The 114002-nt window shown below is 66.1% G+C and carries 105 protein-coding genes, 1 tRNA gene and 1 pseudogene (2 of these 107 cut by a window edge); 33 read left to right on the top strand and 74 right to left on the bottom strand.

What is annotated here, in order from left to right; translation table 11 throughout:
- The 8 genes from AC3ARF_RS02355 to gspE form a co-directional block, all read right to left on the bottom strand.
- Positions 1-1008 carry the 5' portion of a PilN domain-containing protein gene (locus AC3ARF_RS02355; protein WP_498929934.1) on the bottom strand. The gene continues 159 nt to the left of window position 1, outside the view, so only the first 1008 of its 1167 coding nucleotides appear in the window; the start codon lies at positions 1006-1008; the stop codon falls past the left edge of the window.
- Positions 1005-1895, bottom strand: a complete 891-nt coding sequence (locus AC3ARF_RS02350) for a type II secretion system minor pseudopilin (protein ID WP_498929932.1) — start codon at positions 1893-1895, stop codon at positions 1005-1007. The genes AC3ARF_RS02355 and AC3ARF_RS02350 overlap by 4 nt, the downstream gene beginning before the upstream one ends.
- A complete protein-coding gene (locus AC3ARF_RS02345) occupies positions 1892-2545 on the bottom strand; it encodes a prepilin-type N-terminal cleavage/methylation domain-containing protein (RefSeq protein ID WP_498929930.1) in 654 nt (217 codons plus the stop codon). The genes AC3ARF_RS02350 and AC3ARF_RS02345 overlap by 4 nt, the downstream gene beginning before the upstream one ends.
- The gene (gene xpsI / locus AC3ARF_RS02340; protein WP_498929929.1) at positions 2542-2997 is read right to left on the bottom strand and encodes a type II secretion system protein XpsI; all 456 of its coding nucleotides are present in this window, start codon (positions 2995-2997) and stop codon (positions 2542-2544) included. The genes AC3ARF_RS02345 and xpsI overlap by 4 nt, the downstream gene beginning before the upstream one ends.
- Entirely contained in the window at positions 2994-3449 is a 456-nt protein-coding gene (gene xpsH, locus AC3ARF_RS02335) for a type II secretion system protein XpsH (RefSeq protein WP_498929927.1), read from the bottom strand. The genes xpsI and xpsH overlap by 4 nt, the downstream gene beginning before the upstream one ends.
- 62 nt (positions 3450-3511) lie before the next feature.
- Positions 3512-3958, bottom strand: coding sequence for a type II secretion system major pseudopilin GspG (gene gspG / locus AC3ARF_RS02330; protein WP_498929925.1), 447 nt, complete (start codon positions 3956-3958; stop codon positions 3512-3514).
- A gap of 82 nt (positions 3959-4040) precedes the next feature.
- Positions 4041-5258, bottom strand: coding sequence for a type II secretion system protein XpsF (gene xpsF, locus AC3ARF_RS02325; RefSeq protein ID WP_498929923.1), 1218 nt, complete (start codon positions 5256-5258; stop codon positions 4041-4043).
- Positions 5259-5262: 4 nt separating this feature from the next.
- Complete coding sequence (gene gspE / locus AC3ARF_RS02320; protein WP_498931962.1) at positions 5263-6981, bottom strand: type II secretion system ATPase GspE; 1719 nt, start codon at positions 6979-6981, stop codon at positions 5263-5265.
- 268 nt (positions 6982-7249) lie between these two features.
- Here gspE and AC3ARF_RS02315 point away from each other — a divergent pair, with 268 nt between their 5' ends.
- Complete coding sequence (locus AC3ARF_RS02315; protein ID WP_498929921.1) at positions 7250-9676, top strand: PxKF domain-containing protein; 2427 nt, start codon at positions 7250-7252, stop codon at positions 9674-9676.
- Positions 9677-9824: 148 nt separating this feature from the next.
- On the opposite strand, the gene purL is transcribed toward AC3ARF_RS02315, so the two are convergent.
- The 3 genes from purL to xerD all read right to left on the bottom strand — a co-directional run bounded on the left by purL (position 9825) and on the right by xerD (position 15917).
- Complete coding sequence (gene purL / locus AC3ARF_RS02310; protein ID WP_498929919.1) at positions 9825-13751, bottom strand: phosphoribosylformylglycinamidine synthase; 3927 nt, start codon at positions 13749-13751, stop codon at positions 9825-9827.
- A gap of 198 nt (positions 13752-13949) precedes the next feature.
- Positions 13950-14822, bottom strand: a complete 873-nt coding sequence (locus AC3ARF_RS02305; RefSeq protein ID WP_498929917.1) for a thioredoxin fold domain-containing protein — start codon at positions 14820-14822, stop codon at positions 13950-13952.
- Between the two features lie 141 nt (positions 14823-14963).
- Positions 14964-15917 carry a site-specific tyrosine recombinase XerD gene (xerD, locus tag AC3ARF_RS02300; RefSeq protein ID WP_498929916.1) on the bottom strand — a complete coding sequence of 318 codons (954 nt, stop codon included), beginning with the start codon at positions 15915-15917 and terminating at the stop codon, positions 14964-14966.
- A gap of 29 nt (positions 15918-15946) precedes the next feature.
- Here xerD and AC3ARF_RS02295 point away from each other — a divergent pair, with 29 nt between their 5' ends.
- Positions 15947-16405, top strand: a complete 459-nt coding sequence (locus tag AC3ARF_RS02295; RefSeq protein WP_498929914.1) for an RDD family protein — start codon at positions 15947-15949, stop codon at positions 16403-16405.
- Position 16406: 1 nt separating this feature from the next.
- On the opposite strand, the gene lptG is transcribed toward AC3ARF_RS02295, so the two are convergent.
- Complete coding sequence (gene lptG, locus AC3ARF_RS02290) at positions 16407-17519, bottom strand: LPS export ABC transporter permease LptG (protein ID WP_498929912.1); 1113 nt, start codon at positions 17517-17519, stop codon at positions 16407-16409.
- Positions 17519-18598 (bottom strand): LPS export ABC transporter permease LptF, encoded by a 1080-nt coding sequence (gene lptF, locus AC3ARF_RS02285; RefSeq protein WP_498929910.1) that lies wholly within the window; start codon positions 18596-18598, stop codon positions 17519-17521. Before lptF ends, lptG begins: the two co-directional genes overlap by 1 nt.
- 207 nt (positions 18599-18805) lie before the next feature.
- On the opposite strand from lptF, the gene AC3ARF_RS02280 reads away from it, so the two are divergent.
- Genes AC3ARF_RS02280 through AC3ARF_RS02270 form a run of 3 tightly spaced genes read left to right on the top strand, consistent with a single transcriptional unit; the run spans position 18806 to position 23761 of the window.
- A complete protein-coding gene (locus AC3ARF_RS02280) occupies positions 18806-20296 on the top strand; it encodes a leucyl aminopeptidase (protein WP_498929908.1) in 1491 nt (496 codons plus the stop codon).
- Positions 20297-20330: 34 nt separating this feature from the next.
- A complete protein-coding gene (locus AC3ARF_RS02275; protein ID WP_498929906.1) occupies positions 20331-20774 on the top strand; it encodes a DNA polymerase III subunit chi in 444 nt (147 codons plus the stop codon).
- A gap of 56 nt (positions 20775-20830) precedes the next feature.
- Positions 20831-23761, top strand: a complete 2931-nt coding sequence (locus tag AC3ARF_RS02270; protein WP_498929904.1) for a valine--tRNA ligase — start codon at positions 20831-20833, stop codon at positions 23759-23761.
- Positions 23762-23801: 40 nt separating this feature from the next.
- Here AC3ARF_RS02270 and AC3ARF_RS02265 read toward each other — a convergent pair whose 3' ends face one another.
- Genes AC3ARF_RS02265 through pssA form a run of 4 tightly spaced genes read right to left on the bottom strand, consistent with a single transcriptional unit; the run spans position 23802 to position 26009 of the window.
- Positions 23802-24254 carry a hypothetical protein gene (locus AC3ARF_RS02265; protein WP_498929902.1) on the bottom strand — a complete coding sequence of 151 codons (453 nt, stop codon included), beginning with the start codon at positions 24252-24254 and terminating at the stop codon, positions 23802-23804.
- Positions 24254-24691, bottom strand: coding sequence for a ribosomal protein S18-alanine N-acetyltransferase (rimI, locus tag AC3ARF_RS02260; RefSeq protein WP_498931959.1), 438 nt, complete (start codon positions 24689-24691; stop codon positions 24254-24256). The genes AC3ARF_RS02265 and rimI overlap by 1 nt, the downstream gene beginning before the upstream one ends.
- A gap of 47 nt (positions 24692-24738) precedes the next feature.
- The gene (locus AC3ARF_RS02255; RefSeq protein WP_498929900.1) at positions 24739-25242 is read right to left on the bottom strand and encodes a hypothetical protein; all 504 of its coding nucleotides are present in this window, start codon (positions 25240-25242) and stop codon (positions 24739-24741) included.
- Positions 25239-26009 (bottom strand): CDP-diacylglycerol--serine O-phosphatidyltransferase, encoded by a 771-nt coding sequence (gene pssA, locus AC3ARF_RS02250; protein ID WP_498929898.1) that lies wholly within the window; start codon positions 26007-26009, stop codon positions 25239-25241. Before pssA ends, AC3ARF_RS02255 begins: the two co-directional genes overlap by 4 nt.
- Before the next feature lie 79 nt (positions 26010-26088).
- On the opposite strand from pssA, the gene AC3ARF_RS02245 reads away from it, so the two are divergent.
- The 3 genes from AC3ARF_RS02245 to AC3ARF_RS02235 all read left to right on the top strand — a co-directional run bounded on the left by AC3ARF_RS02245 (position 26089) and on the right by AC3ARF_RS02235 (position 28995).
- Positions 26089-26496, top strand: a complete 408-nt coding sequence (locus AC3ARF_RS02245) for a DUF4124 domain-containing protein (protein WP_498929896.1) — start codon at positions 26089-26091, stop codon at positions 26494-26496.
- Between the two features lie 160 nt (positions 26497-26656).
- Positions 26657-28372, top strand: a complete 1716-nt coding sequence (locus AC3ARF_RS02240; RefSeq protein ID WP_498929894.1) for a proline--tRNA ligase — start codon at positions 26657-26659, stop codon at positions 28370-28372.
- Positions 28373-28629: 257 nt separating this feature from the next.
- Positions 28630-28995 carry an H-NS histone family protein gene (locus tag AC3ARF_RS02235; RefSeq protein WP_498929892.1) on the top strand — a complete coding sequence of 122 codons (366 nt, stop codon included), beginning with the start codon at positions 28630-28632 and terminating at the stop codon, positions 28993-28995.
- Positions 28996-29101: 106 nt separating this feature from the next.
- Here the strand turns inward: AC3ARF_RS02235 and AC3ARF_RS02230 are convergent, their stop codons facing one another.
- A complete protein-coding gene (locus AC3ARF_RS02230; RefSeq protein WP_498931958.1) occupies positions 29102-30364 on the bottom strand; it encodes a threonine/serine exporter family protein in 1263 nt (420 codons plus the stop codon).
- 112 nt (positions 30365-30476) lie between these two features.
- On the opposite strand from AC3ARF_RS02230, the gene AC3ARF_RS02225 reads away from it, so the two are divergent.
- The 6 genes from AC3ARF_RS02225 to AC3ARF_RS02200 all read left to right on the top strand — a co-directional run bounded on the left by AC3ARF_RS02225 (position 30477) and on the right by AC3ARF_RS02200 (position 37814).
- A complete protein-coding gene (locus tag AC3ARF_RS02225; RefSeq protein WP_498931956.1) occupies positions 30477-31589 on the top strand; it encodes an ABC transporter permease in 1113 nt (370 codons plus the stop codon).
- The gene (locus AC3ARF_RS02220; protein ID WP_498931954.1) at positions 31586-32392 is read left to right on the top strand and encodes an ABC transporter ATP-binding protein; all 807 of its coding nucleotides are present in this window, start codon (positions 31586-31588) and stop codon (positions 32390-32392) included. Before AC3ARF_RS02225 ends, AC3ARF_RS02220 begins: the two co-directional genes overlap by 4 nt.
- Before the next feature lie 3 nt (positions 32393-32395).
- Positions 32396-33322 carry an MlaD family protein gene (locus AC3ARF_RS02215; RefSeq protein ID WP_498929890.1) on the top strand — a complete coding sequence of 309 codons (927 nt, stop codon included), beginning with the start codon at positions 32396-32398 and terminating at the stop codon, positions 33320-33322.
- A 116-nt stretch (positions 33323-33438) separates the two neighbouring features.
- Positions 33439-34029: an ABC-type transport auxiliary lipoprotein family protein gene (locus AC3ARF_RS02210; RefSeq protein ID WP_498931952.1), complete on the top strand. Its 591-nt coding sequence runs from the start codon at positions 33439-33441 to the stop codon at positions 34027-34029.
- A gap of 71 nt (positions 34030-34100) precedes the next feature.
- Positions 34101-35732 carry an electron transfer flavoprotein-ubiquinone oxidoreductase gene (locus tag AC3ARF_RS02205; RefSeq protein ID WP_498929888.1) on the top strand — a complete coding sequence of 544 codons (1632 nt, stop codon included), beginning with the start codon at positions 34101-34103 and terminating at the stop codon, positions 35730-35732.
- Positions 35733-37814, top strand: coding sequence for a glycoside hydrolase family 99-like domain-containing protein (locus AC3ARF_RS02200; RefSeq protein ID WP_498929886.1), 2082 nt, complete (start codon positions 35733-35735; stop codon positions 37812-37814). It begins immediately after the preceding gene.
- Between the two features lie 27 nt (positions 37815-37841).
- Here AC3ARF_RS02200 and AC3ARF_RS02195 read toward each other — a convergent pair whose 3' ends face one another.
- From AC3ARF_RS02195 to rfbB, 8 genes are all read right to left on the bottom strand, one after another.
- Positions 37842-40346 (bottom strand): FG-GAP-like repeat-containing protein, encoded by a 2505-nt coding sequence (locus AC3ARF_RS02195; protein ID WP_498929884.1) that lies wholly within the window; start codon positions 40344-40346, stop codon positions 37842-37844.
- 214 nt (positions 40347-40560) lie between these two features.
- Positions 40561-42921 (bottom strand): FG-GAP-like repeat-containing protein, encoded by a 2361-nt coding sequence (locus tag AC3ARF_RS02190; RefSeq protein ID WP_498929883.1) that lies wholly within the window; start codon positions 42919-42921, stop codon positions 40561-40563.
- Positions 42922-43008: 87 nt separating this feature from the next.
- Complete coding sequence (locus AC3ARF_RS02185; RefSeq protein WP_498929881.1) at positions 43009-43635, bottom strand: CoA transferase subunit B; 627 nt, start codon at positions 43633-43635, stop codon at positions 43009-43011.
- Entirely contained in the window at positions 43635-44375 is a 741-nt protein-coding gene (locus tag AC3ARF_RS02180; RefSeq protein ID WP_498929879.1) for a CoA transferase subunit A, read from the bottom strand. Before AC3ARF_RS02180 ends, AC3ARF_RS02185 begins: the two co-directional genes overlap by 1 nt.
- 147 nt (positions 44376-44522) lie before the next feature.
- Positions 44523-45422 (bottom strand): dTDP-4-dehydrorhamnose reductase, encoded by a 900-nt coding sequence (gene rfbD, locus AC3ARF_RS02175; protein WP_498929877.1) that lies wholly within the window; start codon positions 45420-45422, stop codon positions 44523-44525.
- Position 45423: 1 nt separating this feature from the next.
- Positions 45424-45984, bottom strand: a complete 561-nt coding sequence (gene rfbC / locus AC3ARF_RS02170) for a dTDP-4-dehydrorhamnose 3,5-epimerase (RefSeq protein ID WP_498929875.1) — start codon at positions 45982-45984, stop codon at positions 45424-45426.
- 6 nt (positions 45985-45990) lie between these two features.
- On the bottom strand, positions 45991-46902 hold the full coding sequence (rfbA, locus tag AC3ARF_RS02165) for a glucose-1-phosphate thymidylyltransferase RfbA (RefSeq protein ID WP_498929874.1): 912 nt from the start codon (positions 46900-46902) through the stop codon (positions 45991-45993).
- Positions 46899-47954: a dTDP-glucose 4,6-dehydratase gene (gene rfbB / locus AC3ARF_RS02160; protein ID WP_498929872.1), complete on the bottom strand. Its 1056-nt coding sequence runs from the start codon at positions 47952-47954 to the stop codon at positions 46899-46901. The genes rfbA and rfbB overlap by 4 nt, the downstream gene beginning before the upstream one ends.
- Before the next feature lie 189 nt (positions 47955-48143).
- Between rfbB and AC3ARF_RS02155 the strand changes: the two genes are divergently transcribed.
- The 6 genes from AC3ARF_RS02155 to AC3ARF_RS02130 all read left to right on the top strand — a co-directional run bounded on the left by AC3ARF_RS02155 (position 48144) and on the right by AC3ARF_RS02130 (position 53102).
- On the top strand, positions 48144-49007 hold the full coding sequence (locus AC3ARF_RS02155) for a D-hexose-6-phosphate mutarotase (RefSeq protein WP_498929870.1): 864 nt from the start codon (positions 48144-48146) through the stop codon (positions 49005-49007).
- Positions 49008-49045: 38 nt separating this feature from the next.
- A complete protein-coding gene (locus AC3ARF_RS02150) occupies positions 49046-49792 on the top strand; it encodes an electron transfer flavoprotein subunit beta/FixA family protein (protein WP_498929868.1) in 747 nt (248 codons plus the stop codon).
- Between the two features lie 16 nt (positions 49793-49808).
- Positions 49809-50750 (top strand): electron transfer flavoprotein subunit alpha/FixB family protein, encoded by a 942-nt coding sequence (locus AC3ARF_RS02145; protein ID WP_498929866.1) that lies wholly within the window; start codon positions 49809-49811, stop codon positions 50748-50750.
- A gap of 139 nt (positions 50751-50889) precedes the next feature.
- Complete coding sequence (locus tag AC3ARF_RS02140) at positions 50890-51330, top strand: GtrA family protein (protein WP_498929864.1); 441 nt, start codon at positions 50890-50892, stop codon at positions 51328-51330.
- On the top strand, positions 51327-52337 hold the full coding sequence (locus tag AC3ARF_RS02135) for a glycosyltransferase family 2 protein (protein WP_498929862.1): 1011 nt from the start codon (positions 51327-51329) through the stop codon (positions 52335-52337). The genes AC3ARF_RS02140 and AC3ARF_RS02135 overlap by 4 nt, the downstream gene beginning before the upstream one ends.
- A 3-nt stretch (positions 52338-52340) precedes the next feature.
- Positions 52341-53102, top strand: a complete 762-nt coding sequence (locus AC3ARF_RS02130; protein WP_498929860.1) for a PIG-L deacetylase family protein — start codon at positions 52341-52343, stop codon at positions 53100-53102.
- Here the strand turns inward: AC3ARF_RS02130 and AC3ARF_RS02125 are convergent.
- The 23 genes from AC3ARF_RS02125 to AC3ARF_RS02015 all read right to left on the bottom strand — a co-directional run bounded on the left by AC3ARF_RS02125 (position 53099) and on the right by AC3ARF_RS02015 (position 80602).
- A complete protein-coding gene (locus tag AC3ARF_RS02125) occupies positions 53099-54178 on the bottom strand; it encodes a GNAT family N-acetyltransferase (protein WP_498929858.1) in 1080 nt (359 codons plus the stop codon). The two genes, AC3ARF_RS02130 and AC3ARF_RS02125, sit on opposite strands and share 4 nt — an antisense overlap.
- On the bottom strand, positions 54178-54912 hold the full coding sequence (locus AC3ARF_RS02120) for an SDR family oxidoreductase (RefSeq protein WP_498929856.1): 735 nt from the start codon (positions 54910-54912) through the stop codon (positions 54178-54180). The genes AC3ARF_RS02125 and AC3ARF_RS02120 overlap by 1 nt, the downstream gene beginning before the upstream one ends.
- Positions 54913-54971: 59 nt before the next feature.
- Positions 54972-55916, bottom strand: coding sequence for a GDP-L-fucose synthase (gene fcl, locus AC3ARF_RS02115; RefSeq protein WP_498929855.1), 945 nt, complete (start codon positions 55914-55916; stop codon positions 54972-54974).
- 22 nt (positions 55917-55938) lie between these two features.
- Entirely contained in the window at positions 55939-57021 is a 1083-nt protein-coding gene (gene gmd / locus AC3ARF_RS02110) for a GDP-mannose 4,6-dehydratase (RefSeq protein WP_498929853.1), read from the bottom strand.
- 17 nt (positions 57022-57038) lie between these two features.
- Positions 57039-58055, bottom strand: a complete 1017-nt coding sequence (locus AC3ARF_RS02105; protein WP_498929851.1) for a GDP-mannose 4,6-dehydratase — start codon at positions 58053-58055, stop codon at positions 57039-57041.
- Positions 58056-58134: 79 nt separating this feature from the next.
- Entirely contained in the window at positions 58135-60285 is a 2151-nt protein-coding gene (locus tag AC3ARF_RS02100) for a DUF7024 domain-containing protein (protein ID WP_498929849.1), read from the bottom strand.
- 48 nt (positions 60286-60333) lie between these two features.
- Positions 60334-61566, bottom strand: a complete 1233-nt coding sequence (locus AC3ARF_RS02095; protein WP_498929847.1) for an alginate O-acetyltransferase AlgX-related protein — start codon at positions 61564-61566, stop codon at positions 60334-60336.
- 2 nt (positions 61567-61568) lie between these two features.
- Positions 61569-62996 (bottom strand): MBOAT family O-acyltransferase, encoded by a 1428-nt coding sequence (locus tag AC3ARF_RS02090; protein ID WP_498929845.1) that lies wholly within the window; start codon positions 62994-62996, stop codon positions 61569-61571.
- An 82-nt stretch (positions 62997-63078) separates the two neighbouring features.
- Positions 63079-63666: a DUF7024 domain-containing protein gene (locus AC3ARF_RS02085; RefSeq protein WP_498929843.1), complete on the bottom strand. Its 588-nt coding sequence runs from the start codon at positions 63664-63666 to the stop codon at positions 63079-63081.
- A gap of 37 nt (positions 63667-63703) precedes the next feature.
- Complete coding sequence (locus AC3ARF_RS02080; protein ID WP_498929841.1) at positions 63704-64564, bottom strand: glycosyltransferase family 2 protein; 861 nt, start codon at positions 64562-64564, stop codon at positions 63704-63706.
- A gap of 43 nt (positions 64565-64607) precedes the next feature.
- On the bottom strand, positions 64608-65426 hold the full coding sequence (locus tag AC3ARF_RS02075) for a methyltransferase domain-containing protein (RefSeq protein ID WP_498929840.1): 819 nt from the start codon (positions 65424-65426) through the stop codon (positions 64608-64610).
- 12 nt (positions 65427-65438) lie between these two features.
- Positions 65439-66743, bottom strand: coding sequence for a glycosyltransferase family 2 protein (locus AC3ARF_RS02070; RefSeq protein ID WP_498929838.1), 1305 nt, complete (start codon positions 66741-66743; stop codon positions 65439-65441).
- Positions 66740-69238 carry a glycosyltransferase gene (locus AC3ARF_RS02065; RefSeq protein WP_498929836.1) on the bottom strand — a complete coding sequence of 833 codons (2499 nt, stop codon included), beginning with the start codon at positions 69236-69238 and terminating at the stop codon, positions 66740-66742. The genes AC3ARF_RS02070 and AC3ARF_RS02065 overlap by 4 nt, the downstream gene beginning before the upstream one ends.
- A 14-nt stretch (positions 69239-69252) precedes the next feature.
- Positions 69253-71274: a methyltransferase domain-containing protein gene (locus AC3ARF_RS02060; RefSeq protein WP_498929835.1), complete on the bottom strand. Its 2022-nt coding sequence runs from the start codon at positions 71272-71274 to the stop codon at positions 69253-69255.
- A complete protein-coding gene (locus AC3ARF_RS02055) occupies positions 71271-72170 on the bottom strand; it encodes a class I SAM-dependent methyltransferase (protein ID WP_498929833.1) in 900 nt (299 codons plus the stop codon). The genes AC3ARF_RS02060 and AC3ARF_RS02055 overlap by 4 nt, the downstream gene beginning before the upstream one ends.
- Entirely contained in the window at positions 72170-73615 is a 1446-nt protein-coding gene (locus AC3ARF_RS02050; RefSeq protein WP_498929831.1) for an ABC transporter ATP-binding protein, read from the bottom strand. Before AC3ARF_RS02050 ends, AC3ARF_RS02055 begins: the two co-directional genes overlap by 1 nt.
- Positions 73605-74393: an ABC transporter permease gene (locus tag AC3ARF_RS02045; protein ID WP_498929828.1), complete on the bottom strand. Its 789-nt coding sequence runs from the start codon at positions 74391-74393 to the stop codon at positions 73605-73607. Before AC3ARF_RS02045 ends, AC3ARF_RS02050 begins: the two co-directional genes overlap by 11 nt.
- A 38-nt stretch (positions 74394-74431) precedes the next feature.
- Entirely contained in the window at positions 74432-75859 is a 1428-nt protein-coding gene (locus AC3ARF_RS02040; RefSeq protein WP_498931950.1) for a glycosyltransferase family 4 protein, read from the bottom strand.
- Positions 75860-75910: 51 nt separating this feature from the next.
- Entirely contained in the window at positions 75911-77092 is a 1182-nt protein-coding gene (locus AC3ARF_RS02035; RefSeq protein ID WP_498929826.1) for a cystathionine gamma-synthase, read from the bottom strand.
- A 146-nt stretch (positions 77093-77238) separates the two neighbouring features.
- Positions 77239-78615: a pyridoxal-phosphate dependent enzyme gene (locus AC3ARF_RS02030; RefSeq protein ID WP_498929825.1), complete on the bottom strand. Its 1377-nt coding sequence runs from the start codon at positions 78613-78615 to the stop codon at positions 77239-77241.
- 101 nt (positions 78616-78716) lie between these two features.
- On the bottom strand, positions 78717-78935 hold the full coding sequence (locus AC3ARF_RS02025; RefSeq protein WP_036136039.1) for an HP1242/YdcH family protein: 219 nt from the start codon (positions 78933-78935) through the stop codon (positions 78717-78719).
- Between the two features lie 339 nt (positions 78936-79274).
- Positions 79275-80225: an OmpA family protein gene (locus tag AC3ARF_RS02020; RefSeq protein WP_498929822.1), complete on the bottom strand. Its 951-nt coding sequence runs from the start codon at positions 80223-80225 to the stop codon at positions 79275-79277.
- Positions 80222-80602 carry a DUF4398 domain-containing protein gene (locus AC3ARF_RS02015; RefSeq protein ID WP_498929820.1) on the bottom strand — a complete coding sequence of 127 codons (381 nt, stop codon included), beginning with the start codon at positions 80600-80602 and terminating at the stop codon, positions 80222-80224. The genes AC3ARF_RS02020 and AC3ARF_RS02015 overlap by 4 nt, the downstream gene beginning before the upstream one ends.
- Positions 80603-80697: 95 nt before the next feature.
- On the opposite strand from AC3ARF_RS02015, the gene AC3ARF_RS02010 reads away from it, so the two are divergent.
- Positions 80698-81813 carry a PilT/PilU family type 4a pilus ATPase gene (locus AC3ARF_RS02010; protein ID WP_498929818.1) on the top strand — a complete coding sequence of 372 codons (1116 nt, stop codon included), beginning with the start codon at positions 80698-80700 and terminating at the stop codon, positions 81811-81813.
- A 3-nt stretch (positions 81814-81816) separates the two neighbouring features.
- On the opposite strand, the gene maiA is transcribed toward AC3ARF_RS02010, so the two are convergent.
- Positions 81817-82479 carry a maleylacetoacetate isomerase gene (maiA, locus tag AC3ARF_RS02005; protein WP_498929816.1) on the bottom strand — a complete coding sequence of 221 codons (663 nt, stop codon included), beginning with the start codon at positions 82477-82479 and terminating at the stop codon, positions 81817-81819.
- Between the two features lie 94 nt (positions 82480-82573).
- Positions 82574-83560, bottom strand: coding sequence for a fumarylacetoacetate hydrolase family protein (locus AC3ARF_RS02000; RefSeq protein ID WP_498929814.1), 987 nt, complete (start codon positions 83558-83560; stop codon positions 82574-82576).
- 134 nt (positions 83561-83694) lie between these two features.
- On the opposite strand from AC3ARF_RS02000, the gene AC3ARF_RS01995 reads away from it, so the two are divergent.
- The gene (locus tag AC3ARF_RS01995) at positions 83695-84465 is read left to right on the top strand and encodes an autoinducer binding domain-containing protein (protein ID WP_498929812.1); all 771 of its coding nucleotides are present in this window, start codon (positions 83695-83697) and stop codon (positions 84463-84465) included.
- 89 nt (positions 84466-84554) lie between these two features.
- On the top strand, positions 84555-85169 hold the full coding sequence (locus tag AC3ARF_RS01990; RefSeq protein WP_498929810.1) for an acyl-homoserine-lactone synthase: 615 nt from the start codon (positions 84555-84557) through the stop codon (positions 85167-85169).
- Positions 85170-85219: 50 nt separating this feature from the next.
- On the opposite strand, the gene AC3ARF_RS01985 is transcribed toward AC3ARF_RS01990, so the two are convergent.
- The 5 genes from AC3ARF_RS01985 to rplM all read right to left on the bottom strand — a co-directional run bounded on the left by AC3ARF_RS01985 (position 85220) and on the right by rplM (position 87693).
- Positions 85220-86029, bottom strand: a complete 810-nt coding sequence (locus AC3ARF_RS01985; RefSeq protein ID WP_498929808.1) for a DUF3050 domain-containing protein — start codon at positions 86027-86029, stop codon at positions 85220-85222.
- A 41-nt stretch (positions 86030-86070) separates the two neighbouring features.
- Positions 86071-86592 (bottom strand): hemerythrin domain-containing protein, encoded by a 522-nt coding sequence (locus AC3ARF_RS01980; RefSeq protein WP_498929806.1) that lies wholly within the window; start codon positions 86590-86592, stop codon positions 86071-86073.
- A 169-nt stretch (positions 86593-86761) separates the two neighbouring features.
- Positions 86762-86836, bottom strand: a tRNA-Gln gene (locus AC3ARF_RS01975).
- A 24-nt stretch (positions 86837-86860) separates the two neighbouring features.
- Positions 86861-87253 carry a 30S ribosomal protein S9 gene (gene rpsI, locus AC3ARF_RS01970; protein ID WP_498929804.1) on the bottom strand — a complete coding sequence of 131 codons (393 nt, stop codon included), beginning with the start codon at positions 87251-87253 and terminating at the stop codon, positions 86861-86863.
- Positions 87254-87264: 11 nt separating this feature from the next.
- The gene (gene rplM / locus AC3ARF_RS01965) at positions 87265-87693 is read right to left on the bottom strand and encodes a 50S ribosomal protein L13 (protein WP_498929802.1); all 429 of its coding nucleotides are present in this window, start codon (positions 87691-87693) and stop codon (positions 87265-87267) included.
- Positions 87694-87851: 158 nt separating this feature from the next.
- On the opposite strand from rplM, the gene AC3ARF_RS01960 reads away from it, so the two are divergent.
- Both AC3ARF_RS01960 and coq7 read left to right on the top strand, forming a co-directional pair.
- Positions 87852-89099: a (Fe-S)-binding protein gene (locus AC3ARF_RS01960; protein WP_498929800.1), complete on the top strand. Its 1248-nt coding sequence runs from the start codon at positions 87852-87854 to the stop codon at positions 89097-89099.
- A gap of 9 nt (positions 89100-89108) precedes the next feature.
- Complete coding sequence (gene coq7 / locus AC3ARF_RS01955) at positions 89109-89750, top strand: 2-polyprenyl-3-methyl-6-methoxy-1,4-benzoquinone monooxygenase (protein WP_498929798.1); 642 nt, start codon at positions 89109-89111, stop codon at positions 89748-89750.
- Positions 89751-89818: 68 nt separating this feature from the next.
- Here the strand turns inward: coq7 and speD are convergent, their stop codons facing one another.
- The gene (gene speD / locus AC3ARF_RS01950; protein WP_498929796.1) at positions 89819-90613 is read right to left on the bottom strand and encodes an adenosylmethionine decarboxylase; all 795 of its coding nucleotides are present in this window, start codon (positions 90611-90613) and stop codon (positions 89819-89821) included.
- A gap of 237 nt (positions 90614-90850) precedes the next feature.
- On the opposite strand from speD, the gene crp reads away from it, so the two are divergent.
- The gene (crp, locus tag AC3ARF_RS01945; RefSeq protein WP_052107963.1) at positions 90851-91483 is read left to right on the top strand and encodes a cAMP-activated global transcriptional regulator CRP; all 633 of its coding nucleotides are present in this window, start codon (positions 90851-90853) and stop codon (positions 91481-91483) included.
- A gap of 6 nt (positions 91484-91489) precedes the next feature.
- A complete protein-coding gene (locus AC3ARF_RS01940; RefSeq protein ID WP_498929795.1) occupies positions 91490-91873 on the top strand; it encodes a TFIIB-type zinc ribbon-containing protein in 384 nt (127 codons plus the stop codon).
- A gap of 1 nt (position 91874) precedes the next feature.
- On the opposite strand, the gene AC3ARF_RS01935 is transcribed toward AC3ARF_RS01940, so the two are convergent.
- The 9 genes and pseudogenes from AC3ARF_RS01935 to AC3ARF_RS01895 all read right to left on the bottom strand — a co-directional run bounded on the left by AC3ARF_RS01935 (position 91875) and on the right by AC3ARF_RS01895 (position 100241).
- Positions 91875-92630 (bottom strand): haloacid dehalogenase-like hydrolase, encoded by a 756-nt coding sequence (locus AC3ARF_RS01935; protein WP_498929793.1) that lies wholly within the window; start codon positions 92628-92630, stop codon positions 91875-91877.
- Complete coding sequence (trpC, locus tag AC3ARF_RS01930) at positions 92627-93418, bottom strand: indole-3-glycerol phosphate synthase TrpC (RefSeq protein WP_498929792.1); 792 nt, start codon at positions 93416-93418, stop codon at positions 92627-92629. The genes AC3ARF_RS01935 and trpC overlap by 4 nt, the downstream gene beginning before the upstream one ends.
- Before the next feature lie 37 nt (positions 93419-93455).
- Positions 93456-94517 carry an anthranilate phosphoribosyltransferase gene (trpD, locus tag AC3ARF_RS01925; protein ID WP_498929790.1) on the bottom strand — a complete coding sequence of 354 codons (1062 nt, stop codon included), beginning with the start codon at positions 94515-94517 and terminating at the stop codon, positions 93456-93458.
- Positions 94518-94537: 20 nt separating this feature from the next.
- Positions 94538-95119 (bottom strand): anthranilate synthase component II, encoded by a 582-nt coding sequence (locus tag AC3ARF_RS01920; RefSeq protein WP_498929788.1) that lies wholly within the window; start codon positions 95117-95119, stop codon positions 94538-94540.
- A 225-nt stretch (positions 95120-95344) separates the two neighbouring features.
- Complete coding sequence (locus AC3ARF_RS01915; RefSeq protein WP_498929786.1) at positions 95345-96061, bottom strand: DUF4145 domain-containing protein; 717 nt, start codon at positions 96059-96061, stop codon at positions 95345-95347.
- A 148-nt stretch (positions 96062-96209) separates the two neighbouring features.
- A complete protein-coding gene (trpE, locus tag AC3ARF_RS01910) occupies positions 96210-97724 on the bottom strand; it encodes an anthranilate synthase component I (RefSeq protein WP_498929784.1) in 1515 nt (504 codons plus the stop codon).
- Between the two features lie 246 nt (positions 97725-97970).
- Positions 97971-98912 (bottom strand): annotated as a pseudogene (gene yegS / locus AC3ARF_RS01905) (lipid kinase YegS); the annotation flags it as partial.
- A gap of 247 nt (positions 98913-99159) precedes the next feature.
- The gene (gene rpe / locus AC3ARF_RS01900) at positions 99160-99849 is read right to left on the bottom strand and encodes a ribulose-phosphate 3-epimerase (RefSeq protein ID WP_498929783.1); all 690 of its coding nucleotides are present in this window, start codon (positions 99847-99849) and stop codon (positions 99160-99162) included.
- Between the two features lie 59 nt (positions 99850-99908).
- Positions 99909-100241 (bottom strand): J domain-containing protein, encoded by a 333-nt coding sequence (locus AC3ARF_RS01895; RefSeq protein WP_498929781.1) that lies wholly within the window; start codon positions 100239-100241, stop codon positions 99909-99911.
- Between the two features lie 220 nt (positions 100242-100461).
- Here AC3ARF_RS01895 and AC3ARF_RS01890 point away from each other — a divergent pair, with 220 nt between their 5' ends.
- The 3 genes from AC3ARF_RS01890 to AC3ARF_RS01880 all read left to right on the top strand — a co-directional run bounded on the left by AC3ARF_RS01890 (position 100462) and on the right by AC3ARF_RS01880 (position 103061).
- Entirely contained in the window at positions 100462-101388 is a 927-nt protein-coding gene (locus AC3ARF_RS01890; RefSeq protein WP_498929778.1) for a phosphoribosylaminoimidazolesuccinocarboxamide synthase, read from the top strand.
- A gap of 160 nt (positions 101389-101548) precedes the next feature.
- Entirely contained in the window at positions 101549-102025 is a 477-nt protein-coding gene (locus tag AC3ARF_RS01885; protein ID WP_498929776.1) for an Mpo1 family 2-hydroxy fatty acid dioxygenase, read from the top strand.
- A 136-nt stretch (positions 102026-102161) separates the two neighbouring features.
- The gene (locus AC3ARF_RS01880) at positions 102162-103061 is read left to right on the top strand and encodes a DMT family transporter (RefSeq protein ID WP_498929775.1); all 900 of its coding nucleotides are present in this window, start codon (positions 102162-102164) and stop codon (positions 103059-103061) included.
- Between the two features lie 54 nt (positions 103062-103115).
- Here the strand turns inward: AC3ARF_RS01880 and AC3ARF_RS01875 are convergent, their stop codons facing one another.
- From AC3ARF_RS01875 to AC3ARF_RS01865, 3 genes are read right to left on the bottom strand one after another with little or no spacing between them, the layout of a single operon-like run.
- Entirely contained in the window at positions 103116-103994 is an 879-nt protein-coding gene (locus AC3ARF_RS01875) for an NAD-dependent epimerase/dehydratase family protein (protein WP_498929773.1), read from the bottom strand.
- A gap of 3 nt (positions 103995-103997) precedes the next feature.
- Positions 103998-105236, bottom strand: coding sequence for a Na+/H+ antiporter NhaA (nhaA, locus tag AC3ARF_RS01870; RefSeq protein ID WP_498929771.1), 1239 nt, complete (start codon positions 105234-105236; stop codon positions 103998-104000).
- A gap of 43 nt (positions 105237-105279) precedes the next feature.
- Positions 105280-106233 carry a sodium:calcium antiporter gene (locus tag AC3ARF_RS01865; protein WP_498929770.1) on the bottom strand — a complete coding sequence of 318 codons (954 nt, stop codon included), beginning with the start codon at positions 106231-106233 and terminating at the stop codon, positions 105280-105282.
- Between the two features lie 174 nt (positions 106234-106407).
- On the opposite strand from AC3ARF_RS01865, the gene AC3ARF_RS01860 reads away from it, so the two are divergent.
- The gene (locus AC3ARF_RS01860) at positions 106408-107100 is read left to right on the top strand and encodes a hypothetical protein (RefSeq protein WP_498929769.1); all 693 of its coding nucleotides are present in this window, start codon (positions 106408-106410) and stop codon (positions 107098-107100) included.
- A gap of 15 nt (positions 107101-107115) precedes the next feature.
- Here the strand turns inward: AC3ARF_RS01860 and AC3ARF_RS01855 are convergent, their stop codons facing one another.
- The 3 genes from AC3ARF_RS01855 to hppD form a co-directional block, all read right to left on the bottom strand.
- Positions 107116-107835 carry a lectin gene (locus AC3ARF_RS01855; protein ID WP_498929767.1) on the bottom strand — a complete coding sequence of 240 codons (720 nt, stop codon included), beginning with the start codon at positions 107833-107835 and terminating at the stop codon, positions 107116-107118.
- Positions 107836-107909: 74 nt separating this feature from the next.
- Positions 107910-109211, bottom strand: coding sequence for a homogentisate 1,2-dioxygenase (hmgA, locus tag AC3ARF_RS01850; RefSeq protein WP_498929765.1), 1302 nt, complete (start codon positions 109209-109211; stop codon positions 107910-107912).
- Positions 109212-109320: 109 nt separating this feature from the next.
- Positions 109321-110412 (bottom strand): 4-hydroxyphenylpyruvate dioxygenase, encoded by a 1092-nt coding sequence (gene hppD / locus AC3ARF_RS01845; protein ID WP_498929763.1) that lies wholly within the window; start codon positions 110410-110412, stop codon positions 109321-109323.
- A gap of 99 nt (positions 110413-110511) precedes the next feature.
- Here hppD and AC3ARF_RS01840 point away from each other — a divergent pair, with 99 nt between their 5' ends.
- Positions 110512-110982, top strand: coding sequence for a MarR family winged helix-turn-helix transcriptional regulator (locus tag AC3ARF_RS01840; protein ID WP_498929762.1), 471 nt, complete (start codon positions 110512-110514; stop codon positions 110980-110982).
- Positions 110983-111130: 148 nt separating this feature from the next.
- Here the strand turns inward: AC3ARF_RS01840 and AC3ARF_RS01835 are convergent, their stop codons facing one another.
- Positions 111131-112636 carry a peptide MFS transporter gene (locus AC3ARF_RS01835; protein WP_498929760.1) on the bottom strand — a complete coding sequence of 502 codons (1506 nt, stop codon included), beginning with the start codon at positions 112634-112636 and terminating at the stop codon, positions 111131-111133.
- A gap of 206 nt (positions 112637-112842) precedes the next feature.
- Positions 112843-113724 (bottom strand): tryptophan 2,3-dioxygenase, encoded by an 882-nt coding sequence (locus AC3ARF_RS01830; RefSeq protein ID WP_498931948.1) that lies wholly within the window; start codon positions 113722-113724, stop codon positions 112843-112845.
- A 234-nt stretch (positions 113725-113958) separates the two neighbouring features.
- Here AC3ARF_RS01830 and pdhA point away from each other — a divergent pair, with 234 nt between their 5' ends.
- Positions 113959-114002, top strand: the start of a protein-coding gene (gene pdhA / locus AC3ARF_RS01825; protein WP_498929758.1) for a pyruvate dehydrogenase (acetyl-transferring) E1 component subunit alpha. Its footprint extends 1030 nt past the window's final position; only the first 44 of its 1074 coding nucleotides appear in the window; its start codon is at positions 113959-113961; its stop codon lies beyond the right edge, outside the window.

The following is a 114002-nucleotide window of genomic DNA, read 5'->3' as shown; positions in this document are numbered from 1 at the left end:
TCGACCGATCAAGGCCGGAGCCTCGTTGCTCAGGCCAATCAACGTCAGGCGCTCCTCTTCGATCGCCAGCTTTTCCAGGTAGGTGCCGTCGGGCAGGCGGCGGGCGAGTTCGTCGATCACCTCGACCGCGGCGGGTCGGGCGCGCCGGGCGTTGTCGAGGAAGGCCTGGCCTTCGATCAGTGACACCAATTGCTGGCGTTGCGCAGCGGCACGGCGCGCCGGCGCGGCGTCCCGTTCCAGGCGCTGCTCCAGCGCATCGGCGGCTTGGGTGCGGTTGTGGAGTACCTGCCACAGCGCCAGGCCCAAGCCGACGACCGCGACCGCGGCCAGGCCCCAGTTCCATACCCGCCACGGATCCGGCCGGCGATGCCGGCGCTCGGCCGGAAGCAGGTTGATGCCCAGCGGCACGCCGTCGGCGCCCGCCACGTCCACGCCGCCCAAGGTGCCGGCGAGTGGACCCAGCCGGAGGAGCTGCCCTTCCATGGCCTGACGAGGCACCGCGACCAGTTCGGCGTCCAGTTGCGCGGCGCGGCGGCGCAACACGCGCACGTCGTAGACCACCGCGTCGGCGGTGAAGGGGGTTTGACGGTCGATCTCGAAGCCGACCACGTCGCGCAGGCGTTCGGCCGCGGCGGCAGGCAAGGTCATTTCACGGCGCAGCGCCACCGCAGCCGGCAGTAGCAGCGCGCGCGGCAGGTCCGCGGCGCGGGCGGAGAGCACGCGCGCCAGCGGGTCGCCCGTACCGGCGGCCAACGGCCCGGCGATATCGTCATCGGAGGGGGCTGGCAGGCGCGCCAGATCCCGGAGCTCGGCCCCCTGCTGCAGGCGCAGCTGCACGCCTTCGGTACCCGGTTGCAACAGCAGGCGGCCGGCGCCCAGGCCCAGCACGCGACGCCAGCCTTCCGGCAGCCACGCGGCCAACGAGGCGCCCCACCATGCCAGAAAGCCGCCGGCGCCCGCAGGCATCAGCGTTCCGGCACGTCCCAGTCGGTCACGCAACCGATTCATCGCGGCGAAGCTCCTTCCTCCCATCGCAACACGGTGTAGGCCATGCCAGGCACCGAGTTGCCTCCTACGCGCACGACGGCCCGCAACACCGACTCGCGGCCGTCAGGCAGCCGCGCGCGGCTCTCAATACTATACGTGCCACTCCCGCTGGCCACGAGCTGTCCAGCCTCCGTCGGATTGAGGTTCCCCGCGACCGGACCTGTCCGCGCCGCCACCACGGCATTCCCGTCCTGCCCCATCGCATTCAGCACTACTGCGGGGGCGAACGCGGGATCCGGAGCCGCTCGGCCACTGTGGACGGTGATGTACGGCTCCACCTTGGCATACAAGCCGGGGGTCATGCCCAGCACCTGCTCGAGTTCGGCCACGCTTTCCATCTCGCCGTCCTTGGCGCCATAGGGGAGGCCTGCGGCGGCGTAGTCCGGGTCTTCGGCACCGCCGGCCGGCTGGGTGAGCAGGTCGGGGTCGCGCCAGTCGAGGACGGCGGCGGCCAGCCGCGCCGAACGGTCGACCGACTCGCCCACAGCACGGAACAGCTCGGTGAGCAGGTTGAGGTCGGACTGGTTGAGATCGACTTTGCCGTTCTCGTCCACCAGGGTGACCGTGAGCTGCGCGTCACCGTAGCTCCAGGGCTGCGGTCGACCATCCGGGGTCCAGCGGCGGCGGGGGTCGGGGTCGTCGACCCGGGTGAGGGCGTATTCGAGGCCGGCCCGCGCGAGGGCGTTCGCGGCCACGCCGCGCACCTGCACCTGGCCCTGCATCGACTCCACGCGTGCCGTCATGGCGAAGCCGCCGATCAGGCCGGCCAGCAGCAGGAGCAGCCACAGCACCAGCAGCAGGGCCGCGCCCTGGATGCGTGTGCGTTGCGGCGGGCGGTACGCGTTCATCGGGCCACCGCCTCGGCTTCACCGGCCGCGGGGGAGGCCACGCTGGTGGCCATGGGTACCGCCACCACCAGGGGGGGCCACGCCCGGTCATCGGCATCGATGAGGGTGATCTCCACCAGCAACGGCAATTGCGCGACCGCCGTCCAGCGGTCCTGCCATTCGCCCAGCCCCCCCTCTTCGCCCAGACCTCGATAGCGGAACCTGGCCTCGCGCAGGCCTTCGACCAGGACCTCGGGCGCGCGCGGCGGGTCCTCGGCAAAGGCCTGGCCGGCCAGGACCAGCTGCAGGTCGAGGCTCAGCGCGGGCACGCCGTCCACCTCGGTCACGGCCAGGTCGTGCAGGTAGGGGCCGCCGCGGCCCAGGTAATCGGGCAGGTCGGCGACAAACCGCAGCCGGTCGGGTTCGCCGGCGAAGCGCTGCGGTTCGCCGGTGTCCTCGGTCGTGCCGAACGCCACCGGCCGCGCGGCCGCCAGACGCTTGCGCAGGAAGCTGGCCACCGCGCGTTCGCGTTCGCTGTGCCCGGCCAGGCTTTCGCCACGGCCGGCGGTGCGGATGGCGGCGCTCAGCGTCGCGAATGCCAAGGCCAGGGCGGCGGCCAGCAGCACGGTGGCCAGCAGCACTTCGATCAGGGTGAAGCCGCGGACCTTCACGGTGCGGCCTCCCCGGTGTCGGTGGTCAGCCGAAGGCTGCGCACGCTGAGGCGCTGGCCGGGACGACCGTCGCCCCATTCCACGTCCAGCTCCACTTCCAGTAGACGCGGGCCTTGCCCCGCTACGGGCGCGATGGGAGCTTCCACTGCGGCCTCGCGCCAGGGCTGTACGCTGAGCCGCCAGCGGTAGATGCCGTCCTCGAAATCGCCATCGCGCTGAAGCGGGCGCAGCGGCGCATCCATGTCCAGCTCGTCCAGCAGGGATTGCGCGTGCAGCGCGGCCCGACCACCATCGGCGGCGACGCGGACCTGGCGTGTGGCACCGGACAGGGTGCCAAGCAGCAGGGTCAATCCCAACGCAAGCAGGGCGAATGCGACGATCACCTCGATCAGGGTGTAGCCGCCCTGGCGCGTGGCAGGCCCATGCGCCGCTTCTGGGCCATGGCCGCTCACGGCGTTGCCTCCACCCGCTTCAAGCGGACTTCGCCGGTCATCCACGCCACGTCGATGCGCCAGGCCGCGCGGTCATCGCTGAGCTCAATGCGCCCGCCGGTGGCGGCGCCGTCATTGAAGAACTGGATGGCGCCCTCCCCTTCGGTGGGCTGCACCTCACGCGCGCCTATGAAGCGCACGCCCAGCGCGGCGGGAATTTCACCGCTGCGGTTGTTGGATGCCTGCCAGCGATGACCCTGCGGGTCGATCACGAAACGCTGCGGCTGCCCCGTGGACAACGCCAGGGTGCGCGTGTATCGCAGTTGCGCGGCGATCTGCTTGGCGCTGGAGCGCAGCTGCATGCCGCGCCATCCCCCGCCCAGCGTGGCGGCTGCCAGCACCGAGATGCCGGCGATCAGCGCGATCACCAGCAGCATCTCCAGCAATGACACGCCCCGCTGTGCGCGCTTCATCCGCTCGGCTCCCACCACTGCGTTCCATCGTGTCGTGCGGTCGCGCGTGGGCGCGGACCGGCTTACTCGTACTTGATGTCGGTGTCGTAGCTGCTGCCACCGACCTTGCCGTCCTTGCCCAGGATCACCAGGTCGAAGTCACGGCCCTCGCCCGGCGCGCGGTACTCGATGGCGTGGCCCCACGGGTCCTTGAGCTCGCTGTCCTTGGCGTACGGACCCAGCCAGCCGGCGGCATCGCCGGGCTGGGTGACCAGTTCGTCCAGCGTGTTGGGCAGGCGGCCGGTGTCCATCTGGAACGACTCGACCTTCTGCGCCAGCGTTGCCACTTGCGACTTGGCCAGGTTGGCCTTGGCGCGGTCGGCGCCACCCAGCACGCGGCTGCCGACAAAGGTCAGCACGGCGCCGATCAGCACGATCACGATGATGATTTCGATCAAGCTCATGCCGCGCTGCGCGGTGGCGCCCGGGGAGCGCGTCAGGGAGCGGGACAGGAAAGGGGCATTTCGCATTGCGTCCATCCGTAAAAGGGATTCCAGTTGAAACGAGGATCGCACGCCGGCCCCCCACCGGCGAGGGGCGCGCCGACCTCGTTCAGCCGATGGCATTGGTGAGGTCATACAGCGGGGTGAGCACCGCAAGCACCACCACCGCCACCACGCCGGCCAGCACCACCGTCACCAGCGGCACCAACGCGGCCAGCATCCGGTCGAGGGCAAGCGCGGTCTCGTGTTCGAAGGTCTCGGCGGTCTTGACCAGCATGGTGTCGAGCGCACCGGACTCCTCGCCGACCTGGATCATCTGCAGCGCCAGCCGCGGGAAACGCTTGCCCTTGCCCAGCGCCGTGGACAGCGACACGCCGTTCTTGACCTCCTCAGCGGCGGCTTCGACATCGGCGGCCAGCACGCGGTTGCCCATGACGTTGCGCCCGATGCCCAGCGCGGCCATCAGCGGCACGCCGTTGCGCACCAGGGTGCCAAGGGTGCGCGCCAGGCGCGCGGTCTCCACCTTGGCCACCAGCGCACCGGCGAAGCGGCGGCGCAGCAGCCACGCGTCCAGCGCGGCGCGGAAGGCGGGATCGCGTCGCTTGCGGTCCAGCCACCACACCGCCAGCGCCGGCACCGCGATCAGCACGATCCACCAGTCGCGCACGAACAGCCCGGCGCCCAGCACCACCTTGGTGAATAGGGGCAGCTCGGCGTCGAGGCTTTCATACATCTGCGCGAACTGCGGCACCACGTAGCCCAGCAGGAACAGCAGGCTCAGGCCCACCATCACCAGCAGGATGGCCGGATAGATCAGCGCGTTGATGACCCGGCCCTGCAGCGCGCGGCTGCGCTCCAGGTAGTCGGCCAGGCGCGCCAGCGTCTCGTGCAGGCTGCCGCCGGCCTCGCCGGCACGGACCATGTTCACGTACAGGCGCGAAAACGTGCCGTGCTGGCGCTCCAGCGCCGTGGACAGCGAGGTGCCACCGCGCACCGCGTCGCGCACATCGGCGATGGTGCGCTTGGCGGTCTCGTCCTCGGGTAGCTCCAGCAGGATGGTCAGCGCGCGATCCAGCGGCTGGCCCGCGCCCAGCAGCGTTGCCAGCTGCTGGGTGAACTGCACCAGCCGCGCACCCGCGAAGGCCTTGGGCTTGAACAACCCTGCCCAGAACGGAGCACCGCCGCCTTCGCTGGCCAGCCGCGCCTCCACCGGCAGGTGGCCCTGCTCCTGCAGGCGCAGCACCACCTCGGCGTTGCTCGCGGCTTCCATCTGCCCGTCGAGCATTTCGCCGCGTGCGTTGAGCGCCTTGTAGCGGAACAGCGGCATGGGCTCAGGCGTCCTCGGTCACGCGCAACACTTCCTCGATGGTGGTCTGGCCCGCCATCGCCTTGATGATGCCGTCCTCGTACATGGTGCGCATCCCGTGCTGGCGCGCGATCTGCTCGACCTCGCCCATGCCGGCGTGGCGCATCACCGCGCGGCGCAGCTCGTCGTTCATCACCAGGAATTCCATGATCGTGGTGCGGCCGTGGTAGCCGGTGGGCGCCAGCGCCGAACCGCGCGGGCGATACAGGAAGATCTCGCCTTCGGGCTGGTAGCGGCGCAGGCCGAACTTCTCGATCTCCTCCGGCGAGGCGGGGTACTTCTCCGCATGCGTCGGCTCCAGTCGGCGCACCAGGCGCTGGGCGAGGATGCCATTGATGGTGGAGGTCAGCAGGTAGTCCTCCACGCCCATGTCCAGCAGGCGGGTGATGCCACCGGCAGCGTTGTTGGTGTGCAGCGTGCTCAACACCAGATGGCCGGTCAGCGCGGACTGGATCGCGATGCGGCACGTCTCCAGGTCGCGCATTTCGCCGATCATGATGATGTCGGGGTCCTGGCGGACGATGCTGCGCAGCGCGTGGGCGAAGTCCAGTCCGATCTGCGGCTTGGCCTGGATCTGGTTGATGCCCTCGAGCTGGTATTCGATCGGGTCCTCGACGGTGATGATCTTCACGTCGGGGGTGTTGAGCTTGCTCAGCGCGGTGTACAGCGTGGTGGTCTTGCCCGAGCCCGTGGGGCCGGTGACCAGCAGGATGCCGTGCGGCTGGTCCAGCACCTTCTGGAACTGCGGCAGGAAGGCGTCGGTGAAGCCCAGGCGCTTGAAGTCGAACACCACCGTCTCGCGGTCGAGCAGACGCATCACCACGCTCTCGCCGTGCGCGGTGGGCACGGTGCTCACGCGCAGGTCGAGCTCCTTGCCCTGCACCCGCAGCATGATGCGGCCGTCCTGCGGGAGGCGACGCTCGGCGATGTTGAGCTTGGCCATGATCTTGATGCGGCTGATCACGGCGGCGGTGAGGTTGACCGGCGGGCTTTCGCCGTCGATCAGCACGCCGTCCACGCGGTAGCGCACCTTGAGCCGATTCTCGAACGGCTCGATGTGGATGTCGGAGGCGCGCAGTTCCACCGCACGCTGGATGATCAGGTTGACCAGGCGGATGACCGGCGCCTCGGAGGCCAGGTCGCGCAGGTGTTCCACGTCTTCCAGGTCGCCGCTGCCCTCGCCTTCGGCGGTCTCGACGATGGCGCCCATGGCGCTGCGGCCCTGGCCGTGCCAGCGTTCGACCAGGTCGTCGATTTCCGAACGGAGCGCCACCTGCGGGCGCACCTCGCGGCCGGTGGCCAGGCGCACGGCGTCGAGGATGTAGGCGTCCTGCGGATCAGCCACGAGCACGTCGACGGTGGTGTCGGTTTCCGCCACCGGGCACACGTGGAACTGCTTCATGAATTTGTGGGTGAGCGCACTGCCCTCCGGCGGCAGCTCGGGCAGCTCCTTGACGCTGACCAGCGGCAGGTCGAGCACCTCGGCCACGGTTTCCGCGTGGTCGCGCTCGGAGACCAGGCCCAGCCGTGCGAGCAGGGCCAACAACTGGCCGCCGGCCTCCTCCTGCAGGCGGCGGGCACGGGCAAGGTCGGCCTCCTTCAGCCGCCCCCTGGCCAGCAGCGCATCCACGATCCGCTGGTCGACGCCGCCATCGTCCGTGGGGTTCGCGAAGGTGTTCACCACTACATTCACGTCTCATCTCCTTGAAGGCACAGACTGTAGCAGTTCATGGGCGCGCGCCGCCGGCGACACCGCCTTGCAGGTGGGCACGGGGCTCAGTGACCGATACGGAAGCTCGCTCGATGGCGGGCCAGTCATTGCCCTGTCCCGCGGCTTGGCCGGGTTGACCCCATGACCGCGTTGAGCTGCTTGGGTGGAGGCTCGGCCCGGCATGCTGCCGGGGGACGGGGAGTCCACGCCGCGTCCGTCATTGGGAACAGGGGAAATAACCATGAAACGCATGTTCAGCCCCGGAAGCGGGGTATCGCTGGCGTTGTTCGGCGTGATGGTAGCCATGCCGACGGGCTCGGCCGCCGCGGCAACGGCCACGTGTCAGGCAGGGGAGCCCAGGGCCGTGATCCAAGGTCAAGACCCGCGCTCGGAGCCCGACTTCATCACTTCGGGAGGCAACTGGGTGCTGAACACGATCCAACTGACTCCGCAGCAGGGTGCCCAGGGATCCAAACCCTCGCGTGGCAACGGTGGGGTCTACTCGTGGACGCAAACCGGCGGCACGGGAGTGACCCTGGTAACAGGCACCGACAACCAGGGCGATCTGTACGCCCGCTTCCAGGCCCCCGATGTCGCGGCACCGTCCCCGTTGACCTTCAGGCTCGACGTCAGTTGTCTCGCGCCCAATGGGTCGCTGCAGACGGCGAGCGACACGGTTACGGTCAACATCCAGAACAGCTACTCCCCGAATCTGGCGCCGGATGCTTCCGCCAGTGCCAGCCCGGCCGTGGTTCAGGACGGGCAGACGGTGCAGCTGATCGGCAGTGGCACGGACCCTGACGGCAACCCACTCAGCTATCACTGGACGCAGGAAGACGGCCCCGCGGTGACGCTGGCGAACCCGAATGCGGCCAGCACCAGTTTCGTTGCACCCAACACTGCAGGCAGCAGTGGCGCGACGCTCAAGTTCCGGCTCACGGTTTCCGATGGCACGCTGAGCGACGTGGCCGAGGTAACGGTGAACGTGAGCTGGGTCAATGACCCGCCGGTCACGCAGCTCTCCTGCCCACTGGAACTGCTCGACCTGGACGAGGGCGAGGCGTTCACGCTGGACGGCAGTGCGTCGCGTGACTACGAAGACGGCACCACGCTCGGCTATGCATGGAGCGGTGGGCCGTGGGCGACCGCCTCGTCGGGATGGGACGGAAGTGCCGTGTTGCCGCTGGGCAGCTTCACCACCAGCACGGTCAACCTCACCGCGCCGCAGCTCGGGTACCAGCAGGTGGGCAAGTTCACCTACCGGCTCACCGCGACCGACAGCGGCGGGCTGTACACCTTCAGCGACTGCGACGTTTTCGTGCATGACGTGACCAGGCCCGAAATCGCCGTGCCCGCGGACATCATCGCGGAAGCGACGTCGGCCGCAGGCGCGAACGTCGGCATCGACGAAGGTTACGTGGTGTCGGCCAGCGATCTGGTGGACGGGCCCTTGCCGCTGGTGAACAGCAGCGCCTACTTCATCTGCGACCCCGCCCCTGGCTCGCTGTTCGCGCTGGACGCGACCACGCCGGTGCTGTGCAACGCGGAGGATTCGGCAGGCAACGGCGTCGAGGCCAGCTTCCAGGTCACGGTGGTCGACACCACGCCGCCGATTGTCTCCGCGCCCCTTTCGCAGGCCGCGGAAGCGACTGGACCGACGGGCGCCGTGGTTACGTTCAGCGCGACGTCGCAGGACATCGTCGATGGCACGCAGGATGCCACCTGCGCGCCGGCATCCGGCAGCGCCTTCCCGCTGGGGAACACCGTGGTCACCTGCGGTGCCACGGACGCGCATGGCAACGTGGCCACGCCGGCATCGTTCACGGTCAGCGTGCTCGACACGCAGCCGCCGGCCATCAGCAACCTGCCGGCCGACCAGACCCTGGAGGCAACCTCGGCTGCGGGTGCGAGTTTCGTTTTTGCGCCCACCGCGTTCGACGTGGTGGCCGGGGCCGTGGCCGTCACCTGTGCGCCTGCCTCCGGATCGACGTTCGCCCTGGACACCACCACCACGGTCACCTGCACGGCGTCGGACAGCTTCAACAACACCGCCCAGGCCCGATTCACCGTCACGGTGCAGGACACCACCGGTCCCGTGATCGCGCCGCATGATGACGTCTACGCGGCCGCCACGGGCAACTCCCAGGCGGTGGTTCACTACACCCTGCCGACCGCGAACGACCTCGTGGACGGTCCGGTGGCGGTCACGTGCCTGCCGGCCTCAGGCAGCACGTTCAACGTGGGCGCGACCCCGGTCACCTGCACGGCGCAGGACAGCCACGGCAATGCCGCGGCGCCGGTGACTTTCGACGTTGAGGTGGGCTACGACTGGCGCGGTTTCTTCGCCCCGGTCGACAACCCGTCGACGGTCAACAGCGTCAGGGCCGGCAGCGCGATCCCGGTGAAGTTCAGCCTCGGGGGCAACCAGGGGCTGGCCATCTTCGCGGCCAACTCGCCGGCGTCGGGCCCGATTGCCTGCAGCGCGACTGATGGTGATGCCGTCGAGGAGACGGTGACCGCCGGCAGCAGCAGCCTGCAGTACGACCCGGTTTCCGGCCAGTACATCTACGTCTGGAAGACGGAAAAGGCGTGGGTCGGCCAGTGCCGCGTGCTGCAGGTGAAGCTGCGTGACGGTCAGGTCAAGTCGGCGCTGTTCAAGTTCAAGTAGTCGCGACGTTCCCTGTCAAAAACGAAGAAGCCTGTCCCTCGCGGGCCAGGCTTCTTTCGTTTTAGAGGAAGCGCTGGCAAGACGCCCCGCCCGTCAACATCCATGACCGTCCCGTGCTGGGCGCACAGGACGGCGTTCCATGCCGCGATCAGCCCACGTGCACACGCGCGTTGCGGAACATCCGCAGCCACGGCGAATCATCACCCCAGTCCTTGGGCGCCCAGCTCAGGTTGGCGCTGCGCGGGGTGCGTTCCGGGTGGGGCATCATGATCGTGACCCGTCCATCCGTGGTGGACAGGCCGGCGATGGCGTCGGTCGAACCGTTCGGGTTGAGCGGATACTGCGTCGCCACCGCGCCGTTGCCGTCGATGTAGCGCAGCGCCACGTTGGCGGCGGTTCGGTCTGTGGCGCCGTCGAACTCGGCGCGGCCCTCGCCGTGCGAGACCACGATCGGCAGGCGCGAGCCGGCCATGCCGCGCAGGAACAGCGACGGCGACTCCACCACCTCCACCAGCGACAGACGGCCTTCGAACTGCTCACTGCGATTGCGCAGGAACACCGGCCAATGCTCGGCACCTGGGATGATCGGCTTGAGCTGGCTCAGCATCTGGCAACCGTTGCACACGCCCAGCGCGAACGTGTCCGGGCGGGCGAAGAACGCGGCGAAGGCGTCCCGCAGCGCGCTGCGCTCGAGGATGCTGGTGGCCCAGCCACGACCCGCGCCCAGCACGTCGCCATAGCTGAATCCGCCGCACGCGGCGAAACCGATGAAGTCGGCCAACTGCACGCGACCGGCAATCAGGTCGCTCATGTGCACGTCGAACGCCTGGAAGCCGGCGCGGTCGAACGCCGAGCCCATTTCGATCTGGCTGTTGACGCCCTGCTCGCGCAGGATGGCGACCTTGGGCTTCACGCCCACATTCACGAAGGGAGCGGAAATGTCCTCCCGCGCATCGAAGCACAGCTTGGGCTTCAGCCCCGGGGCGTTGAAGTCGCGCGCGATGCCCCGCTCCTCGTCGGCGCACTCGGGGTTGTCGCGCAACTTCTGCAGGGCGTGGCTGGTGGCCCACCATGCGTCGAACAGCTCATCCCAGCGCCATTCGGCCAGCGCACCGCCATCCTGAAGGACGCGCACGACCGGTGCGCTGGTCGGCTTGGCAATGCGCTGCGCGCAGTCGATCAGTCCGTGGCGCGCGACCAGGTCGGCGAACGCGGCCCGGTCCTCGTTGGCGATCTGCACCACCGCGCCAAGTTCCTCGTTGAACAGGGTGCGGAACGGGTCCTCGCCCCAACCGTCGAGGCTGATGTCCAGGCCGCGACGCGAGCAGAACGCCATTTCGGCCAGCGCGGCGAAGGCGCCACCGTCGGAGCGGTCGTGGTAGGCCAGCAGCAGGCCGGACTCGCGTGCGTCGCGGATCAGTTCGAAGAAATCGCGCAGGCGCTGTGGGTCGTCCAGGTCCGGCACGCCCAGGTCACCGCGCTCCTCGCCCTGGCCGGCGAAGGCCGGCAGTTGGGTGTTGCGGTCGGCGGCATCGGGATGGCACTGCGCCAGCACCGAACCGCCCAGGCGCTGCTTGCCCGCACCGAGGCCGATCAGCCACAACTCGGACTCGTCCTCGCGCGAGAGCAGCGGGGTCAGCTGCTGGCGCACGTCGACCACCGGCGCGAACGCGCTGACGATCAGCGACACCGGCGACACCGACTTGTTGGCCACGCCATCGGCATGCCACTGCGCCTGCATCGACAACGAGTCCTTGCCCACCGGGATGCTGAGTTCCAGCTCCGGGCACAGCTCCATGCCCACGGCCTTCACCGCATCGAACAGCAGCGCATCCTCGCCCGGGTGCCCCGCGGCGGCCATCCAGTTGGCGGACAGCTTGATGCGGTTGAGCGATTCGACCGGCGCGGCGCACAGGTTGGTGATCGCCTCGCCCACGGCCATGCGCGCGGCGGCCGCGGCATCCAGCAGCGCCAGCGGAGTGCGCTCGCCGATGGCCATCGCCTCGCCGACGAAGCCTTCGAAACCGGTGAAGGTGATCGCGCAGTCGGCCACCGGCAACTGCCACGGGCCGACCATCTGGTCGCGCGCGGTCAGACCGCCGACGCTGCGGTCGCCGATGGTGACGAGGAAGCTCTTCGACGCGACGGTCGGGTGGGCGAGCACGCGCAGGGCGGCGTCGCGCAGGTCCAGGCCGGCCCACTGCAGCACCGGCCACGGCGCGGGCGCCGGGTGCGCGGTGTCGCGGTGCATCTTCGGCGGCTTGCCGAACAGCACGTCCATGGGGATGTCGATGGGCCAGTCGTGGCCGGGCTCGCGCGCGTTGGCGACGGTGGCGCCGTAGCCGACCACCAGATGCTCCTCGGCGGTGGCATGGCCGACCACCGCGAACGGACAGCGCTCGCGCTCGCAGATCGCGGTGAATTCGGCGATGCGGTCGACCGGCACGCCGAGCACGTAGCGCTCCTGCGATTCGTTGCACCACAGCTGCATCGGCGACAGCGACGGATCGTCCTTGGGCACCTTGCCCAGGTCGATGACGCCACCGAGGTCGGAGTCGTGCAGCAGCTCGGGGATGGCGTTGGAGAGGCCGCCCGCGCCCACGTCGTGCGCGGTGGCGATCGGGTTGTTGGCGCCCATCGCCACGCAGCGGTCGATGACCTCCTGGCAGCGGCGCTCCATCTCCGGGTTGTCGCGCTGCACGCTGGCGAAGTCCAGGTCCTCGGCGCTCTCGCCGGAGGCCACCGAACTGGCGGCGCCGCCGCCAAGGCCAATCAGCATCGCCGGGCCGCCGAGCACCACCACCGCATCGCCGGGCTGCAGGCCGAGCTTGGTCACCTGCACGCGGTCGATTGCGCCAAGGCCGCCGGCCAGCATGATCGGCTTGTCGTAGGCGCGCGCGTGGGTGCCTTCGTCCAGCTCGAAACTGCGGAAGTAACCGGTCAGGTTGGGGCGGCCGAACTCGTTGTTGAACGCCGCGCCACCGATCGGGCCGTCGAGCATGATCTCCAGCGCCGGCGCCATGCGCGGGTTCAGCGCGCGCTCGCGCTCCCACGGCTGCGGCAGGCCCGGGATGCGCAGGTGCGACACGCTGAAGCCGGTCAGGCCCGCCTTGGGCTTGCCGCCGCGGCCGGTGGCGCCCTCATCGCGGATCTCGCCGCCGTTGCCGGTGGATGCGCCCGGGAACGGCGCGATCGCGGTCGGGTGGTTGTGGGTCTCGACCTTGATGCAGAACGCCGAGTCAACCTCGGCTTCGCTGCGGTAGGCACCGGTCACCGGGTCCGGACGGAAGCGTCGGCTGGCATAGCCCCCCACCACCGCAGCGTTGTCGGCGTAGGCCGACAACGTGTGTTCGGGAGTGTGGGCGTGGGTGTTCTTGATCATCTTGAACAGCGAGGTGCTCTGTTCACGACCATCGAGGGTCCACGACGCATTGAAGATCTTGTGCCGGCAATGCTCGGAATTGGCCTGCGCGAACATCATCAGCTCGACGTCGGCCGGGTCGCGTCCCAGCGCGGCGTAGCGCTCGCGCAGGTACGCGATCTCGTCGTCGGCCAGGGCCAGTCCCAGGCGCACGTTGGCGGCTTCCAGCTGGTCCAGCGGAATGCGCTCCACGTCGCCGCGCGGGAGCACCGCGAACAGGCCTTCCCCGGCCTCACGGGTGTCCAGCACCGACTGGGTCATCGGATCGTGCAACACCTTGGCCAGCGCAGCCTGGGTAGCGGCATCGGCCGGCCAGCCAGCGAGGTCGTAGCGGACCCCGCGCTCAACGCGATGAACCGGCTGCCCGGCGCCGCGCAACAGTTCGGTGGCCTTGCTGGCCCAGGGGGACAACGTGCCCAGCCTCGGCGTGACATAGCGGGAAACCGCGCCCGCTTCGCGCGGGGCGGCGCCGGCGTTGGCCTGCAGGACGCGGTGGAGTGCGCCGGCATCCGGGGTCTGGCCCGGGTCGGCGTCGACCCAGTACACCCACCACGCGCCCAGCAGGCGCAGGTCGGCGTGGATGGCTTGGAGGCGGGCTTGCAGGCGTTCGCGGCGGAACGAAGACAGGGCGGGTGCGCCCTCGAGGACCATCATGTCCGGGGAACCGTGCTACGTCGGGCCCGCCATTGTAACCGAGGGGCCACGGCGGCGTTGGACGGGCGCCCCCTTCGCCGGGAGTGCTGGTCTTTGGCACCTCCAAACGCAAACCGCCGCCCGCAGGCGGCGATTCGGATCCGCATCCCGCCCAACCGGGGCCGGTTGCGGATTCGGTCGGGGCACGGAGCCCCGGGGTCAGGCGCCCGTGGCCGGCTTGGCCGGGTCAGCAGGCGCGGCCGGGGCGGCGGGCTTGGCGCCTTCCCCGGAAAGGCGGTCCAGCGTCGCGCGCAGTTGCGCCGGCGGCAGGTAACCGCCGACCTGGGTGCCGTCCTTGGTCAGGATCATCGGCGTACCGGTCAGGCCAGCGCGCTGGCCGACGTCGTACTGCATGGTTACCGTGTTCTTGCAGTCGACCATCTTCAGCGCCTTGTCGCTCTTGGCGTCGGTCAGGGCCTTCTTGCGGTCGGCCGCGCACCACACCGAGACCATCTTCTTGTGGTCCTCGCTGCCAATGCCCATGCGCGGGAAGGCCAGGTACTCAACCGCGATGCCCTGGCGGTTGTACTCGGCAATCTCACTGTGCATCTTGCGGCAATAGCCACATTCCACGTCGGTGAACACGGTGACCGTGTGCTTCGGGTTCGGCGGGGCGAACACGATGCGCTCGCTGGCCGGGATGGTCTTGAGCAGGTCCACGCGCATGCCGGAGAGGGCGACCTCGCTCAGGTTCTTCTTGGCGCCCACGTCGAACAGCGCGCCGCCGGAGCCGGGCAGGAACAGGTACTTGCCGTCATCGCTGATGTAGACCACCTGGCCGCCCACGATGGCTTCGCGGAACCCCGGAAGCGGCGCGGCCGCCACCTTCTCCACGGTGACCTGCGGGTTGAGCTGGCGGATGGCCTCCACGGCGCGCGCTTCCGGCGTGCCCGCGGTCGGCTTGGCAGCGGCCGGGGCCGTCTGGTTGGCGCTGCTGGCCTGGGCGCCAGGCGCCTGGGCGGACTGCGGGGTCTGCTGGGCGCAGGCGGAGAGGCTGATCGCGCCGAGCGCGGCGATGAGGGTGCGCTTCATGAAGGCTTGTCTTCCCTGGAGGTTCGAGAGTACGACCGCGGCAACGGGCTTTGGTTCCGGGGGATTGTGTCACGACCAACGGTAGACCGGCCTGCCGCGGGACCGGGGGTGGGCGAAACCGCGATGTGCGGCACTGTCCGCTCAGCCGCGGGGGTGATGGCGCGCATGCAGCTGCTTGAGCTGCTCGCGGGCGACCAGGGTGTAGATCTGGGTGGTCGACAGCGAGGCGTGGCCCAGCAGCATCTGCAGCGCGCGCAGGTCCGCGCCCCGGTTGAGCAGGTGCGTGGCGAAGCTGTGGCGCAGCCCATGCGGGCTGATGCGGCGCGGCTCGATGCCGGCCGCGGCGGCATGGCGCTTGACCAGGTGCCAGAACTGCTGGCGGGTGGGCGCCTCGCCGCTGGCCTCCAGGAACAGGGACGCCAGGGCGCGCTTGCCGGCCAGCTGCGGCCGCGCTTCGGCCAGGTATCGCTCGAGCCAGTGCTGCGCCTCTTCACCGAGCGGCACGAGTCGCTCCTTGCTGCCCTTGCCGGTGACCCGCAGCGCGCCCTGGCGCAGGTTGACCGCGGTCGAGGGCAGGTTGACGAGCTCGCTAACGCGCAGGCCGGCGGCGTACATCAGCTCCAGCATGGCGCGGTCACGCAGCCCCAGCGGGGTGGTCGTGTCGGGCGCCGCCAGCAACGCATCGATCTCGCTCTCGGCCAAGGCCTTGGGCAAAGAACGCGGCAGGCGCGGCGGCTCCAGCAGCGCGGTCGGATCGTCGCTGCGCTCGCCGCGGCGCACCAGCCACGCATACAGCGCGCGCAGCGCAGACAGCAGGCGCGCATTGCTTCGCGGCGAGTAGCCCCCGCGGGTGCGCCACGCGAGGTAATCGAACAACACCGCGCGGCCGGCCCCGGCCAGGCCGCCTGCCCGCCCCTCGCGCCAACGCGCCAGTCCTTCGAGGTCGCGCCGATAGCTGTCCAGGGTCTGCCGCGACAGTCCGTTCTCGGCCCACAGGGCTTCGAGGAAACGGCCGACCAGCAGTTGGTCCGCGTCAGGCACGGGCGGCAACGCCATGACCCGCTGGCGGCGTTCGGCAGGAGTGCGCGACGTCATGCCGGCAGCTTAGCGACTATCCTTTCGCGATGACATCGCACCCCGACACCCCGCGCGCGCTGATTGGCTGGCGCCTGCTGGCCTTGCTGTACGACTTCTTTCCCGCGCTCGCACTGTGGATGGTCGCCGGGGCGATCTTCACCGTGGGTTACCAGCTCGCCGGGCATGGCGCGCGCGAGTACATCGCGCCCTTCAGCGCATTGCAGTGGCTGTTATGGCTGGTGTGCTGGCTGTTGACGGGCACCTATGCGATCGCCAGTTGGCGCCGCGGCGGCCAGACGCTGGGCATGCGTCCGTGGCGGCTGCGCGTGGCCGGCATCGATGGGGCGCCTGCCACCCTGTCCGCGCTGCGCATCCGCTACGCGGTGGGAACACTGTCGGTGCTGGCTGCGGGGCTCGGTTTCTGGTGGGCGTGGCTGGACCGCGACGGGCTTACCTGGCACGACCGCGCCAGCGGCACGCGCCTGGTTCGCCTGCCGAAAGCCTGAATCAGCCCGAGCGCCGGCGGAACAGCACGACCGACACGGCCACCATGATCACCGTGGGCAGCAGGTAGGCAACGCGGAAGTCGAACCTGTAAACCTGCGCCAGCCGCACGAACTGGGTCTGCAGCAGCCAGAAACCGAGCGCGAACACGATACCGACGAACAGCCGCTTGCCCAGCCCGCCGCTGCGCAGGCTGCCGAAGGCGAACGGAATTGCAGCCAGGCACAGCGCCAGCGCATTGAGCGCATAGAACCAGCGGCCCCAGTAGATTTCCTGGAAGTCGCCGGCGTCCAGTCCGTTGCGCAGCCGGTACTCGATCGCCCCCTTCAACTCGGGCGCGGCCATGTAGCGCGGCTTGGACATACCGGCGGTCAGCGCGGTGGTGTCCAGGCGTGACTCCCATCGCTCCTCGGCCACCTGCTTGCGGGCGACCGAGCGCTCGCCGAAGGTGGTTCGGGTCACGTCGCGCAGCAACCAGCCGCCGGGTCGGTGCTCGGCTACCTTGGCCACCGCCATCGATTTGAGTCGGCCATCGGGCTCGAACTCATACAGGCTGACGTCGCGCAGCTCCAGCCAGCGGTCGCTGCCGTTGTCGCGTTCGTCGCCGCCACCGGCGTTGAGGATGACCTCTCCCTCTCGTGCCCACAAGCCCGAATAACGGGCCACGATCATGTCGTTGGACTTCGCCGAGGCCTTGAGCGCATCGGCCTGGCGCTGGCCCCAGGGCGCCAGCGTCTCGCCGTTGACCACCATGGCCAGGGTCAGCAGCGCCAACGCACCAGCCACGGTCAGGCTCAGGCGACGGCGCGACAGGCCGACGGCGCGCAGCGCGGTCAGCTCAGAGGTGGCAGCCAGTTGTCCCAGCGCCATCAGCGCGCCGATCACCGCCGCGGTCGGGAACAACGTGTACGCACGGCGCGGCACGGTGTAGGCCATGTAGGCCACGGCCTTGGAGAAATCGTAACTGCCCTTGCCGATGTCGCTGACTTCACTGACCAGCGACAGCATCACGTCCAGACCCAGCAGCACCGCCCAGGTGAGCAGCACCGTGCCAAGCACGGCGCGGCCGAGATACAGGTCATGGACCTTGGGAAACGCCCTGGCGAACCCAGCCATCAGCGACGCCCCCACAAGCCGCGCGGATGGCCATCACGCGCATACATCCAGATACCCAGCGCCAGCAGCGGCAACACCAGCCACCACATGCCGGCCGCGGGCGGCAGCTTGCCGTCCTCGAGCCAGCCACGGGCCATCAGCATCAGGCTGGTGGCCACCACGAATCCGAGGAAGCCCATCAGGAGGTGGCCGTAACGGGCCTGCCGCGGCGAGGTGCGCGACAGCGGCACGGCCAGTAGTGCGAACGCCAGCGCCAGAAGCGGCGGCGCCAGGCGGGCGTGGACCTGCGCATTGGCCTCGCGGCGGTCGTCACGCAGCAGGGCGAACGTCGACATCACTTCGGGGTCCCTGGGGTCGAACTTGCCTTCACCCGGTGGCAGGCGCACGTCGTTGCTGGCGTAGCGCAGCAGGCGGTAGCCCAGTCCATCGTTGCGCGGGCCTTCGACCTGGAAACCCTTTTCCAGGGTGATGAACCGCTCCCCATCGGGGTGCACGGTCAGGCGGCCGGTGTTGGAAGTGGTGATGTCCATCCGCTCATCGTTCTGGCGGTGGATGAAGACGCGCTGGAACCGGGTGCCATCGCCGGACATGCTGCCCACGTAGACCACCCCCCCGCCGGGCAGCTCGGTGAACCGGCCCGGCTCCAGGCCCGCCACCAGCAGGTTGCGGTTGGCGTCGCTGATCATCTGCTTGGAGATGCGCTCGGCCATGGGCCCCAGCCACAGCGAACTCACTGCAATGATCGCCACGACCGGCAGCACCAGCATCATCACCGGCCGCAGCAGCCGGCGCGGGCCGACGCCCGCCGCGGTGATGACCGGCATTTCCGAGTCACGATACAGCCGCCCCACCCCGAGCATCAGCCCCAGCAGCAGGGCCAGCGGCAGGATGATGGGCAGGTAGTTGAGGAACTGCAGCCCGATCTGCGCCAGCAGCAGCGCCGCCGGCACCCGGCCGCTGGTAATGTCGCGCAGCACGTCCGCGAGCACCGCGCCCATGCTGACGATGAGCAGCACGACCAGCACCGCGAAGGTGGACTGGGCCAGTTCACTGAACAGGTAGCGGTCGAGCTTGGGCATCGGGCCTCGGTGGGTTGGCGGCGCCCCGGTCCTTTTTCGGGAATCCGGCACGGTGCTTTAGACTTAGGGATTCGTCCGGCGATGCCGGGCCCGGAAGGGCCCGGCCCGCTGCGCATTCTGGCCTGAAATGACCGTCGGCGCCGCCGGATTGTACGGAATGACGCCTGAAACGGCCGCATGGCCTCTGCATCCCTTGGAAATTGCCGCATGACCCTCGAATTCGACCTGAACCACGACGCTCCCGCCTCCACCACCACCGACTGCGTCGTGGTCGGCGCTTTCGCGGACAACACGCTGACGCCCGCGGGGCAGGCACTGGACACGGCCAGCGGCGGTCGCATCCGCTCACTGCTGGAACGAGGCGACGCCAGCGGCAAGACCGGCAAGACCGCCCTGCTGCACGACCTGCCCGGCGTGACCGCCCCGCGCGTGCTGGTGATCGGGCTGGGCGAGGCCCCCAAGTTCGGGGTGCCGCAGTACCTCAAGGCGGTCGGTGACGCCGCGCGCACGCTGAAGAGCGGCCCGGTCGCCCACGCCGTTTTCACCCTGGCCGAAGTGCCGGTGGCCGGCCGCGACGCGGCCTGGAACATCCGCCAGGCCGTGATCGCCGCCGACCACGCCTGCTACCGCTACACCGCCACCCTGGGCGAGAAGGCCAGGAAGAAGGCGGACCCGGGCCTGCGCACCCTGGCCGTCACCGGGGCCGACGAAACCGCGCTGGCCCAGGGCAAGGCGATCGCCAACGGGGTGAAGTTCGCCCGCGAGCTGGGCAACCTGCCGCCGAACATCTGCAACCCGGGCTACCTGGCCGAGCAGGCGCAGACCTTCGCCGGCAAGTTCCCGACCACCTCGTGCGAGGTGCTGGACGTGGCGCAGATGGAAGCGCTGGGGATGGGCTCGCTGCTGGCCGTGGGCCGCGGCTCGGCCAATCCGCCCAAGCTGATCGCGCTGCAATACCGCAACGGCGGCGACGCCAAGCCCTACGTGCTGGTCGGCAAGGGCATCACCTTCGACACCGGCGGCATCAACCTCAAGACCCAGGGCGGGATCGAGGAGATGAAATACGACATGTGCGGCGCCGCCACGGTGATGGGCACGTTCGTCGCCGCCGTGGGCATGAAGCTGCCGATCAACCTGGTGGTGGTCGTGCCGGCGGTGGAGAACATGCCCGACGCCGACGCCTACCGTCCCTCGGACGTGCTGACCAGCATGTCCGGCAAGACCATCGAGGTCGGCAACACCGACGCCGAGGGCCGCCTGATCCTGTGCGACGCGCTGACCTGGTCGCAGAAGTTCGAGCCGGCCGCGCTGGTCGACGTCGCCACCCTGACCGGTGCGTGCATGGTCGCGCTGGGCAAGTACGCCTCGGGCCTGATGAGCAAGCACGACGACCTGGCGGGCGAGCTGCTGGCCGCCGGCGAGAACGTGTTCGACCGCGCGTGGCGCCTGCCGCTGTGGGACGAATACCAAGGCATGCTGGATTCCTCCTTCGCCGACATCTACAACATCGGCGGCCGCTGGGCCGGCGCCATCACCGCGGGCTGCTTCCTGTCGCGCTTCACCGAAGGCCAGCGCTGGGCGCACCTGGACATCGCCGGCTCGGCCAGCGACGAAGGCAAGAAGGGCATGGCCACCGGCCGCCCGGTCGGCCTGCTGAGCCAGTGGCTGATCGATCGCGCCGCCGCACCGGCCGCCTGATCGACCCGACCCCAGCCCACCGACCCGCGCCCGCATGGCCAGCGCCGAGTTTTACCTGATCCAGAAGCCGCGCTTCCGCGAGGAACCGCTGCTGCTGGTGTGCAAGCTGGCGCAGAAGGCGCATGACGCCGGGCTGTGGACGCTGGTGCTGACCCGCGATGCCGCCCAGGCCGAGCAGTTGGACGACCTGCTGTGGTCGTTCGACGAGGACGCGTTCGTCCCGCACCAGATCGCCGGCCTGGCCGACGAGGGAGACGAGGAGGACGGCGACCACCTGGCGCCGGTGCTGATCGCCCCGCCGTCGGTGGACACCCCGGTGCGCCCGCTGGTGATCAACCTGCGCGACAACCCGGTCGAAGGCAGCTTCGACCGGGTGCTGGAAGTGGTCCCGGCCGACGAGTCCGCACGTGGGCCGTTGCGTGAGCGTTGGCGCCAATACCAGGCGCGTGGCCTGGAGTTGAAGAAGTACGACATGTAGTCCCCCGCGACGCACGCCGTCGCAGGCGCCACCCCACCCCTTACCGCGACCGCCCCATGACCTCGCTCTCCTCCAGCTACGATCCGACCCAATTCGAATCCCGCCTGTACCAGCAGTGGGAGAGCAGCGGCGCGTTCAAGCCCAGTGGCAAGGGCGACCCCTACACCATCCTGCTGCCGCCGCCGAACGTGACCGGCACCCTGCACATGGGCCACGCGTTCCAGCACACGCTGCAGGACGCGCTGGTGCGCTACCACCGCATGCGCGGCTACGACACGTTGTGGCAGATGGGCACCGACCACGCCGGCATCGCCACCGAGATGGTGGTGTCGCGCAACCTCGCGATCGAGGGCAAGGACGAGACCCGCGACTCGCTGGGCCGCGAGGGTTTCATCGCCAAGGTGTGGGAGTGGAAGCAGCAGTCCGGCGACACCATCGAGCGGCAGATGCGCCGCCTGGGCACCTCGGGTGACTGGTCGCGCCGCGTCTTCACCATGGACCCGATGGCCGCCGACGCGGTCGCCGAAGCCTTCGTGAAGCTGCACGAGGACGGCCTGATCTACCGGGGCCAGCGCCTGGTCAACTGGGACCCGGTGTTGAAGACCGCGATCTCCGACCTGGAAGTGGTCAACGAGGAAGAAGACGGCCACCTGTGGTCGATCGAGTACCCGCTCACCGACGGCAGCGGCACGCTGGTGGTCGCCACTACGCGTCCGGAGACCATGCTCGGCGACGCTGCGGTCATGGTGCACCCGGAAGACGAGCGCTACGCGCACCTGATCGGCCGCTCGGTCACGCTGCCGCTGACCGGCCGCGAGATCCCGGTCATCGCGGATGACTACGTCGACCGCGAGTTCGGCACCGGCGTGGTCAAGGTGACCCCGGCGCACGATTTCAACGACTACCAGGTGTGGAACCGCCACGTCGGCACCGGCGTGTTCGATGCGCTGCCCAACCGCGGTCTGATCAACATCTTCACCCCGGATGCGAAGGTGGTCGGGCGCGCGCACGGTGATGCGGCCGCGGTCGAGGCCGGCCCGGCGGGCGAAACCGCGGAGCGCAGCCGCGACGCCGCCGTCCCCGACGCCAATGCGCTGCTCAACGTCCCGTCCGCCTACCACGGCCTGGACCGCTACGATGCGCGCAAGGCCGTGCTGGCCGACCTGGAAGCCGCCGGCCGCCTGATCGAGACCAAGCCGCACAAGCTGCAGGTGCCGCGCGGCGACCGCACCGGCCAGGTGATCGAGCCCTACCTGACCGACCAGTGGTTCGTGAAGATGGACCAGCTCGGTGCGCGCGGGCTTGAGCTCGCGGAGACCGGGAAGGTTAGGTTCGTGCCGGGCAACTGGATCAATACCTACCGCCACTGGATGGAGAACATCCAGGACTGGTGCATCAGCCGCCAGCTGTGGTGGGGCCACCGCATCCCGGCGTGGTACGACGCGCAGGGCAAGGCCTACGTCGGCCGCAGCGAGACCGAAGTGCGCACGCTCAACCGCCTCGGGCCGGACGTCGCGCTGACCCAGGACAACGACGTGCTGGAGACGTGGTTCTCCTCCGCGCTGTGGCCGTTCAGCACCATGGGCTGGCCCGATCCGGATGCCATGGCCAAGCGCGGCTACGAGCGTTACGTGCCCTCGTCCGTGCTGGTCACCGGCTTCGACATCATCTTCTTCTGGGTCGCCCGGATGATCATGATGACCGACCACTTCACGGGCGAGGTGCCGTTCCACGACGTCTACGTGACCGGCCTGGTGCGCGACAAGGACGGACAGAAGATGTCCAAGTCCAAGGGCAACATCCTCGACCCGCTGGACATCATCGACGGCATCACCCTGGACGCTCTGGTCGCCAAGCGCACCACCGGCCTGATGCAACCGAAGATGGCCGAGAAGATCGAGAAGGCCACGCGCAAGGAATTCCCCGAGGGCATCCCGGCGTTCGGCGCGGACGCGCTGCGCTTCACCATGGCCGCGCTGGCCGGCCACGGCCGCGACATCAAGTTCGACCTCAACCGCGCCGAGGGCTACAAGAACTTCTGCAACAAGCTGTGGAACGCCACGCGCTTCGTGCTGATGAATACCGAAGGCTTCGCCGCGCGCGAAGCGTTGGCGGCCGGACAGGCGCCCGCGGTGCCGCAGCCGGTGACCGATGCCGAGCGCTGGATCCTGGCACAGCTGGATCGCACCGCTGCCGAAGCCGCACAGCACTTCGCCGACTATCGCTTCGACCTGCTGTCGCAGGCGCTGTACGAGTTCGCGTGGAACCAGTTCTGCGACTGGTTCGTCGAACTGGCCAAACCCGCCCTCAACAGCGAGGACACCGCCGCGGCCGAGAGCACCCGCCACACCCTGCTGTACGTGCTCGAGCGGCTGCTGTGCCTGCTGCACCCGCTGGTGCCATTCGTGACCGAGGAACTCTGGCAGGCCGTGGGACCGAAATTGGGTCTCACCGGCACAATCATGCGCCAGCCCTACCCCCAGGCAGGCACGGCGTCGGGCGAATTTGCCGCTGCGGAAGTCGACGTCGAATGGCTGAAGGCGATGGTCTCGGCCCTGCGCAAGGTGCGCAGCGAGCTCAACGTGGCGCCGGGCAAGACCGTGGCACTGCTGCTGGCCGATGGCGTGGACGCTGACCGCGCGCGCGTGACGCGCTTCGATTCGCAGTTGCGCTTCCTGACCCGCCTGGACCGCATCGAATGGCTGGCGTCCGTCGACCACGCGCCCGCTGCCGCAGCCGCCGTGGTGGGCGAGCTGAAGCTGCTGGTGCCGTTGGAAGGCCTGGTCGATCTCGGCGCCGAGCGCACCCGGCTGGACAAGGAACTCAAGCGCGTGGAAGGCGAGATCGCCAAGTGCCAGAACAAGCTGGCCAGCGAGACCTTTGTGGCCAATGCCCCGGCGGCGGTGGTCGAGCAGGAGCGCAAGCGCCTGCTCGACTGGAACTTGCAGCGCGAGGCACTGGCCGCGCAGCGCGCGAAGCTGGGCTGACGGTTGCGGCGGCGGGCTTCGTGAAGCCCGCCGCGCGAGCTCAGAAGCTCTTGTTCTCGGTGGTGATGGCCTCGCGCTCGGCACCGCGGGAGCGCTCAGCAAAGGCCTCCACGTCAATTTCCGCGAGCGAACACGCTGACCCGTCGGCCGGCACCCGGATCACGAGGCCTTCCAACCCGATATAGCCCGGCCGCGGATCCAGCCGCTTGGAACGGGTAACGTAGGCTGCCTCGTGATTGCGCAGCACGACGGCATTGCCACCCCGGTCGGCGGCGGCCTGGGCCAGCTTGCCGAAAGCCTGCTGATAGCTCACGCCTCGGGCGGCGCGCGTGTCCCTGGAGCCCAGCGACACCGCCACCCGCCCCATCTTCGCCTCGACACATCCCGGGACCGCTTCCAACACTGGCACGGAGCTGGCCTCCGCGGCCTCGCCCGCGTGCACGGACGTCATGACGATCATCAATCCCACAAGAGCTGCACTGCGAATCAACATCACCCTTCCTCCCTGAAAATCTCCATGGCCATGACGATGGCGTCCTCACGCCCGTCCTTGGCCGGATAGTAGCGGGGACGCCGCCCGATCTCGTTGAATCCCTCGTCGTGGTACAGCGCGATGGCGCCCGTGTTGGACGGACGGACCTCCAGGAACACGCGTTCCGCGGCGCGCCCGCGCGCTACATGCAGGATTGCCCGCACCAACTTGCGACCCAGTCCGCGCCCTTGGAGCTCGGGCGCAACACACACATTGAGGATATGCGCCTCGCCCGCGGCGACGCTCATCAGCACGTAACCGATGACCGCACCCTCCTCCTCCAGCACCCACGCCGCGTAGTCCGAACGCAGGCAATCGCGGAAGATGCCCAAGGTCCACGGGAATTCGTACGCGCGCTCCTCCAGGGCGTGGACTGCCACGAGGTCGTCCTCGCGCATCGGGCGCAGGGCCACGGGCGCCGGCACGGTGTCATTGGCGCGGGCACTCACGGACGGAACCTCGGCTGCAGCGGACGCAACTGGCGCCACAACGCACGCTTGGCCTGGGCGTCGCCACGCAACGCTTGGGCGTCCACCCCCAGCCGTTGCAGCACTGCGCGCGCTTCCGAGCGGGTGCGTTGGCCGGTGGCGCGCAGCAACGCGCGCTCCAATGCGTCATCCGGCGCGCGCGTGGGGGTCGGGCGCGGTGGTGCGGGCGGATTGATCCCTGCATCCGGCGTATCCGCCGCCGGGCGCCCGGGCGATGCACGGCGCTCCCTTACGTCAGCCGCGGGGAGGCGACCGGCCGCCATCCCGCCCGACCCGTCGGCCCCACGCATCGGCTGGCCCCCATACCCGGTTGCCGAGGGCACTGGCGCGGCAACCCGAGACTCCCCCACCGGCTCGGCGGCAAGCGGACCCGCCGAGGCGTCGTCGCCAGCCAGCACAAGCACGCGGTGCCCCAGGGCCTTCAACCAGGCCTGCTGCTCGGGCGACCACGGGACACTCATGGCACGGCCTCGCCGGGCCGGCGGCGCGCACGACGCCACACCGCGTAAACCGGGCCGAACAGCGCATATAGCGCGCAGATGGCCAGCAGGACGACGGGCGGATCGATGGCGATGGCCACCAGCACCGCGACCACCAGCACCGGCACCAGGAACGGCACGCGGTCATGTCGCGGACCGGCGCCCTTGAAGCTGTAGTAACGCATCCGGCTGACCATCAGCAGCGCCGCCACTACGGTCAGCGCCAGGGCCGCGTAGCGCAGTTCCGGTCCGCTGAAGCCAAAGGCATCGAACGTCCACACAAAACTCACCACCAGTCCGGCCGCGGCGGGACTGGCGAGGCCGATGAACCAGCGCTTGTCGACCTGCCCCACCTGCGAGTTGAACCGCGCCAGCCGTAGCGCGGCACAGGCCGCATAGAGGAACGCCGCGATCCAACCGATCTTGCCCGGCGTCACCCCGTCCAGCTTCATCGAGGCCAGCGCCCAGTGGTACATGACCATCGACGGCGCCAGGCCAAAGCTGATCAGGTCCGCCAACGAGTCGTACTGCACCCCGAATTCGCTCTGGGTATTGGTGAGTCGCGCCACGCGGCCATCCACCCCGTCCAGCACCGCGGCTATGAACACGGCGATGCACGCATCGGCAAAATGCCCCTGCGTGGCGGCGATGATGGCGTAGAACCCCGCGAACATGCCGCCAGTGGTGAACAGGTTGGGCAGCAGGTAAATGCCCCGGTGGCGGGGAGTTGGCATGTGCGGTCGATCCATGTCTGGCAGTTTAGCGCTTGCCTGCCCTCCGGCAGGGTGTTGCAATCGGGGCGTCCGCCTTATCGTGCCGGAGCCCCGCATGCCCCGCCCTGCCGCCCGAGTCCCCGCCCTGGCCCTCGGCCTTGCGGCTGCCCTGTTGCTGGCAACCGCACTCCCCGCCGGCGCCAGCAAGGTCTACCAGTGGAAGGACGCCCGCGGCGTGACCCACTACGCCGACTCCCCGCCGCCTGGGCAGAAGGTGAAGGATCGCAGCATCGACCAGCGTGCGCCGACCGCCCCTACCAAGCCCGTGGTCAATGCGGACTGCAGCAATGCCCGTAGCAACCTCGCCATCCTCAAGGGCAGTACGCCGGTGGGTCTGGACGCCGACCGCGACGGCAAGCACGAACGGGAGCTGACCCCCGCCGAACGCACCGAGCGCACCGCCAAGGCCGAGGCGGCCGTGAAGACCTACTGCGAAGGCGGTCCCGTCATACCTCTCCGCTGACGGCAGCACGTCCACACCCACATCGGACTGATGCCGGCAGCGGCCGCATCGGCCCCCAGCGCCTTTTGGCCAGCCCCGCCCGCACGCACGCCCGCCCCCCGGCGGTGGTCATCGCGCGGCCATGGCAAAATGGCGGCTTCCCTCCGCGTGAAGCCCCTCGATGCGCCTGTCGCAGTTCCACCTCCACACCACCAAGGAAACCCCGGCCGACGCCGAGATCATCAGCCACAAGCTGATGCTCAAGGCCGGCATGATCCGCAAGCTCGCCGCCGGCCTGTACACCTGGTCCCCGCTGGGCCTGCGCGTGCTGCGCAAGGTCGAGCGCGCGGTGCGCGAGGAGATGGATGCCGCCGGGGCCATCGAACTCCTGATGCCGACCATCCAGCCGCAGGAACTGTGGGAGGAAACGGGGCGCTGGGAGAAGTTCGGGGGCCAGCTGCTGAAGATCAAGGACCGCAAGGAGGCCGGCTACTGCTACGGCCCAACCGCGGAGGAGGTCATCACCGACTTCGCGCGCAGTGAGCTCTCCAGCTACAAGCAACTGCCGGTCAACTTCTACAACATCCAGACCAAGTTCCGCGACGAGATCCGTCCGCGCTTCGGCGTGATGCGCGCGCGCGAGTTCCTTATGAAGGACGCTTACTCGTTCCACATCAGCGAGGAGTGCCTGGGCCGCGAGTACAAGAACATGTACGAGGCCTACAGCCGCGTCTTCACCCGCCTCGGGCTGAAGTTCCGCGCCGTGTTCGCCGATACCGGCGCGATCGGTGGCAATGCCTCGCACGAGTTCCACGTGCTGGCGGACTCCGGTGAAGATGCGATCGCGTTCTCCACCGGTTCCGACTACGCCGCCAACGTGGAGTTGGCCGAGGCGGTGGCCCCGGGAGGACGCCCGGCCGCCAGCGAAGCGATGCACAAGGTCGACACGCCGACGCAGAAGACCTGCGAGGACGTGGCCGCGCTGCTGGGCATCGGGCTGGAACGCACCGTCAAGTCGGTCGCGGTGGTGGGGGTCGACGCCGAGGGCAACGCGAAGTTCGCCCTCGCCCTCGTGCGCGGCGACCACGTCGTCAATGAGATCAAGCTGGCCAAGCTCGCCGGCCTGGGCGACTACCGCCTGGCCAGCGAGGCAGAGATCGTCGAGCACCTGGGCGCACAGCCCGGCTTTCTCGGCCCACTCAACCCGGTGCGCCCGATCCGCGTGATCGCCGACCGCTGCGTCGCCGCCATGGCCGACTTCGTGGTCGGCGCCAACGAAAATGGCTTCCACCTGGCCGGTGTCAATTGGGGCCGCGATCTGCCGGAGCCGGAAGTCGCCGACATCCGCAACGTGGTCGCAGGCGACCCGTCGCCGGACGGCCACGGCACGCTGGGGATCGCCCGCGGCATCGAGGTCGGCCACGTGTTCCAGCTCGGCCGCCGCTACGCCGAGGCGATGAAGTGCACCGTGCTGGACGAAACCGGCAAGGCCGCCGTGCCGCTGATGGGCTGCTACGGCATCGGCGTGTCGCGCATCGTCGCGGCGGCAATCGAGCAGAACCACGACGACAATGGCATCTGCTGGCCGGAAGCAATGGCGCCGTGGCAGGCCGCGGTGTGCGTGATCAATCCGAAGAAGGACGCCGCTGTGGCCGAGGCTGCCGAGGCGCTGTACCGCGAACTCAATGCGGCCGGCATCGAGACCGTGCTCGACGACCGTGGCCTGCGCCCCGGCGCGATGTTCGCGGACATGGAGCTGATCGGCATTCCGCACCGGATCGTGGTGTCCGAGCGCGGGGTTGCCGCGGGTACCTTCGAATACCGGCATCGTCGTGCCAGCGAGGCCGAGAACCTCGATCGCGTGGGTCTGCGCGGCAGGCTCGGACTCGCTGGCTGATTCTTCGCCTCAGCACTACGCAGGCCATGCACAGGCCCGCCGCAGAAACCCGACCGCGAGGTCGGGTTTTTCGTTTGCAGCCGCCTTGCGGCGCTACTTGTTCGGCATCGCGTGCCCGCAACAGTTACCGCGACATTCATGCCACGCATTTACCGATCGCGATGGCGGCATTACCATCGCCCAGGTGCGTCGCATTCCGCGGCCCGAATATCCCGCCCCATATATCCGGGATAATCCCGACCATTACCGGAGGTTTCATGTCGATCAATCTCGACACCCTGTCCGCCAAGGAACTGCAGTCGCTGATCACCCAGGCCAAGAAGCGCAAGACCACGCTGGCCAAGCGCAAGCCCATCGCGGCCGTGCGCAAGAAGGTGCAAGCGCTGATCAAGGCCGAGGGTTATACCGTCGCGGAACTGTTCGGCACGGGCGGCAGCGCACCGCGCACCTCCGCGCCGAAGAAGGCGGCGCGCAAGTCGTCGACTGCCGGCAGCAAGGTCGCGCCGAAGTACCGCAACCCGGCCAATGCCGCGGAAACCTGGACCGGCCGTGGCAAGCAGCCGCGTTGGCTCGCCAGCCTGACCTCCGCCGGCCGCAGCCTGGATGATTTCCTGATCAAGTGAACGTTCTTCGGCGCCCGGCCAAGCGGCGGGGCGCCAGACATGCGGTACACCCCGACGCCGGCCCAGTGCCGGCGTCGTCATTCCCAGGCCGGGAAACCCCGCGCGGTTACAGATTGCGACGTGCCGGCAGCAGCAGGTTGCCAAACAACAGACCGGCAATCAGCGCCAGCAAGATGTTGATCACCGCCAGCACCGCTTCCTGCCCCGCATTCACGTCCTGCGTCTGCAGCAGGCTGAGCAGGCCGCGCAGGCTGATGCTACCGGGTACCAGCATGATGATGCCGGGTACGCGGATGATGGCGCCGGGGCGATGCCACCAGCGTGCATAGGCGTTGCCTGCCGCGGTCATCGCCAACGCGGCCATGAACACGCCAGCCGGACTGCCGAACGCCTGCCCCGCGTAGCGCGAGATCAGATATCCCGACGCCGCGGCGAACATCACTTTCGGATAGTCGCGGCGGTGGGCCTTGAACAGTACGGCGAAGGCGTATGCCGCCGCCACCAGCGCCGCCCATTCCACCCAGTCACTTTGCGGGCGAAGCGCGCGCACCTGCGGTTCGAGTCCCATCAGGTCAGTCACGTAGAGGGCGATGACCACGCCCACCGCAAGCTGCATCACGGTGGTGATGGCGCCAGCGAAGCGGCCGGTGCCCGACATCAGGTGCTGGCTGCTGAGTTCGTTGACCGCGTTGGTGAGCGCCAACCCCGGCAGCAGGACCACCAGCGACGCGATGATCACGGTGTTCTGGTTCAGCGGCGCCACGAGGCTGGCCACCAGGATGGCCACCGTGGCCACCATCACCGCCGCCACCGCATCCAGCGCCTCGCGCAATTGCGGACGCGTCGCCGCATACAACGCCAGCCAGCCGGTCAACACACCGTTGAGTCCCGCGACGCCGATGTCCAGCCACGGCAGCCGGAAAAGGCCCCCCACGCCCGCGGCGGCCAAGCCGAAAGCCATCACCTGCATCAGCTGGCCCCGGCGTCCCGGCGGACGATCCAAGGCACTCATCGCCGAGTGGGCTTCCACCAATCCCATCCGCCCGGCGATCACCTCTTCGGCGATGCGATCGGTCTCGGCCAACCGGTAGAGGTCGTTCTCGCCCAATGGCAGGCGCAACACGCGGGTGGAATCGCCTTCCCCCGCCGGGCGCAGGGGATCGCTGAAGGTCAGGATCATCCCGGTGGGATTGGACCAGGGCTCGCAGTCGACGCCCAGCCGCTGCGCGGTGGCGGTGATGGCGCCTTCCAGGCGTTGCGCGGTGGTGCCGTAGCGGTGCAAGCGCTCGGCCAGCTCGATGAGGAAATGGATACGGTCCGCGTAGCTGGCGGCGGTGGGCGGCGCGATGTTCGACATGGCGGCAAGCATCGCATGCACGGTGAAATATCGACATGGGCTAGCGGGCGTTTCATCACGGTCCGGACACGGCGTCGCACCGAGCCTGTATGCTCGACTTCAGCGCCCGACTCTGCCGCCCATCATCCCCACTGTGCGACTGCCCGAGCTCACCTTCGAACCGCAGCAGCCCTCGCAGCTCCGCCTCGCCGGAGGCTGGACGCTCGACCACGCCGATGCGATCCGCCAGCAACTGACCGACGCACCGCCCGAGGCCACCACGGTGGACGCCAGCCAGGTGGATCGACTGGACTCGCTGGGCGTGCTGCAGCTGATGCGGTTCGCGCGACGCCGCGACCTGGACTTCAGCCAGTTCCAGTTCCACGAGCGCCACCGCGCCCTGGTCGCGGCGATCGAGGACGTGGCCGACGACCGTCCCCGGCGCAAGCGCGAGTACGGCGTCAATGCGGCGCTGGAACGCATGGGCCACTCGGTGGTGGACAACCTCAAGGAGTCCACCGCGCTGATTGGATTCCTGGGCGAGGTGCTGTCCAAGATGTTGCGCATGGTGCGCGAGCCCACGCGTTTCCGCCCCACGGCCACCGTCCACCACATGGAACAGGTGGGCCTGGATGCCGTGCCGCTGGTGGCGCTGCTGTGCTACATGGTCGGTGCGGTGGTCGCCTTCCTCGGTGCCAACGTGCTGCGCGACTTCGGCGCCGTCATCTACGTGGTCGAACTGGTCAACATTTCCTTCCTGCGCGAGTTCGGCGTGCTGCTCACCGCCATCATCCTCGCGGGCCGCACCGCCAGTGCGTTCACCGCGCAGATCGGCGCAATGAAGAGCCGCGAGGAAGTGGACGCGATCCGCACGCTGGGCATGGACCCGATCGACCTGCTGGTGATTCCCCGCCTGCTCGCGCTGGTGGTGATGCTGCCGCTGCTCACCTTCGTGGCGATGGTATTCGGCCTGCTGGGCGGCCTCACCGTGGGCGCCTATGGGCTCGACATTCCGCCGCCACAGTACCTGTCGCGCATGCAGGACACGATGGAGGTGCGCCACTTCATCGTCGGCCTGGTCAAGGCGCCGATGTTCGCCGTGGTGATCGCCCTGATCGGCTGCCTGGAAGGCCTGCAGGTGGAAGGCACCGCGCAGTCGGTGGGTGAGCGCACCACCTCCAGCGTGGTGCAGGCGATCTCGATGGTGATCGTGCTGGATGCCTTGGCCGCCATCTGGTTCATGGAGCTCAACTTCTGAACGCCGTCCTTGCCCCAGATCCGAGCCCCATCATCCGCGTGCGTGGCGTGGTCAACCGCTTTGGCGAGCAGGTGGTGCACGATGGCGTCGACCTCGATGTCCGTCCCGGCGAGATCCTGGGCGTGGTCGGCGGCTCGGGCAGCGGCAAGTCCGTCCTCATGCGTACGATCCTGGGCCTGCAGCAGCCCGCGGCGGGCGAGATCGAGGTCTTCGGCATCGACGCGCGCAGCACCGATCCCGGGCAGCGCCGGGAAATCGAGCGCCACACCGGCGTGCTGTTCCAGGACGGCGCGCTGTTTTCCTCGCTGACCGTGGGCGAGAACGTGCAGGTGCCGCTCAAGGAATACCACCGCGACCTGCCCGATTCGCTGCGTTACGAACTGGCGCTACTCAAGGTGAAGCTCGCCGGCCTGCCCGCGGAGGCGGTGGACAAGCTGCCTTCGCAGTTGTCCGGCGGCATGCGCAAGCGCGCGGGGCTGGCGCGGGCGCTTGCGCTCGACCCGCCGCTGCTGTTCCTGGACGAACCCACCGCCGGCCTGGACCCGATCGGCGCGGCCGCTTTCGACCAGTTGATCCTGACCCTGCAGCGCGCGCTGGGACTGACCGTGTTTCTCATCACCCACGATCTGGATACCCTGTACACCATCTGCGACCGCATCGCGGTGCTTGCGGATCGACGCCTGATCGCCTGCGCGCCCGTCGCCGAGGTCGAGAAGCTGGACCACCCCTGGGTGCAGTCATACTTCCACGGCCCACGCGGACGCGCCGCGCGCGACGCCCACGCCGCCAACCGGGACCATTGACCCATGGAAACCAAGGCCAACTACGTCCTCATCGGTGCGTTCTCCATCGTGGTGACGCTGTTCATCCTGCTGTTCGCGCTGTGGGCGGCGAAGTACTCGTCCGAGCGCGGCTGGCAGGACTACCTGGTGATCTTCAACGAACCAGTCACCGGTCTCAGCGAAGGCAGCTCGGTGCAGTACAACGGCATTTCCGTGGGCACGGTGAAGACGCTGCGGCTGGCGCCGGACGACCCGCGCCGGGTGATCGCCAGCCTGCGCGTACAGGCAGACACGCCGGTCAAGTCCGACACCCGGGCCAAACTGTCGATGACCGGCATCACCGGCACGCCCTTCATCCAGCTCACCGGGGGCAGCCCCACCAGCCCCTCGCTGATCGACACCGACCGCCGCGACGTGCCGGTGATCCAGACCGAGGCGTCGGCCCTGCAGAACATCGCCGACACCGCCAACCGGCTGGTCTCGCGGCTGGACCAGGTGCTGAGCGAGGAGAACGTCAAGCGCATCTCCGACACGTTGGCGCACCTGGAGTCCATGACCGGCTCGATCGCCGACCAGCGCGAGGATCTGCGCGCGCTGATCGTCAATGGCCGCAAGGCCAGCGAACAACTCACCGCCACCTTGACGACCACGCAGGGCGCGGTGGAAGACCTCGACCGCGAACTGGTCGACAAGTTGCCGCCGCTGATCGCCAAGCTGGACAACACGCTCACCAAGCTCGACGGCGCGGTCGGCGGGGCGGACGCCATGATCAACGAGAACCGCGGCGCGATCCGCAGCTTCACCAACGACGGGCTCGGCCAGATCGGCCCCACCCTGACCGAGTTGCGGGTGCTGGTCCGCGACCTGCGGCGCATCAGCGACCGCCTGGACAGCGGCGCGGCCGATTACCTGCTCGGACGCGACGCCCCCAAGGAGTTTGAGCCGAAATGAGCCTCGCCGTGACGACCGCTTCGACCTCGCTTGACGCGCAGCGCCTCCGGAGGGACACGCCGCACGCGCGCCCCGCCCGCCTCTTTCTCCGGTGGGCGGGTGCGTCAGTGCTGCTGATGTCACTGGGGGGCTGCGCCCTGCTCTCGCCTGGCAAGGGCGACGGCGCGACGCCGTACGCGCCCGACCCACGCGTTGTGGCCGAACCCAGCTGGCCCAGCGTGCGCTGGTCGCTCACCGTCGCCCAGCCCACCGCCGCCCGCGCAATCGACAGCGCGCGCATTGCTGTGCGGCCTACGCCTCAGGAACTACAGGTCTACAAGGGCGCGCAGTGGGCCAAGCGCCCCAGCGAAATGCTGGAGGATGCGGTGCTGCGCGCATTGGAGGATTCCGGCCGCATCGGCGTGGTCAGCCGCCAGGGCACGGGAATCGCGACCGACTACCGGCTGGTCCTGGATGTGCGGCGCTTTGAATCCGACTATGCCAGCGGCCAGCCGGCCGCGACCATCGAGGTCCGCGCCAAGCTGCTCCACGGCATGGCCCCCGACGTGGTGGCCTCGCGCACCTTCCTGCAGGCGGTTCCCGCGCGCGATGCCGCCGTGCCCGCGGTGGTTGATGCTTTTGAAACCGCGCTGGCCGGCATGGCCCGTGATCTGGCCGGCTGGACCCTGGCCATGGGCGCCGCCCGGGAAGCGACGCCCGCCCGCTGACCAGGGGCCGACTTGGTGCTCCAGCCGAAACCCGCGACAATGGCGGGATTGACGCAAGCGGGAACGCCAGCATGACCGACCAGGCCGAAATCGAACGCGACGTGATGGAATACGACGTCGTCACCGTGGGCGCGGGCCCCGCGGGCCTGTCGTTCGCCATCCGCCTCAAACAGCTGAACCCGGAAATTTCGGTCTGCGTGATCGAGAAGGCCTCCACCATCGGCGCGCAGATCCTGTCCGGCGCGGTGATCGAGACCGGCCCGCTCGACGCCCTGCTCCCCAACTGGCGCGACAACCCGCCGCCGATCTGCGTGCCTGCCACCGATGACGAGTTCTGGCTGTTGAGCAGGGACGCCGGACGCAAGCTGCCGGTGCCGCCGGGCATGAACAACCACGGCAACGTCATCGTCAGCCTGGGCGCGATGTGTGCCTGGCTGGCCCCCCAAGCCGAAGCACTGGGCGTGGAGATCTACCCGGGCTTTGCCGCCAGCGAAACCCTGCATGACGCCGACGGCAAGGTCATCGGCGTGCGCATCGGCGACATGGGCGTGGCAAAGGACGGCTCGCACAAGCCCGGCTACACCGCCGGCATCGACATCCGCGCCAAGGTCACCGTGCTCGCCGAAGGTGCGCGCGGCCACCTCACCAAGCGCCTGATCAAGCGCTTCGAACTGGACAAGGACAGCGACCCGCAGGGCTACTCCATCGGCATCAAGGAGCTGTGGCAGGTCCCCGAGGACCGAGTGCAGCCGGGCAAGATCGTGCACAGCTTCGGCTGGCCCGCGGACAGCCATACCTACGGCGGCAGCTTCCTGTACCACCTGGACAAGGGTCGCATCGCACTGGGCTACGTCAGCGGACTGGACTACAAGGACCCCGAGTACAAGCCGTGGGAGGCCTTCCAGCAATGGAAGAACCACCCGATGATCAAGCCGCTTCTGGAAGGCGGCAGCATCGTCTCCGCGGGCGCGCGCGCCATCGTGACCGGCGGCTGGCAGTCGCTGCCCAAATGCGAAATGCCGGGTGCACTGCTGATCGGCGATACCGCCGGCCTGCTCAACGTGCCCAAGGTCAAGGGGACCCACCAGGCCATCCGCAGTGGCATGCTCGCCGCCGAACACCTGATGGCGTCGCAACTGGCGCCGGAAGGGTTCGATGCCAAACTGCGGGCCTCCGACGCGATGGCCGAGCTGAAGAAGGTCCGCAACATCAAGCCGGGCTTCAAGCGCGGGCTGTGGTTCGGCATGCTCAATGCGGCGTGGGAAACGGCCACCGGCGGCCTGTCCCCTTGGACACTGAAGAACAAGCCCGACTGGTCGTCGCTGGGCAAGGTCGGCACGCACGAACAGCCCAAGCGCGACTACCTGGAGCGCACGCTCGCCCCGCGTGATCGCCTGGCATCGGTCTACTTCGCCGCCACAGAGCACGACGAAGACCAGCCAGTGCACCTGCGCGTGCATGACACCTCGGTATGCGTGACCCGTTGCGCGGAGGAATACGACAACCCCTGCACGCGCTTCTGCCCGGCGGGCGTATATGAGATTGTCGCGGACCCGGACGGCCCAGCGGGCACCGGCAGGCGTCTGCAGATCAACGCGGCCAACTGCGTGCACTGCAAGACCTGCGACATCAAGGATCCTTACCAGATCATTGATTGGGTCACGCCGGAAGGTGGCAGCGGGCCGAATTACCAGAACCTTTGAATGGCTTCGCGCACGCGCATGAGGGAGCACTGGCAATCCGCATTATTCAGTGCTCTTCGATTTGGATTTCGCGCCTTGCCCATGGCGGAAGCCGGACGAGACGCCCTGCGCCAGCGGTTCTTTGATCGCTTTCCATCGGTCCGCCCACTTCCGACCCGGGGGGTGGGCGGAGACGGTAGCGTCCACCGGCCTTACGTGCATGCTGGCGGGCCCGCGCTGGGACACGTCGCCTACCGGAGCGAGCCACTGCCCGATCCCTTACCCGCAACGTTGGTAGCTTTTTACCTACCGCAGTTCCATTCCATTCCCGAGAATGATGCTTGGTGGGGAAAAGGCTTCACGGAGTGGCGCAACGTAGCGCGGGCGTTGCCCCAATTCGAGGGCCACGCGCAGCCCCGCCTGCCCGGTGAGCTCGGATTCTACGACCTGCGCAATCCCCAGGTGATGCGCGATCAGGCGCGACTCGCCCATGAGTACGGCATCGGCGCCTTCTGCTTCTACTTCTATTGGTTCGGCGGGAAAACGCTACTTGAAGCGCCGTTGCGACAGTGGCTGGAGGACCCGTCGATCGAGTTGCCGTTCTGCCTGTGCTGGGCGAACGAGAACTGGTCGCGCCGTTGGGACGGTCGGGCCGACGACGTCCTCATCGCGCAGTCGCATAGTCCCCTGGATGATCTTGCGTTCATTGCCCATATCGCGCCGTATCTGCGCGACCCGCGTTACCTGCGGGTCAACGGCAAGCCACTGCTGCTGGTTTATCGCCCCGGGCTACTGCCGGACGCAGCCGCAACGGCTGCACGGTGGCGGGAATGGTGTCTCCAGAACGGCGTAGGCGAAATCCATCTGGCCTATACACAGGCGTTTGAGCGTCCGGATCCGCACAGCATCGGTTTCGATGCGGCGGTCGAGTTCCCACCGAACCTCAGTACCCCTGCCAACATCACCGCCGAACAGAGGTTGATCGACCCGGAATACGCGGGGGACGTGCTGGACTGGCGCGCTCTGGCGGAGGATTACCGCGGTCGCGCGCTGCCGAGGTACAACCTGTACCCGGGGGTCAACTGCGGCTGGGACAATGAAGCCCGGCGCCCGGGCCGGGGCCGGACGTTTCTCCACTCCTCTCCTCGTCGCTACCGCACATGGCTCCAGGACACGATATTTAGCCGGCTCGCCCAAGTGCCGGCTGATCAACGGTATGTCTTCGTCAACGCATGGAACGAGTGGGCCGAGGGAGCAGTCCTTGAGCCCGATGCGCGGCTGGGTCACGCTTGGCTCCAAGCCACGCGGGAAGCACTGCGCGGCGCAACTGCATCCAGCGTTTCACGTTCGCCGGTACGGCCCTGTGCAGTGGTCCATGCCTGGCATCCCGAGCTGCTACCCGACATCCTGAGCGCGGTGGAAGCATCGGAGGTCAAGTTCCGCGTTGTTGTCACGACCGCCCACGAGAAGGCGGCAGCGGTCCGGGAGCACATTTCGCGAGCGGGTATCGAGGCGGAGTTGTTGATCTTCGAGAATCGCGGGCGGGACATCCTTCCCTTCCTGTTCGCCCTCCATCATCTGGAACGCGATGGTGAGGACCTGACCATTCTGAAGCTCCACACCAAGCGATCCGCGCACTTGGGGAATGGCGACCAGTGGCGGCGTGAGATGATCGATTCCTTGCTGACCGGTGGACAGGCAAAGGCGGCGCTGGCCGCCTTCGCAGAGGATCCGCGACTGGGAATTCTCGCCCCGCGAGGCCATGTCCTGCGCCTGACGGACTACTGGGGAGGCAATCGTCCCCTGATCCATCACCTGGCTGGGCTGGTTGGAGTACGCCCCCCCGATGATGATGCCCAATTCATATCCGGGAGCATGTTCTGGGCACGAATGTCGGCGCTCGGACCCCTGCTTGATTCACCCATTGACCTCTGGAATTTCGAGTCGGAGAAGGGGCAGCTGGACGGCACCGCGGCCCACGCGATCGAACGGATGTTTGCCTCATGCGCGCAGCAGGCGGGATACCGGACTGCACAAATCGGCACGCCTGCCCGCGATACAACGGCGCCGGGACCGTATCCTTACGCCCGGCGCAGTCGCTGATCCCGCCTCAAACCTCTGCCGGGCAGGTCATAGCCCTGCAATCTTCCAGTCCAGATCCGGGACGGAGAACACCTCACCCGAACCCGCGAGAATCGTGCCACCGTCCATAAGGTGGAGATAGTTCTCGCCGGTTACGCTGTTGCGCCAGAAGATGTCGGTGCGTCCGTCACCATTGAAGTCACCACTGGTGGCGATGTGCCAGGAAAGCGCAGCTGCATGGACCCGTTGCATGCTGGTCAGCGAAACGCCGTCGATCAGCCACAGGTAGCACTCTCCCGTCGCGCTGTTTCGCCAGTAGATATCCACCCGCCCGTCCGCATTGAAATCCCCCAATGCAACAACCTTCCATTCGGGTTCCGTCACCGTGGGCAGACTGCCCGACGAAGACAGTATTGATGCACCTGCCATCATGTGGATGTAATTCTGGCCCGTACCGGAATGCCGCCACAGCACGTCCGCCTTGCCATCGCCATTGAAGTCCCCGGTACCCGCGACCTTCCATTCCTGGTCGGGTTCATGGTGCGCAGGCAGCATGGCCTTGGGGTCCGCGCCATCCATCAGCCAGACGTAGGTCAGCCCGGTACTGACATTGCGCCAGTAGAGATCGGTGATTGCATCGCCGTCGAAGTCTCCGAGCCCGACGATTTTCCAGTTCAGGTCGCCCACCGTAGGCGCGAAGCGCGATGCGGGAAGGATCGTCGGCCCATTCATGAAATGAATGTAGATTTCTCCCGAGTTCCAGTTGCGCCAGAGCACGTCGGCACGGCCATCGGCATTGAAGTCACCGGACCCGACCACCGCCCACGCGATGTCCGCCTCGCCATGCACGTTCCAGGCCCCGGCCACCGTCGTTCCGGTCATTCTCCATAGGCCGGTGTGGCCCGAATTTGCATTCCGCCAGTACACATCAGCGATCCCGTCACCGTCGAAGTCACCATCGAATTCGCTGGGTGCGACCGCAGTGAGCGATGGATCGACGCTCGGGCGGAAGCCCGCCACGATCGGCATGGTTTCACCCATTGAGCGTGCGTTGTCCGCCTGGTCCGCGGTACCGCAAGCCGCGCCGCCGCACGCTGTGATCAGCGGATTGGAGAAGACGCGGTACCGGGTCTGACTCGGTCGACGGTTGGACATGATTGTTGCGATATCCGACGCTGTCCCATCGGTGCTGTACCCGAACGAATACGGATGGTGGCCAAACTCTTCAGGATCCAGCAGGTTGCCATCGCTGTCGGAATCGTCGGTACCACTAGCCGTGACCACGTCGTGCTGTTGCCCAAAGTTGTGCCCCAACTCGTGTGCCAACTGCAAAGGGGAGCAGGTGTTGCCATTGTCCGGGAACATATCGCCGCTCGTGTCACTGATGACCGTCATGCCAAACGCCGCGCTTCCTTGATCGATGGGATTCTGACCGCCACCCAGCATCCACGCAGAGCCGCAGCTGGCCTGTTCCGGATCCTCGTACTTGCGCACAAGTACGAGCAGATCAGCTCCATAGGCATCCCGGGCTGCGGTCAACGGCTGCAATCCCGCGGGCTGCGCGATCGGCGTGCACTGAACCCGTCGGTCGCTGAGGTACTGGTCGCCGTTTGTTTGCGTCTTGCATTCCATGCCTGTGAGTTCGAAGAGGGCCGATCGACTGTGAGTGGCGTCGGGGTAGTCCACCTGCAACGAGCGCACAAGCCTGATGCGGGCATTGATGCCGCTGGCCACGAACGCCTGGTTCGTCACGTCCACGAGGAAATGCAAGCGGGTCCTGGCCTGCGATTCACCGCCGAGGCGCGTCGCGAACCCCGTGGTGAAACCCATAGCGATGTCCACGGTTGCCGGCGTTGACGCCGTTGCCTCCGCAGCAGACGCGCTGACAGCTTGGGAAAGCGCATCGCTGGCTGACCGCATGGGTTCGGGCACGTTCGCCGCCCCGTGAGGGGGAACGCCTGCAGGCCGCATTGGGGCCGGTACAAGAAAGTCATCTGCACTGGTTGCCATCCCACTGCGTTGCACTCGACTGTGGTCCGTTTCCACCATCCACGTCGAACCGGCCTCGGTGGTGACGCTGAGATCGGAATCGGCATGACGAATCATGCCAAACACGGCGTTCCCACCGAATGTGAGCACTGTTTCCGTACCAGGCGCAGCACCTGCCTCTCGCCCCACCCATGTCCAGTTGCCGTCGGAATGTTCAACATGACGCTCATAGCGCAACTGGATTCTCTCGCCGGTGGGGACCCCCACCGTCATCGAGCCTCCGCCGATAGCTTTCAGCGCGTGGGCCTCGCTGATCCGTACGGGGTGCCAGGTGGACGCTCCAGAGCGAACCACCTGCCGTTCGGGATCGTGCACGAGCAGTTCCCCCTCATCTGGATGTGCCGCGACGAGCGACGTCGCCGCAAGCCGAGGGAGCGGGCCCCTGCTCCCCGATTCGATCGCGACCCCCGGTGATTCCACCTTCGGGTCGACTCGAGGACGCTCCACCTTCAAGAGCAGGCCGACGGCCACGCTCAAGGCGACAACGAGAATAAGAGCGCGCATATACGTATTACCCCTGGGACGGTCCTTGCTGGGCCGGTACCTGTAATACGCACTCGAGCAGTCCAAAGCGGCCAAAACCGGCGCGCATGCCACGCGCGCAATTCAGCTCTTCACGAATTGCTTACGGTAACGGCTCGGAAGCCGCGCACTCCGGGCGGGCCCAGGCGTACTGAAGCGGCGCCGCCCGAAAGCGCGCGCTTGCTGCCCGCCGAAATCAAAGCCCAGGAACCTGCCAACTGGTATCGGGGACCGCCATCACCACCCCGGAGCCTGGCAATATCGCCGTGCCATTCATCAGGTGCATGTAGTTCTCCCCGGTGCTCCTGTTCCTCCAGAGAATGTCGGCCCGTCCGTCACCATTGAAGTCGCCACTGCGGGCGATTTCCCACGTGAGGGTCGCGCTGTGCACCCGCTGCATCCGGGTGACGGACAGGCTGCTCATGAGCCAGAGATAGCACTCGCCGGTAGCACTGTTCCGCCAATAGATGTCGGCGCGACCGTCGCCGTCGAAATCGTCGACCGCGGCCACCACCCATTCGGCTTCCCGTACGGTTGGCAATGGCCCGGACGAAGGCAATATCGAGGTGCCGGACATCAAATGAACGTAGTTCGTGCCCGTCGCCGAGTGGCGCCAGAGAACATCAGAACGCCCGTCTCCGTTGAAGTCACCGGTGCCGACCACCTTCCACCCCTGGTCCGGCTCCATGTGGACCGGCTGCATGGTCGTGGGTTCGGCCCCTTTCATCAGCCAGACGTAAGTGAGCCCGGTTACAACGTTGCGCCAGTAAAGATCGCTGAGGGAATCGCCGTCGAAATCCGCAAGCCCCACGATGCGCCAATTGAGGTCATCCACGATCGGTGCAAACCGCGATTCAGGAAGGATCGTCGGTCCGTTCATGAACTGGACATAGACGTGCCCCGAATTCGTGTTGCGCCAGACCACATCCGAGCGCCGGTCCCCATTGAAGTCGCCCGACCCAACGACCGTCCAGCTCAGGTCCGCTTCCCTGTACACACTCCAAGCCCCCACGACGGCCGTTCCACTCATCCTCCAGAGCCCGTTTTCCCCGGTGGCGATGTTGCGCCAGTAGACGTCGGACCGCCCATCTCCATCGAAGTCCCGCCGCACTGAGGGGATGCCTGCCACCGTGGTCGCGCGGAAGGCCGCCACGACAGGCATTGTCTGAGCCATGCTGCGGGCATTGTCGGAAACATTGAGGACGCCGGTAGGACGACCTGTCACGGGATCGACAACATTGGGATTGGAGAAGTAGCGGATCGAGCGCTGGCTGCTGGCTGCCAGGCGATACGCCATCACGGTGTAGAACCCCGTGGTCGACGATTCCCGATAGCCGTAGGAATAGGCGTGCACCCCCGGCCGCTCGCTGTCTTCGGTATTGTGTGCCTGGCCCATGTTGTGGCCCGCTTCGTGCGCCAGCGTCTCCTTGCGGCACACGTAGTTCTTGCGGTCGGACTCGTCAATATCGCCCATGTCGAGGTCATCGCTCACCACCGAATAACCATAAGGCGCGGCGGCGGTGGTAAAGCTACTCTGTCCTCCGCCGATGAGCCACGCGATACCGCACCCGCTGTTCTCCGGGGCGCGGAAGCGACGCACCAGCGAGACCAGGTCGGCACCGTATTGGTCGCGCGCCGCCCGCAGGGCGCTGAAGGCCGGATCACTACCCGAGGCCGTGTTGCCCGTCAGGGCGGAAAGCGTGCTGCTATTGTCGGTGGCGTCCGGGTAATTCACAGCCAAGGTGCGGACCAGCCGGATTTGCGCGTTGACCTGGCTGTTTGTGTAGGCCTGATTGGCAATGTCAACAAGGTTCTGCAGGCGGGTTACGGCCTGCGAGTCGCCGCCCAGTTCCGTCGCGTAGGTGGTCGTATAGCCCAAGGCGACATCGATGGTCGTGGCCGCGCCCGTGGCAGCAACTGCGGCGGCCTGGCTCGAGGTAGCGGCCGGTCCGGCATCGGCCAGCGCCGCAGAAAGTTCCGGCGGCACAAGGTAGTCAGGCGAGGAGGAGTCGGGATAATGCTGCCGGGCGGGATCGACCACCACGATCCATGTCCGCCCGCCGAGCGTCGACAGCTTCAGCTCCTCGCGGCCCGGCTGCGGAATGCTGCCGAACACGGCTTTTTCGCCAAATGTGATGACGGCATCCTCGCCTTGAGCATTGCGACCGATCCACGTCCAGTTACCGTTGGCGTGCTCCATATGCCGTTGGTACGCCAGCTTTAGCGGCTGGCCGTCTGGCGCCATCACGGTCATTTCCCCAGTGACGAGCGCACGCATCGCGTGGGCTTCGCTCACAGCGGCCTGGTACCACGTGGACGACGACTCATGGCGAACTTCGGGCGTCGCGGGATAAGCCACCAGATTCCCGCGGTCCGGCAGGATCGCGATAGTGCCTGCGTTTAGCGCAATGGCGGGGTGCGCACGGACACCCCGCGCAGCTGCACCCGTCGCCGAGGCAGGTTGCCCAGGAGCAGGCGCGTGTTCCTTGGTGCAGCTACCTCCCAGCAGCACCACAGCCAGCGCCACGGGGACGGTAAACAGAAGTGCTTGGCGCATGGCAGGAAATTCCAGGGAAAGCTCGGGTACTCTGACTCAAATTGCCTGCACTCAAACTAACCGGGCAAGACCCCGCAGCGCCATGGGTTAATCCAGCCGGACGCCGGTCTTCCCTTGAACTTCCTCGAAGGTCACGCCGGGAGCCAGTTCACGAACCTGAAGCCCATCAGGGGCTACATCCATGACCGCGAGTTCGGTGATGATCCGATTTACAACCCCGACGCCGGTTAGGGGCAGCGTGCACTCCGGCAGGATCTTGTGCTCGCCGTTCTTGGCGGTGTGCTCCATCAGCACCACCACGCGCTTCACGCCGGCCACCAGGTCCATCGCCCCGCCCATGCCCTTGACCATCTTGCCGGGGACCATCCAGTTGGCGAGATCGCCCTTGTCCGTCACCTGCATGGCACCGAGGATGGCCAGATCGATGTGGCCGCCGCGGATCATCGCGAACGAGTCATGGCTACCGAAGAAGCTGGCGCCCGGCATCGCGGTCACGGTCTGCTTGCCGGCATTGATCAGGTCGGCGTCCACCTCGTCGTCGGCCGGGAACGGGCCGATGCCGAGCAAGCCGTTCTCCGACTGCAGCCACACGTCCATGCCCTCGGGGATGTAATTGGCCACCAGGGTCGGCAGGCCGATGCCCAGGTTCACGTAGGCGCCGTCGCTCAACTCCTGCGCGGCGCGCTGTGCCATTTCGTCACGGGTCCAGGCCATCACTTTCCCCCTGCGCGCACGGTGCGCTGTTCGATGCGTTTCTCGGGCGTGGCGTTGACCACGATGCGATCGACATAGATGCCGGGCAGGTGCACATGGTCGGGATCGATATCGCCGATTTCCACCAGTTGCTCCACCTCGGCCACACAGACCTTGCCGGCCATCGCGCACGCGGGGTTGAAGTTGCGCGCGGTCTTGCGGAACACCAGGTTGCCGGCCTTGTCGGCCTTCCACGCTTTCACCAGCGACACGTCAGCCTTGAGCGCGGTCTCCAGCACGTAATGCTTGCCGTCGATCTCCCGGGTTTCCTTGCCCTCGGCCACGATGGTGCCGTAGCCGGTGGCGGTGAAAAACGCCGGAATGCCCGCGCCGCCCGCGCGCAGGCGCTCGGCCAGCGTGCCCTGCGGGTTGAATTCCAGCTCCAGCTCCCCGGAGAGGTACTGGCGCTCGAACTCCTTGTTCTCGCCCACGTAGGACGAAATCATCTTGCGGATCTGCCGCGTCTCCAGCAGCAGGCCGAGGCCGAAGCCGTCGACGCCCGCGTTGTTGGAGATGGCGGTCAGGCCCTTCGCACCGGAATCGCGCAACGCCGCGATCAGGGCTTCGGGAATGCCGCACAGGCCGAACCCGCCGACCGCGAGGGTCTGGTCGTCGGCCACCAGCCCGTCGAGGGCGGCGGCGGCACTGGGATATACCTTGCTCTTCTTGGCCGTGGGGGACACGGCGGTGGCTACGGCCATTGGCACAACTCCATTGCGGGAGGGCGCCAAGTTTACCGACGTGCCGCGACCACCGACACTGTACGAGTGGGCACGGACGTGATTTCGCGCCGCACATGGGCCCAACCGTCCCTTCCCCCGGGCTAAAGGGGAAGCGGTCGCGCGCGCTCAGGCGACTACGTCGGCCCGGAGAGTCCTGGCCAGGGCCGCCCGCCAGTCGGGCAGCACGACACTCCACTGCTGCCGCAGTGAACCGGTGTCCAGTACCGACCACGCAGGCCGTGCGGCCGGTGTCGGGTAGTCCGCCGTTGTGATGGGTATCACCCGCGGTCGCCGATCCAGCAACCCGACCGCCGTGGCCTCCTCCATGATTGCTTCGGCGAACCCATGCCAACTGGTCCGACCGCCCGCAACCAGGTGGTGCGTCCCCCCGCTCCCGAGACCCTGCGCCAGGATCGCGGCGGTAATGTCCGCGATCAACCATGCCGGCGTCGGACTGCCGACCTGGTCGGCGACCACGCGCAGCTCGTCACGTTCGGCCCCCACGCGCAGCATGGTGCGAAGGAAGTTATGGCCGTGCAGCCCGTAGACCCAGGCCGTGCGAAGGATGAGATGGCGCGCACCACTACCGCGGATCGCCTCCTCACCCGCCAGCTTGCTCGCGCCGTAAACACCGAGCGGTGCGGTGGGGTCCTCCGGCAAGTACGGGCGCGATGCGGTGCCGTCAAACACGTAATCGGTGGAGAAGTGCACCAAGGGCACATCGCCCTGTGCGCAAGCGCGTGCGATTTCTTCCACGGCGCCCGCGTTGGCACGAAAGGCGGCCTCACGCTCGGTCTCGGCCTTGTCCACCGCGGTCCACGCCGCTGCATTCACGACGATGTCGGGTGCAATCCGGCGCACCAGGCGGTCCGCGTCCCGGGGAACGTCCAGGTTCAGTGACTCGCACTCCGTGCCATCCGGCAGGACGCCACTTCGGGTGGCGGCGATCAAACTCCCCAGGGGCACCAGGCTGCGCAGCAGTTCATGGCCGACCTGGCCACTGCCGCCAATCAGGAGGATGCGCACCTCAAGCCCCTTCGTAAACGGGCAGGCGATCCAGCGGGATGTCCGCCAACAACGGCGCCACCGCGTCCTTGGGTGACAACAGCGGTTCTGCCACCGGCCAGCCGATGCCGATTGCCGGATCATCCCACCGAACATTCGCGTCGGCGGCAGGATCGTAGGTCGCCGTGCACAGGTAGGTGAACAGCGCATGCTCGCTCAAGGCAACGAAGCCATGGGCAAAGCCTTCCGGGATCCAGAAATGACGCTTGTTGTCCGCGCTCAACAGCACGGCCGTCCACTTGCCGAAGGTGGGCGAACCGCGACGGATGTCGACCGCGACGTCCCAGACCTCGCCTTCCAGCACCGACACGTACTTGCCCTGCGGATTGGGCCACTGGTAGTGCAGCCCGCGCAGCACGCCGCGCGCCGAACGCGATACGTTGCCCTGGACGAAACGCGGCGCAAGCCCCAGCGGAGCCAGCTTGTCTTGGTTGAATGACTCGAAGAAGTAGCCTCGGTCGTCGCCAAACACCCGCGGCTCGAATACCAGGCAACCCGGCAGGTCCGTCTCAATGACTTTCATGTCACCTCAGGGCACGTAGCCGCGATCGATCAGGTTGAGCAGGTACTGACCGTAGCCGTTCTTGCTGAGCGGTCTCGCCAGCCGGACCAGATCTTCGTTCCCGATCCAGCCGTTGTTCCAGGCGATCTCTTCCGGGCAGCACACACGGAGCCCCTGCCTCGCCTCGATCGTCTCGATGTAGTTGGATGCCTCCAGCAGCGACTGGTGCGTTCCGGTGTCGAGCCAAGCGTAGCCGCGCCCCAGCCGCTCCAGGTGCAACGCGCTGTCGTCCAGGTAGCGTTTGTTGAGGTCCGTGATTTCCAACTCGCCACGTGCTGAAGGCCTGAGCTCGCCCGCGAGGTCGCTGGCCCGCCCATCGTAGAAATACAGGCCGGTCACCGCATAATTGGAGCGCGGCCGGGCAGGCTTCTCTTCCACGCCCACCACTCGCCCCTCGCCATCAAACTCCGCCACGCCATAGCGCTCAGGATCCTTGACCCAGTACCCGAATACAGTGGCGCCTTCGGTTCGCTCGTCCGCACGCCGCAGCATCGCGGTCAGGCCAGGGCCGTGAAAGATGTTGTCACCAAGCACCAGGCAGCTTGGCCCTCCGGCAAGGAATTCGCGGCCAATCACGAACGCCTGCGCCAACCCGTCCGGGCTGGGCTGCACCGCGTACTGGATGCTCATTCCCCACTGCGAACCGTCACCCAGCAGCGTCTTGAACAGCGCCTGCTCGTGCGGGGTGTTGATGACCAGCACCTCGCGGATGCCCGCCAGCATCAGCACGCTGAGCGGGTAGTAGATCATCGGCTTGTCGTACACCGGCAGCAGTTGCTTGCTGATGGCCTGGGTGATCGGATAAAGACGCGTGCCCGAGCCGCCGGCCAGGATGATGCCTTTGCGGCCCGTGGGATTCCGGGGCGCGTGCAGGGTCATGCCACGCTCCCGATGCGTTCCAATCGGTAACTACCGTCCAGCACCCGCCGCACCCAGGGCTGATTGTCCAGGTACCAGTCCACGGTATGGGAGATTCCCTGTTCGAATGTCACCGTCGGCGACCAGCCAAGTTGCGACCTCAGCTTGGAGGCATCGATGGCGTACCGCCGATCGTGCCCGGGGCGGTCTCCCACATACGTAATCAGTGACTCGCGCACGCGCCCGTCCGCGAGCGGCCGGCGGGCATCCAGGAGTGAGCAAATCGCCTTTACCACTGTGATGTTTGTGCGTTCGGCATCGCCGCCCACGTTGTAGGTTTCCCCGACGCGTCCGTCCTCGAGCACCCGGCGGATCGCCGCACAGTGGTCGCCCACGTACAGCCAGTCGCGCACGTTCAGGCCATCGCCGTATACCGGCAACGACTCACCGGCGAGTGCCTTGGTGATCACCAGGGGGATCAGCTTCTCGGGGAACTGGTAGGGCCCGTAATTGTTGCTGCAGTTGGTGGTGAGTACGGGCAGGCCGTAGGTGTGATGGAAGGCGCGGACCAGGTGGTCGGAGGCGGCCTTCGACGCCGAATACGGCGAATTCGGTGCATAGGCCGTGGCTTCGGTGAAACTGCCCGTCTCGCCCAACGAGCCGTACACCTCGTCCGTGGACACGTGCAGGAATCGGAAGGTTTCCCGGGCGGGTGAATCCAGCGACTTCCAGTAGTCCCGCGACTGCTCCAGCAGGCCCAGCGTGCCAACGACATTGGTCTGCACGAATGCCGCCGGCCCATCAATGGAACGGTCGACGTGGCTCTCTGCGGCGAAGTTGATCACGGCATCCGGGGCATGTTCCCGGAGCAGCCGGCTGACCAACGCGGCGTCGCCAATGTCGCCCTGCACGAATACATGGAGTGGGTTGTTTCCCACCGACGCCAGGGTGTCGGGGTTGCCCGCATATGTCAGGGCGTCCAGGTTGACCACCTTTATCCCGGCCCCGACGGATTCCAGTACGAAATTGCCGCCGATAAAGCCGGCGCCGCCGGTGACGAGCCACGTTGTCATGCTACCTCGCAATTCCCAGATGTACCGCTCGGATCCGTGCCTATGTTAGCGGCTGCTGCCCTACCGGACTTGCCGTGGGTGGCCTAGGGTATCCCATCCCGGCGCCGTGATTCGTTGCCCACTGACACGCATCTGGCCGACAAATTCCTTACATTGCAGCATTCTTCTCAATTCCAGAGTCGGGTCATCATGCCCCTGCCACTGCCCCCCTCTGCTCCTTGGTCCCAGGTCGTCGCCGACAGCTCGGACAAGCGATCAACCGTTCGATGCAGCCTGGAGGGAGGCCAAGTGGTCTCCTGGGCGCATCGCGGCCGGGAGCGACTGTTTCTCAGCCAACTTGCCGCATTCGGAGACGGGAAAGCCATCCGCGGAGGGGTACCGGTCATCTTTCCTCAGTTTGGGATGCTGGGGCCGGGACAGCGCCACGGCTTCGCGCGGCTGAGCACGTGGAAGCTTCGGGAAACCGGGGAGGAACCGGCAAATTGTCACGCCAGCACCGCGGAAGCCTGTATCAGGATGGTGCTTGAAGGCACCCCCGATAATCGGCCTGACTGGCCCCATCCGTTCACGCTGGCACTGGCGGTTTCCCTAGGCAGCGATTCCCTGTCAATCAGACTCTCGGTCACCAATAACGGAGAGACCGAGCCCTTCACATTCACCGCTGCCCTGCACACTTATCTTGCAGTCGGCGATATTTCAAACACCTCGCTTCAGGGCTTGGAGGGATGCGGTTATCTCGACGCGACACGGGGAAACGCCCCGCTTTTGCAGCGAGAACGAGACCTGCGGTTTGAGGGCGAGGTAGACCGAGTCTATCTGTCCGCGCCTTCCGAGCTCCTGCTACGGGACGGGGATGATGGTTTGCGAGTGCTGCAGGCTGGATTTCGCGACACGGTGGTCTGGAACCCGGGCAGCGACGTGGCTCGTCAGATCGGCGACCTGTCGGCGGGCGACTACCGACGCTTTGTCTGTGTTGAAGCTGCGGCTGTGGGAACCCCCATCGGGCTTGCCCCCGGCGAGAGCTGGCATGGCAGCCAGACCCTGATCGGATAGAATCAGCGGCCGACCCCCAACAAAACCAGCTTCCCACGATGAAAATCCTCGTTGGCTACAAGCGCGTGGTGGACTACAACGTCCGCATCCAGGTCAAGCCGGACGGCTCCGGCGTGGTGACCGACGGCGTCAAGCTGTCTGCCAACCCCTTCGACGAGATCGCCCTGGAAGAGGCCCTGCGCCTGCGGGACAAGGGTATCGCCACCGAGGTCGTGGTTGCCACCATCGCCCCCTCCGACGCCCAGGCCCACCTGCGCAACGGCCTGGCGATGGGCGCCAACCGCGCCATTCACGTGGTCGCGGACGGGCCGATGCAGTCGCTGACCGCCGCGCGCGCCCTACTCAAGCTGGTCGAGAAGGAGCAGCCGGACCTGGTGATCCTTGGCAAGCAGGCGATCGACGACGACGCCAACCAGACCGGCCAGATGCTGGCCACCCTGTGGGGTCGCCCGCAGGCGACGTTCGCCAGCAAGCTCGAAGTTGCCGGTGGCAAGGCAACGGTGACTCGCGAGGTCGACGCCGGCTTGGAGACATTGGAAGTGGACCTGCCGGCCGTCGTGACCACCGACTTGCGCTTGAACGAGCCGCGCTTCATCAAGCTACCCGACATCATGAAGGCCAAGAGCAAGCCCATGGAGACCATCGCCTTCGCCGACCTCGGCGTGCAGGAAGGCGAGGGTCTCAAGACCACCCACTACGCCCCGCCCGCCAAGCGCAGCAAAGGCGTGATGGTCAAGGATGCGGCCGAGTTGGTCGCGGCACTGAAGGCCAAGGGCCTGCTCTGAGCTCGAGGAATAACACATGTCCAACGTCCTGATCGTCGCCGAGCACCTCGACGGCAAGCTCAACCCCTCCACCGCCAAGTGCGTGTCCGCGGCCAAGGCGCTCAATCCTGCAGCCATCGACGTCGTGGTGTTGGCCGCGGACCCGGCTGCCATTGCCGCCGACGCCGCTACCCTCGGTGGCGTGCGCAAGGTGCTGACAGTCGCCAGCGCCGCCAACGCGAACGCCATCGCTCAAGTGCAAGCGCCGCAGGTGGCCGCTCTGGCGGGTGACTACACCCACGTCTTCGGCCCCTCCACCACCTTTGGCAAGGACCTCATGCCGTGCGTGGCGGCGCTGCTGGGTGTATCTCAGGTGTCGGACGTGATGTCCGTTGAGGGCAGCCACACCTTCAAGCGTCCGATCTATGCGGGCAATGCCATCATCACTGTCGAGACCCCGGCCAACGCGCCTGTTGTGGCGACAGTGCGCACCGCCTCCTGGCCCGAAGCGGGCAAGGGCGGCAGTGCGACAATAGAGTCCGCTTCGGTGGACGCGGCGCTGCCGGACCACACCCGATACATGGGCCTGGCCGCTGGAAAGTCCGACCGCCCGGATCTGCAGAGCGCCAAGCGCGTGGTGTCCGGCGGCCGCGGTGTGGGGTCGGCGGAGAACTTCAAGATCATCTACGGCCTTGCCGACAAGCTTGGAGCCGCTGTGGGTGCTTCGCGTGCCGCGGTGGACGCGGGCTATGTCCCGAACGAGTTGCAGGTGGGTCAGACCGGCAAGATCATTGCGCCTGACCTCTATATCGCCGTTGGTATTTCCGGCGCGATCCAGCACCTCACCGGAATCAAGGACGCAGGCACGATCGTGGCCATCAACAAGGACGGCGACGCGCCCATATTCGAGATTGCGGACATCGGACTGGTTGGTGACCTCTTCCAGTTGCTACCCGAGCTGGAACGCACGCTCGCGTAAGTACTGGGTGGGGGACGACCCGGCATCAAGGTGCATGGACTCGACTTGGATGCGTGGAATGAATGCTGGCCAGTTGCTGCTCGCAACGGGAAACAAATGAACCCGACTCGATCCTCGCTTCCGGAGGGACTGCTCGCGCATGGATAGGCCATCCAGCAGTTCCTCGCAGGGCGCCCTTGGACTGTCCTCATGGCGGCAGACGCAGCGGCAGTTGCTGCTGTATGGCCTGATGGGCGGCGTGCAACTGCTCGCGGACTGGCTGTGCTTCGTGGCGTTGACGTTCGCCAACGTGGACGTCGTCGCTGCGAATCTCATCAGTCGTGTCGTCGGCGCGGCCTTGGGATTCTGGCTCAACGGTCGCCACACCTTTGCAGATTCCGAATCGCGCCCGTCGTTGGGCCGCAGGCAGGCGATCCGCTTCGCCCTGGGCTGGTTGCTCACCGCAATCCTCAGCACGGCAGCGGTATGGATGCTGGATGCATTCGCCGGCCTGGGCTGGGCACGAACGGGTAAGTTCTTCGTGGACAGCGTGTTGGCCCTGCTCGGTTTCGCTTTGTCCAAGTACTGGATTTTTCGATGACCGAAAGCAACCTTGCTCCGTCGATCGCAGTGGTGATCCCCTGCTATCGGGTTGTCCGCCACATCCATGGGGTCATCGCCGCGATTGGCCCGGAGGTCAGGTCGATCTTCTGCGTGGACGACTGTTGCCCAGAAGGCAGCGGCGACTATATCGAGAACACGGTGCGGGACCCGCGGGTCAAGGTTCTCCGCAATCCCGAGAACCAGGGCGTGGGCGGAGCGGTGTTGACCGGTTACCTGGCGGCGATTGAGTCGGGCGCGGACATCTTGGTGAAGATCGATGGCGATGGGCAAATGGACCCTGCCCTGCTCCCCCGCTTCGTCGCACCCATTGTTCGGGGCGAAGCGGACTACACCAAGGGCAATCGATTCTGGGACCTGCGTGAGATCCGCCAGATGCCTCTGCTGCGCCGCGTCGGGAATCTCGGATTGAGCTTCATGTCCAAAGCCAGCACGGGCTATTGGGACGTGTTCGACCCTACAAATGGCTATACCGCGATCCACGCCGAGATTGCGTCGCGCTTGCCCACTGACTCCTTGAGCAAGCGCTATTTCTTCGAAACAGACATGCTGTTCCGATTGAACACATTGCGTGCGGTGGTCGTCGATGTTCCCATGGACGCCAAGTATGCGGATGAGAGCAGCGGCCTGAAGGTGTCAAGGATCTTCAGCGAGTTTCTCCTGAAGCATTTTCGAAACCTGTTCAAGCGCATCGTCTACAACTATTTCCTGCGCGACTTGCCCATAGCATCCCTGGAGTTGCTGGCGGGAACGGCGTTGCTCGCCTTCGGTACGGTGTTTGGTGGGCTGCATTGGTGGCAATCGTCCTCATCCGGGACGAGCACCCCGGTGGGAACCATCATGATCGCCACCGTCGCCATCGTGAGTGGCTTGCAGTTCTTGCTGGCTTTCCTCGGCTACGACATCGCCAACGTGCCGCGCCGGCCGTTGCACCCTCTCCTCCAAGGGCAACGAAAGGCATGGGCCGGAATCCGCGAGGGAGTGTGAAGCGTGCGCCCTGACCTCCCGCTCGTGGCGTTGTTCGCACACCCGGACGACGAGTTCACCGTCTTCCCTTGGATAGAACAGGCCGTCAGGAATGGCCAGCCCGTTCATTGCGTGTGGATGACCGACGGCGGTTGGGGTGGGCAAAGCATTTCCCGCCGAAGGGAGGAAAGCGCTTCGATCTTGCTGCGGTTTGGAGTACCTCGCGAGGCGATGCACTTCCTTGGCGAGGAGAACTCCATTCCCGACGGACAACTTCATCAGTGGATGGATCGAGCAAGGGCAGTTCTGCGCGCGATCCTACCGATTCTGCCGCGGAATGCGTGGTGGCTCATTCCCGCATGGGAAGGAGGCCATCAGGATCACGACGCGTGCCACCTGCTGGCCGTCGACTGCTGTCCTCCAGGGACGCCCCTGTTCCAATACCCTCTCTACAACGGCGTGGGGTTACCGGGCCCGCTTTTCCGGACCATGTCTCCGCTACCTGCAAACGGCCCCACCTATGCGGCGCCCATAACCTGGAAGCACCGCTTCCTGTATCCCTTGCACTGCCTGGGCTACCGCTCCCAATGGAAGAGCTTCATGGGACTGCTCCCGTTTTATGCCATGCGCATGCTGCACCGCCGTCCCTTCCATATCCAGCCTGTGGATCCAGTTGGGATGCGGCGGCGACCCCACGAGGGCAGGCTGCTCTACGAACGCCGCGGGGGGCCGAGTTGGGAGGAGTTCCAGTCCGCGATTCAGAGCGAAACCCGACTCGGAGGCTAAAGGTCGTCCGAGTCGATCCAGAACGCGTGCCAACGTCCGGCGCCGGAAAGTGACTCATCCGGGATGGTCGCGTTCAACTTCTTGACGATCAGCGAGAACACCGCACCCGTCCGCAAGTAGCAAGAGCCGGCAAAACGGTACGCCTGGGCCCACTCCGCAGCCGCCATGCACGCCACCACGTCCTTCCGCTCCTGCCGCGCCAGATTCGCCAAGGCGACATGCAGGCCACGACAACCACGCAGGTGGTCTTTGAGCACCATGAAGTCGAGCAGCGCCAGGGTTTCGATTCCTCGCAACTGAGTGGGCCGCGCCAGTGCCACCCCGACCAGTTCCGTCCCGGAGAGAAGCACGACGAAACGGTACGAGGCGCCCGGCGCCGAGGTTCGCCAATCCAGGAATGCGGCGTCCTTCACCAGTGCATTGGGCTGCCCCGCCATCCACTTCGCAAGGAACGTCGAATACGATTCGCTGCCTGCCACCCTGCGAATGAATTCGTCGCGATTGTAGGTTTGCGTCGAGTAGCCCGCGCATTCCCTCAAGCTCCAGGCCTGCACGCCGCGGATTACAGCATCGGCCACCTTCCCCAACGGCCGCAAAGGCCTAGGCAACAGTCCCGATACCCCGAGGGGCCGAACGTAAGTAGGCAGCTTCTGCACGACATGCCAGCCGACCTTCAAATGTCCCGGAATGACCTCGGGCCGGATCGGGTAGCCCGTGGTGAACCCCAGCCCGGCCTTGCCCAGTTCCCCGGTGGCGAAGCGTCCGATCTGGGTAAAGATGCCGCGACCGCGATAATCCGGATGGGTCATTACGTCGCAGACCATCGCGCATCGATGGTGCACCCCATCTATCTGGTAGGCGTAGGGAAGCGCAGCGTAGTAGCCAACGACGCGGCCGCCCTCATGGCCCACGTACTGATAGGAGCTGCGCGAGTCAGGGAACCGCTCGAACTTCCAGCGATAGTGCTCTTCGCCCTCGACGGCAGTCCCGAGCGTCTCCGGAAAACTCAACTTGAACAACTCACGATATGAGGTCCAGTCGGCATCCGGCAGGAACGCGCGGTAATGGATCTCCATCAATACTGCCCGCCATTCAAGTGGAGCACTTGACCGGTGTAGAAGTTGGAGTCGTCGCCTAGCAGGTACCTGACCGCTGCGCCGACATCGGCCTTTCCACCAAATCGCCCTGCCGGAATCCGCCCCCGGATCTCCACCTGCATGTCCTCGGGAACAGAATGGATGAGCCCGGCATCGAGGTAGCCCAGCGCGATGGCATTGGCGGTGACGCCACGTGATGCGACTTCCAGGGCGACCGACTTGGTGAAGCCAATGAGACCGGCCTTGGCGGCCGCATAGTGGGCGGCGCCGACGACCCCGGTGAACCCCACGATGCTGGATATGTTCACGATGCGTCCAAATCGGGCTTCGCGCATGGAAGGAATGGCGTGCTTGCAGCACAGGAACGTGGTCAACAGGCTATCGTCGATTACCCGGGAGAACTCGTCACGGGAGATCTTCCACGACATCGCGTTGCTCGACGAGCCCGCGACGTTGACCAAACGGCTTACCGGTGCTCCTGCGTCGCGGGCCGAGGCGAACATCGCCGCTACCGATTGCTCGTCGGTGAGGTCAGCCTGCACCGCGTGTGATGCCGGGTCCAGGTCGAACTCCCGCAACAGCCCATCCACCCGCTCCCGGTCGCCCCGGTAGTGGCAAATGAGCCCACGCTCCCCGTTCTCCAGGAGGAACCGCGCGATGTGCTGCCCGACTCCACCATTCGCTCCGGTTACTAGTACCGATCCCCTAGCCATGCAACAGCTCTCCGCAGTGAATTGGACATCCGGCCGACACTACCCAACGCCACGGCCGGTCAGATTGTCTTGCTCGCGAAGTCCGCGTAGGCCCGCGCGATTCCTTCCCGCAATCCCGTGCGCGCCTTCCACCCCAGCGCGTTCAGGCGATCCGTACACAGGAGTTTGCGTGGCGTTCCGTCGGGCTTGCTCGTGTCAAACACGATGTCGCCGCTGAAACCCGCGACCTCCATGATGGTTTCCGCCAGCTCGCGGATTGTCACGTCCGTGCCCACCCCGACGTTGAACAGCCCGTCCTGCACCCCGCTTTCCATGAGGAACACACAGGCGTCCGCCATATCGTCGACATACATGAACTCCCGCCGGGGCTTGCCACTTCCCCACACGACCAACTCCTTGTCGCCTTTTGCCTTGGCTTCGTGCGTCTTCCTGATCAGCGCCGGCAACACATGGCTGTTGTTCAGATCGTAACTGTCGTTTGGCCCATACAGGTTGGTTGGCATCACCGACACATAGGCGGTTCCGTGCTGACGATTGAAGCTCTCGCAGAGCTTGATGCCGGCGATCTTGGCGACCGCATACGGTTCGTTGGTGGGTTCCAACGGACCGGTCAGCAGGTACTCCTCCTTGATCGGCTGTGGGCAGTCGCGCGGATAGATGCAACTGGAGCCCAGGAACAACAGCCGCCGCACCCCGGACTGAAACGCTGCATTCACCACATTGGCCTGGATCATCAGGTTCTGGTAAATGAAGTCCGCACGATATGTGTTGTTGGCCTGTATACCACCGACCTTCGCTGCGGCCAGGAACACGTACTCGGGCTTCTCCTGCTCCATGAAGGCCGCCACGGCGGCCTGATCGAGGAGGTCAAGCTCCGCATGCGAGCGCATCACCAGGTTCGTATAGCCGCCGGCCTGGAGCCTCCGGACTATGGCAGACCCCACCATACCGCGATGGCCGGAAACGTAGATCTTCGAGTCTTTGGTGAGTGCGTCAGTGGTCATTGATTGCTAGGCCCGGGCTAACTTACTCGTGGCGATTGGGTGCGAAATAGCCATGGCGCTTAACCAGCTCGTCGCGCTCGGCACTCTTCAGGTCTTCCCGCACCATTTCCGAAACAAGCTCCTGGAAGGTGATCTTCGGCGACCACCCGAGCTTCTCCCTGGCCTTGGTGGCATCACCAAGCAGGGTCTCGACTTCGGCGGGACGGAAATAGCGCTCATCCACGGCAACGATGCAGTTGCCATTCTCGTCGAAGCCCTTCTCGTTGACGCCAGACCCTTCCCAACGCACCTTGATGCCCAGCTCTGCTGCAGCGGCATTGACGAAGTCGCGAACGCTGAACTGGACACCCGTGGCAATGACGAAATCCTCTGGGTGATCCTGCTGCAGCATCAGCCACTGCATTTCCACGTAATCCTTGGCGTGGCCCCAGTCGCGCTGGGAATCCAGGTTGCCCAGGTACAGGCAATCCTGCAGGCCGAGCTTGATGCGGGCCAAAGCGCGAGTAATCTTGCGGGTCACGAAAGTTTCACCACGCAGCGGCGACTCGTGGTTGAAAAGAATGCCGTTGCAGGCATACATGCCGTAGGACTCGCGGTAATTCACCGTGATCCAGTACGCATATAGCTTGGCAACCGCGTAAGGGCTGCGTGGGTAGAAAGGAGTCGTCTCCTTCTGTGGGACTTCCTGCACGAGGCCGTAAAGCTCGGAGGTGGATGCCTGGTAGAAGCGCGTCTTCTTTTCCAGGCCCAACGTCCGGATTGCCTCAAGGACGCGAAGTGCGCCGAGGGCGTCCGAATTTGCCGTGTATTCGGGCTCTTCAAACGAGACTGCCACGTGGCTTTGCGCCGCGAGGTTGTAGATCTCGTCGGGCTGCACTTCCTTGATGATCCGGATCAGGCTGCTGGAGTCCGTCATGTCCCCGTAATGCAGGACGAAGTTCCGATCACGGACATGCGGGTCCTGGTACAGGTGGTCGATGCGGTCGGTATTGAAAAGAGACGTGCGCCGCTTGATGCCATGCACGACGTACCCTTTCCCCAAGAGAAACTCCGCGAGGTAAGCGCCGTCCTGCCCGGTGACGCCCGTGATAAGTGCCTTCTTCATGTCACTCCCTACCAATGTCATTTGTTTAACTGGGGCCTCAGGCGTTCCAACTGGGCCATAACCATCTTTCGAACCATCTCTTCGAAACTCACCGTCGGCTGCCAACCAAGAACGCGCTGCGCCTTGGCGGCGTTGGCCCGCGTCTGCCCTGGCTCCAGTGGCCGTACAAGTCCGGGATCGCTGACCACGCTGTCGCGCCAATCGAGCCCGACCGAGCGATAGGCCACTTCGCACAAATCGCGCAGACTGTGCAGCTCGCCCGTTCCGATGACGAATTCGTCTGCGCGATCCTGCTGCAACATCAGCCACATCGCCTCGACGAAATCACCGGCATAACCCCAGTCCCGGGCAATATCCAGGTTACCGAGTGCGAGCTTTCCACGCTCGACAATGGGGCGACCCATCTCGTTCACATCCGGTGACTCGCCAATTCCCAAGGCCGCACATGCCGCGCCGTACGCCACCTTCTGCGTCAGGAAGTGCAGCGGTCGACGTTCGCTCTCATGGTTGAACAAGATTCCGCTGGCAATGTAAAGCCCGTAGCTATCGCGATAGATGCGCGCCATCTGGTGGGCGTACACCTTTGCCGCGGCATAGGGGTTGACGGGATTGAACGGTGTTTCCTCGTCCTGCGGGGACACCCTCGTCTGCCCAAACATCTCGGAGGAAGACGCGTGGTAGACCCTGCACTGCGGCCGGTAATGCCGAACCGCTTCAAACAAGCGAACTGCGCCCAGACCATTCACAAGCAGTGTTTCAGGTGCCCGCGACCACGACTCTCCGGGCCGGGACTGCGACGCCAGGTTGTAGATCTCGTCCGGATTCGACTCATGAATGGCGGAGGCGATATCAATGCCTTCCGCCATGTCTCCGAACACCACATCCACGCGATCTGCAAGATGGGAGGCGCTGTTGTGCCGGAACCAGCTTTCGCGCCGCACGAGCCCCGTGACCTGGTATCCCTTTTCCAGCAGCAGCTCCGCGAGGAGAGATCCGTCCTGGCCCGTTATGCCCGTGATCAACGCACGCTTCATTGACATATCAGGATCTCGGCGGCCTTCCGGCCAGGTAAGTAGCCGTCGAGGACGGGGAAAATTGGCAGGCGGGAGTTTATCACTGTCGCGTCGACCCAGAAGCAGGCACCGCAAGTTCGGCCCCAGCGTCGGGAGACGCTTTGCTGGTGATCACCATTGACACGAAGCCGATGCCCAGCCGACGAGGGTCATTGCTGACGCCCAGTTCCTTCATCGATCTGGCCCACGGGATCTCGATGTCGATGCGGCGGACGGTTCCATCGGTCTGGAAGGTCAGGCCTAGTTCCCTTGGGGCAGGCAAGCGAATCTCGCGACGATCTCCCCCCACGACGATGGTTGAAGGCTCGTTTGAATTGCCGATCGTTTGCGCCTTCAAAACCAGCGTGAACTGTGCAGGCAGTGGCTTGGAGAACTCGAGTGTGACACGGTCGCCATCCGACCATGTCCCCCATGTCTCTGGCCCCGACAACCCGGCCGTCCTGGCGATAAGCCCCGGCCAGGATCCTCGTGTGAAGTCAATTTTCTCGACCTCCTGATCTCCCACCTTCGCGAGCACCGCGCCGTGGAGGGCGATCTCCTTGCGCGCCCCTTTCGGCAATGCCTGATCCCCGACGACCAGCACCCAGCGCGCTTGCGCCGGAATACTTTCCTCGGGAATGGGACTGTTCGCAGGGACCACCACACTGATGGCGTTGGGGTTGTCAAGGTAGAAAAGGGTTCGGTACAGGGACGAGTGATCCGCGCCATAGGCGATGATCGGCTCTGCCTGTTCGCCCAAGTAATGACGCGCCGAAATCCCGGCCAGCGCGTACACGTCAGGGCGCATGTTCTGTCGAAGCTCCCGGTTAGCTTGGTATGCAGACCCGAGCACCGCCAGCGGAAGCACCCCGAACACGAAAAGAGTCGCCCCAATGCGGGTGTTTACAACCCACATTGCCAACGCAACCACCCCCAGTGTCGCGATCACACTGAAAAGCTTCGGGTTCAACGTGAGTCCGCGGAGCTCGGGACTGTCCACAACACCGGGCGTAAAACTCCCCAAGAGCGTCGTGACCGCGAGTACGGACAGCACGCCCCATATGAATGCAGAGGGCAGTGTCCGAAGGACGTCTTTCCGCTGCGGTGCGGAAACATGACCCGCTGCAACGATCAGCAATAACGGCAAGGCAAAGTTGTAATAGCGCATGTGCAGCCGCGCGATGGTCTCCATCGCGTTGGAACCTGCGGCATTTGCCGAGAACAACGTCGTCATCGCGAGAAGGCATGCGAAAACCAGGAACGTGAAGAGCTGGATTTCACGCAATCCGGGGGGGTGTCCCCGGCCTTCGCGCGGAGACGGGAAGTAGAAGACGATCGCGAGCGGCACCGCGTAAAGCGCGGCGAGCGCCATCGCATGCCCCTTCAGGCTGGTCAAGCCGGGGAGCACAAGGCGGATAAAGCGATCAGTGTCGTCCGTTGACGGCGCCACGGATCCATAGATCTGACCAAAAAGACTCAGCCCACTAGGTCCGGCGAAAAGGTAACCCAGTCCCAATCGCACGAAGGATGCCGTGAGGAGGAAGGCGCCGATCGCAAGCAGCGACTGACGCCAGGCGAAGCCTGATCCCCCAACGATGGGACGTAGCGCTAGAAACCCAACGATCACTGGCACAAGGAAGAAGGCGTGCACTTTCACCAGCGCCATAAGGCCGATGATCACCCCCATTATCGCCCCCCTCAGCAAGGGATTGGCTTCTGTCCCTCGCAGCGCATACCAGGCGAGCACCCAGAACAAGAGGAGATAAAGGGACTCCGGCATGAAGTAGGCGGTGTACGTGTTGATCGGACCCAGCACCGCCATCACGGCGATGAACAAGGAGACCCAACGCCCCGCAACCGTTCTGCAGAGCAGATAGATGAAGGGCATCGCGCCGACCATGAAAAAGACGTTCAGAGCCCGGGCGCATTCCAGGTATCCCGCACCACAGAGGTTCGTGGCCCGATAGATCAGGAAATAGAGGTAGGACGGAACTCCTGCCGCCTCCGGCGGCAGGAGGCGGGCGGTTTTGCTGTAGACCCACTCGTCGGGCACCGTCAGGAACAAGCCCGTGTTGCGCAGCAGGAGATATGCGCAACAGACCCCCATGGACACCAACAGGGCAACTCCCGCAGTCGGACTGCGTTGCGACCCGCTGTTGCTGGGCTCCAACATCATCATGTTTCTCCTAGCAAAGAAAATTTCTTCCCGCATGCCCGCTTCCGCTTCGAGGTCAGCCGGACCATGCGCTCACTGTTGCGGCTAATGCCATCCGTGCGCCTGGCTCCACTCCAGACTGGACTGGCCAATTCCAGGCACATCGCGCAGCGGCATCTCCCACACCACGACGCGCGGCTTGCCGCCTCCACGGCGCGATTCAAATTCATCGGCGATCTCCTTCCGATGCGACCAGAAGTGCTCGAAGGATTTGAAGGAGCCTTGACCGGCCATTGGACGGTTCTGCACTTCAGCATTTTCCAAGTGCAAGCCGAGTTGACCTGCGAAACCTACTGGCTGCGGTATCCAAGTGTAATGACCGGTGTAGCTGGTACCCAAGGCAACGACCAAACCAACCGGACGTGACGGGTAAGGATAGCCGCGTCCATTCTCCCCATTCATCAGCCGGTCCTCATAGACCCAAATGGATTGGAGCCTCGAGGTGACAGACGGGTGTGGATCGAAGGCCTTGACCAGATCGCCTACCTGATGTTCCACCAGGTAGGTCGGCTCAGTGGGGGTGCGCGATTTGAGCGGCGTCACCGCACTGATGGCTTTAGCCGTGGCATCGGCTGCCAGGGAAATTCCCAGCCCACTCCAATGGCTTTCATTGGGGGGATACAGGATTGAATGGGGATCGCGGCCAAGCGCTTCGCGATAGACGCCGTCAAGGTCGACGCTCCGTACCCCGCGCTGGTCCAGTGCAACACGGAATGCGTCATATACCTCGCTGGAACGGTCGCTAAGAACCGGTGCTCTGTTCAACGGGTCTGCGCCCCCCAAGGGCCAACGCGCCCAGTTGCTGTGAATGCCCAACTTGGTGGGAACCGGGACGACAAGCAGCATCCACCCTTCTTTCTCAAGTTGCTGTTGGTAGGAGGCCACGATGCCCGCGATTCGCCGCATTTCGCTTTCAATGCGGGCGGATGACCCCCGTGCAACCCACAGCTCCCCGGTGAGGAACAGGCTGATGGGTTCGCGTCCTCCCGGGAATATCCAGTCCGGTTCCTGGCCCAGCGCGAGGCGAAGGCTGTTTCCCGCCTGCTGCGAAACCCGAACTGCGGGCAGGCCATTGACATTCCTCTTGAGCAAGGCGTAGTCCGGCTGCCACAACCCCTGGGGCACCAACCCTCCCAGAGTTTGTTCGGAATTCCTCACCAGCGTGGTCCGGGGCAGCACTGGGGCCGAGACATCTTTACGCCCGAGCGCGTTCGCCCCCAAGAACAAGAGAACCAACCCCAGATACGCGAATTGTACGTAGGAACGGGTTCGCTTCATGGTCAAAACTGGAAGTAGAGGAAGGGGATCTGGCTGCTACTCAAGGACACCAGCAGTGCCAACCCAAATAGCGCGAAAACCAGCCACTGGGTGCGCCTTGAGAAGTCGCGACCATGCATGGGCACATCCCCCACCACCCGGGGCTCTACCCATATCCAGAAGGCCCAGCCGGCCAATGCCAACAGTAAGGCCGGCGTCTGCTTGCCGAACAAGGCAGGGCTGAACTGAGTGCTTATACCGTTTCCACCAAGCATGCCGGTGAGCACCTGCCCCGCCTGTTCGAACGACTCGCTGCGGAATAGAACCCATCCCACCAGTACCAGAAGCAACGTCATTGCTTTCCTGAGCATCGATGGAACCCTCGTGAGGGTTGCTTCGCCGATGAAGCGCTCCACGACCAACAGGATTCCGTGATAAGCGCCCCAGATGACAAAGGTAAAGTTGGCGCCATGCCACAATCCGCCAATCAACATGGTCAGGAACAGGTTCAAGTAGACACGCCAGGGCTTGCAGCGATTCCCCCCCAGACTGATGTAGAGGTAGTCACGTAGCCAGGAGGACAACGTCATATGCCAACGTTGCCAGAACTGCGTGATGCTAGTCGCGCGATAGGGCGAACGGAAGTTGTCCGGGAACGCGAACCCCAGGCACAGACCGAGTCCTGTGGCCATCAGGGAGTAGCCCCAGAAGTCGAAGTAGAGCTGGAAGGTATACGCCACGGCGCCGGCCCAACTCTGAATCAGGTCGGGATTCGCCACGGAGAATGCATAGGGGACGAAAACCGCGAACTGATCTGCGAACAAACTCTTTATACAGAACCCGAGAGCAAACACCGTCAGTCCGCGCCGCAATTGCAGCCCCGGCCAAGCGTCGAACTGCGCCGCCATGTCTCCGTAACGCACGATCGGACCGGCGATGAAGCGAGGGAACATTGCGAGGAACGTCACGTAGTCGACCAGCCTCACCGGCCGATGAAGCTTCCCCCTGTACGCGTCAATCGAGAAACTCAGCGCCTCGAAGACAAAGAATGAAATCCCTGGAGGCAGGACGATCGCGCCTTCGCTACCGAAGTACGGGAGCAGTGCGGCATGGAGTGGCGAGAGGGCTGGAAACAGGCTGACCAACCAGTTGAGATACTTGAGCAAAGCGAGGATCGCCACGGCGTACGCAACCGAGCCGATCATGCCGATCCGCCGCACCGCCGGCCGCTCAGAACTGAGGATCAGCAGGCTGAAGGCATACGTTCCCCCAATCACCACCAGGAACAGCCATGGCCAGAGCAAGTTCCCATACGCGTAGAACGCAAGGGTGACCACGATGACCGCCGCCTTTGCTGCGAAGCCGAACCGATTTCCCACGGCGCAAAGTCGAAGCGCGAGCAACGAAAGCGGCAGAAAATAGAAGATGAAAATGGGGTCGGTAAACAGCATCGCGAAAAGGCACCTTCAGACAAAGGGAAGGGGCACTTCTCATGCCCCTTCTTGACTCGCTCTCGAGGATTTAATCGTCAGTTCATTCCTGAAGGCTCAGGGAGATCAACCCAATCCCAAGCTTGCGGCTATCGGTGTCGGTGGGAGTCGACGCGGCGGGCGCAACGATCTCGATGGTGTCTGAATTCTCGACCCCCTCGAAGGTCAGCTTCACGTCCTGGTCGATGTCCGGCAGGAGCACGAACGCCTGCTTCTGGCCGCCCGCTTGAACCACGATTTCCTTATTGGCATTGACGCCGAAGAAATCGCGCACCTTCAGGTTCAAGGTGAAACGCGGGGGCAGCGGCTGGGTAAAGCGGAGCTTCGCCGCTTGTCCCAGGTTGGTGTCCGTCCAGCGCCCCCAGCCTTCGGGCCCAGAAATCCCCGTCACCTCCGTCACGAAGTCCGGATAGCCCGGTCGTGCGAAGTCGATGCCCTCTGCCAAAGTCACCGTGTAACGCGGCTCGAGCGACGGCAGCGCGGGTGCCGGGGCAGCAGCCGGGGGCGCCGCCGCTTCGGCTGGAGAGGACGGCGCTTTCGCGTCGGGAGTCGGCGCCGAGTCGCATCCGACGACGGCGACGGTGGAAATGGCCGCAAGCAAGAGCGGGGCGAGGAAGCGGGAATGACGCATCGGTACTACTCCTTGGTTTTAATCTGAGTGTGTGGGTTCAATGCGAACCGAACCAGCGGGGAAATAATCGCCGCAATAGTGACTTGCGAACTCGGCCATTCCAACGGAGGGCCGCCAACAAGGTCCTGGCACTGGTCTCCCGGGCGAACCACACCGGGCGCGCCGTTTCGTCTAGCCGGCTTCGGGTGACCGTGTAAGCGTAACTGGTGAGCCAGCTATCTGGAACCTCGCCGGTTCTGCGAAGCAGCATCTCGTTTATTTCCCGGTGCACTGCTATCGAAGAGCTCATCGTCTTGTTATCGGGATACATCCTCGAACCGGCCAGCTTCCGCGGGAGATAGGCAAACATTGCCCCGCCCATTCCCAGGCGCAGCCAGTACTCGTAGTCCATGCAGTAATGCAGGGTCTCGTCCAGTGGCCCGAATCGCTCCACCGCTCGGCGCCGGAAGAACACAGCCGGTTGACAAAGGAAGCACCCCTCTTGGAGTCGGCCCAGGTCCCATGGACGCGTGGGATAGGCCTCGTAAGGACGGCCCTCTGCGTCGATGTGGTCGGCCTGCCCGTAGACAACGTCTACCTCGGGATGCCGGGCGAAGTACTGCAGTACGGCGGCGATGGCACCCGGGTAGTAGACGTCATCGGAGTTGAGCCATCCGATGATGTCCCCTGTGCTGCCCTCGATACCCTTGTTCACGGCGTGGGCCTGGCCCCTGTCGGGCTCGGACACCCAGCGAAGATCCCCCGCATGGCCCCGGAGTATCCCGATCGTGGCGTCGTCGCTGCCCCCGTCTATCACAACGTGTTCGAGGCCAGGGATGTCCTGCGCTGCAACGCTCCTCAGCGTCTGCCCGATGAAGCGCCCCTGGTTCAGCGAGGGGGTGACAACACTGACTTTCACGTCACCCTCTCCGCTTGCCGTTGTCCGAGAGGAGCCTCGGGGCTCAAGCCAACACGGCAATCCATCGCAGCCACAGATCGGGATGAATTGTTTCCCAGCCGACGATCTTCAACAGGCGCGGATTGAACCCCGCTGCCTTGGCGGGAGCATGGACTCGCGACATGAAGGTGTCCGGTGAATAGTGTCGCCCGAAGCGGTTCTGCCATTCGGGAATCACGCAATAGTGATCCGCGGCGCCATCCCAGCCGATCTCCTTTCTCTTCTCTTCGCTGAGTTCGCCCGTGATGTTGCAGTGAGCTTCGTTGAGATACAGCGGAAGAATCACGCAGACACCACCTTCCTTCAAGACACGGCGGCATTCCACTACGAAGCGCGAATCCACGCCGCCCTCGAAGTGTTCGAAGGTGCAATGCAGCGTCATGAAATCCACGGATCTGTCGGGCAGAGGAATCTGGTCGGCACTGCTGCCAATTCGGAATTCGTGAACGCCTGCGGGGTAGTCGAGGTCCTGCTGATAGCACTCGACCCCGTAGACTCGGCGAATGATCGCAGGAAAAACCGATTGGCAACTGCCCACATCGACTGCTGTCATTCCCTTCTTGGGGTTGATCAGCAGCAGGCTCAGATAGTGTTCCAGCGTTTTCTCCAACAGGCAGTGCTCGAGCGGCCCGTTGTAAATGGCGTAGTCACCTTGGTAATCAGCCAAGTGCCGCCACGCGTGGTACGACGTCGACACGGTTGACACATCAAGATCCTGGACGTCCGCGCCAAGCTCCTTTAGGCGGGCTTCAATGCGATCCTGGGCTGGGCGACTGTTGTCCAGGCGCTGCCACCCTGTTTGCTGGAATACCGGCTGATTCATTTTACCCCGCCTCTATCGGAACTCTATGCCATGGAATCTGAGGGACAGCTGCCGGTCATCATTCACGCCGAGCAGCTCACTGGGAACGAAGTGGTGTCCGCTTGTCACCTGCATGGTAATCGGCTTTCCACGCCATGGGCTCACCTCGGCGCAGAGCTCGAACACGCCAGGAACTGTCGCGACCGTCTGGGCTGCCACCTCTCCATCGACCTTCAGCTCCACCCCGAAGCCGTCATGACCGGCCTGAGGAACATGCTCAAGCAGGCAATGTAGCTTGGTGGCGTGGGCAGGAACGTCGATCTGGTTGAGGAACGAAGGCCCGATCCATCCATCGGGGTGCTGGCCATGGAACGCCGTGTCCCTTGCCACAATGCGCCCCAACAGGCCTGGGACCCGCCCGGACAGCCATCCGTACAACAGCCGGTCCCTCGCCATCCTGGGCGAGTACCAGCATGTCTGGAGGAAACTGATGGCGGCAGATCCAAACCGGCGATCGCGAAAGGCCTGCTCCGCCCTGCGCGCATGGTGCCGCGCGTGATCATGGAATTGGTGGGTATACATCCAATGCGACAGTTCCAACCTCCAACGAAGGGGGGAGAACCAGCTGCCCCAATGCTTGCGACTGACGCCAATGGACAATGCAAGCACTTCCGCCTCGCTCCGCTGGGACGACTTGGAGTCGTCGTGCATTCGGTAGGTGCTGAACAGTTCGTCGATACGCTCGAAGCGGTAGTGGCGGCTGATCCGGCAGAACAGGTCGTAGTCCAGCGCATGGTGCTCGTTCACGTCGAGCCAGCCCACCTTGTCAGTGACAGCCTTGTGCCAGAAGACCGAGGGCTGTGGGATCGTGTTGTACCCACGTTTCCAGATCGCCAGTTGCTCGAAATGGGAGATGTACTCCGCCGGGTGCTCCACGCCCACGTACTTGGAATTCTCGCCCGTGAACAGGCTGCGACCCATCACGACGTAACGGTTTCGCGCCGGATCGATTTCAGCCGCGACCCTGCGTAACACTCCCGGGAAAAGGGTGTCGTCGGAGTTCAAGAAGCCCAGGATCGACCCGGTCGCGCGCGCAAAGCCTCGATTGATGGCATCGGCCTGACCTGCGTCCTTTTCCACATGCAACTGGAAGGTGGCCGGGAACCGCCGCACGAAATCTTCCGCGATCGACACCGAGTCATCCGTCGAGCAGCCGTCCTGGATCACCACCTGCAGGTTGGGGTACTCCTGATCGACAAGGCTTTGGAGCGTCTCAGCAAGGAAATGACCCTGGTTGTAGGAAGGAACTACAACGGAAATGGATGGAAGGTTGCTCATCGGGCTACACCGTAAAGTTCTTCGTAGACACGCTGGTAGATCGAGAGGGTCTGGACGGCACTGCGCCGCGCCGCGAACAGATGCCGTCTGGCAACGGCCGCTGCACTCAGCTGGTCGCACAGGTCATTCCTGGTCGCCACGGCAGCCAAGGCATCGGAAATGGCATCGACGTCCATCGGATCGAACGTCAACGCAGCCGCCCCCGCAATCTCGGGCAGCGACGTGGCATTGGAACAGAGCACCGGTTTGCCTGCGATGATGGCCTCGGCGACGGGCATCCCATATCCCTCGAACAGCGAAGGAAACACAAGGGCCCTGCATCCTTGGAACAGCGCTCGTATTTCCAGCGGGGAGCGATAGCCCAAGTGCACGACCCGGTCCTGAAGGCCACGCTCCCGTATCAACATGGCTGCAGGATGATCATCAGGGAACGCGCGTCCGGTCAGGACAAGCTTCAAATCCTTCGGCATGCGTGCCAGCGCCCGGGAGAAGGCATCCACGAGCCGGGCATGGTTCTTGTGCGGCCAGCAGTGCGCCGGGAAGAACAGGAAAGGAGTGGATATCTCCATCCGCGCCAATATCGCCTCCCTCCGATCACGAGACAGCGCATCCCACACGTTGCGGCTCGGGACGATCCATACCGTGCTCATTTTCTCCAGCGGAATACCGTACTGGCGGTGCACGTCCTGCCGGGTGAACTCCGAGATACAGATGATGTGCGACGCACGGTCCGCCGACGACCGGTACAGGCGCTCCCGCTCTTCGAACTCCGCGGGCGTAAAAAACTCAGGGTAATGCAGGTGCTGCAGGTCGTTGATGGTGAGAATTCCTGGAAAACCCTGCACGTCCGGGTGGGTGTATCCCGCAACGGAGTGAACCAGATCGAAATCGAGGCGCTTGTAATTCGCCAAGTTGCGCATCGCGCCGTTCAGCACGGGAGATTCGCCTACGCTCTCCGCCAATCCGTTCACCAGCAGGGAACGAAGAGCTTCCCGCTCGTGCTCGATCGCGTCGGAATAGTGGCGCCGTACGTTGAAGCCGGAGGGGAAATCCCACTCACAGCAGGCGCTGCGCGGCGCATACAGGCGGTATTGATTGCGGCGGTCCAGTTGCGAGATCGCCGACACAAGCTCGTAGGTCGCCTGCTCGATCCCGCCCGCGTGGCCCAATTGCATCCAGCGCAGGTCGTACATCAACCTGTACGGCTTCGATGACTTTATCGACACCGCGCGATCGACCAGTGCACGGAAAGCCGGAGATGCGGCGGAGACCGAATTGCGCGACTCCACGTATTCCTTCGCGGAGTCCACCAGATCCCGCGCGTGCTGGGGATCGGACAACACCATCGCGAGTCGGTCGGCCAGTTCCGCCGGGGCGTCGGCAAGGAAGCAGTGCTTGTCATTCACTGCCCCTGTGCCCTCGGCCGCCATCGTGGTGCAAACGACGGGAAGGCGCATGGACCAAGCTTCGAATATCTTCTGGCGTACGCCCCCGCCATAACGCATGGGAACGACGAACGCCGAGGCGTTCCAGAAATACGGACGGATGTCGGGGACGTTAGAGTGCAACTCGCAGTGCGGCCCGTTTGCCATCGCTTCGACGACGGCGTGCGCCGGCATCATCCCAACCGCCTGGAACGTCGCATCCGGCACCCGCTCGAGAACGAGTGGCCATATGTTGCGAACGAAATGCAGCAGCGCGTCGACATTGGGCGGGTGCGCGAGGTGCCCGGTGAAAAGGACCACCTTGCGGGAATCCTTCACCCATTCCGCTGGCGCCGGCGTGTAATAGCCGGTGTCAACGGGAATCGGGGCCACGCCACTCTGCGCGCGGATTCGAAAAAGGCCCTCAGCGCGCTGCTGATCCAGTTCCGAGACGAAGCCAATGACGTCCGCACACTCAGTGACGCGCTGCTCCTGATCGTGCACAACCCGCGCATGCAATCGGGTGGACCGGGCATCATTTCCCGCCTGTTGCGCCCGCGCGAGGTAGTCACCCCGCACGTCGTGGAAATACACGACCTTCCCCCCCATGGACGGGAGGTAGTCGAACCAGGGCTCGATGCTCGTCTGGATGAGGACTACGGCATGCCAATGGGCGCCACTCACGGCCTCCAGCAAATGCGGGGCGCAGTTGGCCAGGATGGCAATCTTCTCCGCGGCATCATCAGGGCGACCGTTGATGCCAATCATCCGCCTGTACGCCCACCGACGTATGCGTCCTGGCACCTTCCAAACCCATGAGCGCAGTCGCGCGGGCGGCAGGTCCGCGAGCATCCCCGCCACCGGCGCCGCAGCACGTGGCCAGAAATAGGACGCTGTCAGGAAGGACTCAAGATTTGCCACCCCCTCTTTGGGGAAGCTGTCGTAACACGGCGCCACCACGGCCACGCGGTACCGCTCGGCGAGGTGCCGGAGGTTGAAGTAATCGACTCCCATTTTTCCCGGGAAGTACGGCAAGTCCGTCGTAAGCACCAGGACGCTTGGCTGCAACACGTCACCTTCCCGCATCACAGGGCCCTAATCAGCTTTCCGAGTTTCCACCACAGGCGTGAGGAAAGGACACCCATCGCCTCGTCGCGAAGTCGAATCTCATCGCGGAGCGAGGCCCCCGCACTTTCCAACCCCGCGATTTTCTCGTCCGTTACCGTGCGCAACTCTCGGTTCCTCTCTTCTGACAGCGTCAATTCCGCCAAGCACGCTTCATGCCGACCGTGCAGGGTAGACAGTTCCAATGACAACTCCTGCGCGGCTTCCCTCGAATCCGCCAGCTCGACTTGGAGTTGCTGCAAACGCTGCAACTGGGCGTGCACCTGTGCCTGCAGGCCAGAGATCGTGTTTCCTTGGGACTCGATCACCTCCAGCCGTGCTTCCCGGTCAGCCTCGGATGCGGCGAACTGTGACTTCACAGACTCCAGCTCCAAAGCGAGCAGGCTCGTCGAACTCCTGGCTGAGGCCAGTTCCTCGTGAGCCTGCTGCAGCTCCCGCACTCGTTCGTGCAACACCCCTTCAAGGCGGGATAGCTTGTCGCCCTGGGCCTCGATCACCCTCAGACGTGCTTCCCGGTCGGTTTCGGACGCTGCAAACTGCTGCTTCAGAGACTCCAGCTCCAGAGCGAGCAGGCTCGCGGAGTTCTTGGCAGAGGCGATTTCCTCATAGGTTCGGTGCAGTTCCCGTAGGCGCTCGTCAAACGCCTGCTCGAGCCGGGAGAGCTTGCTGCCTTGGGCCTCGATCACCTCCAGCCTCGCCGCTCTGTCTTCCTCGGCCGCCTGGAGCCTATGCTTCAACGAGTCACGCTCCGCCGCGAGCGCGCTCGCGTGTTGTGCCAGCTCGTTGTCCTGTAGGCGCAGCGCTGCGGCGCCCTCCTCATGCAACTTACGCAGAAGTTCTGAAACCTGTGCGCCTTGCGACTCAATCACCGCTCCCCGCGCGTCGCGATCCGCTTCCAGCTCACGATACTTGCCGAGCAGATCCGCGAACTGGGCCTCAGCAAGATTCCGGGCATTTGCGAGCTCATCCGCTCGTACATACTGCTCTTCCAGCCGTTGGTCGCGCGCCTGGATCTCAGCTTCAAGCACGGGAGCCGCGTCGAAGCGGTCCTTCATGTCCAGAAGCGCCAACGCAACCCGGGCTTGCGGAATCGCCAGCATTGCCTGCTCGACCTGTTGCTGGCTATTGGGTAGCAGCGATTGCTTACCCACTGCAAGAAACATGTCGTAATGCGCGAATATTGCCGGCTCGAAGGCCACGTGCCGGGCCCCAAGCCTATGGAAGAACTCGGTTACCGACCGCCGGCTGAAAAGATAGATGTGCTCCTCCGCCTTCAGCTGGCTGAGGAACGGTGAGTTCTCGGAAGTGAGCCGGTCGAAGTCCATCCCCTCCTGGAACTCGGGTGTCTGTATTAACAGAAGCCCGTTGTCCCTCAGCAGTTTCAGGCAGCGCGCCATGGTCGATGCCGGATCGGGCAAATGCTCGAGCACATCCATCATGGCGATGACGTCCAGGGAACCGGGCTGCATGTCGATCGCCTCAATGGGCCCAACCTGCACCTCGATCCCGAAAGTCCGCTGTGCAAAACCAACAACCCAGGGGCTCATTTCCACGCCACTCGCGGAGAACCCCGCCTGCTTCATCAATGCAACGAAGCTTCCATGGGCGCAACCCAGTTCCACCACCCGTGCAGGAGGCAGCCGATACTTCAACAGTGCCTTCAGCCAATGCAGGTTTCGCTCTGGCAGATCGGAGCGGGTCCTTGCATAGATATCCGGGTAGTCGAGATCCGCCTGCTGGTGCTGCAGCCAATACTGCTTGCCATAGAACGACGTGTTGTCGTCGTCGACCGCCAAGTCGGAAACCGAAAGCTGCTTGCGAAGCACCAAGGTCCCGCATTCTCGGCATTCGGCGTAGTCCGGGCCGAACGGGACCAGGCCGGCGTTTCCGCACCAACAGGCCAAAGGGGACGCGTCGCCCATCTCACCACCAGCAACGGATGCCGGCGGGCGGGAAGCCATCTTTGCGGAATTCTTGCTCACGCGCGACCACTGCCCATGGGCTTGCGGACCAGGAACACGGCACCGCTGGATTCACTCCAATCCTGCTCCATTTCCATCAGTCCGGCGAGCACCGTCTTGAAGCCCTTGGGAAAAGCCGCATTGTCCGCGAGGAAGGGGTGGATGATGTCGCCCAGCTCGCCGCTACCGGCTCGCCTGACGTGCCACAGGCCATCCATTGCCAGGAAGAAGCCGCTGTTGATCTTGGGCAACAACGGGACATGAACCTCGCAAACCATGCCGGCTGCTTCGAATCTTCGCTCCCATTCCTGGACCGACAGCGGGTTGACCAGGTGATGGAAGTCGAAGAAGTCCCGGGTCAGCGCGCGCGAAGCGTCCTCATGCCCGGCGGCAGCAACCAGGTTTGGCAACAGGTTCCAATGTAAGAAGCGATCCGTGACGACGCTGCAAAGCAGCGCTCCCCCGGGCTTCAGGCAACGGGCGACCTCCGCCAGTACCGCATCCAGGTGGTCCATGTGCTCGAGGGAGCAGTTTGCGAATACGTGGTCGAACGAGGCATCGGGCTCAGGAACCTCATGCGCATTCGCAACGTGTACGTTTGCGTAGACACCACTCCGCACCCCGGCATCGGCGACGCCCTCGTCTCGCTCGACACCCACGACCTCACCCACATGCGGCCAAACGAGGCGGAAATAGCGTCCATCCCCGCAGCCCAAGTCCAGCACCCTGCCGTCCAGTTCGAAATTGCGGTACGCCGCGTACTCCCATGCCCGCCAATGGCTCATCGGCGGAACGTAAGGATAGAGCGCGGTGACGGCGTCGTAGCCTTCCAGCACCGCTGGGGCAGTCAGCACCCTCTCGTCCATCATCGACTCCGTCTTCACATCCTTGGCCTCGACTCCCGCTGGGGTCAACATCAGCGGATTCCCACGCGAATACCACCCGGCAGATCGGCAACTCCGTGATGGGTAAGGTAGGTGATGCCGTTGCGAGACGCCATTCGGATTGAAAAGCTGCCTATGTTCGCGATGTGGCAGACCCGATGGACGAATTCCATTTCCGCTTCGTAGGGCCTATGGTCGCGGGAATTCCAGTCAGCCGGGCTGGCGGCTGCCAAGCCGATCTCGAATGTGTATTCGCCCGCGGCAAGATCGAGTCTTACTTGCTGGTGGCATGCGACCACAGTGCTCCGGGCATTGGTGGGTGCAACGTCATCCGGATACTGCAGGCTGTTCTTGCCGTGAACGATGACACCACGCTCGTTGGTGATGGTCATGCCGCAGATCGGCACGCCAATGTCGCCATCGACTTCAAACTCGTAGTAGAACGTAGCCGTCTCGCCCTGTTGGAAGTTGCTCCTGGGCCGGCCGCTCTCGTCCAGCAACGCCACGCCGCGACAGCGCGCCCGGCCTGTTCCCACCTGGACCTTGTCGCTGATGTCGAGGAATGCCTCCGGAACGGGGCGGTCCTGGACATCTATCTGCGTTACCTCTGTTTCCGGGGCGGGAGCAGTGCTGTCGACTACCCTCTGGGCGGCGGGCTGGTGCAGCAAGTAATAGTGCTTGGCCGCCTCGGCTGCAGGCCCGACAAAACGCGCATGGCCATGGTCCAGGAGGATCGCCCGCTCGCAGAACTGTTCAATGTCCGGCATGGAGTGCGAAACCAAGAGGATCGCGGCACCGGCTTCGCGCAACTGCTGCAGTCGCGTATAGCACTTCTGGCGGAAGAACACGTCGCCGACGGTCAGCGCCTCGTCAATGACGATGACGGACGCATCGATGTGGGCCTGCACCGCGAACGCCAGGCGCATGAACATGCCGCTCGAATAGGTTTTTACCGGCTGCTCGATGAAGTCGCCGATCTCGGAAAATTCCACGATCTGCTGGTAGCGCGCACGGATCTCGTCGTCGGCCATTCCCAGGACCGCAGCGTTCATGAAGATGTTTTCCCGGCCACTGAATTCGGGATTGAACCCGGACCCAAGTTCCAGCAAGGCCGCGATCCGCCCGTTCGTCTGGATCGCGCCGGCGGTGGGCGAGAGGGTTCCGCAAATCAGCTGGAGCAATGTGGACTTGCCCGAACCGTTGCGCCCGATGATCCCCACTGTCTCGCCCGGCTTCACCGTGAGCGACACGTTCCGCAGCGCCCAGAATTCGCGGAAATACACATCGGCCGGCATGCCCAGCGCGCGTCGGGCCCGGGGGTACAGCGCCTGCTTCAAACGATCGCTCGGCTTTTCATACACGTGATAGCACTTGGATACGTCATCCACCACGATGGCGTATTCCTCTGCGTGGGAGGACTGTGGCCGTGCAGCGGCGATGCGGTCCGGCAGGGTTTCGGCCGAAGGGTCAAACGACATCTGCAAACCCTCGTCGGCTGCGCTGGAACCACGCGAATCCAAGCCATGCCACCGCAAGGCAGCCCGCGAGCATCAATCCCCAACGCGGGAAATCCGGAATCGTTCCGAAGAGAAGCACGTTGCGACTTTCCTCAATGAAGTAGGTCAACGGGTTGAACTCGATCCAATGCCGGTATGCAACGGGAAGCGAAGACACCGGATAGAAAACGCCGGAAAGGAACAGCAGTGCCGTGGTAAACATGGTGGTGACTTGGGCCACATCCCGGATATAGACGCCCAGCGCGGACACGAACCAACTCAAGCCGAGCGTCGCCAAGGCCAGTGGAAGCAGGACTACCGGCAGGAGAACGACGGTCCAATGGAACTGCTGATGCAGCATCAGGTGCGCAAGGACCAACACGGCAACGCTGATGGCCGCATGGAACACGGCAGAAAGGAACGCCACCGTCGGCAGGATGTCGAGCGGAAAAATCACCTTCTTCACGTAGTTAGCGTTGGACAGCACCAACGTGGGAGCCCGATTTATGCATTCGGCGAACAGCCCATGGACGATCATGCCCACGAACAGCAACGACGCGAACTCGGACTTGCTGCTCCCGGGGCCGGACCATGCTGCCTTGAAGACCACCGAGAACACGAACGTATAGATCGCGAGCATCAGTAGCGGATTGAAGAAGGACCAGGCCAAGCCCAGGACCGAGCCGTTGTAACGACCGACGACTTCCCTGCTGGCCATCCTTACGATGAGGTGGCGGTGGGCCCACGTGCTGTTGATCATTTCGATTGGGCTCGTTGAATGCCCCGCATTTGGATTCATCATTTTTTCCACTCGCGCCATGCGGGCATGTCATCGTCCTGCATCTGGGTTGGCACTGGCCCCGCTGCGCGTTCAAGCCGGATGGTTTCCAGTCGATTGATCAGTTGTCGCGCGGTCGCCTCGGCCGACAGGGTCGCACGGACGTCCGCTGCCGCCTTGGAGCCAATCTTGCTGGCGAATTCGCGGTCATCGACCAGGCGGGCCATGTGCCGGGCGGCTTGCGTGATGTCCGGTGCCGCCCAGCGCTGGCCATCCGCGTGCGGATACTGTCCGTATTCCACCGGAATCAGCTGGCTGCCGACCGGGCAGCTGTTCGTCGAATCCATGAAGTCAATGTTGCCCGACCAGTTGGTCGCGATGACAGGCTTGCCGATCCACATGCATTCGGCCAGCCCCAGGCCGAAACCCTCGGCACGGTGCAGGGAAACGTAGGCATCGGCACAACGCTGCAACGCCCTGACGTGTGGTCGGTCTATGATGTCATCCCGCACGAGTATCCTCGGATCGAGGGCGACCGCGTCCACGAGTTGAGCAAACTGTTCGGGATAGCGGTGCCCGTTGCTGGACTTGACCAGCAAAGTCACATCTTGACGATCGACGGGGAAAGCGAGCTTGAACGCTTCAATGACGGCGAGCGGGTTCTTACGGTCCAGGCCCGAATTGAAATCGAACGAGGTCAGGAAGACGAAGCCCTCCTCAGGAAGGTCGAAGTCACGCCTTGACAATCCACTGTCGCGTAGCTCGCCCAATGGCAGCGGGACCCGATGGATCGGCTTGTCGGTGAAGGCGCGGAACGCCTTCTCGACGAACGAGGAGGCCACGAGGATTTCATCGACCTTGTCCACGGCGTCCCGCCATTCCTCAGGAATGGTCTCGAGCTCCCAGAACCAACAGCCGATGACGTAAGGGTTGCGATCATCGCCCTGTTGAATACGGGCCAGCGCGGCGTCGAGATAATCGGGATTGACGCACACCAAGTGGATCCCGTAGGGCATCCCCTTCCCCAAGCGGCGCTCCAGGCTGCGGTCATTCAGCCCGTGCGGCAACTCCAGTTCCATGTCCGAAAGTGCGACGGGGTAGCCGTGATCAATGAGCGCCTGCGCATACAGCCTCGCCGCCTCCCCCAACCCGAACTGGCCGCGAAAATAAGCGTGGATGTTCACGCCCCCCCCGGGGTGCCGGATTGCGGGAGGATCATCCTGGCCGCCCTGGGCCAACGCCTCGGCCGGCAGATCTGGAACGTCCCACGCCGGCGTGCGCGCAAACTGGGAGGCTCTGGATGCAGGCAACCGCAATGCCTGATGGACACCCGCCCGCCAACCTCGCGGAAACACCCCATATAGGGGGCGCAGCCACGCTTGCCTCTGCAGCCAAACCGACAGCTTGAGCAGTGACAATGCCGATTTGGACTCAATTCGGGAAAACATGGTCAAGAAGCGATCACTTCCCGGACGGAGGCGTGCGACAAGGCGGGCACCTCAAAAGTCCAAGGCGTGGGTCAAATCATTCTGGAGGTCCCCGACCTCTTCGACTCCCACACTCAGCCGCACCAGATTCTCGCTGATGCCCAGCTCCGCGCGCCTTGCCTCGGGGACAGAAGCATGCGTCATCACCGCCGGAAGGTTCACGAGGCTCTCGACCCCGCCCAACGACTCCGCTAGCGCGAACAGTCGCGTGCGTTCACAAAAGCGTCTGGCAGCCTCGGCGCCACCCTTCACATAAATCGATACCATTCCGCCTGCTCCGGCCATTTGGCGCTTGGCCAAGGCGTGCTGCGGATGGGACGAAAGCCCGGGATACAGAACCTTTTCGATGGCCGGATGCCCGTCCAGCCACTCCGCCAACGCCATCGCATTCTCGCAATGCGCCTTCATCCGCAGATGCAGCGTCTTCAACCCCCGCAGCGCCAGGAAGCTGTCAAACGGCCCCTGCACGCCGCCGACCGCGTTCTGCAGGAACGCCATCTTCTCGGCCAGCTCAACGTCGTCACCCACCACGGCCATGCCGCCGACGATGTCGGAGTGGCCGTTGAGGTACTTCGTGGCCGAGTGCATGACGATGTGGGCGCCCAATTCCAGCGGCCGCTGGATGATCGGCGAGCAGAAGGTGTTGTCCACCACGACGATCAGCCCGCGCCTGCGCGCCACCGCCGCGATCTGCTCGATGTCGACCAGCTTGAGCAGCGGGTTGGTGGGCGTCTCGATCCAGACCAGCTTGGTCTCGGGGCGGATCGCCGCTTCGAAGGCGGCTACGTCGCTCAGGTCGACCCAGCTGAAATCCAGCCCCGCCGAACGGCGACGCACCCGCTCGAACAGGCGGTACGTGCCGCCATACACGTCGTCCATGGCAATGACGTGGCTGCCGGCATCCAGCAGTTCGAGGATGGTGGAGGTCGCCGCCAGGCCGGAGGCGAAGGCGAAGCCGCGGGTGCCGCCTTCCAGCGCCGCCACGCAGCGCTCATAGGCGAAGCGGGTCGGGTTGTGGCTGCGCGAGTATTCGAAGCCCTGGTGCACGCCCGGGCTGGACTGCACGTAGGTGGACGTCGCGTAGATCGGGGTCATCACTGCACCGGTGCTCGGATCCGGCGCCTGTCCGGCATGGATCGCGAGGGTCCCCAGACCCGGCTTGTGGGTGGTGTTTCCCGACGACGGTTCGGCCATGGCGATGCTCCCTGCGCCCACGGTGGGCGACCGGCAATTCTAGCATCGGCTGTGCGCTGGCCCTCCCGTCAACCTTGGCGAAATCGTCGTCTTTGGGCGCCCCCTGCGCGCCCTGTTCAGCCGAGGGCGCACCGAAACCGTGACGGCTATTGCACCCTGCGCCGCAGATAGTTCAGCAGGTCGATCCGGGTGATCAGCCCCAAGAATTTTTCGCCCTCGGTGACGATGGCCACGTGTCCCCGGTCGAACACCGGCAGCAACGCCTCGATCGGGGCCCGCACGTCGACCTTGTCCAGCTTGCTGACCATGGCGGTGGACACCGGATCGCGGAACCGCGACTCATCGCCGTACACGTGCAGCAACACGTCGCTCTCGTCGACGATGCCGATCAGCCGGTCGCCCTCCATCACGGGAAGCTGGCTCACGTCGTACAGCTTCATCCGCTGGTATGCGGTGACCAGCAGGTCGTTGGGCCCGACCACCACCGTGTCGCGCTGCGAGAACGGGCGCAGGATCAGGTCGCGCAGGTCGTTGTACGGCTCGCGGGCCAGGAAGCCGTTGTCGAGCATCCAGTAGTCGTTGTACATCTTCGACAGGTACTTGTTGCCCGTGTCGCAGACGAACACCAGCACCTTCTTCGGCGTGGTCTGCTCGTGGCAGTACTTCAGCGCCGCGGCCAGCAGGGTGCCGGTGGACGAACCACCCAGGATGCCCTCCCTTTCCAGCAACATGCGCGCGGTCAGGAAGCTTTCCTTGTCGCTGATGGCATAGGCCTTCTTGACCCGGGTGAAGTCCGAGATCGGCGGCAGGAAGTCCTCGCCGATGCCCTCCACCATCCAGCTGGCGGACTTGTCGCTCAGGGTGCCGCGGTTGATGTACTCCTCCAGGATCGAACCCACCGGGTCGGCCAGGATCAGTTCGGTCTGCGGCGACTGGGTGGCGAAGCAGCGCGACAGGCCGGTCATGGTGCCCGAGCTGCCGCAGCCGAACACGATGGCGTCCAGCCCCCCGACCTCGGCCATCTGCGCGAGGATCTCCGGCCCGGTGCCGAACTCGTGCGCCGCGGGGTTGTCCGGGTTGCCGAACTGGTTGATGAAGTAGGCGCCCGGGGTCTCGCGGGCGATCCGCTCGGCCATGTCCTGGTAGTAGTCCGGGTGGCCCTTGGCCACGTCCGACCGGGTGAGCACTACCTGCGCGCCCATGGCCTTGAGGTTGAAGATCTTCTCCCGGCTCATCTTGTCGGGCACCACGAGAATCAGCTTGTAGCCCTTCTGCTGGGCCACCAGGGCAAGGCCGATGCCGGTGTTGCCGGCGGTGCCCTCGACCAGCGTGTCGCCGGACTTGATGTCGCCGCGCGCCTCCGCCGCCTCGATCATCTTCAGGCCGATGCGGTCCTTGATCGAACCGCCTGGGTTCTGCGATTCCAGCTTGAAGTAGAGCTCGCATACCCCGGTGTCGAGGTTGCGCGCCTTGACGATCGGCGTCTGGCCGATGAGTTCCAGTACGGAGGCGTGGATGGACATGCGGATCCTGCGGCCGCAACCGTGCGGCTGACCCGCGAAGTGTAACCGGCCGCGGGCGCCGCAGGCCGACGAGGATGGCCCACGGCGCCCGTCGGCGGGTGTCAGTGGGGCCTGGCGTCGTACATCCTGACGAGGCGGTCCTTCGCAGCCAGCTTTTCGCGCTTCATCTGGTGGAGGGTGTTGTCATCGATGGGGAGCACGCCCAGCTCGGCGTCCATTACCTTCTTGTCGAGGAGCTGGTGGCGCTGATAAAGCTGTTTGAACTCCGGGTCGCTCTTGATAAGCGCGTCGATTTCCAGCTGCGGTTGACCTTCGAACATGAGTGCCTCCTTCAGCACAAATGCAAACGCCCCGACCGGGCGGTCGAGGCGTCGCGGGGAGTCGTCATGGTGGCCAGATCCATCCGGGGGCCGGGATCACACGGCCCCGGCACCGGCTTTCCGGCGGCGGGATCCTGTGAGATCGAAACCTGCTGCATGGGTCTGGCTCATCGCCAAGCGGAAACGGGACCGCTTGGATAATCGACCCTACTCCTGCCATCCGGGGCCGGCAATAGGCGATGGTCGAATGCCGACGGATGGCTGGGGGGCGGTTGGACGGAACCGCCGCCCCGCGGGCCCCGCCCCGCAGTCAGGCACATAACCGACTGATGAATAACGCTATTTTGACAGGACGATGACTTCCACCCGGCGGTTGGCGGCACGGCCGGCCTCGGTGCGGTTGTCCCCGACCGGCTGCTCGGCGCCGCGGCCCAGGGCCTGCACCCGCACCGCCGGAAGTCCAGCCGCCACCAGGGCATCGCGGACCGCGTTGGCGCGTTGCTGGGACAGCGTGCGGTTGGCGCTGGCGCTGCCTTGGCTGTCGGTATGGCCTTCCACCCGTGCCCGGCCGCCTTCGATCGCCTGCAGGTACACCGACAACGTCCGGACCGCATTGGCGGCCGCGGGGGTCAGCGTGGCCTTCCCGGAGGTGAAGGCATCGCCGGCCAGGGTGAACACCTCTCCCCGGGCATCGACCTTGGACGGCGGCAGCTTGCCGCGCGCCATGAGCTCGGCTTCCTGCCGGGCCAGCTGGAGTTCCCGGGCACGCGCCGCGTTCAGCTTGGCCTCCTGGGCACCGCTCACGCCTTCGAGGGCGGTTTCAACATCCTGCCGGGCCAGGGCGTCGGCCTCGGCCTGGGCGCGCAGTCGAGCCGTCTCCTCCGCCTGCAATTGGGCTTCCATGCGCAGGCGCTCGGCCTCGGCGCGGGCGCGGGCCGCTTCCTGGCGCGAGGCCTCCAGCATCAGCTCGCTGCGCTCGCGGTCCAGCCGGTCGACATCTCGCTGCAGGGCCTGGGTGCGGGCCACGATCTCGGCCGCTTCCACCCGGCGTTCGGCCACATAGCGGGCGGCCTCCCGCTCGCGGCCAGGCGCCCTCGCCAGCGCATCGAGGGCCTGGCGGGCCTGGAGGCGCTCGTAGGCGGCCAGGCCGCTGTACTGGGCGTTGGCTTCCACCGCAACCAGACGTTCATTGAGCCGGGCGAGTGCGTTGGCAGGGTCCTGGGCCAGAACCGGGCCGGCGGCCACCAACGTGGCAAGGGCAGCGGCCAGCATGATCGGACGCGGCGTCATGGTCCCTCCTCCAGTTGCAGGCGGCGGCGCAGTTCGGCGACTTCGGACTCGCGCTGGGCCAGTTCGGCGCGGGTCACCGCTTCGCGGCTCTTGGCGTAGGCCAGGTCGGCCTCGGCCGCCGCCGCCAGGGCCATGCGCCGGGCGTCGTCCTCCTTGCCTGCGGCCAGGGCGGCCTGGGCGCGGCTGAGGGCGTCGCGGGCCGTGGCCAGCTGGTCAGGTGCGTGCTGCGCGGCATCCGCCCCATCGGCCCGGGTGACCGCCTGCTGGGCGCTGGAGAGTTCCTGGGTTGGCGGTGGCAACGACGCGCACGCACCAAGCGCACAGATCAGAAAAACGACCAGCAGCGGAAATCGAAAGTGTGCGAAGCTAGGATTCATCAAGGGGTGCCGTGATTGAGTGGGCTCGCGCGGCCATTGTCTGAAGCTGGTGGCCACCTTGCAACGGTACGCCATCGCCACCGAGGGAGTTGTACATGGACATCGGCTATTTCCTGAAGCTGATGACGGACAAGAACGCGTCCGACATGTTCCTGACCACCGGCGCACCGGTGTATATCAAGATCGAGGGCAAGCTGCACCCGCTGGGCAGCACCGGCCTGCCGTCGGGCATGGTCAAGAAGATCGCGTACTCGTTGATGGGCGAAGGCCAGGTCCCGCAGTTCGAGCGTGACCTCGAACTGAACATGGCCTACGCCCTGCCCGACTCGGGGCGTTTCCGCATCAACGTGTTCAAGCAGCGCGGCGAAGTGGGCATGGTGATCCGCGCCATCCGCAGCACCATCCCCTCGATTGAGGAGCTGCAGCTGCCGCAGGTGCTGAAGAACATCATCATGGAACCGCGCGGCCTGGTGCTGATCGTCGGCTCCACCGGTTCGGGCAAGTCGACCACGCTGGCATCGATGATCGACCACCGCAACAGCAACACCAGCGGCCACATCCTCACCATCGAGGATCCGATCGAATACCTGCACCGGCACAAGAAGTCGATCGTCAACCAGCGCGAGGTCGGCCTCGACACCCACGCCTTCCACAACGCGCTGAAGAACGCGATGCGCGAGGCGCCGGACGTCATCCTGATCGGCGAAATCCTTGACGCCACCACGATGGAGGCGGCGATTGCCTTCGCCGAAACCGGCCATCTGTGCCTGGCGACGCTGCACTCCAATAACGCGGACCAGACGCTGGAACGCATCCTCAACTTCTTCCACGAGTCGGCGCACAAGAACGTGCTGATGAACCTCGCCCTGAATCTGAAGGCGGTGATCTCGCAGCGCCTGGTGGTGGGCACCGACGGCCGTCGCCTGCCGGCGGCGGAGGTGCTGATCAACACCCCGCATGTGCGCGACCTGATGCGCCGAGGCCAGGTGCACGAGATCAAACAGGCGATGGAGGAGTCGCTGGAGGACGGCATGGAGACCTTCGACCAGTGCCTGTTCCGCCTGCACAAGGAAGGCAAGATCGAGATGGAAGAGGCGCTGCGCGCGGCCGACTCTCGCGACGGCCTCGCGCTGAAGTTCCGCCTGTCCGAAGGCGGCTCGGGCGAGCACGACCCGTACGCGGACGTGTTCGACGCCGCATCCTCGCACTGAGGATCAGCTGGGCGGGCAATCCGGCTGGCGTTCCGGGCGGGCCGCGTCGAACGCCGGCAGCTTGAGGCACGCCTCCTCGATCCGCGCGATGGTCGGAAACGGGTTGAGATCCACTCCGAAGCGGCGCGCGTTGTAGACCTGCGGCACCAGGCAGCAGTCGGCCAACGTGGGTCGGTCGCCTTCGCAGAAACGGCCGGTCGCAGGGTGGTCGGTGAGCATCGCCTCCACCGCGAGGAAGCCCTCGACGATCCAGTGCCGCACCCATTCGTCCCGCTCGGGCTGGGGGACATGCCACTCGCGGTCGAAGTACTGCAGTACCCGCAGGTTGTTCAGGGGGTGGATGTCGCACGCCACGACCTGGGCGATGGCGCGCACGCGCTGGCGGTCGCGCGCAACGGCCGGCAGCAGCGGGTGATCCGGCCAGGTCTCGTCGAGGTACTCCAGGATCGCCACCGACTGGCGCAGCATGCGCTGCCCGTGTTGCAGCACCGGCACCAGCCCTTGGGGATTGGCTTCGCGAAAGGCGGCACCATGCTGTTCCCCGCCATCGCGCAGCAGGTGCACGGGTTCGGTCTCGTACGCCAACCCCTTGAGGTTGAGGCCGATCCGCACGCGGTAGGCGGCGCTGGAGCGCCAGTAGCTGAAGAGCTTGAGAGTGTCGGTCACGCTGGAATTCCTGGTGCCCCGTTACCAAGTTCCGCGAACGTTACGCTCGCAGAGAGGGACCGACCGACCTTCGGTCGGCCCCCGGGGCCACTGGTCAGGCGGAGGGGCCTTCGATGCGCTGTTCGATCGCGCCAAACACGCTGCGGCCCTCGCCATCCAGCATCTCGATGCGCACGCGGTCGCCGAACTTCATGAACGGTGTCACCGGCTTCCCCAGCTCCAAGGTCTCCACCGTGCGTCGTTCGGCGAAGCACGAGGCACCCAGCGACGTGTCCTCGTTGGCCACCGTACCTGAGCCGACGATGGTGCCCGCGGACAGCGGACGGGTCTTGGCTGCGTGGGCAATGAGCTGGGCGAAGTTGAACTGCATGTCCACCCCGGCTTCCGGTGCGCCGAACCACTCGCCGTTGATGTGGGTCAGCAACGGCAGGTGCACCTTGCTGTCCCGCCAGGCGTCACCCAACTCGTCCGGCGTGACGAACACCGGGCTCAGGGCCGATCGCGGCTTGGACTGCAGGAAACCGAAGCCCTTGCCCAGTTCCGCCGGGATCAGGTTGCGCAGGCTGACGTCGTTGACCAGGCCCACGAGCTGGATGTGGCCCGCGGCCTGCTCCGGCGTGACCGCCATCGGCACGTCGTCGGTGACGATCACCACCTCGGCCTCCAGGTCGATGCCGTAGTCCTCGCTTACCACCTTGACCGGATCGCGCGGGCCATAAAAGCCGGCGCTCACCGCTTGGTACATCAGCGGATCGACGTAGAAGCTTTCCGGCACCTCGGCGCCCCGCGCCCGGCGCACGCGCTCGACGTGCGGCAGATACGCGCTGCCATCAACGAACTCGTAGGCACGCGGAAGCGGCGAGGCCAGTGCGGCCATGTCCACGTCGAAGGCGTCATGCGCGTTGCCGGCGTTGAGCGCGTCGTACAGCGCATTGAGCCGCGGGGCGGTGTTCGACCAGTCTTCCAGCGCGCGCTGCAGCGTGTCGGCGATGCCGGTGGCGCGAACGGCGCGGGTCAGGTCGCGGGACACCACGATGAGCGTGCCATCACGGCCGCCTTCCTTCAGCGATCCAAGTTTCATTGCGTAATCCGGTTGTGCGCGCCTGTGCGCGATCGTTTCAATTGTAACTTTGACGATGCCGACGCGGCAGTGGGTCACGACCTTACAGGCCCCTGCCCTGTTAATGTTAGCGGCCAGTTTCAGCGGAAAGCAGGATGCTGACCGAATTGCGTGCGCTGCAGTGCCTGGCCGAATGCGATAGCCCGGACGCGCTGACCACCGCCGTGGACGCCGTGGTCCGCCCTTTGGGAGTGGGCCACTGGCTGTACGCCACCGACCTGCCCCTGGCCAACGCCGCCCGCGGCCAGTTCACCCTGGGCGGATACCCGCAGGCGTGGGTGGCGCGCTACCTGGAGCGCGACTATCTGCAGCTGGACCCCATCGTGGCCCACTGCCACGACCGCGCCACTCCCCTGCTCTGGCAGGACGTGCAACCGGTCGGCCGGCTTGCCGGAAACCCCCACCAGCGCAAGATCCGCGTGATGTTTGGCGAGGCAAACGAATTTGGCCTGGGCGCGGGAATCAGTGTGCCGCTGCACGGACCGGGGCTCGCGTGGGGGCTGATGTCGTTCGCGACCGAAACCCAGGACGGGGCGCTCCTCGCCGACCGGCTGCCGCAATTGCACCTCGTCGCCCACTTCACCCATGAAGCTGCCCGGCGATTCGCCCGGCCAAGCCTGCCGCTGCGGCTACCGCCCCTGACCCGGCGCGAGCGCGAATGCCTGTTCTGGGCCAGCCAGGGCAAGACCAGCTGGGAAATCGGGCAGTTGCTGCTGATCGCCGAGCGCACCGTGATCTTCCACCTGCAGAACGCCGCGCAGAAGCTCGGGGTGTGCGGCCGCCAAGCGGCAGTGGCGCGGGCCATTTCACTGGGAATGATCTCGGCTACCCCACCCCAGGAGCGGGCCGCAACGTCAAAACCGTGACGGCGACGAACCTGTCAGTTCCGGCAGCTGCCGTAAGCGACAGGTCACGCGCTCACTTGTCTCTCCTTCATCGCATCAAGGAGAGACGCATGACCCGCATCACCGTAGCCCGCGCCGGCGAAGCCGGCCTCCACGCCCCGTTGCTGGACAGCATGTTCCGGCTGCGCGCCGACGTCTTCCATGGCCGCCTTGGCTGGGATGTGCGCGTGGAGGGCGGCCGTGAGCACGACTGGTTCGACCTCATCGGCCCGCACTACCTGGTCGCGCGCGCCGCCGGCGACACCACTACCGCGCTCGGTTGCTGCCGGCTGCTGCCAACCCTCGGCCCCAACATGCTGCGCGATGTGTTCCCGGAGCTGCTGGACGGAACGCCCGTCCCCGCAAGCCCACACGAGTGGGAGGTCAGCCGCTTCGCGGTGGCCGAAGCCCACACGCAGGGAGGCGCGAGTTTCAGTGCGTTGCCCGCGGCCATGGTGGCGCAGGCCCTACGGTTTGGCGCCGAGCGCGACCTGAGTGCGCTGGTGGGCGTTACCAGCGCTGCCTTCGCGCGAATGCTGATGCAGCTGGGCTTGCAGGTCGACGTTCTGGGCCGGCCACGACGCATCGGCCGGGTCCTGAGCTTGGCCTTCCGCCTGCCGCTGCACGCGCACAACCTTGACGCAGTGGGGGGAAATCCGGCCCCCCGCCACGCTCACGCCGCGTGACCCCAATCCATGGGGCGGTGGCAGCCAGGGGGGCTGCCACCGCCGCGCAATCAGGCCAAGGCCGTTGCGTTCTCTTCCATGAAAGGGGTGCTGTGGTGGGCACGAAGCAGTTCGGCCGTGCCATCCCACAGGTCGTGGCGGGCGACCAGGGCGTCGCGCGCCGCATGACGCGCCTCCTCGAGGGCGTCGGGGGATCGCCCGAGGGCGGCGCTGATCATGCGGCTGGCGGCGGGGCCATGGCTGTCGCCATCAAGCTCGATGTGGCGCTGCAGGTAATAGACAAATCCCGGAGCCTCGGCGGTGGAGAGACCCCAACGGTCCAGCAGCCCTTGGAACATGCCCGGAATCACGTTCTCGCGGCCATAGAAGAAGCTCGCCATGGCCTGCACGGTGGTGCCGTGCTGACAGGTATCCAGGGTATGTGACACGAAGCGGCGCACGAACCTGGGCACGCCCGCGGCTTCGAACGCGTCCGCCAGCGCCATGCCCGCGCGCAGGCTGGCCAGGAACACTTCGAACTGCGCAGTCGACGCGCCGACGTCGTGCATGGCGACCAGGTACAGGTCCATGTGGCTCGCGGGCTGGCCCTTGGCGTCGATGTCGCTTTCCTCGGCCAGCACGATGTCGTTGATCAGGCGCGCAGCCGCGGGATCCGCGGGCGGCATCCACGGCAGGGTCACGCAGGTCAGGTCACGTTGCAGGCGCTTGGCCAGCGACATGAAATCCCAGACGGCAAAGACATGCACCTGCATGAAGGCGCGCAGCGACTCCATGTCGGTGATGCCATCGAAGACCCGGTGACGCTCCAGCCGGGAGCGCAGGTCCTGCATCTGGGGGGTGAGCACAATATCGACGTCCATGTCAGTGAAGCTCCTGTTGCGTGCGTGGGAGGGAGGCCGGCTCAGGCCGACTGGTACAGCGGGTAAAGACTGGCTTCTTCGCGTTCGATCCGTTGCGCCAGGAGGGCGCCCACGGCGCGGTAGTCCTCGAGAAAGGCCTCGTGCGTGCGCTGGTCGAAATGGTTGATCTGGTACTTCTTGACGAAGTCGACCACGCCGCGCGCGATGGTGTTCATTTCCCGCCGGAAGCTGCGGATCAGCATCAGGTTCTCCGGATCGTCCTGCATCGCGTTTTCCACATAGTTGTAGAAGCGCACGTTCTCGGCGATGAGGTGACCTTCGAAGTGCGTCTTGAACGTGGTGAGCATGGCCGGCACGCTGCCATACCGGCGGTCCGCCGCCTGGTTGCCGATCTCGGTGAACAGGCGCACCAGGTCTCCGTGGTCGCGCTTGAGTGACGGCACCAGCGCGGCATCGTAGGAGATGGCCCGAGGGCTGCGTACCCCGACACCCGTTTCATGCACCAATGTCCGCTGGGATTGCTCGGATTCCGAGCCCAGCACTTTCTTGATCAGACCGAACACAAAGCCCCCGAATTCCTCTTCCAACCAGTCCCGGCTGGAGCATGGAGCCAAGGTAGCGGTACGCCGCCATCCTGGGCACCTGCAAGATCCGGCAGGTCATGCGAAGGACCCAAGCGCCGAAACGCACGCAACAAAAAACCCGCCTTGCGGCGGGTTTCTCGTTTTGTACTGGCAGCCCCGGAAGGATTCGAACCTCCGAATGTCTGAGTCAGAGTCAGATGCCTTACCGCTTGGCGACGGGGCTATGGAGCAAATTGTAACCCAAGGATTAGCGCTTGGAGAACTGCGTAGCGCGACGTGCCTTGTGCAGACCGACCTTCTTACGCTCGACTTCACGAGCGTCGCGGGTCATGAAGCCAGCCTTGCGCAGCTCGGACTTCAGCGACTCGTCGTACTCGACCAGCGCACGGGCGATGCCCAGGCGGATGGCACCGGCCTGGCCGGTGATGCCGCCGCCGGCGACGGTCACGGTCAGGTCGAACGTGTCGGTGTGCTTGGTCAGCTCGAGCGGCTGGCGCACGATCATGCGAGCCGTCTCACGACCGAAGAACTCCTCGATCGAACGCTGGTTGATGGTGATCTTGCCGTCGCCCTTGCGCAGGAAGACGCGGGCGGTGGACGACTTGCGGCGGCCGGTGCCGTAATTCTGCTGGAGTGCCATGTGTCAGTACCTTAGATATCGAGCGGCTGCGGCTGCTGGGCGGCGTGCGGGTGCTCAGCGCCCTTGTAGACCTTGAGCTTGCGATACATGGCGCGACCGAGCGTGTTCTTCGGCAGCATGCCCTTCACGGCGATCTCGATCACGCGCTCCGGGTGGCGCTCAAGCGCCTGGGCCAGGTTCTCGGTCTTCAGGTTGCCGACGTACCCGGTGAAGCGGTGGTACTTCTTGTCGAGCAGCTTGTTGCCGGTAACCGCGATCTTCTCGGCGTTGATCACGACGAGGTAGTCACCGGTATCAACGTGCGGGGTGTAAACCGGCTTGTGCTTGCCACGCAGGCGGCGGGCCAGCTCGGAAGCAAGGCGACCGAGGGTCTTGCCGGAGGCATCGACCAGGTACCAGTCACGCTGGACGGTCTCATTCTTGGCACTGAAAGTCTTCATGACTGCTCTACTATGGGTACATGGTCGGGCTGGTTCCGCGGGCCGGAGGGGCCACCGGAACGTCACCGCGCGATGTAGGGGCGGAACGAAAGAAGCGGGATTGTAGCGGGCCCTCGGCGCCGCCGCAAGTCCGCAGCCGGCAATGATAGCATCATGCGATGTCCGCCGCCCCCCCGCCCTCCACCGACCCGCTGGTGGCCCTGGCCGACCGTTGCGTGCAGTGCGGATTGTGCCTTCCGACGTGCCCCACCTATGCGCGCGACCGCCTGGAAGCCGAATCCCCGCGCGGGCGGATCGCCATCGCGCGTGGGCTGGCGCTCGGGACGATTGCTCCCACTGCAGCCGCTGACGCCCACCTGGACCATTGCCTGGCCTGCCGGAGTTGCGAGGCAGTCTGCCCGGCGGGAGTGGAGTACGGCGCCCTGCTCGGCTTGCAACGCGCTCGACAACGGGTGCGACGCGGCCCCAGCCGCCTGCAGTGGTTGGCCGGGGCACTGGCGGCACGGCCGGGAGTGCTGGCCACCCTGCTTCGCGCATACCGATGGGTATTCCCCCTGCTGCCGGCCTCGTTGCGCCGGCTGCCGAGACCGCCTGCCACTCCGCGCAGCGGCCGTCCCGCCCCATCGCCGAGAGAAGAAGCGCAGGCCACCTCGAGTCAAGACGCAGGACCCGTGCGGGGCACCCCAACTTCCCTTGCCGCACCATTGGCCGACGCCCCGACCGTGGCACTGTTCGCAGGCTGCGTGGGGCGCGGTTTCGAGGGCCCGCTGCGAGCCCGGCTCGCCCGGCTATGTGCTGCGCTGGGCTACCGCGTCGTGGACGCCTCGGGCCAGACCTGTTGCGGGACGCTGCACCACCACGCGGGCGATGGCGACACGGCGAGGCGCCTGGCGGCTGACAACAGCCGCGCGTTGTCCGACGTTGACCACGTGCTGACCCTGGCCTCGGGTTGCCATGAGGCAGTGGCCGCCTGCGTCGATGCGGGCGGACGCACCGAGGACGCCCTGACTTTCATTGTCCGCCACCTGGACCGACTGGAGTGGACACCCTGCCCCGACCGTGTGGCCGTGCACCTGCCCTGCACCCAGCGCAACGTAGTCCGATCGACCCCGGCCTTGCGCCGCTTGCTGGAGGCGGTGCCCGGGCTGCAGGCGGCGGAGCTGACCGCCGGCTCGGGCTGCTGTGGCGCTGCGGGGACGGCAATGCTGGAAGATCCGGCGCGGGCCGCGGGTTACCGGCAGCCACTGCTCGACCAGCTGGCCAGTTCCGGCGCTACCCGCGTGCTCAGCGCCAATCTCGGCTGCCGCCTGCATCTGGCGGGCGGCACCGCCATCCCGGTCGAACACCCGCTGGAATTCCTGCTGCGTTTGGCAAGGATCAAGAACCCGTTACCCAGCCCGCCGTAAACTGCCGTCATGCAGAACCGCGCCCTCACCCCTTTCGACCGCGTGGCCGTTGAAGCCCAGCGCGCCATGGAAACCGTACTGGGCAGCCCACCGGCGCTACGCGCCAACCCGGCGGCCACCGAAGCGGATGTCATCCTGGATGAGCATGAGCGCCGCCACGCCGCGGGGCTGATGCGCATCAACCACGTGGGCGAGGTCTGTGCCCAGGCCCTCTACTGCGGCCAGGCGGCGGTCGCGCGGGATGACGCCACCCGCGCGCACCTGCTGGAGGCCGCGCAGGAGGAAACCGACCACCTGGCGTGGTGCGCCGACCGCCTGCGCGAACTGGACAGCCGCCCCAGCCTGCTCAATCCGCTGTGGTATGCCGGCAGCTTTGCCATTGGCGCGCTGGCGGGGCTGCGCGGCGACGGCTGGAACCTGGGCTTCGTGGTCGAAACCGAGCGCCAGGTGGAAGCGCACATCGACGAGCACCTGGCCTCACTGCCCGCCAGCGACGGCCGGAGTCGGGCGATCCTCGAGGTGATGAAGGCAGACGAGGCGCGCCACGCCGACGAGGCGGAGGCGGCGGGGGCGCGGGTGTTGCCGATGCCGGTGCCCAGCCTGATGGCGGCGGCTTCGAAGTTGATGAAGGCGATTGCCTATCGGGTCTGACTTCAAACGCAGAAGCGCCGGCATGGCCGGCGCTTCTGGTGGGGCTGCGATCGCGGAGAGCGGCCTGGTCAGTCGACCAGGTTGCGGCCGTGGTACAGCTCCTCGATCTCGCGCTTGAGGCGCGCTTCGATCTTCATTCGCTCCTTGAACGACAGGTTCTTGGCCTTTTCCTCGAACAGGTAGTTGTCGAGGTCGAACTCCTTCAGGTGCATCTTCGTGTGGAAGATGTTTTCCTGGTAGACGTTGACGTCGAGCATCTCGTAGCGCGCGCGCACGTTCTTGGCCAGGTAATCCTGGATCGAGTTGATCTTGTGGTCGATGTAGTGCTTGCGGCCCTTGATGTCGCGGGTGAAGCCACGGACGCGGTAGTCCATGATCACGATGTCGGACTCGAGGCTCTCGATCAGGTAGTTCAACGCCTTCAGCGGCGAGATGACGCCGCAGGTGGCCACGTCGATGTCGGCGCGGAAGGTCGCGATGCCGCTGTCCGGATGGGTCTCCGGATAGGTGTGCACGGTGATGTGCGACTTGTCCATGTGCGCGACCACGGCGTCGGAAATCACGTCCTTGCCCGCGGCCTTCTTGTCGATCACCGGCTCCTCGGAGATGAGGATGGTGACCGAGGCACCCTGCGGGTCGTAGTCCTGGCGCGCGATATTGAGGATGTTGGCACCGATGATCTCGGCCACATCCGTCAGGATCTGGGTCAGGCGGTCGGCGTTGTAAGCCTCGTCGATGTACTCGATGTAGCGGCGACGCTCGTCTTCGGAGGCGGCGTAGCACACGTCATAGATATTGAACGACAGGGCCTTGGTGAGGTTGTTGAAACCCTGCAGCCGCAAGCGCGGCAACGGCTTGACCACGGTCTTTGTCCCGGTGAGGCGAGGAAGGGGGGCAATTATGGGGCAATTTGTCCCCCGGGGGGGGAAACGCGCCGGCCTTCACGCGATTCCGGTGCGCTTGCCGCAGCGGGACAGGTTCTGACCATTTGCGACATTGCCCGGTAGGCCCTAAGCTCCGTCATATAGCTGAATCCTGACTCAATGCCCAACAGACCGGTCGACGAATCCGTGACAGTCCTGCGCCGAACCAGCCCCCTCATGCCTGACGGGGCCACCATTGAACGCTTCCTCGCCCACTGCCACCGCCGACGCTACCCGTCGCGCACGGACGTGTTCCGCCCGGGCGATCCGGCGAGCACGCTGTATTACGTGGTCTCCGGCTCGGTCAGCATCATTGCCGAGGAGGAAGATGGCCGCGAACTGGTGCTGGGCTACTTCGGCGCCGGCGAGTTCGTCGGCGAGCTGGGACTGTTCATCGAGAGCACCCAGCGCGAAGTCATCCTGCGCACCCGCAGCGTCTGCGAGCTGGCCGAGATCGGCCATGAGCGCTTCTACGACCTGCTGCTGACGCGCATGGCCGCGGACGCGCCGAAGCTGCTGTACGCGATCGGTGCGCAGATCTCGCGCCGGTTGCTGGACACGAGCCGCAAGGCGGGCCGCCTGGCCTTCCTGGACGTGACCGACCGCATCGTCCGCGCCCTGCACGACCTGGCCAAGGAACCGGAGGCGATGAGCCACCCGGACGGCACCCAGATCCGCGTCTCGCGCCAGGAGCTGTCGCGCCTGGTGGGCTGCTCGCGCGAAATGGCCGGCCGCGTCCTCAAGAAATTGCAGGCCGACGGCAAGCTGCATGCCCGCGGCAAGACCGTGGTCCTGTACGGCACTCGCTGAGGCGTCATGAGCGAAGCCCTGCTGTGCCCCAAGTGCGGCGCGCCGATGGAGCGCGTCGCCCATTTGAGCGGTCATGCCGACCGCTGCACGCGCTGCCGCGGCCTGTGGTTCGAGATGCTGGAGCATGAGCGGCTGAAGGACGCCGCGGAGGCCATCGACACCGGCGACGCCCAGGTGGGCGCCGAGTACAACCACGTCGACCGGATCAAGTGCCCCAGTTGTCCGCAGAGCCCGCTGATCCGCATGGTGGACCCGCAGCAGCCGCACATCTGGTTCGAAAGCTGCAAGCGCTGCTATGGGCGCTTCTACGATGCGGGCGAGTACCGCGACTTCGCCGAGCACACCTTCGCCGAGTTCTTCCGCGACCTCGACGCGCCCCAGCGCGATTGACTCAGGCCACGGGGTCGCCACCGCGACCCGGGCATCCCCAGTTGAGGATCGGCGTGCCGGCCGGAAGCACGCGTCGGAACATCGCCACCCGCGAAGGCTTGGGATTGACCACCACTGGTTGGGCTGCCGCCTGCAGCAGCGGCAAGTCGGCACTGCTGTCGGTGTAGGCGACCGCCACGGGCGCGGTGAAACCGGCCTCGCGCAGCATCACCATCTTCATGGCGTGGTGGCAGTGGCGGCGCGGGCCGACGCCGCCCAGGCGCGGCACGACGTCGGTGCCGACCACCGGCACGTCCTCGTGCGCGACGAAGGCCAGGATGGCGCGGGCCAGCTCGGGCGGTGCGCCGGTGGCGACCACGACCTGGTCCCCGGCTTCGCGGTGGCGGTGCAGCACGTCGAGGGCGATGGGCAGCAGGCGGCCACGGATTTCGTCGGTGTGGAGGGCGACGTAGCGGTCGATGGCCGCGTTGAAATCCGCGACGCCCCGCATGCCCAACGAGCCGGCCCAGACGAACGCCGAGATGCCGTGGCGACGCGTGGGCAGGAACGCGATCAGCGGCGCGAACACCGGCGCCAGCAGCAGCGCCAGCAGGCGGCGCCACCACTGCCGCTTCACCAGCCAGGCGAACAGGTGCGTGCCGGAGTCGCCGTCGTACAGGGTGTGGTCGAAGTCGAACACCACCAGCGGCGCGTCGGCACGCACGCCGGGATAGGCGACGCGAACCGCGGGATCGGGCGTGGGGTCCTGGTCGATCATGCGCTGAACATCGTCTTGAGCGCTGCGCCCGGATCGGGCTGACGCATGAACGATTCGCCGACGAGGAAGGTATGGATGCCGGCACCACGCATGCGCGCGACGTCCTCGCGCGTGGAGATGCCGCTCTCGGTGACCATGATGCGGTCGGCGGGCATCGCCGCCTTCAGTTCCAGCGAGGTATCCAGCGAGACGTCGAAGGTGCGCAGGTTGCGGTTGTTGACACCGATGAGCTGGCAGTCGGTCTGCAGCGCGCGCTCCAACTCGTCGATGTCGTGGACTTCGACCAGCACGTCCATGCCCAGTTCCTGCGCGAGGTTGGCCATGTCGATCATCGGCCCGTCCTCCAGCGCGGCGACGATCAGCAGGATGGCGTCGGCACCGATCATGCGCGCCTCATGGACCTGGTACGGGTCGATGATGAAATCCTTGCGGATCACCGGCAGCGCGGACGCGGCCCGGGCCTCGGTCAGGTAGGCATTGCTGCCCTGGAAGAAATCCACGTCGGTGAGGACCGACAGGCACGCCGCGCCACCGGCCTCGTAGCTGCGGGCGATGGCGGCGGGATCGAAGTCCTTGCGGATCAGGCCCTTCGAGGGGCTGGCCTTCTTGACTTCGGCAATGACCGCCGCGTCGCCGGCGTCGAGCTTGCGTTGGATGGCGCGCACGAAGCCGCGTGCGGCGGGCTGTTGCTTCGCCCGGACGCGCAGCTCCTCCAACGGGCGGACGCGGCTGCGCTGCTCGATCTCCTCGGCCTTGCGGGCGAGGATGCGGTTGAGGATGTCGCTCATGCAGGGATTCCAGGTGCGGCAGCGCGGCCCATCGGGGTCACGCGCGTTGAAGGGGTTCGACGCCCGCGTCCACGGCGAGCTCGCGGGTCACGCGCACGAACGTGTCCAGGCGCGCGCGGGCAGCGCCCGAGGCAATCGCCTCGCGCGCGCGGGCAATGCCGTCGGCGATGGTGTCGGCGACGCCGGCCACGTACAGCGCGGCGCCGGCGTTGAGCGCGACGATCTCGCGCGGCAGCCCGGGCTCGTTGTCCAGCGCCTGTTGGACCATCGCAATGGACTCCTGCGCATTGGCCACGCGCAGGTTGCGGCTGGCGGCCATGGCGATTCCGAAGTCCTCGGGGTGGATCTCGTATTCGCGCACCACGCCGTCGCGCAATTCACCCACCAGCGTGGCGGCGCCGAGCGAGATCTCGTCCATGCCGTCGCGCCCCCAGACCACCAGTGCGCGCTGCGCGCCCAGCTCCTGCAGCACGCGCACCTGGATGCCGACCAGGTCGGGGTGGAACACGCCCATCAGGATGTTGGGCGCGTCGGCGGGATTGGTCAGCGGACCGAGGATGTTGAACAGCGTGCGCACGCCCATCTCGCGGCGCACCGGCGCGACCACCTTCATGGCCGGGTGGTGCAGCGGCGCGTACATGAAGCCGATGCCGCAGGTGTCCAGGCACTGCGCGACCTGCTCGGGCGCAAGCTCGATCGCCGCGCCCAGGGCTTCCAGCGCGTCGGCGCTGCCGGAGCTGGAGGACACGCTGCGCCCGCCGTGCTTGGCCACCTTGCCGCCGGCCGCGGCGATCACGAAAGTGCTGGCGGTGGAGATGTTGAAGGTATTGCCGCCGTCGCCACCGGTGCCAACGATGTCCACCAGGTGGGTGCGATCAGCGATCGCCACCTTGCGCGACAGCTCGCGCATCACCGAGGCCGCGCCGGCGATCTCGCCGATGGTTTCCTTCTTGACCCGCAGCCCGGTGAAGATCGCCGCGGTCATCACCGGCGAAACATCGCCGCGCATGACCATGCGCATCAGGTCCACCATTTCATCGTGGAAGATTTCGCGGTGTTCGATGGTGCGCTGCAGGGCTTCCTGCGGGGTGATCGGCATGGGGGCTCCGTAACGCGGACTCAGGGGCACTCGAGGAAATTGCGCAGCAGCGCGTGACCGTGCTCGGTGAGGATCGACTCGGGGTGGAACTGCACGCCTTCGACCGGGTGCTCGCGGTGGCGCAGGCCCATGATTTCCTCGAAGGTCCCGTCGGGGTTCTCGGTCCACGCGGTGACTTCAAGGCTGTCGGGCAGCGTGTCGCGGTCCACGACCAGCGAGTGGTAGCGCGTGGCTTCATAGGCATCAGGCAGGCCGGCGAACACGCCGCGGCCCTCATGGCGGATGCGCGAGGTCTTGCCGTGCATGATGTTCTTCGCGCGCACCACGTCGCCGCCATAGGCCTGGCCGATCCCCTGGTGACCCAGGCACACGCCCAGCAAGGGCGTGGTCGCCCCCAGTTCGCGGATCACATCCACCGACACGCCGGCTTCGTTGGGCGTGCACGGGCCCGGTGAGATGACGATTCGCTCCGGCGCCAACGCCCGGATCTGCGGCACGCTGAGCTCGTCGTTGCGCACCACCCTCACTTCGGCGCCCAGCGACTGCAGGTACTGGACGAGGTTCCAGGTGAACGAATCGTAGTTGTCGATCATCAACAGCATGCTGCGCCTCTGGCCCGGGTCCCGCGTACTTCGTGGCCGGCCCAGGCGATGCGCTTACCTGTTTCCGTACCCCGCGCGCGACACCGCGCACCTGCCGCGGTGGCAGGCGCCCATTGTGCCGCATCCGCTCGGTTCCATCTGCAACCAGACGGTCTTGCGACGCCCCCTCCGCCGTTGTGCCCTTGAGACGGCAGGCGCCCGAATCCCACCGCGGCCCGATTGGCGCTAGCCGCGCGGCCGCATTTCCACCACGTCGTCGCGGCGCATGGGCACCGGGGCACTGCCAATCCGTGCCTTGATGTCGGCCAGCATGGCCGGCAGCACCACCAGGTAGCTGACCAGACCCTCGGTCAGTTCGATCAGCTGCGCGGCGACCTCCTGGTCGATGGTGGCCTCATCCTCGAAGCGGTGGCCGATGGCGCCATTCGGTGCCAGCAACTGCGCCACGTTCTGCAACGGACGGGCCAGGTCCACGTCCTTCGCCAAGGCGTCCAGCTGGCGGGTGAGCGGCATCTCGCGCTTGTCGGAGGCCAGCAGGCGTTTGCCGAGGCCGTCGAGGAAATGGCGCATGGTGATGGCCGCCGCTGCCCACTCCGCGTGGTTGTACAGCTTGATCGCGGACTCGTAACTGCGGCCGAGGGGGGCGGACAGCGTGCGCAGGTGTTCCACGCCTGCCACCAGTTCGCGGCCACTCGCGGGCGGGTCGATGTACAGGACGGGGGATGCGGCCTCGTCGTGGCGGTCGAACTTGAGCAGGAACATCACGTCACCGGCGCAGCGCGGACACGTCGCTTCGGCCACGGCCAACAGCCGCGCGTGCTGGTGCCAGGCCACGGGAGCGAAGGTCGCCTCGCGCAGGCAGTGCGGGCACACCAGTTCGATCTGTTGCGGATGGCCGTTGGAAAACCGGGCCAGGACCTTCGACTCGTGGACGACTTGCATGGCAGCCCCCCCTTTGGGTCACGTCAGCGATACCGCACGGATTCCCCCGGCCCATTGGAGGGCCGTTCCTGTGAAGATAACGTTGTGACGACCGTCGCAAGGTCACCGGCTGTCCGCTGCCAATGGCCTTCTGCCCGTGGCGTGCCGGTCAGAGCCCGCGCGCGGCTTCCGCCACCGCGTGGAACAGGGCCCGCCCCTTGTTCATCGTCTCCTCCCACTCCTTCTGCGGGTCGGAGTCGTAGACGATGCCCGCGCCAGCCTGCACGTAGAGGCGGCCGTCCTGGATCACCGCGGTGCGGATGGCGATGGCGGTGTCGGCATCGCCATTGCGCCCCGGCTCGCTCCAGCCGAGGTAGCCGATGCTGCCGGCGTAGACGTTGCGACGGGTGGGTTCCAGTTCGCGGATCACTTCCAGCGCGCGGATCTTGGGCGCACCGCTGACCGTGCCCGCCGGGAAGGTGGCGCGCAGCACGTCGGCGTAACTCAGGCCGTCGCGCAACTCGCCGGTGACTTCGCTGACGATGTGCATGACGTGGCTGTAGCGCTCGATCACGAACTGCTCGCCTACCTGCACGGTGCCGGGCTTGCTGACCCGGCCCACGTCGTTGCGGCCGAGGTCGATCAGCATCAGGTGCTCGGCGCGCTCCTTGGGGTCGGCCAGCAGTTCCGCCTCCAGCGCGTCGTCTTCCTCCGGCGTGGCCCCGCGCGGGCGCGTGCCGGCGATGGGACGCACGGTCACCTCGGCGCGGCCCTGTGCGTCGTGCTGCAGGCGCACCAGGATCTCCGGCGAGGAACCCACCACCTGCATGTCGCCGACGTCGAGAAAGTACATGTACGGCGACGGGTTGAGCGCGCGCAGGGCGCGGTACACGTCGACCGGGCGCGCGGTGAACGGCACGCTCAGGCGTTGGCTCAGCACCACCTGGAAGATGTCGCCGGCGCGGATGTATTCCTTGGATTTTTCCACGGCCTCGATGAAGCCCTCGCGGGTGAAGCCGCTGACGAAATCCGCCTCGTCCAGCGCCTGCCCTTCCAGCGATTGCGGGTAGCCCGGGCCGCCTTGGCGCAGCCGGTGCACGAGCTCGTCGAGGCGGCGGTTGGCGCGTGCGATGGCACGCGGATTGCCGGCCTCGGCGTGCACGATCAGGTACAGGCGGCCCTTGAGACTGTCGAACACCGCGACTTCCTCGCTCTGCATCAGCAGGATGTCAGGCGTACCCAGTTCGTCGGGCAATGGATCACGCTCGCTGGCGGCGGCCAGGCGCGGCTCCAGGTAGTGGATGCATTCGAAGCCGAACCAGCCGACCAGGCCGCCGGTGAAACCGGGCAGGCCGGGCACCTTCGGCACCGAATACGCGGCGCGCAGGCGCTCGACCTCGGCCAGCGGGTCCTCGACCGTGCGGCTTTCGACCAGCTCGCCGTCCTCGGACACGAACAGGGTATGGCCAGCGAAGGCGTACACGCGCCTGGCCGGCAGGCCGATGATCGAATAGCGGCCAAAGCGTTCGCCGCCTTCGACCGATTCGAACAGGTAGGTGTGCGGGCCGTCGGCGAGCTTCAGGTACACCGACAACGGCGTGTCGAGGTCGGACAGCACCTCGCGCACGACGGGGACATGGGTGTGGGTGTCAGTGGCCTGTGGCTGCAGCGAAGCGGGGGACATCACGCGGAAATTCCTCATGGGGCGACGGGGCGGTGGCGACGGCGGCGCAGGGCCACCATCGCCAACCCACGTTGGCCAGAAGGGAATGCGGGTCCGCCCGGAATGTCATGCATTCACTCTAGCGGCTCAGGCCCAAGCGCGCGAGGGTTGCGGGGGCAAACGGCGGGCTCAGGCGAGCACGGCGCCATCCAGGCCCGGTTCGGGCGCGGGTGCGTCAACCAGCGGCTCCGGGTTGCCGGGCACGCGCAGCAGTGGGCAGCCCGCGGGCAGGTGCATGCGCAACCGGGCGGGCACGCAGGTGATGTCAAAGCGGTCGGCTTCGCAGGGTTCGCCGTCGAGGTTGAGCATCAGCGGCGCGGGCGCGGTCAGCCGCAACTGGCGACAGCGGTGGCGCACCGCGACCCGCTCCAGGGCGGCCTGGCGCCCTTCCGCGACCAGCGTGCCCACGGTCGCGCCGACTTCGCCGGAAAGTTCCGGCACCACGGTGAGGTCGAGCAGGCCGTCGTCGATATAGGCGTCCGGGCACAGCTGCTGGCCACCGCCGGCCTGGCGCCCGTTGCCCACGCCCAGTGCGATGAAGCCGCCTTCCCAAGTGAAGTCGTCGGCTTCGATGCGGGCCTGGACCGGCTCGATCCGGCCAAGCCGGGCGATGCCGGTGACCAGGTAGGCCAGGCCACCCAGCATCTTCTTCAGGCCCTCGTCGGTCTCGACGGTGACTTCGGTGCCGAAGCCGCCGCTGGCAAGGTTGGCGCACCAGTGGGCATCGCCCGCGGCCGCTTCGATGCGCAGCAGGTCCACGTCCACCGGCGCCGATTCGCGCACCAGCGCCAGGGCGGCCTCGGGTTCCAGCGGCAGCGCCGCGGCGGTGGCGAAGTCGTTGGCGGTGCCCATCGGCACCAGGCCCACGCTGGGCAGGGCGGACGCATCGGCCTCGTGGTGGGCGAGCGCCGCGGCGACTTCACTCAAGGTGCCGTCGCCTCCGCAGGCCACGACCGTGGTGACGCCGGCTGCGAGGGCCTCGTCCACGTAGCGCTGGGCATCGCCGGCCTCCCACGTCACCCGCACGTCGGCCCGCACGCCATCGGCGCGAAGCCGCGACACGGCCGCGCGCAGCGGCTCGTCGCCGGCGGACTTGCCGTTGATTACCAGCAGCCAATGGGGTGCGGAGGTCGGGGATGGTGATGGCATCCGCGCAGGCTAGCCGGACGCCGGAAAATCGCCGTGAACGTCCGGTCCTGTCATCACCCTGTCACCGTCCGAGCGGAGCATGGAAAGCCATAGCAGGGACGACGGGCGGGGGCGGGATTGCCTCCAAGACAACCAAGGCCGGTGCCCGCGAAGGGCATCGGCCTTGATCTTTGGGCGGAGCGGGTTTCATCGGCTGCGCCCCCGCTTGGCAGGGCGCGGAACCGGTGGATGCGCCCCGCCCTGCCAGTCAGCCGCGCACGCTGGCCACCGCGGCCTTCATCCGGCCAATGACGTCGGCATAACCGTGCACGTCAGCACCCGGCGCGTTGAAGATGGCGGAACCGGCGACGAAGGTGTCCGCACCGGCCTCGGCGATCTCGGCGATGTTGTCCGCCTTAACCCCGCCGTCGATCTCCAGGCGGATCGGGCGGCCGACGTGATCGATCATCTCGCGCACGCGGCGCAGCTTGTCCAGCGTGGTGGGGATGAAGGACTGCCCGCCAAAGCCGGGGTTGACCGACATCAGCAGCACCATGTCCAGTTCGCCCAGCGCCCAGTCCAGCACTTCCAGCGGCGTGGCCGGGTTGAGGACCAAGCCGGCCTGGCAGCCATGCGACTTGATCAGCTGGATGGTGCGGTGGGCGTGGCGGCTGGCTTCCGGGTGGAAGGTGATCATCGTGGCGCCGGCCTTGGCGAACTCCGGAACCAGGGTGTCGACCGGTTCCACCATCAGGTGCACGTCGATCGGCGCGGTGATGCCGTGCTTGCGCAGCGCCTCGCACACCATCGGGCCGATGGTCAGGTTGGGCACGTAGTGGTTGTCCATCACGTCGAAGTGCACCCAGTCGGCACCGGCCTTGAGCACGTTGTCGACCTCCTCGCCCAGTTTGGCGAAGTTGGCCGAGAGAATGGACGGGGCGATGACGGTGGGCTGCATGGCGGGCTCGCTGGCGGGAAGTCGGGTCGGTGGTCAGCGCTGCGCGCGCGGCGGGGTGGCTAGCGCTTGCGCAGGGTCTTGATGCGGTCGTAGGCGGCGTTGATCTCGCGCGCCTTGGCTTCGGCTTGTTCGCGCAATTCCGGGGCGGCGCCGGCCATGCGGTCGGGGTGGTACTGCGAGATCAGCCGGCGGTAGGCCTGGTCGACCTCGGCGTCGCTGGCGTCGGAGGTGAGGCCGAGGGCGGCGTACGGGTTGTCGCGGCGCAGCTTGAACCAGTCGCTGTCGAAGGCGTGGCCGATCAGCAGGCCGATCAGCGCGCCCAGCGGCGGGTTGCCGCGCATCAGGGCGGCGCCGGCGAAGAAGCCGAGCAACTTGCCGTACCAGCGCTTCATGCGGGGATCCTTGCGGTCATGCGGGTGGCCTCGGGCGGCACCGGTGCGGGCCGTCACGCATTTTACCTGCAATGGCGGCCCGGACCGTCGTACACTGCCCGGCCCGGTCGCGCCCGCGCGCGGGTCGAGGCCCTTCCCGGCGGATCTGTCCGCGGTGATCGGCGGCGATGCCAGGCGTGCTGCGGCGGGGGTCCGTGCACACCTTGTTGGGGGCTTCACGTTGTCCACGACTCTGCTTCAATCCGACCTGCCTGGCCTGCCCTTGCGTCACCGCGGCAAGGTCCGGGACGTCTATGACATTCCCGCCGATCGCCTGCCACCCGGCACGCCCGCGGGTGACTACCTGCTGATGGTGGCCACCGACCGCCTCAGCGCGTTCGACGTGGTGTTGCCCGACCCGATCCCGGGCAAGGGCGAGATGCTGTGCCAGATCAGCAACTTCTGGTTCGGCAAGACTGCGCACATCATCCCCAACCACCTGACCGGGATCGACGTGGCCTCCGTGCTGCCCGTCGGCGTGGACCCGGCGCTGTACGCCAAGCGCGCGGTCGTGACCAAGCGGCTGAAGCCGGTACCGGTGGAATGCATCGCCCGCGGCTACATCATCGGCAGCGGCTGGAAGGACTACCAGCGCACGGGCCGCATCAGCGGCATAACCTTGCCCGATGGCCTGCGCCAGGCCGAGAAGCTGGCCGAGCCGATCTTCACCCCGTCGACCAAGGCCGCCGTGGGCGACCACGACGAGAACATCGACTTCGATACGGCGGTGCGACTGGTCGGTGCCGATCTCGCCGAACAGGTACGCGACGCGACGCTGCGGCTGTATTCGTTCGCGCGCGACTACGCGGCGGAGCGCGGCATCCTGCTGGCCGACACCAAGTTCGAGTTCGGCACCGACGCCGATGGCCGGCTGTATGTGATGGACGAGGTGCTGACGCCCGACTCCTCGCGCTACTGGCCGGCCGACGAGTACGTGGTCGGCACCAGCCCGCCGAGCTACGACAAGCAGTTCGTGCGCGATTACCTGGAGACGCTGGACTGGGACAAGACGCCGCCCGGCCCGACGCTGCCGGCCGAGGTGATCGAGCGCACCCGCGCCAAGTACGCAGAGGCGCTGCAGAAGCTGGCCGGGATCAGCGTCGACTGATCCCCGCTGCACGGCGATGGGAAGAAGGCGTCCTGCAAGGGGCGCCTTCTTCTTTGGTCGAGGGCGGACCTTCGCCAGCACCTCGCCAGTTGCGTGCAGTCGCGGCATGACTTTGGCCATGCCCGCCGCGATACTCGCCGCATCGGCCCAAGGGACAGCCATGAACACGAGCGAACGACAGATCGACCGCTGGTTCGCCAGCTATTCCGGCGACCATCGCAACCAGACCAACCAGCTGATCCACGTGATCTGCGTGCCCGCGATCCTGTGGAGCGTGATCGCGCTCCTGTGGTGCATCCCGGCGCCGGGCACGTGGTTCAAGCCCGGCTTTTGGGCGGGCGCAGCCATGGTGGTGGCCGCGCTGTTCTACTACCGGCACACGCGCAGGCTCGGGCTGGGCATGGTGGCGGTGTTCGTGCTGATCGGACTGCTTACGCGCTGGCTGTTCGACACGTTCGGCGTGCATGCGCTGCTGTCGCTGGCGATTGGCGTGTTCGTGGTGGCGTGGATCGGCCAGTTCGTGGGCCACAAGATCGAGGGCCGCAAGCCCAGCTTCATTACCGACCTCACCTACCTGCTCATCGGGCCGGCATGGGTGCTGGCGAAGCTGTACCGGCGGCTGGGTTGGGCCTACTGACGCAGCGCGCCGCACGCGCCCACAACCAAACACCGCCTTGGCCTCGATGCCACGCAGGCGATCCAAACGCCAGATCGATGCAGGCAAGCGCCCGCGCCCCGGCGCACAATAGGGCGCCGATTTCTCAGGATCGTCGATGCCCCCTCGCGACCTTGTCCTGGTCCTGCTGGTCTGCCTGACCTGGGCCGGTAATTTCCTGACGTCCGCCCTGGCCCTGCGCGAGATCCCGCCGGTGCTGTTCACCGCGTTGCGCTTCGCGCTGCTGGCGGTGCCGATGCTGTTCTTCCTCAAGCGCCCCGCACGCGGGCAGTGGCCGCGGCTGGTGGCTGTGTGCCTGCTGATCGGTGTGCTGCATTTCGCCACCAGTTTCACCGCGCTCAAGCTGGCGGGTGACTTGTCCTCCCCCGCGATCGTGCTGCAGAGCTACGTGCCGATGACCGCGCTGCTGGCGTGGCTGATGCTGGGCGAACGTTTTGCCTGGCGCACCGGGCTAGCCATCGCGATCAGCTTTGCCGGCGTGCTGGTGCTGGGCCTGGACCCGATGGTGCTGGACCACCCGATGGCGCTGGGAATGATGGTGGTGTCGGCGTTGTTCCTGGCGCTGGGCACGGTGCTGATGAAGGGGTTGCGCGGGTTGGATGCGTACAGCCAACAGGGCTGGACGGCACTGATCAGCGTGCTGCCGCTGCTGGCGGCCAGCGCCCTGCTGGAACCCGGCGCGATCGCCCGGCTACCCGAGGCCAGCTGGGTGGCGTGGGCGGGCGCACTGTACGCGGCGTTCCTGTCGTCGCTCGTGGGTCACGGCCTGTATTACGTGTTGGTGCAGCGACACCCGGTGGCGCAGGTCACGCCGTGGTTGCTGCTGGTGCCGGTGCTCGCGGTGGGGCTCGGGATTGCGTTCTGGGGTGACCGGCCCGGGCCGCGGTTGTTTATCGGCGGGGCGATGGTGCTGGGCGGCGTGCTGGTGATTGCGTTGCGGACGCTGGCGAAGGCCCGGCTGCCCGGCATGTCCGCGCAGCGTGACGCTACGCCGTGACACCCACAGCGGCGGCGAATCCGCCTGCCAGCATGCCCGCCGCGTGACGCAGGCTCAGGCGCCCTCGCCCATGGGTCGCGCTTCGAACATGTCCGCGGTGGGGCGGAAGCGGCGCGGGGCGTAGCCGAAGTCGCGCGCGGCCGGCGCGACATCGAACACCAGGTCACTGCGCATGCGACGCACCGCCGCCTCGCCAAGGCCGGTGCCGCGCCCGGTGAGTTGGGCCGCAAGAAGGGCCGCGGTGAACAGCGGCGATGGCAGTTCGACCAACCGCGGCTTCGGCTGCAGCGTGGCCAGCACTCGCGCCACCATGTCGCGGTAGGCCAGCGTCTCGCCGCCAGGCAGGGCATACGCACCGCCGTGCGCAGCCTGCGCGCCGACGCAATCCATTGCGGCCTGCGCAAGGTCTTCCACGTGGACGGGCTGGCGCAAGCCGCGCGCGTCGCGCGGCAATGGGAAGCGCCCCCAACGCCGCGCCAGTTCCGCTATGCGGGTCAGCGTGGCGTCGCGGCCGGCACCGTACACCAGGGTCGGACGCAGGATCGTCGCCGCGGCGCCACGCGCGCGAGCCGTGGCCAACACAGTGGCCTCGCCTTCGCGCAGGCGACGCGCGACATCACGCTCGTGCGCGTCGGCCGAGCCCTGCTTGGTCTCCACGCTGGTCGAGCCGAACGCGACGACGCGCCCACTCGCGACGGGCGATTGCTCGTACCAGCGCGCGAACGCATCCAGCGGCCCGCAGCTGAACATCGCATCGACCTCTTCGGGCAACGCCGGCATGCGCACGAAATCACCCTGCAGCCATGCCAACCCCGGACTGTCGAGGTGCAGTTCACGCGACAACGCGGTGACCCGCCACCCGCCGCGCGCCAACCGCGCCAACAGCGGTCGACCGATCTGGCCGGAGCCTCCGAACACCAGCGCGTGCCGCATCGATCAGGCCTGCGGTGCCTTGGGTGGCAACACCGCGCGCAGCCACAGGAAGCCGGCCAACGCCGCAATCACCGACGCGGCCAGGATGCCTAGCACCGCCTCCTCGTACAGCAGTGGGTCTCGATAGGCCAGCGAGGCGATAAACAGGCTCATGGTGAAGCCGATGCCACACATCATGCCAAGGCCGAGCATCGCGCGCAGGTCCATGCCTGCCGGGAAGCGCGCCCAACCGGCCGCTCGCATCAGCACGGCCGCGCCGACGATGCCGATCGGCTTGCCCACCACTAGGCCCAACACCACGCCCACGGGAAGCGCGGCCTTCGCGTCAGCCAGGCTCATGTCGCCGAGGTACAGGCCGGCATTGGCGAAAGCGAACACCGGCAGGATGGCGTAGGCCACCCACGGATGCAGCGCGTGTTCCAGGTGCTCGAGCGGCGAGTGCTCCACCTCGTCGGGGATGTCGTTGCGCTTGTTGACGTGCGGAATCATCAGGCCCGTGGCCACGCCCGCCAGCGTGGCATGCACGCCCGACTTGAGCACGCACACCCACAGCACCACCCCCAGCAGCAGGTACGGCGCCAACCTGGTCACGCCGCGGCGGTTGAGCAGCCACATGCCTGCCAGCGCGGCACCAGCCCAGGCCAACGCCGTGAATGAGAGGCCGTGGGAATAGAACAGCGCGATGATCACGATGGCGATGAGGTCATCGACCACCGCAATCGTGGACAGCAGCAGCTTCATCCCCACCGGCACGCGCGACCCCAGCAGGGCCAACGCGCCCAGGGCAAAGGCGATGTCAGTGGCGGTGGGTACCGCCCAGCCGCGCATGGCCTGGGCGTCACCGTGGTTGAGCGCAGTGAACAACAGCGCTGGCACCGCCACGCCCGCGCCCGCGCATACCAGCGGCAGCACCAGCTGTTCACGACCGGCCAGTTGGCCGCTGAGCATCTCGCGCTTGATCTCCAGCGCCACCAGCAGGAAGAAGATCGCCATCAGGCCATCGTTGATCCAGAGCAGCGATGGCTTGGCGATGTCCAGCGCGCCGATGCGCACCTGCACCGGCATTTCCCGGAAGGCGTCGTAGGCCTCTTCCAGTGGCGAGTTGGCGAAGATCAACGCCAGCACCGCCGCGCCGATCAGCATGATGCCGCCGGCCGCCTCCAGCCGGAAGAACTCGCCCAGCGCCCGCACCGCGCGCGAGCGCAGGGGTGCGGACGTGTTTTGCACGGTCGATTCGGTCATCGCGCCAGTATAACGACCGTCGGCAAGTACCCCTGCCCTTCCGTCAGTGGCGGATCATCACCAGTTCGAAAGCCACCCACGCCAGCAGCGCCACAAGCAGCACGCCACCTTCGCGCTTGCTCACGCGCAGGTCGCCACGCAGCATCGGCACCATCATCAGCGCGAACACCAGCGCCGCGGGCAGCTCAAAGCGCACGAACGATTCCGGCAGCGGCAACGGGTTGAACGCCGCCATGCCGCCCACCACCAGCAGCAGGTTGCCCAGGCTGGAACCGATGACGTGGCCGGCCACCAGATCACCCTGGCCGCGGCGTGCGGCGGCGATGGCCGCCGCCATTTCCGGCAGCGCGGTGCCGATTGCCACGGGCAGCAGGCCGGTGAGCAGCGGGCTCATCCCCAGGCCAGCACCCAGCACCGGGGCATGTGTCACCACCAGGCGCGAGCCGTAGTACAGCAGCGCCACAGCGAGGGCAACCCGCACCACGTTCAGCGCGAGGTCCGTGCGGGTGCGCGCGAAAGCCTCGATCTCGGCCTGCAGCTCCGGGGCCTCCTTGCGTCCGTGCATCAGCGCGAAGGCCACCACGGCGACGAAGGCGGCCAACAGCACCAGGCCGTCGCCGCGCGACAGCACGCCGTCCAGACCCAATCCCATCACCGCCACCGTGCCGACCAGCAGCACCACCAGCATCGGCGAGAGCGCCCGCCAACGCACCACCAGTGGTGCCGCGAGCGCCGCGGCGCCCAGCGTGAGGCCGAAGTTGACCACGTTGCTGCCAACTGCATTGCCCAACGCCAATGCCTGCTGGCCGCGCACGATGGCATGCGCGTTGACCGCCAGCTCAGGCATGGAGGTCGCGAATGCCACCAGCAGCAACCCGGTAGTGAACGGCGTCAGCCCCAGCCGCTGCGCGAGGCCGGAGACCCCCTTCACGATGGAGTCGCCGCCCAGCGCGAGCAGAAGCAGGCCCAACAGGAACATCCCAACGGCTGCGAGCATCGTCCTTCCTCCCCTAGGGTGACGGCCGATTCTATGCCCGCGCCGGTGAAGGATGCGCGGGCTGGGGTCGAAGGCACCCGTTCGGTGGCGACAGCCGTCGCGGAATGGGCATGTCATCACGTATTCACACAACCGACCTATCGTGCCCAAGTCCTGAGGGAGAAGGGCCCCACGATGCTGCTGGCGAAGACCGACAAGGCGCGCGCCGCCATCCAGAACCGCGATACCGGGTTGAGTGCGCAGGAGCGCCACATCCTGATCGTGAGCAATGGCCAGCGCAGCCTCAACGACATTGTTTCGATGCTCGGTCCGGCAACGCTGGGGCCGATCGACCGGTTATTGCGGGAGGGGTATCTGCAGGCGGTGGCGGGGGAGCGCACGGTCGAGCAGGCGGCGGCGGTGGCCGGCCAGGGCATGAGCACGCTGCTGCGCGCATCGCGCGACTTCGCCGCCAAGGTCCAGGAACGCGCACAGGCGGTGATCGAAGCGGCCGCGGCCACGCCGCCGCCAACACCGCCCATGGCGGCCACGCTGGCGGAGCAGGTGGCGACATTGCCGGCCCCACCGCCCGCCCCCCGCGTGGGGCCGCGCCGTTCGCTGGCGGCGGCCAAGATGTACATGCTGGACATGCTGCAACTGCAGCGCAGCGTTGAGGCCGCCACCCTCAAGGTGGCGATCCAGTCCAGCGGCAGCGGCGAGGAAATCCTGGCCAGTCTGGTCGAGAGCCTGCGCCACCTGCGCACCGTATCCGCGTCGTCCTACTACACACGCGTCGCCACGCGGTTGGGCGAAGTGTTGCCGGAGGAGTTGGTCCCGCGCCTGTCGGCGGCGCTACGGGCCGACGAAGCCCGCTACTCGGCCGCCTGAGTTGGCCCCGACTCGTCAGGCGCAGCCTTCCACGTAGTCGACCGCGGGCGGCAAGCCGATACGCCACTCCGTGACGCGGGCACCGTCTCCCTTGCCATCGGTCTCGAACACCAGAACCCCCTTGCCACCGGCCGGGTCGGTAGCCCGCAGGTATTGTCCGTCGGTGTAGTGATGTGGGCGCGCTTCGATGCGCCCCGTGTAGAGACGCTTCAATTCCGCAGTGCTCATGCCCACGCGGCCGCCGCCAGGGGCGAGAAAACGCGTGCTTTCCGTGGAAAAGCGCGCAAACCGGCCTTCGCTGACCATGAAGTTGAATTCCGCCGGCTGCTTCACCCACACCGGGGTCATGAAGTAGCACTGGTCGTTGAATTCCCTGCCGTTGACGCTGAGCTCGCCGCCCCACAGGCGTGGCATCTCGCCCACCGGCGTACCGAACGGGATGTCGCCGTAGCCGGTGTAGCTCGCCTGATCCAGATCGCCTCCCGCTGCGGGGTTGCCGCCGGGCGCGGGCTCGCCGGGAAGGGCGGGTAAGGGCGCGACCGCGGGCGGCCGGGGTCCGCCGGCGGCAGATGCCTCGGGCGTCGCCTCTACCGGTGTCGCGGGGGCGGGAGCTGCGTCCGACGCCGCGCTCGGCTTGCTGCCTGCGCCCGTCGTTTCCACCACGGCCGGATCGCGCTCGCCCGTGCAACCGGCCAGCATCGCGGCCACCACGAGCATCAGGGGAAGTCGTCGCATCTGCCGCTCCTTGCGAGGGAGCTTCAGTGTCACCGCGCCGGGTGAAGCCGGCGACAAGGCCGGCCTCCCCGGGTTCAAACCGGTGCGCGGAAGTGCTTCTGCAGCCCGGCCCAGCAGGCCTGGTATTCGCGCTGGCGGTGCGTCGCGTCAAGGGCCTGCGCGGTCGGCCGGATCACCGCGCGCGTCTCGAACATGAAGGCCATCGTGCCGCTGATGTAGTCCGGCTGGCTGAGGTCGGCGCTGCTGGCCTTCTCGAACGTCGACGCATCCGGGCCGTGGCCAGTCATGCTGTTGTGCAGCGAGCAGCCGCCCGGCACGAAGCCCTCGGCCTTGGCGTCGTACGCGCCGTGCACCAGCCCCATGAACTCGCTGGCGATGTTGCGGTGGAACCACGGCGGGCGGAAGGTGTCCTGCATCGCCAGGACGCGCGGCGGAAAGATCACGAAGTCCAGGTTGCTCACGCCTTCGCTGTCGCTGGGCGAATGCAGCACCAGGAAGATCGAGGGATCCGGGTGGTCGTAGCTGATCGAGCCGATGGTGTTGAAGCGGCGCAGGTCGTACTTGTATGGGACGTAGTTGCCGTGCCAGCCGACCACGTCCAGCGGAGAGTGGCCGATGTAGGCGCGCCACAGATGCCCCTGGAACTTGGCAACCAGTTCGAAGTCGCCTTCCACGTCCTCGAAGGCCGCGTTCGGAACCTCGAAATCGCGCGGGTTGGCCAGGCCGTTGCTGCCAATCGGACCGAGGTCGGGCAGCTTGAGCATCGCGCCGAAGTTCTCGCACACGTAGCCACGCGCCTCGCCATCGGGCAGCGACACGGTGAAGCGAACACCGCGCGGGATCACGGCGATCTCCTGCGGCTCCACGTCCAGAACGCCGAGCTCGGTCTCGATGTGCAGGCGACCTTGCTGCGGCACGATCAGCAGCTCGCCGTCGGCGTCGTAGAAGTAGCGCCCCTGCATGTCGCGGTTGGCCGCGTACAGGTGGATGCCCACACCGGACTGAGCGGCGGGGCCGCCGTTGCCGGCCACGGTGAACAGGCCGTCGATGAAATCGGCGGGCGTCGCCGGCATCGGCAGTGGATTCCAGCGCAGCTGTTCCGGGGTCACCGGGCCGTCGCCGAACCCGTTATGGAAATGCGGCTGCTGGAATGGCTTGAACTCACCGTGCATCGCCGCGGGGCGGATGCGGTACAGCCAGCTGCGGCGGTTGGCGTGGCGGGGCGCGGTAAACGCCGTACCCGACAACTGCTCGGCGTACAGGCCGTGCGCCACGCGCTGCGGCGAGTTGCGCCCCACCGGCAGCGTGCCGGCGACCGCCTCGGTCGCGAACTCGTTGCCGAAACCCGTCTGGTAGCCGCTGCTGCTCAATGCCATGGCACTCGCCCGTCGATGTGGTGCCGACCCGCTGCGGGCCGGCGCTGGTTATGGGTGGGCGCGCGGCAGGGCGCGCCCGGGTGCGGAACAAGTCACGCCTTCGGCGTGTTCAGATCACGCCACGCTTCATCTGGTCGCGCTCGATCGACTCGAACAGCGCCTGGAAGTTGCCTTCGCCGAAGCCTTCGTTGCCCTTGCGCTGGATGATCTCGAAGAAGATCGGGCCGATCGCGTTCTGGGTGAAGATCTGCAGCAGCTTGCGGGTCTTGGTCTCCGGATCAGCGTCGATCAGGATCTTGTTGCGCGCCAGCCGCGGCAGGTCCTCGCCGTGGTTCGGGATGCGCTGGTCGACCACGTCGAAATAGGTATCAGGCGTATCCAGGAATTCGATGCCCTGGGCGCTCATCGCCTCGACCGTGTCGTAGATGTTGTCGGTGAAGCAGGCGATGTGCTGGATGCCTTCGCCCTTGTAGGCGTCCAGGTACTCGTTGATCTGCGACTTCGGGTCGCTCGACTCGTTCAGCGGGATGCGCACGATGCCATCCGGGGCGGTCATCGCCTTCGACACCAGGCCGGTCTTGGCGCCCTTGATGTCGAAGTAGCGGATCTCGCGGAAGTTGAACAGGCGCTCGTAGTAGTCCGACCACTTCTGCATGTTGCCGAAGTACAGGTTGTGGGTCAGGTGGTCGATGAAGGTCAGCCCGAAGCCCTTCGGGTCCTGGTCGGCGCCTTCGATGGCGACGTAATCCCCGTACACGCTGCCGTTGTCGCCGTAGCGGTCGACCAGGTACAGCATGCAGTCGCCGATGCCCTTGACCACCGGGGCGTCCACCGCCTTGGTGTCGGCCTTGTCGGCCACCGCCTCGCCACCGTTGTTGACCACGGTGTCGAACACCTTGGGCGCCGGCTCACGGAAGCGGATCGCAAAACCGCAGGCGCTGGGGCCGTGCTTGGCGGCGAAGTCGGCGGCAAAGCTGTCCGGGTCCTCGTTGACCAGGAAGTTGACCCCGCCTTGGCGGTATACGGTGATGGCGCGGCTCTTGTGGCGCAGGACCGCAGTGAAACCCATGCGGCGGAAGTAATCGTGCAGCAGCGCTGCCTGCCCGGCCGGCGCGGCGAACTCGACGAACTCGAACCCGTTGATGCCGAGAGGGTTGTCGAAGGTGGTGACCTGCATTCCGAGGTTGGGCTGCGCGTTCATGGCATGCTTCCGGTAGTCGCGGCCGGCCCCGAACGGGGTCGGCGTGAGGGATGAGACTTTATAGTTTCAATTGAAACCAAGATCAAGGCAACCGGACCCATGGCACCCCACGCCCAGCTCGACCTGGATCGCTTCCTGCCGTACCGCCTGTCCGTGCTGTCCAACCGGATCAGCACCTCGGTCGCGCAGATGTATTCCGAGCACTTCCAGCTGACGATCACCGAATGGCGGGTCATGGCAATCCTCGGCCGCTACCCGGACCTGTCCGCCAACGAGGTGGCCCAGCGCTCGGCGATGGACAAGGTGGCCGTCAGCCGGGCGGTCGCCCGCCTGCTTGACTCCGGCCGGCTGACCCGTGAGATGCACGACGACGACCGCCGCCGCTCGGTGCTGCGGCTGTCCGAGGAGGGCATGCGCATCTATGACCAGATCGCGCCCCTGGCGTTGGACTTCGAGCGGCAGTTGCTCGGCGAAATGACACCGGAAGAGCGCGCCTTGTTGTTCCGCGTGCTGGATCGCCTGGACGAATTGGAGCTCAAGATCGAGGCAGCGAATACGCTGCGGGGATGAAGCCAGACCCGGCAACGGGCTCCTGGTTCCCGCGCCTCCTCAGGGCGCAAATGGAAACGGCGGCCCCAAGGCCGCCGTTTCCGCGTCGGGCGCCAGTGCTCGACGCCTTCCCACCGCTGGCGCCCGCGCACGGCGGGCGGCGGCGGGCTTACTTCACGCCGTGCATCAGCTTGTTGATCAGCGGTGCCAGGAAGAAATAGATGCCACCCACGATCAGCCCCGCCCAGATGAGCATGGTGAACGTTTCGCTGTACTGCGCCAGCGAGCCCGCGGCGTCATGCGCACTGCCACCCGAGGCGATTGCCGCGATGCGGCCGGCCAGGTAGTTGGCGACCGCGGTGGCGAGGAACCAGCCACCCATCGACAGGCCCACGTTCTTGGGCGCGGCCAGCTTGGTCACCATCGACAGGCCGATCGGCGACAGGCACAGCTCGGCGGCGGTGTGGATGAAGTACAGGCCCGCCAGCCAGTACCAGGCGATGCGGTTGTCGACGCCGAGAAAGTTCTTCAGCGCGAACACCAGCAGGGCGAAGCCCGCCGCCAGACCGATCAGCGCGATCGCGAACTTGCGCGGGATCGACGGGTTCATGCTGATCCTTTCCAGCCTCGGCCACAGCGCCGCGAACATCGGGGCCAGCAGGATGATGAACACCGGGTTGGCCGACTGGAACAGCGTGAAGTGGAGCTGGTAGCCGAACACGGTCGGCATGTTCACGTGGTCCTGCGCGAGGAAGTTCAGCGACGCGCCGGCCTGCTCGAACAACGCCCAGAACAGGATGTTGGCGCTGAACAGGATGAACATCGCGATGTACTTCTGCCCCTGGGTGCGGTCTTGGGCGAAGCCCGACCAGATCAGGTACGCGGCCAGCACCGCAAACATGCCCAGCAGGATCGTGCCCAGCAGGGCGCTCTGGCTGAGCAGCACGTAGATCAGCGGCACCATCAGCACCGCACCGCCCAGCACCACCAGGATCGGGGTGATGCCCTCACGCCCGGCGGGCGCCTTGCCGATGTGACCCAGCATGCCCTTGCGGAACTGGAACACCACAACGCCGAAGATCATGCCGATCGCCGCCGCCAGGAAGCCGTACTGGTAGCCGAACTTGGCACCGATCCAGCTCGCGCAGATGATCGGGGCGAAGAACGCGCCGGCATTGATGCCCATGTAGAAGATGGTGAAACCGGAGTCACGGCGTGCGTCACCCGGCGCGTACAGCTGGCCAACCATGGTCGAGATGTTGGGCTTGAACAGGCCGTTACCGGCCACGATCACGGCCAGGCCGATCAGGAACCAGTGCATCTCCGGCAGGATCAGCATCGCCAGGCCGATGGCCATCAGCACGCCGCCGAGGATGATCGAGCGCTGGTAGCCCAGGTAGCGGTCGGCGATCATGCCGCCGGCCACGCCGGTGGCGTACACCAGCGAGGTGAAGCCGCCGTACACCAGCGAGGCTTCGGCCTTGGCCTCGCCCTCGGGCAGGTGGCTGAAGAACTGGGCGGCGACGTACACCGCCAGCAGGGCACGCATGCCGTAATAGGCGAAGCGCTCCCAGAACTCCGCACCGAACAGCATCCACAACGGGCGCGGGTGGCCCAGGGTTTCGCCGGGCGGCGGCGGAATGAAATCGTGTTGATTGCTTGCGGCACCGCTCATGCGGCTTCCCCCGTACGTTCAGGAATGGTGATGAACCCCACGCCGACGGCACGGGACCCGGGAGATTTACCGACTGACGCAGGCCACGTCAAACCGGATTTGCATTGGTGCGCTGCAACATCACGCTTGTAATCAGCGCGACTTGGCCCAGTCGAGCACCGCGCTGCCCCCCCAGCATGGGCTGAATGCGGGAAGGGAGCGCGGCCTCAGTCCGGCGCTTGGCCGTATCCCTGCCCCGGCCCGATCGAGGTCCGCACCTCGAACAGCTCCGGGAAGAAGGTCAGCTCCAAGGCCTGCTTGAGGAAACCCACACCGCTGGACCCGCCGGTGCCGCGCTTGAAGCCGATGATCCGCATCACGGTGCGCATGTGCCGGAAGCGCCACAGCTGGAACTGGCTCTCCAGGTCCACCAGGTCCTCGCACAGCGCGTACTCGCGCCAATAGGTGTCGGTGTCCTCGTAGATGCGTTCGAACACCGGGCGCAGCGCCGGGTCCGACACGTGTGGCTGGCTCCAGTCGCGCTGCAGGTGGTGCGCGGGAATGGCATGGCCGAACCGGGACAGGTACTGCAGGAAGTGCTCGTACAGGCTGGGTGCGTTGAGCACCTCGGCCAGTCCGGTCTGGAGCCCCGCGTCATGTGCGAACACCTTGAGCATGTCCGCGTTCTTGTTGCCCATCAGGAATTCTATGGTGCGGTACTGCAGCGACTGGAAACCCGAAGAAGGCCCGAGGATGGCGCGGAAGCCCATGTATTCGGAAGGCGTGAGGGTCTCCAGCACCGACCACTGCTCGGTCAGCTGGCGCAGGACCTGCTTGCAGCGCGCCAGCACCTTTCGCGTCTGCCAGACCTCGTCGCGGCCCAGATGGGCAACAGCCGCGTGCAGCTCGTGGATCATCAGCTTCATCCACAGCTCGGAGGTCTGGTGCTGGATGATGAAAAGCATTTCGTCGTGGTGCGGCGGGCTGGACAGCGGTGCCTGCGCCGACAGCAGGCGCTCAAGGTGCAGGTAGCCCCCGTAGGTCATCCGCCCTGACAGGTCGGTGTGGATGCCGGTTTCCAGCTCGCGTTGGTTCTTGTCGACGGTCATCTGTACTGCCTCGATGTAGCGCGACAGGGTAACGCAGCACGGCGGCGCGGGCTGCACGTCCATTCCGTCCACGCCACCCTTCCACGGCGTATGGAGCCGCGCCAGCTGTGCGCACCCCTGGCATGACGTGCCTTTTCCCGTTTGTCATGCCGCAGCGCGCAACGGGACTTTCGGCCCGGCCGCCTATCATGGGCGGATTGATCAACTGCTGATCCAGCCGAGGAAATCCCCGCGATGACGATCGCCGCGCGTTACGAGATCGAGTACCTGCAGTACCT

The sequence above is a fragment of the Lysobacter sp. KACC 24251 genome (genome assembly GCF_057747755.1).
Note: the sequence above shows the minus strand (reverse complement) of the source record. Positions and strands in the feature narration are given on the sequence as shown.

Coding starts and splice junctions, on each gene's coding strand:
- rimI (WP_498931959.1), bottom strand. CDS start 24,691: ATGCGCGAGGACGACCTCGTGGCAGTCCACGCCCTGGAGGAGCGCGCG.
- AC3ARF_RS02280 (WP_498929908.1), top strand. CDS start 18,806: ATGACCCTCGAATTCGACCTGAACCACGACGCTCCCGCCTCCACCACC.
- AC3ARF_RS01940 (WP_498929795.1), top strand. CDS start 91,490: ATGAGCGAAGCCCTGCTGTGCCCCAAGTGCGGCGCGCCGATGGAGCGC.
- AC3ARF_RS01920 (WP_498929788.1), bottom strand. CDS start 95,119: ATGCTGTTGATGATCGACAACTACGATTCGTTCACCTGGAACCTCGTC.
- hmgA (WP_498929765.1), bottom strand. CDS start 109,211: ATGGCATTGAGCAGCAGCGGCTACCAGACGGGTTTCGGCAACGAGTTC.
- AC3ARF_RS02030 (WP_498929825.1), bottom strand. CDS start 78,615: ATGTCCATCCACGCCTCCGTACTGGAACTCATCGGCCAGACGCCGATC.
- AC3ARF_RS01935 (WP_498929793.1), bottom strand. CDS start 92,630: ATGATCGACCAGGACCCCACGCCCGATCCCGCGGTTCGCGTCGCCTAT.
- AC3ARF_RS01885 (WP_498929776.1), top strand. CDS start 101,549: ATGAACACGAGCGAACGACAGATCGACCGCTGGTTCGCCAGCTATTCC.
- AC3ARF_RS02230 (WP_498931958.1), bottom strand. CDS start 30,364: ATGCTTGCCGCCATGTCGAACATCGCGCCGCCCACCGCCGCCAGCTAC.
- AC3ARF_RS01895 (WP_498929781.1), bottom strand. CDS start 100,241: ATGAAGCGCTGGTACGGCAAGTTGCTCGGCTTCTTCGCCGGCGCCGCC.
- rfbB (WP_498929872.1), bottom strand. CDS start 47,954: ATGACAACGTGGCTCGTCACCGGCGGCGCCGGCTTTATCGGCGGCAAT.
- AC3ARF_RS01865 (WP_498929770.1), bottom strand. CDS start 106,233: ATGCTCGCAGCCGTTGGGATGTTCCTGTTGGGCCTGCTTCTGCTCGCG.
- AC3ARF_RS02210 (WP_498931952.1), top strand. CDS start 33,439: ATGTCACTGGGGGGCTGCGCCCTGCTCTCGCCTGGCAAGGGCGACGGC.
- gspG (WP_498929925.1), bottom strand. CDS start 3,958: ATGCGAAATGCCCCTTTCCTGTCCCGCTCCCTGACGCGCTCCCCGGGC.
- fcl (WP_498929855.1), bottom strand. CDS start 55,916: ATGACCACTGACGCACTCACCAAAGACTCGAAGATCTACGTTTCCGGC.
- AC3ARF_RS01985 (WP_498929808.1), bottom strand. CDS start 86,029: ATGGACGTCGATATTGTGCTCACCCCCCAGATGCAGGACCTGCGCTCC.
- AC3ARF_RS02215 (WP_498929890.1), top strand. CDS start 32,396: ATGGAAACCAAGGCCAACTACGTCCTCATCGGTGCGTTCTCCATCGTG.
- AC3ARF_RS02090 (WP_498929845.1), bottom strand. CDS start 62,996: ATGCTGTTTACCGACCCCATTTTCATCTTCTATTTTCTGCCGCTTTCG.
- AC3ARF_RS02100 (WP_498929849.1), bottom strand. CDS start 60,285: ATGCGGGAAGAAATTTTCTTTGCTAGGAGAAACATGATGATGTTGGAG.
- nhaA (WP_498929771.1), bottom strand. CDS start 105,236: ATGACCGAATCGACCGTGCAAAACACGTCCGCACCCCTGCGCTCGCGC.
- lptG (WP_498929912.1), bottom strand. CDS start 17,519: ATGGCTGGGTTCGCCAGGGCGTTTCCCAAGGTCCATGACCTGTATCTC.
- trpE (WP_498929784.1), bottom strand. CDS start 97,724: ATGTCCCCCGCTTCGCTGCAGCCACAGGCCACTGACACCCACACCCAT.
- pssA (WP_498929898.1), bottom strand. CDS start 26,009: ATGGATCGACCGCACATGCCAACTCCCCGCCACCGGGGCATTTACCTG.
- AC3ARF_RS02050 (WP_498929831.1), bottom strand. CDS start 73,615: ATGTCGTTTGACCCTTCGGCCGAAACCCTGCCGGACCGCATCGCCGCT.
- AC3ARF_RS01995 (WP_498929812.1), top strand. CDS start 83,695: ATGCTGACCGAATTGCGTGCGCTGCAGTGCCTGGCCGAATGCGATAGC.
- AC3ARF_RS02070 (WP_498929838.1), bottom strand. CDS start 66,743: ATGAGCAACCTTCCATCCATTTCCGTTGTAGTTCCTTCCTACAACCAG.
- hppD (WP_498929763.1), bottom strand. CDS start 110,412: ATGAACGCGCAGCCCAACCTCGGAATGCAGGTCACCACCTTCGACAAC.
- AC3ARF_RS01880 (WP_498929775.1), top strand. CDS start 102,162: ATGCCCCCTCGCGACCTTGTCCTGGTCCTGCTGGTCTGCCTGACCTGG.
- gmd (WP_498929853.1), bottom strand. CDS start 57,021: ATGAAGAAGGCACTTATCACGGGCGTCACCGGGCAGGACGGCGCTTAC.
- AC3ARF_RS02055 (WP_498929833.1), bottom strand. CDS start 72,170: ATGTTGACCCCAGCGGGAGTCGAGGCCAAGGATGTGAAGACGGAGTCG.
- AC3ARF_RS02035 (WP_498929826.1), bottom strand. CDS start 77,092: ATGGCCGAACCGTCGTCGGGAAACACCACCCACAAGCCGGGTCTGGGG.
- AC3ARF_RS02240 (WP_498929894.1), top strand. CDS start 26,657: ATGCGCCTGTCGCAGTTCCACCTCCACACCACCAAGGAAACCCCGGCC.
- xpsF (WP_498929923.1), bottom strand. CDS start 5,258: ATGCCGCTGTTCCGCTACAAGGCGCTCAACGCACGCGGCGAAATGCTC.
- AC3ARF_RS02125 (WP_498929858.1), bottom strand. CDS start 54,178: ATGGAGATCCATTACCGCGCGTTCCTGCCGGATGCCGACTGGACCTCA.
- AC3ARF_RS02145 (WP_498929866.1), top strand. CDS start 49,809: ATGTCCAACGTCCTGATCGTCGCCGAGCACCTCGACGGCAAGCTCAAC.
- AC3ARF_RS01840 (WP_498929762.1), top strand. CDS start 110,512: ATGGCACCCCACGCCCAGCTCGACCTGGATCGCTTCCTGCCGTACCGC.
- AC3ARF_RS02015 (WP_498929820.1), bottom strand. CDS start 80,602: ATGAATCCTAGCTTCGCACACTTTCGATTTCCGCTGCTGGTCGTTTTT.
- purL (WP_498929919.1), bottom strand. CDS start 13,751: ATGATGGTCCTCGAGGGCGCACCCGCCCTGTCTTCGTTCCGCCGCGAA.
- AC3ARF_RS02095 (WP_498929847.1), bottom strand. CDS start 61,566: ATGAAGCGAACCCGTTCCTACGTACAATTCGCGTATCTGGGGTTGGTT.
- AC3ARF_RS02020 (WP_498929822.1), bottom strand. CDS start 80,225: ATGACGCCGCGTCCGATCATGCTGGCCGCTGCCCTTGCCACGTTGGTG.
- AC3ARF_RS02275 (WP_498929906.1), top strand. CDS start 20,331: ATGGCCAGCGCCGAGTTTTACCTGATCCAGAAGCCGCGCTTCCGCGAG.
- AC3ARF_RS01855 (WP_498929767.1), bottom strand. CDS start 107,835: ATGCGACGACTTCCCCTGATGCTCGTGGTGGCCGCGATGCTGGCCGGT.
- AC3ARF_RS02305 (WP_498929917.1), bottom strand. CDS start 14,822: ATGAAGCGCACCCTCATCGCCGCGCTCGGCGCGATCAGCCTCTCCGCC.
- AC3ARF_RS01835 (WP_498929760.1), bottom strand. CDS start 112,636: ATGAGCGGTGCCGCAAGCAATCAACACGATTTCATTCCGCCGCCGCCC.
- AC3ARF_RS01830 (WP_498931948.1), bottom strand. CDS start 113,724: ATGACCGTCGACAAGAACCAACGCGAGCTGGAAACCGGCATCCACACC.
- AC3ARF_RS02010 (WP_498929818.1), top strand. CDS start 80,698: ATGGACATCGGCTATTTCCTGAAGCTGATGACGGACAAGAACGCGTCC.
- rfbA (WP_498929874.1), bottom strand. CDS start 46,902: ATGACCCTGCACGCGCCCCGGAATCCCACGGGCCGCAAAGGCATCATC.
- AC3ARF_RS01860 (WP_498929769.1), top strand. CDS start 106,408: ATGCTGCTGGCGAAGACCGACAAGGCGCGCGCCGCCATCCAGAACCGC.
- trpD (WP_498929790.1), bottom strand. CDS start 94,517: ATGCCGATCACCCCGCAGGAAGCCCTGCAGCGCACCATCGAACACCGC.
- AC3ARF_RS02040 (WP_498931950.1), bottom strand. CDS start 75,859: ATGTTTTCCCGAATTGAGTCCAAATCGGCATTGTCACTGCTCAAGCTG.
- crp (WP_052107963.1), top strand. CDS start 90,851: ATGCCTGACGGGGCCACCATTGAACGCTTCCTCGCCCACTGCCACCGC.
- AC3ARF_RS02295 (WP_498929914.1), top strand. CDS start 15,947: ATGACATCGCACCCCGACACCCCGCGCGCGCTGATTGGCTGGCGCCTG.
- AC3ARF_RS02255 (WP_498929900.1), bottom strand. CDS start 25,242: ATGAGTGTCCCGTGGTCGCCCGAGCAGCAGGCCTGGTTGAAGGCCCTG.
- AC3ARF_RS01990 (WP_498929810.1), top strand. CDS start 84,555: ATGACCCGCATCACCGTAGCCCGCGCCGGCGAAGCCGGCCTCCACGCC.
- AC3ARF_RS02180 (WP_498929879.1), bottom strand. CDS start 44,375: ATGGCCGTAGCCACCGCCGTGTCCCCCACGGCCAAGAAGAGCAAGGTA.
- AC3ARF_RS02155 (WP_498929870.1), top strand. CDS start 48,144: ATGCCCCTGCCACTGCCCCCCTCTGCTCCTTGGTCCCAGGTCGTCGCC.
- AC3ARF_RS02085 (WP_498929843.1), bottom strand. CDS start 63,666: ATGCGTCATTCCCGCTTCCTCGCCCCGCTCTTGCTTGCGGCCATTTCC.
- AC3ARF_RS02000 (WP_498929814.1), bottom strand. CDS start 83,560: ATGAAACTTGGATCGCTGAAGGAAGGCGGCCGTGATGGCACGCTCATC.
- AC3ARF_RS02140 (WP_498929864.1), top strand. CDS start 50,890: ATGGATAGGCCATCCAGCAGTTCCTCGCAGGGCGCCCTTGGACTGTCC.
- AC3ARF_RS02185 (WP_498929881.1), bottom strand. CDS start 43,635: ATGGCCTGGACCCGTGACGAAATGGCACAGCGCGCCGCGCAGGAGTTG.
- rpe (WP_498929783.1), bottom strand. CDS start 99,849: ATGCAGCCCACCGTCATCGCCCCGTCCATTCTCTCGGCCAACTTCGCC.
- rfbC (WP_498929875.1), bottom strand. CDS start 45,984: ATGAAAGTCATTGAGACGGACCTGCCGGGTTGCCTGGTATTCGAGCCG.
- AC3ARF_RS02195 (WP_498929884.1), bottom strand. CDS start 40,346: ATGCGCGCTCTTATTCTCGTTGTCGCCTTGAGCGTGGCCGTCGGCCTG.
- AC3ARF_RS02235 (WP_498929892.1), top strand. CDS start 28,630: ATGTCGATCAATCTCGACACCCTGTCCGCCAAGGAACTGCAGTCGCTG.
- AC3ARF_RS02075 (WP_498929840.1), bottom strand. CDS start 65,426: ATGAATCAGCCGGTATTCCAGCAAACAGGGTGGCAGCGCCTGGACAAC.
- AC3ARF_RS01915 (WP_498929786.1), bottom strand. CDS start 96,061: ATGCAAGTCGTCCACGAGTCGAAGGTCCTGGCCCGGTTTTCCAACGGC.
- xpsH (WP_498929927.1), bottom strand. CDS start 3,449: ATGAAGCGCGCACAGCGGGGCGTGTCATTGCTGGAGATGCTGCTGGTG.
- AC3ARF_RS02045 (WP_498929828.1), bottom strand. CDS start 74,393: ATGATCAACAGCACGTGGGCCCACCGCCACCTCATCGTAAGGATGGCC.
- AC3ARF_RS02190 (WP_498929883.1), bottom strand. CDS start 42,921: ATGCGCCAAGCACTTCTGTTTACCGTCCCCGTGGCGCTGGCTGTGGTG.
- AC3ARF_RS01960 (WP_498929800.1), top strand. CDS start 87,852: ATGTCCGCCGCCCCCCCGCCCTCCACCGACCCGCTGGTGGCCCTGGCC.
- rpsI (WP_498929804.1), bottom strand. CDS start 87,253: ATGGCACTCCAGCAGAATTACGGCACCGGCCGCCGCAAGTCGTCCACC.
- AC3ARF_RS01875 (WP_498929773.1), bottom strand. CDS start 103,994: ATGCGGCACGCGCTGGTGTTCGGAGGCTCCGGCCAGATCGGTCGACCG.
- xerD (WP_498929916.1), bottom strand. CDS start 15,917: ATGACGTCGCGCACTCCTGCCGAACGCCGCCAGCGGGTCATGGCGTTG.
- AC3ARF_RS02245 (WP_498929896.1), top strand. CDS start 26,089: ATGCCCCGCCCTGCCGCCCGAGTCCCCGCCCTGGCCCTCGGCCTTGCG.
- rplM (WP_498929802.1), bottom strand. CDS start 87,693: ATGAAGACTTTCAGTGCCAAGAATGAGACCGTCCAGCGTGACTGGTAC.
- trpC (WP_498929792.1), bottom strand. CDS start 93,418: ATGAGCGACATCCTCAACCGCATCCTCGCCCGCAAGGCCGAGGAGATC.
- AC3ARF_RS02135 (WP_498929862.1), top strand. CDS start 51,327: ATGACCGAAAGCAACCTTGCTCCGTCGATCGCAGTGGTGATCCCCTGC.
- coq7 (WP_498929798.1), top strand. CDS start 89,109: ATGCAGAACCGCGCCCTCACCCCTTTCGACCGCGTGGCCGTTGAAGCC.
- AC3ARF_RS02205 (WP_498929888.1), top strand. CDS start 34,101: ATGACCGACCAGGCCGAAATCGAACGCGACGTGATGGAATACGACGTC.
- AC3ARF_RS02200 (WP_498929886.1), top strand. CDS start 35,733: ATGGCTTCGCGCACGCGCATGAGGGAGCACTGGCAATCCGCATTATTC.
- AC3ARF_RS02150 (WP_498929868.1), top strand. CDS start 49,046: ATGAAAATCCTCGTTGGCTACAAGCGCGTGGTGGACTACAACGTCCGC.
- AC3ARF_RS02350 (WP_498929932.1), bottom strand. CDS start 1,895: ATGAACGCGTACCGCCCGCCGCAACGCACACGCATCCAGGGCGCGGCC.
- AC3ARF_RS02270 (WP_498929904.1), top strand. CDS start 20,831: ATGACCTCGCTCTCCTCCAGCTACGATCCGACCCAATTCGAATCCCGC.
- AC3ARF_RS02105 (WP_498929851.1), bottom strand. CDS start 58,055: ATGAAGCGTGCGTTGATCACGGGCATAACGGGCCAGGACGGATCTCTC.
- AC3ARF_RS02025 (WP_036136039.1), bottom strand. CDS start 78,935: ATGTTCGAAGGTCAACCGCAGCTGGAAATCGACGCGCTTATCAAGAGC.
- AC3ARF_RS02120 (WP_498929856.1), bottom strand. CDS start 54,912: ATGGCTAGGGGATCGGTACTAGTAACCGGAGCGAATGGTGGAGTCGGG.
- AC3ARF_RS02315 (WP_498929921.1), top strand. CDS start 7,250: ATGAAACGCATGTTCAGCCCCGGAAGCGGGGTATCGCTGGCGTTGTTC.
- AC3ARF_RS02265 (WP_498929902.1), bottom strand. CDS start 24,254: ATGTTGATTCGCAGTGCAGCTCTTGTGGGATTGATGATCGTCATGACG.
- lptF (WP_498929910.1), bottom strand. CDS start 18,598: ATGCCCAAGCTCGACCGCTACCTGTTCAGTGAACTGGCCCAGTCCACC.